105 protein-coding genes and 3 tRNA genes (2 of these 108 running past the window's edge) are annotated in these 112081 nt (G+C 65.7%); 54 read left to right on the top strand and 54 right to left on the bottom strand.

The window, feature by feature from the left end:
* The 6 genes from OH686_RS03720 to OH686_RS03695 all read left to right on the top strand — a co-directional run.
* Positions 1-1861, top strand: partial view of a putative bifunctional diguanylate cyclase/phosphodiesterase gene (locus tag OH686_RS03720; protein WP_289536234.1) — the 3' portion only. The gene continues 488 nt to the left of window position 1, outside the view; only the last 1861 of its 2349 coding nucleotides appear in the window; its start codon lies beyond the left edge, outside the window; the stop codon is at positions 1859-1861.
* Between the two features lie 2 nt (positions 1862-1863).
* On the top strand, positions 1864-2718 hold the full coding sequence (locus OH686_RS03715; RefSeq protein WP_289536231.1) for a DUF3034 family protein: 855 nt from the start codon (positions 1864-1866) through the stop codon (positions 2716-2718).
* Positions 2719-2720: 2 nt separating this feature from the next.
* Entirely contained in the window at positions 2721-3146 is a 426-nt protein-coding gene (locus OH686_RS03710) for a group I truncated hemoglobin (RefSeq protein ID WP_289536229.1), read from the top strand.
* 125 nt (positions 3147-3271) lie between these two features.
* Positions 3272-5233 (top strand): CHASE3 domain-containing protein, encoded by a 1962-nt coding sequence (locus OH686_RS03705; RefSeq protein ID WP_289536227.1) that lies wholly within the window; start codon positions 3272-3274, stop codon positions 5231-5233.
* 379 nt (positions 5234-5612) lie between these two features.
* A complete protein-coding gene (putP, locus tag OH686_RS03700; protein WP_289536226.1) occupies positions 5613-7103 on the top strand; it encodes a sodium/proline symporter PutP in 1491 nt (496 codons plus the stop codon).
* A gap of 203 nt (positions 7104-7306) precedes the next feature.
* Positions 7307-8245: a class I SAM-dependent methyltransferase gene (locus tag OH686_RS03695; RefSeq protein WP_289536224.1), complete on the top strand. Its 939-nt coding sequence runs from the start codon at positions 7307-7309 to the stop codon at positions 8243-8245.
* Between the two features lies 1 nt (position 8246).
* Here the strand turns inward: OH686_RS03695 and OH686_RS03690 are convergent, their stop codons facing one another.
* The 4 genes from OH686_RS03690 to OH686_RS03675 all read right to left on the bottom strand — a co-directional run bounded on the left by OH686_RS03690 (position 8247) and on the right by OH686_RS03675 (position 11621).
* Positions 8247-8777, bottom strand: coding sequence for a flavodoxin family protein (locus OH686_RS03690; RefSeq protein ID WP_289536222.1), 531 nt, complete (start codon positions 8775-8777; stop codon positions 8247-8249).
* A 167-nt stretch (positions 8778-8944) separates the two neighbouring features.
* Entirely contained in the window at positions 8945-10297 is a 1353-nt protein-coding gene (locus tag OH686_RS03685; protein ID WP_289536221.1) for an SPFH domain-containing protein, read from the bottom strand.
* 102 nt (positions 10298-10399) lie between these two features.
* A complete protein-coding gene (lpxH, locus tag OH686_RS03680; protein WP_289536219.1) occupies positions 10400-11122 on the bottom strand; it encodes a UDP-2,3-diacylglucosamine diphosphatase in 723 nt (240 codons plus the stop codon).
* 4 nt (positions 11123-11126) lie between these two features.
* A complete protein-coding gene (locus tag OH686_RS03675; protein ID WP_279866023.1) occupies positions 11127-11621 on the bottom strand; it encodes a peptidylprolyl isomerase in 495 nt (164 codons plus the stop codon).
* Between the two features lie 192 nt (positions 11622-11813).
* Here OH686_RS03675 and OH686_RS03670 point away from each other — a divergent pair, with 192 nt between their 5' ends.
* A complete protein-coding gene (locus OH686_RS03670) occupies positions 11814-13481 on the top strand; it encodes a glutamine--tRNA ligase/YqeY domain fusion protein (protein WP_289536215.1) in 1668 nt (555 codons plus the stop codon).
* Positions 13482-13484: 3 nt separating this feature from the next.
* Positions 13485-14870 (top strand): cysteine--tRNA ligase, encoded by a 1386-nt coding sequence (gene cysS / locus OH686_RS03665; protein WP_289536214.1) that lies wholly within the window; start codon positions 13485-13487, stop codon positions 14868-14870.
* A 58-nt stretch (positions 14871-14928) separates the two neighbouring features.
* Here cysS and OH686_RS03660 read toward each other — a convergent pair whose 3' ends face one another.
* From OH686_RS03660 to OH686_RS03650, 3 genes are all read right to left on the bottom strand, one after another.
* The gene (locus OH686_RS03660) at positions 14929-16797 is read right to left on the bottom strand and encodes a DEAD/DEAH box helicase (RefSeq protein ID WP_289536213.1); all 1869 of its coding nucleotides are present in this window, start codon (positions 16795-16797) and stop codon (positions 14929-14931) included.
* Between the two features lie 77 nt (positions 16798-16874).
* Positions 16875-18008 (bottom strand): class C beta-lactamase, encoded by a 1134-nt coding sequence (ampC, locus tag OH686_RS03655; protein WP_289536212.1) that lies wholly within the window; start codon positions 18006-18008, stop codon positions 16875-16877.
* An 11-nt stretch (positions 18009-18019) separates the two neighbouring features.
* Positions 18020-18457 carry an Lrp/AsnC family transcriptional regulator gene (locus tag OH686_RS03650; RefSeq protein ID WP_289536210.1) on the bottom strand — a complete coding sequence of 146 codons (438 nt, stop codon included), beginning with the start codon at positions 18455-18457 and terminating at the stop codon, positions 18020-18022.
* A 134-nt stretch (positions 18458-18591) separates the two neighbouring features.
* Between OH686_RS03650 and OH686_RS03645 the strand changes: the two genes are divergently transcribed.
* Positions 18592-19482 carry a DMT family transporter gene (locus OH686_RS03645; protein ID WP_289536209.1) on the top strand — a complete coding sequence of 297 codons (891 nt, stop codon included), beginning with the start codon at positions 18592-18594 and terminating at the stop codon, positions 19480-19482.
* 3 nt (positions 19483-19485) lie between these two features.
* On the opposite strand, the gene OH686_RS03640 is transcribed toward OH686_RS03645, so the two are convergent.
* Entirely contained in the window at positions 19486-19821 is a 336-nt protein-coding gene (locus tag OH686_RS03640) for an FKBP-type peptidyl-prolyl cis-trans isomerase (RefSeq protein ID WP_289536208.1), read from the bottom strand.
* Between the two features lie 385 nt (positions 19822-20206).
* Here OH686_RS03640 and OH686_RS03635 point away from each other — a divergent pair, with 385 nt between their 5' ends.
* Entirely contained in the window at positions 20207-22099 is a 1893-nt protein-coding gene (locus OH686_RS03635; protein ID WP_289536207.1) for a putative bifunctional diguanylate cyclase/phosphodiesterase, read from the top strand.
* A gap of 1 nt (position 22100) precedes the next feature.
* On the opposite strand, the gene OH686_RS03630 is transcribed toward OH686_RS03635, so the two are convergent.
* Entirely contained in the window at positions 22101-23942 is a 1842-nt protein-coding gene (locus OH686_RS03630; protein WP_289536205.1) for a sigma-54-dependent Fis family transcriptional regulator, read from the bottom strand.
* 389 nt (positions 23943-24331) lie between these two features.
* Between OH686_RS03630 and OH686_RS03625 the strand changes: the two genes are divergently transcribed.
* From OH686_RS03625 to OH686_RS03600, 6 genes are read left to right on the top strand one after another with little or no spacing between them, the layout of a single operon-like run.
* Positions 24332-25414: an ABC transporter ATP-binding protein gene (locus OH686_RS03625; protein WP_289536204.1), complete on the top strand. Its 1083-nt coding sequence runs from the start codon at positions 24332-24334 to the stop codon at positions 25412-25414.
* 10 nt (positions 25415-25424) lie between these two features.
* Complete coding sequence (locus tag OH686_RS03620; protein WP_289536203.1) at positions 25425-26522, top strand: ABC transporter ATP-binding protein; 1098 nt, start codon at positions 25425-25427, stop codon at positions 26520-26522.
* Positions 26519-27385 carry a carbohydrate ABC transporter permease gene (locus OH686_RS03615; protein WP_289536202.1) on the top strand — a complete coding sequence of 289 codons (867 nt, stop codon included), beginning with the start codon at positions 26519-26521 and terminating at the stop codon, positions 27383-27385. The genes OH686_RS03620 and OH686_RS03615 overlap by 4 nt, the downstream gene beginning before the upstream one ends.
* Before the next feature lie 10 nt (positions 27386-27395).
* A complete protein-coding gene (locus OH686_RS03610) occupies positions 27396-28196 on the top strand; it encodes a carbohydrate ABC transporter permease (protein WP_137972663.1) in 801 nt (266 codons plus the stop codon).
* A 12-nt stretch (positions 28197-28208) separates the two neighbouring features.
* The gene (locus OH686_RS03605; RefSeq protein WP_061904084.1) at positions 28209-28481 is read left to right on the top strand and encodes a DUF2160 domain-containing protein; all 273 of its coding nucleotides are present in this window, start codon (positions 28209-28211) and stop codon (positions 28479-28481) included.
* Between the two features lie 49 nt (positions 28482-28530).
* On the top strand, positions 28531-30270 hold the full coding sequence (locus OH686_RS03600) for an ABC transporter substrate-binding protein (RefSeq protein WP_289536198.1): 1740 nt from the start codon (positions 28531-28533) through the stop codon (positions 30268-30270).
* 59 nt (positions 30271-30329) lie between these two features.
* On the opposite strand, the gene folD is transcribed toward OH686_RS03600, so the two are convergent.
* On the bottom strand, positions 30330-31184 hold the full coding sequence (gene folD / locus OH686_RS03595; protein WP_289536196.1) for a bifunctional methylenetetrahydrofolate dehydrogenase/methenyltetrahydrofolate cyclohydrolase FolD: 855 nt from the start codon (positions 31182-31184) through the stop codon (positions 30330-30332).
* A 261-nt stretch (positions 31185-31445) separates the two neighbouring features.
* On the opposite strand from folD, the gene OH686_RS03590 reads away from it, so the two are divergent.
* The 9 genes from OH686_RS03590 to OH686_RS03550 all read left to right on the top strand — a co-directional run bounded on the left by OH686_RS03590 (position 31446) and on the right by OH686_RS03550 (position 40335).
* A tRNA-Arg gene (locus OH686_RS03590) sits at positions 31446-31522 on the top strand.
* Between the two features lie 31 nt (positions 31523-31553).
* Positions 31554-31629 (top strand) — tRNA-His (locus OH686_RS03585).
* 55 nt (positions 31630-31684) lie between these two features.
* A tRNA-Leu gene (locus OH686_RS03580) sits at positions 31685-31769 on the top strand.
* A gap of 146 nt (positions 31770-31915) precedes the next feature.
* Positions 31916-33226 carry a trigger factor gene (gene tig / locus OH686_RS03575; protein ID WP_289536194.1) on the top strand — a complete coding sequence of 437 codons (1311 nt, stop codon included), beginning with the start codon at positions 31916-31918 and terminating at the stop codon, positions 33224-33226.
* 92 nt (positions 33227-33318) lie between these two features.
* Positions 33319-33960 carry an ATP-dependent Clp endopeptidase proteolytic subunit ClpP gene (clpP, locus tag OH686_RS03570; RefSeq protein ID WP_137972667.1) on the top strand — a complete coding sequence of 214 codons (642 nt, stop codon included), beginning with the start codon at positions 33319-33321 and terminating at the stop codon, positions 33958-33960.
* 108 nt (positions 33961-34068) lie between these two features.
* Positions 34069-35349: an ATP-dependent Clp protease ATP-binding subunit ClpX gene (gene clpX / locus OH686_RS03565; protein ID WP_289536193.1), complete on the top strand. Its 1281-nt coding sequence runs from the start codon at positions 34069-34071 to the stop codon at positions 35347-35349.
* 147 nt (positions 35350-35496) lie between these two features.
* On the top strand, positions 35497-37893 hold the full coding sequence (gene lon / locus OH686_RS03560; RefSeq protein ID WP_289536192.1) for an endopeptidase La: 2397 nt from the start codon (positions 35497-35499) through the stop codon (positions 37891-37893).
* Positions 37894-38029: 136 nt separating this feature from the next.
* Entirely contained in the window at positions 38030-38302 is a 273-nt protein-coding gene (gene hupB / locus OH686_RS03555; protein ID WP_003087931.1) for a nucleoid-associated protein HU-beta, read from the top strand.
* Between the two features lie 176 nt (positions 38303-38478).
* The gene (locus tag OH686_RS03550) at positions 38479-40335 is read left to right on the top strand and encodes a SurA N-terminal domain-containing protein (protein WP_289536190.1); all 1857 of its coding nucleotides are present in this window, start codon (positions 38479-38481) and stop codon (positions 40333-40335) included.
* Positions 40336-40420: 85 nt separating this feature from the next.
* Here OH686_RS03550 and fabI read toward each other — a convergent pair whose 3' ends face one another.
* From fabI to OH686_RS03520, 6 genes are read right to left on the bottom strand one after another with little or no spacing between them, the layout of a single operon-like run.
* A complete protein-coding gene (gene fabI, locus OH686_RS03545) occupies positions 40421-41215 on the bottom strand; it encodes an enoyl-ACP reductase FabI (protein ID WP_289536189.1) in 795 nt (264 codons plus the stop codon).
* Between the two features lie 20 nt (positions 41216-41235).
* Complete coding sequence (locus OH686_RS03540; protein ID WP_289536187.1) at positions 41236-42849, bottom strand: ABC transporter ATP-binding protein; 1614 nt, start codon at positions 42847-42849, stop codon at positions 41236-41238.
* A 1-nt stretch (position 42850) separates the two neighbouring features.
* Positions 42851-43870 carry an ABC transporter permease gene (locus OH686_RS03535; RefSeq protein WP_289536186.1) on the bottom strand — a complete coding sequence of 340 codons (1020 nt, stop codon included), beginning with the start codon at positions 43868-43870 and terminating at the stop codon, positions 42851-42853.
* A gap of 2 nt (positions 43871-43872) precedes the next feature.
* Positions 43873-44958: a microcin C ABC transporter permease YejB gene (locus OH686_RS03530; RefSeq protein ID WP_192400788.1), complete on the bottom strand. Its 1086-nt coding sequence runs from the start codon at positions 44956-44958 to the stop codon at positions 43873-43875.
* Positions 44958-46787, bottom strand: a complete 1830-nt coding sequence (locus OH686_RS03525) for an extracellular solute-binding protein (protein ID WP_502942767.1) — start codon at positions 46785-46787, stop codon at positions 44958-44960. Before OH686_RS03525 ends, OH686_RS03530 begins: the two co-directional genes overlap by 1 nt.
* Complete coding sequence (locus OH686_RS03520; protein WP_289538803.1) at positions 46784-48613, bottom strand: extracellular solute-binding protein; 1830 nt, start codon at positions 48611-48613, stop codon at positions 46784-46786. The genes OH686_RS03525 and OH686_RS03520 overlap by 4 nt, the downstream gene beginning before the upstream one ends.
* Positions 48614-48782: 169 nt before the next feature.
* On the opposite strand from OH686_RS03520, the gene OH686_RS03515 reads away from it, so the two are divergent.
* Entirely contained in the window at positions 48783-50276 is a 1494-nt protein-coding gene (locus tag OH686_RS03515) for an HDOD domain-containing protein (protein ID WP_502942798.1), read from the top strand.
* A 44-nt stretch (positions 50277-50320) separates the two neighbouring features.
* On the opposite strand, the gene OH686_RS03510 is transcribed toward OH686_RS03515, so the two are convergent.
* Complete coding sequence (locus tag OH686_RS03510; protein WP_289536183.1) at positions 50321-51895, bottom strand: LysM peptidoglycan-binding domain-containing protein; 1575 nt, start codon at positions 51893-51895, stop codon at positions 50321-50323.
* Positions 51896-51988: 93 nt separating this feature from the next.
* Positions 51989-52771, bottom strand: a complete 783-nt coding sequence (gene gloB / locus OH686_RS03505; RefSeq protein WP_289536181.1) for a hydroxyacylglutathione hydrolase — start codon at positions 52769-52771, stop codon at positions 51989-51991.
* Positions 52772-52844: 73 nt separating this feature from the next.
* Here gloB and OH686_RS03500 point away from each other — a divergent pair, with 73 nt between their 5' ends.
* The 5 genes from OH686_RS03500 to OH686_RS03480 all read left to right on the top strand — a co-directional run bounded on the left by OH686_RS03500 (position 52845) and on the right by OH686_RS03480 (position 58583).
* Positions 52845-53603, top strand: coding sequence for a class I SAM-dependent methyltransferase (locus OH686_RS03500; RefSeq protein ID WP_289536180.1), 759 nt, complete (start codon positions 52845-52847; stop codon positions 53601-53603).
* An 8-nt stretch (positions 53604-53611) separates the two neighbouring features.
* Positions 53612-54067 carry a ribonuclease HI gene (gene rnhA, locus OH686_RS03495; protein WP_289536179.1) on the top strand — a complete coding sequence of 152 codons (456 nt, stop codon included), beginning with the start codon at positions 53612-53614 and terminating at the stop codon, positions 54065-54067.
* Entirely contained in the window at positions 54060-54803 is a 744-nt protein-coding gene (gene dnaQ / locus OH686_RS03490) for a DNA polymerase III subunit epsilon (protein ID WP_289536178.1), read from the top strand. Before rnhA ends, dnaQ begins: the two co-directional genes overlap by 8 nt.
* A gap of 127 nt (positions 54804-54930) precedes the next feature.
* Positions 54931-57183 (top strand): Orn/Lys/Arg family decarboxylase, encoded by a 2253-nt coding sequence (locus OH686_RS03485; protein ID WP_289536177.1) that lies wholly within the window; start codon positions 54931-54933, stop codon positions 57181-57183.
* A 59-nt stretch (positions 57184-57242) separates the two neighbouring features.
* Positions 57243-58583 carry an amino acid permease gene (locus OH686_RS03480; RefSeq protein ID WP_289536176.1) on the top strand — a complete coding sequence of 447 codons (1341 nt, stop codon included), beginning with the start codon at positions 57243-57245 and terminating at the stop codon, positions 58581-58583.
* 9 nt (positions 58584-58592) lie between these two features.
* Here the strand turns inward: OH686_RS03480 and nhaB are convergent, their stop codons facing one another.
* The gene (gene nhaB, locus OH686_RS03475) at positions 58593-60089 is read right to left on the bottom strand and encodes a sodium/proton antiporter NhaB (RefSeq protein WP_289536175.1); all 1497 of its coding nucleotides are present in this window, start codon (positions 60087-60089) and stop codon (positions 58593-58595) included.
* 225 nt (positions 60090-60314) lie between these two features.
* On the opposite strand from nhaB, the gene OH686_RS03470 reads away from it, so the two are divergent.
* Genes OH686_RS03470 through nudC form a run of 3 tightly spaced genes read left to right on the top strand, consistent with a single transcriptional unit; the run spans position 60315 to position 63650 of the window.
* Positions 60315-61127, top strand: a complete 813-nt coding sequence (locus tag OH686_RS03470; RefSeq protein ID WP_289536174.1) for a crotonase/enoyl-CoA hydratase family protein — start codon at positions 60315-60317, stop codon at positions 61125-61127.
* A 16-nt stretch (positions 61128-61143) separates the two neighbouring features.
* Positions 61144-62817 carry a FimL-related protein gene (locus tag OH686_RS03465; protein WP_137972685.1) on the top strand — a complete coding sequence of 558 codons (1674 nt, stop codon included), beginning with the start codon at positions 61144-61146 and terminating at the stop codon, positions 62815-62817.
* A complete protein-coding gene (gene nudC / locus OH686_RS03460; protein WP_289536173.1) occupies positions 62817-63650 on the top strand; it encodes an NAD(+) diphosphatase in 834 nt (277 codons plus the stop codon). The genes OH686_RS03465 and nudC overlap by 1 nt, the downstream gene beginning before the upstream one ends.
* A 3-nt stretch (positions 63651-63653) precedes the next feature.
* Here the strand turns inward: nudC and OH686_RS03455 are convergent, their stop codons facing one another.
* Together OH686_RS03455 and OH686_RS03450 are read right to left on the bottom strand one after the other, a co-directional pair.
* The gene (locus OH686_RS03455; protein ID WP_289536172.1) at positions 63654-64022 is read right to left on the bottom strand and encodes a glyoxalase superfamily protein; all 369 of its coding nucleotides are present in this window, start codon (positions 64020-64022) and stop codon (positions 63654-63656) included.
* Positions 64023-64031: 9 nt separating this feature from the next.
* Positions 64032-64808, bottom strand: coding sequence for a TSUP family transporter (locus OH686_RS03450; RefSeq protein WP_289536171.1), 777 nt, complete (start codon positions 64806-64808; stop codon positions 64032-64034).
* Positions 64809-64909: 101 nt separating this feature from the next.
* On the opposite strand from OH686_RS03450, the gene OH686_RS03445 reads away from it, so the two are divergent.
* Positions 64910-65560, top strand: a complete 651-nt coding sequence (locus OH686_RS03445) for a hypothetical protein (protein ID WP_289536170.1) — start codon at positions 64910-64912, stop codon at positions 65558-65560.
* Positions 65561-65620: 60 nt separating this feature from the next.
* Here OH686_RS03445 and OH686_RS03440 read toward each other — a convergent pair whose 3' ends face one another.
* The 4 genes from OH686_RS03440 to OH686_RS03425 all read right to left on the bottom strand — a co-directional run bounded on the left by OH686_RS03440 (position 65621) and on the right by OH686_RS03425 (position 68776).
* Positions 65621-66388, bottom strand: a complete 768-nt coding sequence (locus OH686_RS03440; RefSeq protein ID WP_289536169.1) for an SDR family oxidoreductase — start codon at positions 66386-66388, stop codon at positions 65621-65623.
* Positions 66389-66412: 24 nt separating this feature from the next.
* Entirely contained in the window at positions 66413-67480 is a 1068-nt protein-coding gene (locus OH686_RS03435; RefSeq protein WP_137972691.1) for a phosphotransferase family protein, read from the bottom strand.
* A gap of 210 nt (positions 67481-67690) precedes the next feature.
* Positions 67691-68005, bottom strand: a complete 315-nt coding sequence (locus tag OH686_RS03430; protein WP_137972692.1) for an SCP2 sterol-binding domain-containing protein — start codon at positions 68003-68005, stop codon at positions 67691-67693.
* 60 nt (positions 68006-68065) lie between these two features.
* The gene (locus tag OH686_RS03425; RefSeq protein ID WP_289536168.1) at positions 68066-68776 is read right to left on the bottom strand and encodes a histidine phosphatase family protein; all 711 of its coding nucleotides are present in this window, start codon (positions 68774-68776) and stop codon (positions 68066-68068) included.
* 212 nt (positions 68777-68988) lie between these two features.
* Here OH686_RS03425 and sohB point away from each other — a divergent pair, with 212 nt between their 5' ends.
* Both sohB and OH686_RS03415 read left to right on the top strand, forming a co-directional pair.
* A complete protein-coding gene (gene sohB, locus OH686_RS03420; protein WP_289536167.1) occupies positions 68989-70011 on the top strand; it encodes a protease SohB in 1023 nt (340 codons plus the stop codon).
* A gap of 9 nt (positions 70012-70020) precedes the next feature.
* On the top strand, positions 70021-71010 hold the full coding sequence (locus tag OH686_RS03415) for a YhdH/YhfP family quinone oxidoreductase (protein ID WP_289536166.1): 990 nt from the start codon (positions 70021-70023) through the stop codon (positions 71008-71010).
* 46 nt (positions 71011-71056) lie between these two features.
* Here OH686_RS03415 and OH686_RS03410 read toward each other — a convergent pair whose 3' ends face one another.
* Positions 71057-71494: a hotdog fold domain-containing protein gene (locus tag OH686_RS03410; RefSeq protein ID WP_137972696.1), complete on the bottom strand. Its 438-nt coding sequence runs from the start codon at positions 71492-71494 to the stop codon at positions 71057-71059.
* Positions 71495-71601: 107 nt separating this feature from the next.
* On the opposite strand from OH686_RS03410, the gene OH686_RS03405 reads away from it, so the two are divergent.
* Positions 71602-72180, top strand: a complete 579-nt coding sequence (locus OH686_RS03405; protein ID WP_289536165.1) for a TetR/AcrR family transcriptional regulator — start codon at positions 71602-71604, stop codon at positions 72178-72180.
* A 44-nt stretch (positions 72181-72224) separates the two neighbouring features.
* Here the strand turns inward: OH686_RS03405 and OH686_RS03400 are convergent, their stop codons facing one another.
* Entirely contained in the window at positions 72225-72722 is a 498-nt protein-coding gene (locus tag OH686_RS03400; protein ID WP_137972698.1) for a DUF934 domain-containing protein, read from the bottom strand.
* Positions 72706-74364 (bottom strand): nitrite/sulfite reductase, encoded by a 1659-nt coding sequence (locus tag OH686_RS03395; protein WP_289536164.1) that lies wholly within the window; start codon positions 74362-74364, stop codon positions 72706-72708. Before OH686_RS03395 ends, OH686_RS03400 begins: the two co-directional genes overlap by 17 nt.
* 475 nt (positions 74365-74839) lie before the next feature.
* On the opposite strand from OH686_RS03395, the gene OH686_RS03390 reads away from it, so the two are divergent.
* Positions 74840-75901 (top strand): ABC transporter substrate-binding protein, encoded by a 1062-nt coding sequence (locus OH686_RS03390; RefSeq protein ID WP_502942797.1) that lies wholly within the window; start codon positions 74840-74842, stop codon positions 75899-75901.
* Here the strand turns inward: OH686_RS03390 and OH686_RS03385 are convergent.
* Positions 75898-76116, bottom strand: coding sequence for a DUF2970 domain-containing protein (locus OH686_RS03385; RefSeq protein ID WP_289536162.1), 219 nt, complete (start codon positions 76114-76116; stop codon positions 75898-75900). The genes OH686_RS03390 and OH686_RS03385 overlap by 4 nt on opposite strands.
* 311 nt (positions 76117-76427) lie before the next feature.
* Here OH686_RS03385 and OH686_RS03380 point away from each other — a divergent pair, with 311 nt between their 5' ends.
* Entirely contained in the window at positions 76428-77294 is an 867-nt protein-coding gene (locus OH686_RS03380) for a DMT family transporter (protein ID WP_289536161.1), read from the top strand.
* On the opposite strand, the gene OH686_RS03375 is transcribed toward OH686_RS03380, so the two are convergent.
* Complete coding sequence (locus tag OH686_RS03375) at positions 77291-78328, bottom strand: lipase secretion chaperone (protein WP_289536160.1); 1038 nt, start codon at positions 78326-78328, stop codon at positions 77291-77293. The two genes, OH686_RS03380 and OH686_RS03375, sit on opposite strands and share 4 nt — an antisense overlap.
* Before the next feature lie 53 nt (positions 78329-78381).
* Entirely contained in the window at positions 78382-79326 is a 945-nt protein-coding gene (locus OH686_RS03370) for a lipase family alpha/beta hydrolase (RefSeq protein ID WP_137972703.1), read from the bottom strand.
* A 227-nt stretch (positions 79327-79553) separates the two neighbouring features.
* Between OH686_RS03370 and OH686_RS03365 the strand changes: the two genes are divergently transcribed.
* The 5 genes from OH686_RS03365 (at position 79554) to OH686_RS03345 (ending at position 84278) form a co-directional block, all read left to right on the top strand.
* Positions 79554-80333: an AraC family transcriptional regulator gene (locus OH686_RS03365; protein WP_289536159.1), complete on the top strand. Its 780-nt coding sequence runs from the start codon at positions 79554-79556 to the stop codon at positions 80331-80333.
* 53 nt (positions 80334-80386) lie between these two features.
* Positions 80387-81208 carry a helix-turn-helix domain-containing protein gene (locus OH686_RS03360; protein WP_289536158.1) on the top strand — a complete coding sequence of 274 codons (822 nt, stop codon included), beginning with the start codon at positions 80387-80389 and terminating at the stop codon, positions 81206-81208.
* Positions 81209-81253: 45 nt separating this feature from the next.
* Positions 81254-82660 carry an NAD(P)/FAD-dependent oxidoreductase gene (locus OH686_RS03355; RefSeq protein ID WP_289536157.1) on the top strand — a complete coding sequence of 469 codons (1407 nt, stop codon included), beginning with the start codon at positions 81254-81256 and terminating at the stop codon, positions 82658-82660.
* Between the two features lie 14 nt (positions 82661-82674).
* Positions 82675-83016: a cupin domain-containing protein gene (locus OH686_RS03350; RefSeq protein ID WP_289536156.1), complete on the top strand. Its 342-nt coding sequence runs from the start codon at positions 82675-82677 to the stop codon at positions 83014-83016.
* A gap of 185 nt (positions 83017-83201) precedes the next feature.
* The gene (locus OH686_RS03345; protein WP_289536155.1) at positions 83202-84278 is read left to right on the top strand and encodes a polyamine ABC transporter substrate-binding protein; all 1077 of its coding nucleotides are present in this window, start codon (positions 83202-83204) and stop codon (positions 84276-84278) included.
* Positions 84279-84314: 36 nt separating this feature from the next.
* Here OH686_RS03345 and OH686_RS03340 read toward each other — a convergent pair whose 3' ends face one another.
* The 7 genes from OH686_RS03340 to OH686_RS03310 form a co-directional block, all read right to left on the bottom strand.
* Complete coding sequence (locus OH686_RS03340; protein WP_289536154.1) at positions 84315-85892, bottom strand: choice-of-anchor I family protein; 1578 nt, start codon at positions 85890-85892, stop codon at positions 84315-84317.
* 80 nt (positions 85893-85972) lie between these two features.
* Positions 85973-87256 carry a leucine-rich repeat-containing protein kinase family protein gene (locus OH686_RS03335; RefSeq protein WP_289536153.1) on the bottom strand — a complete coding sequence of 428 codons (1284 nt, stop codon included), beginning with the start codon at positions 87254-87256 and terminating at the stop codon, positions 85973-85975.
* A 1-nt stretch (position 87257) separates the two neighbouring features.
* Positions 87258-88172 carry an endonuclease/exonuclease/phosphatase family protein gene (locus tag OH686_RS03330; protein WP_289536152.1) on the bottom strand — a complete coding sequence of 305 codons (915 nt, stop codon included), beginning with the start codon at positions 88170-88172 and terminating at the stop codon, positions 87258-87260.
* Positions 88172-89200: an RNA methyltransferase gene (locus tag OH686_RS03325; RefSeq protein WP_289536151.1), complete on the bottom strand. Its 1029-nt coding sequence runs from the start codon at positions 89198-89200 to the stop codon at positions 88172-88174. Before OH686_RS03325 ends, OH686_RS03330 begins: the two co-directional genes overlap by 1 nt.
* 48 nt (positions 89201-89248) lie before the next feature.
* Positions 89249-89566 (bottom strand): cupin domain-containing protein, encoded by a 318-nt coding sequence (locus tag OH686_RS03320; protein WP_289536150.1) that lies wholly within the window; start codon positions 89564-89566, stop codon positions 89249-89251.
* Positions 89567-89569: 3 nt separating this feature from the next.
* A complete protein-coding gene (locus tag OH686_RS03315; protein WP_289536149.1) occupies positions 89570-90169 on the bottom strand; it encodes a hypothetical protein in 600 nt (199 codons plus the stop codon).
* A gap of 16 nt (positions 90170-90185) precedes the next feature.
* Positions 90186-90662, bottom strand: a complete 477-nt coding sequence (locus OH686_RS03310) for a DUF2846 domain-containing protein (RefSeq protein ID WP_289536148.1) — start codon at positions 90660-90662, stop codon at positions 90186-90188.
* Positions 90663-90810: 148 nt separating this feature from the next.
* Here OH686_RS03310 and OH686_RS03305 point away from each other — a divergent pair, with 148 nt between their 5' ends.
* Positions 90811-91104, top strand: coding sequence for a DUF1883 domain-containing protein (locus tag OH686_RS03305; RefSeq protein ID WP_192398689.1), 294 nt, complete (start codon positions 90811-90813; stop codon positions 91102-91104).
* A gap of 323 nt (positions 91105-91427) precedes the next feature.
* Entirely contained in the window at positions 91428-91514 is an 87-nt protein-coding gene (locus OH686_RS23315; RefSeq protein WP_463667105.1) for a small membrane protein YohP, read from the top strand.
* Between the two features lie 50 nt (positions 91515-91564).
* On the opposite strand, the gene osmE is transcribed toward OH686_RS23315, so the two are convergent.
* Complete coding sequence (osmE, locus tag OH686_RS03300) at positions 91565-91897, bottom strand: osmotically-inducible lipoprotein OsmE (protein WP_289536147.1); 333 nt, start codon at positions 91895-91897, stop codon at positions 91565-91567.
* A 209-nt stretch (positions 91898-92106) separates the two neighbouring features.
* Between osmE and OH686_RS03295 the strand changes: the two genes are divergently transcribed.
* The gene (locus OH686_RS03295; RefSeq protein WP_289536146.1) at positions 92107-92652 is read left to right on the top strand and encodes a hypothetical protein; all 546 of its coding nucleotides are present in this window, start codon (positions 92107-92109) and stop codon (positions 92650-92652) included.
* Between the two features lie 204 nt (positions 92653-92856).
* Here OH686_RS03295 and OH686_RS03290 read toward each other — a convergent pair whose 3' ends face one another.
* From OH686_RS03290 to metH, 4 genes are read right to left on the bottom strand one after another with little or no spacing between them, the layout of a single operon-like run.
* Positions 92857-93510, bottom strand: coding sequence for a potassium channel family protein (locus tag OH686_RS03290; protein ID WP_289536145.1), 654 nt, complete (start codon positions 93508-93510; stop codon positions 92857-92859).
* A gap of 55 nt (positions 93511-93565) precedes the next feature.
* Entirely contained in the window at positions 93566-94087 is a 522-nt protein-coding gene (locus OH686_RS03285; RefSeq protein WP_289536144.1) for an AAA family ATPase, read from the bottom strand.
* The gene (pnuC, locus tag OH686_RS03280; RefSeq protein ID WP_289536143.1) at positions 94084-94647 is read right to left on the bottom strand and encodes a nicotinamide riboside transporter PnuC; all 564 of its coding nucleotides are present in this window, start codon (positions 94645-94647) and stop codon (positions 94084-94086) included. Before pnuC ends, OH686_RS03285 begins: the two co-directional genes overlap by 4 nt.
* Positions 94648-94685: 38 nt before the next feature.
* Complete coding sequence (gene metH, locus OH686_RS03275; RefSeq protein WP_289536142.1) at positions 94686-98396, bottom strand: methionine synthase; 3711 nt, start codon at positions 98394-98396, stop codon at positions 94686-94688.
* Between the two features lie 155 nt (positions 98397-98551).
* Here metH and OH686_RS03270 point away from each other — a divergent pair, with 155 nt between their 5' ends.
* The gene (locus OH686_RS03270; RefSeq protein ID WP_289536141.1) at positions 98552-100828 is read left to right on the top strand and encodes a fatty acid cis/trans isomerase; all 2277 of its coding nucleotides are present in this window, start codon (positions 98552-98554) and stop codon (positions 100826-100828) included.
* Between the two features lie 54 nt (positions 100829-100882).
* Here the strand turns inward: OH686_RS03270 and OH686_RS03265 are convergent, their stop codons facing one another.
* Positions 100883-101671 carry an outer membrane protein OmpK gene (locus tag OH686_RS03265; protein WP_289536140.1) on the bottom strand — a complete coding sequence of 263 codons (789 nt, stop codon included), beginning with the start codon at positions 101669-101671 and terminating at the stop codon, positions 100883-100885.
* 41 nt (positions 101672-101712) lie between these two features.
* Positions 101713-102663, bottom strand: a complete 951-nt coding sequence (locus OH686_RS03260) for an adenosine deaminase (protein WP_289536139.1) — start codon at positions 102661-102663, stop codon at positions 101713-101715.
* Positions 102664-102799: 136 nt separating this feature from the next.
* Between OH686_RS03260 and nfuA the strand changes: the two genes are divergently transcribed.
* Complete coding sequence (nfuA, locus tag OH686_RS03255; RefSeq protein ID WP_137972725.1) at positions 102800-103384, top strand: Fe-S biogenesis protein NfuA; 585 nt, start codon at positions 102800-102802, stop codon at positions 103382-103384.
* A 127-nt stretch (positions 103385-103511) separates the two neighbouring features.
* Positions 103512-103922 (top strand): hypothetical protein, encoded by a 411-nt coding sequence (locus OH686_RS03250; RefSeq protein ID WP_289536138.1) that lies wholly within the window; start codon positions 103512-103514, stop codon positions 103920-103922.
* An 8-nt stretch (positions 103923-103930) separates the two neighbouring features.
* Here the strand turns inward: OH686_RS03250 and OH686_RS03245 are convergent, their stop codons facing one another.
* The 4 genes from OH686_RS03245 to OH686_RS03230 form a co-directional block, all read right to left on the bottom strand.
* The gene (locus OH686_RS03245; RefSeq protein ID WP_289536137.1) at positions 103931-104464 is read right to left on the bottom strand and encodes a hypothetical protein; all 534 of its coding nucleotides are present in this window, start codon (positions 104462-104464) and stop codon (positions 103931-103933) included.
* Positions 104465-105040 carry a DUF2589 domain-containing protein gene (locus OH686_RS03240; protein WP_289536136.1) on the bottom strand — a complete coding sequence of 192 codons (576 nt, stop codon included), beginning with the start codon at positions 105038-105040 and terminating at the stop codon, positions 104465-104467.
* Between the two features lie 64 nt (positions 105041-105104).
* Complete coding sequence (locus tag OH686_RS03235; protein WP_289536135.1) at positions 105105-105770, bottom strand: DUF2589 domain-containing protein; 666 nt, start codon at positions 105768-105770, stop codon at positions 105105-105107.
* Between the two features lie 80 nt (positions 105771-105850).
* Positions 105851-106234, bottom strand: coding sequence for a Mor transcription activator family protein (locus OH686_RS03230; protein WP_137972730.1), 384 nt, complete (start codon positions 106232-106234; stop codon positions 105851-105853).
* Between the two features lie 165 nt (positions 106235-106399).
* Here OH686_RS03230 and OH686_RS03225 point away from each other — a divergent pair, with 165 nt between their 5' ends.
* Positions 106400-106951, top strand: a complete 552-nt coding sequence (locus OH686_RS03225; protein ID WP_289536134.1) for a pesticin C-terminus-like muramidase — start codon at positions 106400-106402, stop codon at positions 106949-106951.
* Between the two features lie 40 nt (positions 106952-106991).
* On the opposite strand, the gene OH686_RS03220 is transcribed toward OH686_RS03225, so the two are convergent.
* Both OH686_RS03220 and OH686_RS03215 read right to left on the bottom strand, forming a co-directional pair.
* Positions 106992-107441, bottom strand: coding sequence for a hypothetical protein (locus OH686_RS03220; RefSeq protein WP_289536133.1), 450 nt, complete (start codon positions 107439-107441; stop codon positions 106992-106994).
* 15 nt (positions 107442-107456) lie between these two features.
* A complete protein-coding gene (locus OH686_RS03215; RefSeq protein ID WP_289536132.1) occupies positions 107457-107936 on the bottom strand; it encodes a hypothetical protein in 480 nt (159 codons plus the stop codon).
* A 277-nt stretch (positions 107937-108213) separates the two neighbouring features.
* Between OH686_RS03215 and OH686_RS03210 the strand changes: the two genes are divergently transcribed.
* Positions 108214-109215: a response regulator gene (locus OH686_RS03210; RefSeq protein WP_289536131.1), complete on the top strand. Its 1002-nt coding sequence runs from the start codon at positions 108214-108216 to the stop codon at positions 109213-109215.
* Between the two features lie 2 nt (positions 109216-109217).
* Positions 109218-110174: a sensor domain-containing diguanylate cyclase gene (locus OH686_RS03205; protein ID WP_137972734.1), complete on the top strand. Its 957-nt coding sequence runs from the start codon at positions 109218-109220 to the stop codon at positions 110172-110174.
* Between the two features lie 72 nt (positions 110175-110246).
* Here OH686_RS03205 and OH686_RS03200 read toward each other — a convergent pair whose 3' ends face one another.
* The 3 genes in view from OH686_RS03200 to OH686_RS03190 are tightly spaced (at most 8 nt apart) and all read right to left on the bottom strand, a layout consistent with a single transcriptional unit that may run on beyond the window.
* Positions 110247-111422: an MFS transporter gene (locus OH686_RS03200; protein ID WP_289538800.1), complete on the bottom strand. Its 1176-nt coding sequence runs from the start codon at positions 111420-111422 to the stop codon at positions 110247-110249.
* Between the two features lie 8 nt (positions 111423-111430).
* The gene (locus OH686_RS03195) at positions 111431-111940 is read right to left on the bottom strand and encodes an HPP family protein (protein ID WP_289536130.1); all 510 of its coding nucleotides are present in this window, start codon (positions 111938-111940) and stop codon (positions 111431-111433) included.
* 5 nt (positions 111941-111945) lie between these two features.
* Positions 111946-112081, bottom strand: the 3' portion of a protein-coding gene (locus tag OH686_RS03190; RefSeq protein WP_137972737.1) for a DUF1272 domain-containing protein. Its footprint extends 113 nt past the window's final position; 136 of the gene's 249 nt are visible here — the last part of the coding sequence; its start codon lies off the right edge, out of view — the gene reads right to left on this strand; the stop codon is at positions 111946-111948.

Raw genomic sequence — 112081 nt, 5'->3', positions numbered from 1 at the left:
GCCGCTGCCGATCGCCCGGGTGGTGATGGGCTTCCACATCGACGAGAATTTCGCTCAGGAATTGCGCGAGCTGACCCACCTGGAGCTGACCCTGGTGTCCATCGAGCGCGGCGCGGCCACCGGCTGGATCAGCACCCTGCCGCCCAGCGTGCATGAGCGCCTGCGCGAGGAAATCCTGCAGCAGAAACAGGAAAGCGGCAGCCGTCTGCTGCAGGCCGGCGATCAGCGCTACCTGGGCGAGTGGCGCGACCTGGCCAGCGCTGGCGATTACCAGGTGCTGGCGCTGCTGCACAAATCCCTGGACCAGGCCGAGCAGGCCTTCGCCCCGCTGGACCATGACATTCTGCTGATCGCCCTGGCCGCCTTCTTCGGCTCGCTGCTCGGCGCGCTGCTGCTGGCGCGCAGCCTGGCGCAGCCGGTGCAGGAGCTGGCGCGAGTGGCTCGACGCATCGGCCTCGGCGACTACTTCACCCCGATCGCTCTGCAGCGCCGCGACGAGCTGGGCAGCCTGGCCCTGGCCTTCACCAGCATGCAGGAGGGCATCGCCGAGCGGGAGCGGCAGCTGGCCCACAACGCCCTGCACGATGCCCTGACCGGCCTGCCCAACCGCACCCTGGCGCTGGAGCGGCTGGGCAGCGCGATCAGCGCGGAGCGGCCCACCGCGTTGCTGCACATCGGCGTGGGCAACTTCCGCTCCATCCTCGACAGCTGTGGCGCCGACGGCGCCGATCTGGCCCTGCAGCAGCTCAGCCGGCGCCTGCAGGCCACCCTGCGCCCCGGCGATAGCCTGGCGCGGCTGGTCAACGACGAGATGCTGCTGATGCTGGAGAACAGCGACAGCGATAACGCCATCGCCGCGGCGGACCGCCTGCATCAATTGCTGCTCAAGCCGATGCGCGTCGGCACCCTGGACGTGGCCCTGGACTGCAGCATCGGCATCGCAACCTATCCCTCCCATGGCAACAGCCCGGACGATCTGTTGCGCCGCGCCGCCATCGCCATGCAGGACGCCGCCCAGCAGTCCGGGCGCCTGGAGCTGTATCAGGAGGGCCGCGACGACGCCCACCAGCGGCAGATCAACCTGGTGCGCGATCTGCGCCACGCCGCCGAGCGCGGCGAGCTGATCCTCTATTACCAGCCCAAGCTGGATATCCCCGCGCGCCAGGTGCACGAGGCCGAGTGCCTGCTGCGCTGGAACCATCCGCACTACGGCATGGTGTCTCCCGGCGAGTTCATTCCCCTGGCCGAGCGCACCGGCAGCATCCAGCTGCTCACCACCTGGGTAATCGGCGAGGCGCTGCGTCAGCTGCATGAATGGAACGGCCATGGCCTGGTCATGCAGGTGTCGCTGAATATCTCCGCCGAGGACCTGGTCGATCTGCAGCTGGCCGAGCGGGTCCGGCGACAGTTGGCGGAGCAGGACGTGGCGGCCGAGCAGCTGGTGTTCGAGATCACCGAGAGCGCCATGATGCGCGACCAGCAGCGTGCCCTGGATGTGTTGCAGCGTCTGCGTGCCTGTGGCATCCAGCTGTCGGTGGACGACTTCGGTACCGGCTACTCGTCCCTGGCCCAGCTAAAGCGCATGCCGGTGCAGGAGCTGAAGATCGACCAGTCGTTCATCCGCGAGCTGGACGAGCACAGCGAGGACGCGGTGATCGTCCGCTCCACCATCGAAATGAGCCACAGCCTGGGCCTCAAGGTGGTGGCCGAGGGCGTGGAACTGGCCCCGATGCTGGAGCTGCTGGCGCGCTGGGGCTGCGATACCGCCCAGGGCTATCTGATCGGCAAGCCGATGCCGGCCGCCGCCTTCGAGCAGTGGCTGCGGCAATGGCAGGGCTCCCAACTGGCAAAGGTATTCTGAGCATGCGCACACGCCTGATCCTTCTCCTCTGCGGCCTGCTGCCGGCCCTGGCCGGGGCCGAGCAGGGGCGCCTGCTGGCCACCGGCGGTGCCACCAGCATCGACGGTGCGGCCGGCGGCGGCATCGTGCCCTGGGCAGTGCTGGCCGGCTATGGCGAGGAGGGCGAGTGGGGCGCCACCAGCTTCCTGACCCGGGTGGAGACCGGCGACTACCGGCTGGACGTCGGCGGCCTGGCCGTGTCCTACGGCAATCGCGTCGAGCTGTCCTATGCCCGCCAGCGTTTCGACCTGGGCACCCTGGCCCGCGATCTGAGCCTGCCGGACAACAGCCTCAGCCAGGACATCCTCGGCCTCAAGGTGCGCCTGTTCGGCGACCTGATCTACGACCGTCTGCCGCAGGTGTCCCTGGGCATCGAGCACAAACGCCAGAAGGACTTCCTGGTGCCTAGCCTGGTCGGCGCCGAGCGTGACGAGGACACCGAGGCCTATGTGGCCGCCAGTCGCCTGCTGCTCGGTGCGGCCTTCGGCTACAACCTGCTGCTCAACGGCAACCTGCGCTACAGCCGGGCCAACGAGCAGGGCCTGCTGGGCTTCGGAGGCGACCGCCGCGACGAGCATTCGCTGCTCAAGGAAGGCTCCATCGCCGTGCTGCTCAACCCGCGCTGGGCGGTGGGCGTGGAGTACCGCGAGAAGCCGGACAACCTGAGCTTCGCCGGCGAGAACGACTGGTCCGACCTGTTCGTCGGCTACTTCCCCAACAAGCACCTGGCCGTGGTGCTGGCATACGCCCGGCTCGGCGAGATTGCCAGCCTCGATCATCAGGACGGGGTCTACCTGTCCCTGCAGGGGAGCTTCTGATCATGCGCGGATTGTCGATCATCCTGGCTCTGCTGCTCGGTGCCTGCACCGCCAGCCCACCGCCGCCCAAGGACGACAGCCTGTACCGCGGCCTCGGCGAGCACCAGGGCATCACCCGCATCGTCGAGGGCATGCTGCTCAACGCGGCGCGCAACCCGCGCATCGCCCACCACTTTGCCGATATCGATATCGAGCGCCTGCGCGACAAGCTGATCGAACAGATCTGCGTCGAGGCCGGCGGGCCCTGCGTGTACACCGGCGACAGCATGGAGGAGAGCCACAAGGGCCTGAACATCGACCGCAGCGACTTCAATGCGCTGGTCGAGGACCTGATCGACGCGATGGACGCCGAGGGCGTCGCGGTGCCGGTGCAGAACCGCCTGCTGGCGCGCCTGGCGCCGATGCGCGGGCAGATTATCGAGCGCTGATCCTTCCTCCAGTCTCCATGTGTTGCGCGAGATAGAGGGTTCGCTGGGCCAAGTCGGCGAATCTGAGCTATCACTGAAGGCGGAGCACCATCACGGAGCCGGCGGCTGGCCGGGGAGGCAGGGACATGAGGTTCTCGATCGGGGCGAAGCTGTGGGTCAGCTTCTGCGCGATTCTGCTGGTCATCGTCGTCATCGGCGGCATTTCCTACCGCAACACCCTCAACATGCTGGAGACCTCGCGCTGGGTCGCCCACACCCATCAGGTGGTGGCCCAGTTGAGCGCCGTGCTGGCCACGGTGCAGAGCGCCGAGACCGGCCAGCGTGGCTTCATCATCACCGGCGCCGAGCGCTATCTGGACCCTTACAACGCGGCGTTGCTGAAGCTCGACGGCGATTTGCGCAGCCTGCGCGAACTAACCGCCGACAACCCCGAGCAACAACGTCGCCTGGGGCGGCTCGAGCCGCTGATCGCCACGAAACTGGCCGAGCTCAAGGAAACCATCGAGCTGCGCCGTGCCCAGGGTTTCGAGCCGGCCCTGCAGCTGGTGCTGACCGACAAGGGCAAGCAGGCGATGGTCGAGATCCGCAGCCTGGTCGGCGAGATGGTCGCCGAGGAGGAGCAGCTGCAGGCCGCACGCGATGCTGCGGCCAGTGCCAGCGCGGACACCAGCCAATGGGTCATAGTGCTCGGCATGACGCTGTCCGCGTTGCTGGTGGTTGCCGCCGCGCTGTTCCTCACCCAGAACATCGTCGGACCGCTACGCGCGGTCAGCGCCGTGGCCGATCGAGTCAGCGTCGGCAACCTGGGGGTGGAGCTCGCGGCCAGTACCCGCTCCGACGAGATCGGCGCGCTGCAGGCCGCCATCCTGCGCATGCTGCAGTCTCTGCGGCAGACCGCCGAATCGGCGCGGCAGATCGCTGCCGGCAACCTGGCCATCGAGGTGCAGCCGCAGTCGCGCGACGATCAGTTCGGCCATGCCTTCGCCGACATGCTCCAGGCCCTGCGCCATGTGGCCGAGTCGGCGCGGCAGATCGCCGCCGGCAACCTGGCCGTGGAGGTGCAGCCGCAATCCGCCAGCGACCAGTTCGGCCAAGCCTTCGCACGCATGCACCAGTCACTGCGGCAGATGGCCGAGTCGGCGCGGCAGATCGCCGCCGGCAACCTGACCATCGAGGTGCAGCCGCAGTCCGCCAATGACCTGCTGGGCAACGCCTTCGCCCAGATGCTGGCGGACCTGCGCCAGATTAACGGCGATATCCGCGGCGGCATCGGCGTGCTCACCGATTCGGCCAGCGAGATCGCCGCCGGCGCCTATCAGATCGCCAGCGGTACGGCGGAGACCGCCACCGCCATCAGCGAGACCAGCGCCACCATGGAGGAGATCAAGCAGACCGCGCTGCTCTCCAGCCAGCGCGCGTTGTCGGTGTCCCAGGCGGCGCAGCGTTCGATGCAGGTGTCGCAGGATGGCCGGCGGGCGGTGGACGAGGTGGTCGAAGGCATGCGCCGCATCCACCAGCAGATGGAGCAGGTCGGCGAGAACATCACTCACCTGGCCGAGCAGGTACAGACCATTGGCGAGATCATCGCCACGGTCAACGACCTGGCCGAGCAGTCCAATCTGCTGGCGGTCAACGCCTCCATCGAGGCGGCCAAGGCCGGCGAGCAGGGCAAGGGCTTCTCGGTGGTGGCCCAGGAGGTGAAGAGCCTGGCCGAGCAGTCCAAGCAGGCCACCGTGCAAGTGCGCGGCATTCTCGGCGAGATCCAGCGCGCCACCAGCAGCACGGTGCTGGCGGCGGAGCAGGGTAGTCGGGCGGTGAGCGAGGGGGTCAAGCAGTCCGGCCAGGCCGGCGAGGCGATCCGTCTGCTGTCGCTGAACATCGACGAGGGCGCCCAAGCGGTGGCCGAGATCGCCGTGTCGGCCCAGCAGCAGCTGGCCGGCATGGATCAGCTGGTGCTGGCCATGGAGAGCATCCGCGAGGCCAGCAGCCAGAACATGTCCAGCTCCAAGCAGGCCGAGGCGGCCGCCCAGGGCCTGCATCAGTTGGGACAGAAGATGAAGGGCGTGCTCGCGCGCTTCCAGATCTGAACCCGTCAGCTCCGGAGTTTTTCGCAAAAACTCCGGAGTTTTCCGCAAGAACCCGTCATGCCGCTGTCACTAGAGTCCTGCATCCCGCTCTGGATGCGTGCGTTCGCGTTGCGCTTGTGTCGCCGGAGTCATGGACTAAACCCAAGGTAGAGGCCGCGGTATTGCCGCCGGTCGGCACCCCCATGGGGCCCGGCAGATGGGCCCTGTCGTCGTTTCCGGGAGGGGAATGGCGTGATGGGGCGCCGGCAGCAGGCGTCCACCTTGTACAGCCCCGGCCCAACGGCCGGGGAATCGAGTGTCCGTCACGAGCGGGCGCGTTTGCCAACCCAGTCGCGGCCAACCCCGCGGCCATAACAACAAGCGAGAGGGCATCCTCCCCATGACAGCTAGCACCCCCATGCTGATTACCTTCGTGGTGTACATCGCCGCGATGGTCTTTATCGGCCTGTTTGCCTACCTGCGTACCAAGAACCTTTCCGATTACATCCTCGGTGGCCGCAGCCTCGGTAGCTTCGTTACCGCGCTGTCCGCCGGCGCCTCCGACATGAGCGGCTGGCTGCTGATGGGCCTGCCGGGCGCCGTGTACCTGTCCGGCCTGTCGGAAAGCTGGATCGCCATCGGCCTGATCGCCGGTGCCTGGCTCAACTGGCTGTTCGTCGCCGGCCGTCTGCGCGTGCAGACCGAGCACAACGGCAACGCCCTGACCCTGCCGGACTACTTCACCAACCGCTTCGAGGACAACAGCAAGCTGCTGCGCATCTTCTCGGCCGTGGTGATCCTGGTGTTCTTCACCATCTACTGCGCCTCGGGCGTGGTGGCCGGTGCCCGCCTGTTCGAAAGCACCTTCGGCATGTCCTACGAAACCGCCCTGTGGGCCGGTGCCGCTGCGACCATCGCCTACACCTTCATCGGCGGCTTCCTGGCCGTGAGCTGGACCGACACCGTGCAGGCCAGCCTGATGATCTTCGCCCTGATCCTCGCTCCGGTGATGGTGATGGTGGCCACCGGCGGCATGGACAGCACCTTCGCTGCCATCCAGCTGGAAGACGCCACCAACTTCGACATGCTCAAGGGCGCCACCTTCGTTGGCGTGATCTCGCTGCTGGCCTGGGGCCTGGGCTACTTCGGCCAGCCGCACATCCTGGCGCGCTTCATGGCCGCCGATTCGGTCAAGTCGATCCCGGCCGCCCGCCGCATCTCCATGACCTGGATGATCCTCTGCCTCGGCGGCGCCGTGGCCGTGGGCTTCTTCGGCATCGCCTACTTCTCCGCGAATCCGCAGCTGGCCGGCCCGGTCACCGAGAACCCGGAGCGCGTGTTCATCGAGCTGTCGAAGATTCTGTTCAACCCGTGGATCGCCGGCGTGCTGCTGTCCGCCATCCTGGCCGCGGTGATGTCCACCCTGAGCTGCCAGCTGCTGGTCTGCTCCAGCGCCCTGACCGAGGACTTCTACAAGGCCTTCCTGCGCAAGAACGCCGGCCAGGTCGAGCTGGTCTGGGTCGGCCGCGCCATGGTCCTGCTGATCGCCCTGATCTCCATCTGGCTGGCCTCCAACCCGGAAAACCGCGTACTGGGCCTGGTGGCCTACGCCTGGGCCGGCTTCGGTGCCGCCTTCGGTCCGGTGGTGATTCTGTCGCTGGTCTGGAAAGGCATGACCCGCAACGGCGCCCTGGCCGGCATGATCGTCGGCGCGGTGACCGTGGTGGTCTGGAAGAACTGGATTGGCATGGGTCTGTACGAAATCGTCCCGGGCTTCATCCTCGGCACCGTCGCCATCCTGGTCTTCAGCCGCATCGGCAGCGGCCCGTCCGCGACCATGCTCAAGCGCTTCGACGAAGCCGAGCAGGAATACCAGGCCGCCCACCTGTAATACCCCACGCGTGGGCGGCCGGTCGTCCGTCCGCGCGTTTCGCTCCGCCGCAGCCATCCCTCATCGGCTATCGACGGGGCACACCACGCACGACCTTTAGTGCTTTGCGGCCCACGTCTCCCGGCGATGGGCCGTTTTTTTGCCCGCGAGAAACACCCCGCCTGGCTTAGAATGCGCGACCCAGCCCAGTTCGCCCATCTGCCATGAATTCCTCCGCCATCGCCCTCCTGCAACAGCATCTCGACCAGGCCTTTGCCTGCCTGCCCGACGAGGCGCGCCGGCTGTTCCATGGCCGTGGCCGGCAATGGCCGGGGCTGGAGCACCTCACCGCCGACTGGCTGCAGGGTGTGCTGCTGGTGGCACTGTTTCGCGAACCCGACGCGCAGCCGTTGGCCGAGCTGAAGGACATGCTGCTGCAGTTCGCCGCTTCACCGGCCTGGGCGCGCAGCGGCGCGCGTCACCTGCTGCTGCAGCACCGTTACCAGGCCGACAGCGCCACCGAGTATCTGGTGGGCGAGGCCATCGAGGGTGGCGAGATCGAGGAGGGTGGCCTGCGCTATCTGCTCGACTTCGGCCGCAAGCAGAACAGCGGCCTGTTCCTCGACATGCGCCTGGGCCGCCAGTGGGTGCGCGAGCAGGCGGGTGGGCAGCGGGTGCTCAACCTGTTCGCCTATACCTGCGGTTTCTCGGTGGCGGCCATCGCCGGCGGCGCCGAGCGGGTGGTCAACCTGGACATGTCGCGCCCGGCGCTGAGCCGCGGCCGCGACAACCATCGGCTGAACGGCCACGACCTGGCGCGGGTCAGCTTCCTCGGCCACGACCTGTTCAACTCCTGGGGCAAGCTGCGCAAGGATGGCCCCTTCGAGCTGATCATCGTCGATCCGCCGAGCTTCCAGAAAGGCAGCTTCGTGCTGACCCGCGACTACGCCAAGATCATGCGCCGCCTGCCGGATATGCTGACGCCGGGTGGCCGGGTGCTGGCCTGCGTCAACGACCCGGCCATCGCACCGGCATTCCTCATCGGCGAGATGGCTCGCGAGGCGCCGCAGCTGCGCTTCGTCGAGCGCCTGGCCAACCCGCCGGAGTTCGCCGACAGCGACCCGGACGCCGGGCTCAAGGTGCTGCTGTTCACAGCAGACTGATTCAGGAGGCGACGGGCGACAGCCAGGCCGGGCGCTGGCGGTCGCGCTGGTAGGTGGAGGACGCCAGCACCTGCACCACGAAGTCTTCCAGGCGCTGTGGCGACAGGCCGCCGAGCACTTCGCTCTGCAGCAGGATCTGCACTGGCGAGGGCACCTGGCGGGTCAGCCTGGCGATCTCTTCCACCGTATTGAAGCCGCCGCGGCCGCCCTGGGTGCAGACCACCGAGATGCGCTGGCGCGATAGGTCGTGATCGCCGAGGAAGGTGCGCAGTGGCGCGGCCAGGCCCTTCATCCACACCGGGGTGAGCAGCACGATGTGCTCGAAGCGCTCCAGCGCAGGGCCCTCGTAGCGGTAGTCGGGGCGGTTGCGCAGCCAGGCGTCGAGCATGCAGCGCCAGTCGCCGCTGGCCCCGGCACGCGGCCGGGTGTCGTGGATCAGCCCGAGCGGCCAGCCGGTGAGCCGGGCCAGCTCGTCGGCGACCAGGCGGGTGTTGCCGGTACGCGAGTAGCACACCAGAAGAATGTCGTTCATGGCGACCTCCATCGCACGGCTGATGAACGGGCCGGAGTGCTCCGACGTCGAGTGCAGCCTAGGCAATGGGCGCCGCTCAGTGCTTGATCCGCATCAATGAAGCGGCGGGCGCGCGGCGCCATGAAAAACGCCCCGCGGAGCGGAGCGTTCGGGAGACGCGGTACGGCTTATTCCTTGACCTTCATGTCCAGCGACAGGTCGCGAGCGGCCTTGGTGGCGAGAATGCCCATCAGCTGGCCGATCTCGTCCTGGCGGCTGGCGCTGGCGCCGTTGCCGCCACCACCCATCATCACGCCCGGTACCGGCGCCTGGGAGGCGGCCTCGGCCCACACCTTGTTGATCTCCACCAGGGCATCCAGCTTGGGCTGCAGGGCGCCGTCCGCCTCGATCACGGCCTTGCGCGCATAGGCTTCGGCGTCGGCGGTGATCTTGGTGGCGGCGGCGGTGATGGCGGCCTTGTCGCGCAGCAGCTCGGCGGTCTGCCTCTCGATCTCGGCACGGCCCTTCTCGCGTTCGGCGTTGATGCGCGCCAGCTGCCTCTCGGTCTCGGCCTGGGTGGTGCGTTCGATCTGGTCGCGCAGGGTCTCCTGGCGACGGGCTTCCACTTCCTTCTCACCGCGGGCGGTGACCAGCAGCTTCTCTTCCTCTTCCTTCAGGCGGTTCTGCCGGGCCACGGCCAGCTCGGCCAGAGCCTGCTGGACCTTGACCATGCGCTGCTTGTACTGCGGGTTGGGGTCGACGTTGGTGATGCGCGCCTCGACCACTTCCACGCCGTACTTGCGGAACTGCTGCTGCTTGCGCACCGGGATGCCCTTGCTGTCCATGACCTTCTCGGTGATGAACTGGCTGGCGCTGTTGTCGCCGAAGGTGCCCTGTTCGCTGCCGGCCTGGAGGATGGCGGTCTGGCTCGGCAGGTGGCCGCGTGGGCCGCGCACTTCCTTGCGCTTGATTAGGTACAGGCCGTCGTTGAGCTGGTTCTCGAACTCGGCGGCGAACTCGCTGCGCGCGCCGGCGTAGAAGTCGTCGGCACTCATCAGCGAGGCGGTGGCCTGCAGGGTTTCCTTGATGGCCGGGACCAGGGCGGTCTTGATGAAGTTTTCCGGGTTGCGATATTCCTGGGCGATCTTCAGGAACTGGTCGCCGCTGGGCAGGCGGAAGCGCGCCGAGGACTCGACCTTGGCGTCGACGTTGCCGAGGAACACGATGGGGAAGGCCTCGATGGTGGCGCCGAGGGAGTCGTTGTCGCTGCTGTCGTCGATCTCCAGGGCCTCGGTGAGCACGGACTGCACGCTGAGGGCCTTCTTCCAGGGGGTGGCGCGGCCGAACCATTTGGTGGCGTAGCCCACGTCATCGACGATCTTCTCTTCGCCGAATATGGTCCGCACATGGGTGGCGAAGCCGGCTTCGTTGTAGAAGAACACGCCGTTGAAGCTGACGAAGCCGACGGCGGCGATCAGCACGGGCACGCCGATGTATTTGATGAGGGAGAGTTTGGAGCTCGGGCCGCTGGAGATATCCATGATCTGTCCTTGACTGCGGGAAGGGTGCGCGAATGCTGCGCAGCGCCTGCCGGGGCGTCAAGTGGCACTGTGCCGGCATGTGGGCTGGCTCTCGCCGGCCGCTCAGTCGAGGGCGAACGGCGCCTGGTGCAGGCCGCTGGCGTCCACCTGCAGGGCCCAGCCCTGCTTGTCCCAGTCGCCGAGGACGATGCGTCGGGCCGGCTGGCCGTTCACTTCGAGTTCATGCACGGCGGGGCGGTGAGTGTGGCCGTGGACCAGGGTGCGCACGCCATGTTCGGCCATGATCCGCGGTACTTCGTCCGGGGTCACGTCGACTATCTCGCGGGCCTTCATGCTGGTGTGCGCGCGGCTCTCGCTGCGCAGCTTGCGCGCCAGCTTGTGGCGTGTGGACAGCGGCAGGTTGCGCAGGATGAACAGGGAAAGCGGGTTGCGCAGCGTGCGGCGCAGCTTCATATAGCCCACATCCAGGGTGCACAGGCTGTCGCCGTGCATCAGCAGCACCGGCTCGCCATTGAACTGCACGATGCTCGGGTCTTTCAGCAGGGTGCAGCCGGCCTCGCGGCAGAAGGCGCGGCCGATCAGGAAATCGCGGTTGCCGTGCATCAGGAAAATGCGCGTACCGGCGTCGCTGAGTTCACGCAGGGCGCGGGCGATGCTGTGCTGGAAGGGCGACATGCCGTCGTCGCCGACCCACACCTCGAAGAAGTCGCCGAGGATGTACAGCGCCTCGGCCTGGCGGGCGCGGGTCTGCAGGAAATGCAGAAACGCCCGGGTGATATCCGGGCGTTCCTCTTCCAGGTGCAGATCGGAGATCAGCAGGATCATCGAATCACTCGACGATTTCGGCCTTCTCGATGATCACGTCTTCCACCGGGACGTCCTGGTGGCCGGATTTCATGGTGGTGTCCACGCCCTTGATGGCGTTGACCACGTCCATGCCCTCGGTCACCTGGGCGAATACCGCGTAGCCCCAGCCCTGCATGGTCGGCGCGGTATGGTCGAGGAAGCCGTTGTCGGCGACGTTGATGAAGAACTGCGCGGAGGCGGAGTGCGGGTCCATGGTGCGGGCCATGGCCACAGTGCCGACCTTGTTGGACAGGCCGTTATTGGCCTCGTTCTTGATCGGCGCGCGGGTGGACTTCTGCTTCATGCCCGGCTCGAAACCGCCGCCCTGGATCATGAAGTTGCCGATCACGCGGTGGAATACGGTGCCGTCGTAGTGGCCGCTTTTCACGTATTCCTTGAAGTTGGCCGCGGTTTCCGGGGCCTTGTCTTCGAACAGTTCCAGGGTGATGACGCCGTGGTTGGTGTGCAGCTTGATCATGGCGATGTGCTCTCGAATTCGGGCAAGACGGGCAGGGCGGCGGCGCGTTCGCGCTAAAAGGCCACGCCTGGTCGCTTTGCGGCTGTCAGGGGGTTGACGGGTTGGGTATCATACGGGCTTTGTCTTGACCGGCCTACCCTGGGGCGAAACCGCCACGGGCCGCGAGCCGCGCACCTCGAAGCTAAGGACATCATGAGCAAGCCCACCGTCGAAAAAGCCGCCAACTTCCTGCGCCCCATCGTTCAGGCCGATCTGGATAGCGGCAAGCACGCCAAGATCATCACCCGTTTCCCGCCGGAGCCCAACGGCTACCTGCACATCGGCCACGCCAAGAGCATCTGCCTGAACTTCGGCCTGGCCCAGGAATTCGGTGGCGAGTGCAACCTGCGTTTCGACGACACCAACCCGGCCAAGGAAGACCAGGAATACATCGACGCGATCAAGGCCGACGTCGAGTGGCTGGGCTTCAAGTGGGCCGGCGACGAGCGTTATGCCTCCGACTACTTCGACCAGTTGCACGCCTGGGCCATCGAGCTGATCAAGGCCGGCAAGGCCTTCGTCTGCGATCTGAATGCCGAGGAAATGCGTGAATACCGCGGCAGCCTGACCGAGCCGGGCAAGAACAGCCCGTTCCGCGAGCGCAGCGTCGAGGAGAACCTGGACCTGTTCGCCCGGATGAAGGCCGGCGAGTTCCCGGACGGCGCCCGCTCGCTGCGCGCCAAGATCGACATGGCCTCGCCGAACATCAACCTGCGCGACCCGATCCTCTACCGCATCCGCCACGCCCATCACCACCAGACCGGCGACAAGTGGTGCATCTACCCGAGCTATGACTTTACCCACGGCCAGTCGGACGCGCTGGAAGGCATCACCCACTCCATCTGCACCCTGGAGTTCGAGGACCATCGCCCGCTGTACGAGTGGTTCCTGGCCAACCTGTCGGTACCGGCCCAGCCGCGCCAGTACGAGTTCGCGCGCCTCAACCTGAACTACACCATCACCAGCAAGCGCAAGCTCAAGCAGCTGGTGGATGAGCAGCACGTGGCCGGTTGGGACGACCCGCGCATGTCGACCCTGTCCGGCTACCGTCGCCGCGGCTATACCCCGGCCTCGATCCGCACCTTCTGCGACATGATCGGCGTCAACCGCGCCGGCGGCGTGGTCGATATCGGCATGCTGGAATTCGCCATCCGCGAAGACCTGGACGCCAACGCCGCCCGAGCCATGTGCGTGCTCAAGCCGCTGAAAGTGGTCATCACCAACTACCCGGAAGGCCAGGTCGAGAACCTCGAACTGCCGCGCCATCCGAAGCAGGACATGGGCGTGCGCGTGCTGCCGTTCAGCCGCGAGATCTACATCGACGCCAGCGACTTCGAGGAAACCCCGCCGGACGGCTTCAAGCGCCTGATCCCGGGCGGCGAAGTGCGCCTGCGCGGCAGCTACGTGATCCGCGCCGACGAAGCGATCAAGGACGCGCAAGGCAATATCGTCGAGCTGCGCTGCTCCTACGACGAGAACACCCTGGGCAAGAACCCCGAAGGCCGCAAGGTCAAGGGCGTGATCCACTGGGTGCCGGCCGCCGAGAGCGTCGAGTGCGAAGTGCGCCTGTACGACCGCCTGTTCCGCTCCGCCAACCCGGAGAAGAGCGAGGAGGGTGGCAGCTTCCTCGACAACATCAACCCGGATTCCCTGGTCGTACTCAAGGGCTGCCGCGCCGAGCCGTCGCTGGCCAACGCCGCGCCGGAAGAGCGCTTCCAGTTCGAGCGCGAAGGCTACTTCGTCGCCGACCTGAAGGACTCCAAGCCCGGCAGGCCGGTGTTCAACCGCACCGTCACCCTGCGCGACTCCTGGGGAGCCTGATCCATGGCGTTGTCCATCTACAACACGCTCTCCAAGATCAAGGAACCGTTCCAGCCGCTGGTGGCCAACCAGGTGCGCATGTACGTGTGCGGCATGACCGTGTACGACTTCTGCCACATCGGCCACGCCCGCGTGATGGTCGCCTTCGACGTGGTCACCCGCTGGCTGCGCGCGCGCGGCTATGACGTGACCTACGTGCGCAATATCACCGACATCGACGACAAGATCATCAAGCGCGCCAACGAGAACGGCGAGCCGTTCGAGGCCCTGGTGGATCGCATGATCAATGCCATGCACGAGGACGAGGCGCGTCTGTCCGTGCTGCGTCCGGACCTCGAGCCGCGCGCCACCGGCCATATCGCCGGCATGCACCAGATGATCCAGACCCTGATCGACAAGGGCTACGCCTACGCTCCGGGCAATGGCGACGTGTACTACCGCGTCGGCAAGTTCGTCGGCTACGGCAAGCTGTCGCGCAAGAAGATCGAAGATCTGAAGATCGGTGCACGCATCGAGGTCGACGAGATCAAGCAGGATCCGCTGGACTTCGTCCTGTGGAAAGGCGCCAAGCCGGGCGAGCCGAGCTGGGAGTCGCCGTGGGGCAAGGGTCGTCCGGGCTGGCACATCGAGTGCTCGGTGATGTCCACCTGCTGCCTGGGCGAGACCTTCGATATCCACGGCGGCGGCCCGGACCTGGTGTTCCCGCACCACGAGAACGAGATCGCGCAGAGCGAGGCGGCCACCGGCAAGCTCTACGCCAAGGCCTGGATGCACGCCGGCGCGGTGCGCGTGGACGGCGAGAAGATGTCCAAGAGCCTGGGCAACTTCTTCACCATCCGCGAGGTGCTGGAGAAGTACCACCCGGAAGTGGTGCGCTATCTGCTGGTGTCCAGCCACTACCGCAGCCCGATCAACTATTCCGAAGACAGCCTCAAGGAAGCCAAGGGCGCCCTGGAGCGCTTCTACAACGGCCTCAAAGGTCTGCCGGAAGTGGCAGCGGCCGGCGGCGAAGCCTTCGTCGAGCGCTTCGGCGCGGCCATGGACGACGACTTCAACTCGCCGGAAGCCTGCGCCGTGCTGTTCGAGATGATCCGCGAGGTCAACCGCCTGCGCGAGACTGACGTCCAAGCCGCCGCCGGCCTGGCCGCCCAGCTCAAAGACCTGGCCGGCGTGCTCGGCGTGCTGCAACTGGAACCGGACGCCTTCCTGCAAGCTGGCGCCACCGGCAAGGTCGACGCCGCCGAAGTCGAAGCCCTGATCGCCGCCCGCCTGCAAGCCCGTGCCGACAAGAACTGGGCCGAGTCCGACCGCATCCGCGACCAGATCACCGCCATGGGCGTGGTGCTGGAAGACGGCAAGGGCGGTACCACCTGGCGCCTGGCCGAGTAAGTCGTTCCGCTCCACGAAAAAGGCCGCCCCGAGGGCGGCCTTTTTCATTCCCGCATCTTTAGCGTTTGCCGCTGTACCAGATCACCCGGCTGACGCCACGGGTGACGGCCACATAGGCCAGGCGCCGGCTCTCGTCGCGCATGGCCTGGTCGTAGCTATTGCGGAACAGCCCGCAGTGGGCATACAGCGCGTTGCGCAGCGGATGCGACTCGGGGCTGCCGCCCTCGTCGAGGATGATCGCCACCTCGCCCTGCAGACCCTTGGCGCGGTGGATGCTGTAGGCGCGTACCGGCAGGCTAGGGTCCAGCTGGGCCTGCACTTGCTTCAGCGCGTCGTTGCGCCGCCCCAGCAGCAGCACCGGGTTGCGCTCGCGGCTGCCGCGTTGGGCGACATGCGCGCACTGCGCGGCGATCTCCTGCAACAGCTCGGGCAGCTGGCGCTTGAGATCGAAGCCCTCGATGCGGCGCACGCCGTGGTCGCCTGGCTCCACGGCCTTGATCGCCTTGCTGCTCTTGGCCTGCTTGCAGGCGACACCCTGCAACAGCGCCTCGGCATCACGCAGGATCGGCTCGATGCTGCGGAAGTTGCTGGTCAGCATCAACACCTGGCTCCTGGCCTTGCCGCGGCTCGGGAAGTGACGGTCGAAGTCGAGGAACAGCTCCGGCGAACTGCCGCGCCAGCCGTAGATCGACTGCCAATCGTCGCCGATGGCCATCAGGCTGACCGCCTTGCCACGGCCGGCCAGCGCGCGGTGCACGGCCTGCAGCCAGTGGACGATCTGCGGTGAGATGTCCTGGAATTCGTCGATCAGCAGATGGCGCAGCGGCTCGATGGCCTCCGCCGACAGCTCCTCGGCGCCGGCTAGACGCTCCCCGAGCTGGCGGAAGGCGGCGTCGAAGGTGGTGACGCCTTGCGCCTGTAGCAGTGCCTGGAAGCGCGCCCAGAAGCTGGCGAGTGCCTGCAGGAACAGGCACTCGCGTGGTGCGCAGCCCAGCGCGGCCGCGTCGATGCGATCCGGGCGCAGGCCTAGGCTCTCGGCGAAGCAGCCTTGCTGGTAGAAGGCCTCGAACAGTGGCATGGCGCGCAGCTCGCCGGCCAGGCGCAAACCCTCCTGCGGCGGCTTGCCGACGGTCTCGGGCATGGCCGCGCCGAGCAGCTCATGCACCTGCTGGCGGAAGGCGGCGTCGCTGGCGTAGAGCTCGTCGTAGGCCTGGCGCAGCAGGCGCTGTTGTGCAGGCGGCAGGCGGCCGCCGGCGGGTGCGTCCGGCTCTTCGCCGGCGCCGCTACCGAGCTGCTCGAACCAGTTAGGCGTCCCCAGCAGCGCCTTGGCTTGTCGCGCCATGGCCGAGTGGAAGGTGCGCACGCACTGGCGCGCTTGCGCCTCGTCGAAGGGGAACTGCCAGAAGGCCAGCAGGCGCAGCAGCTGGCTACGCAACTCGGCGCAGGAGGCGTTGGTGAAGGAAATCACCGTAAGGCTGGCGGCAGGGATCTGCAGGTGGCAGAGCATGAACACCACGCGCAGCAGCAGGGTGGTCGACTTGCCTGAACCGGCGCCGGCGAAGATGCGCGCCAGCGGGGCGCGGCAGAGGATCATCGCCCACTGCTCGTCGGAGGGCTCACCGATCAGCCCGGCCGCCACCGCCTCGGCGACGCGGGCGCGCATGGCGGCGACCTGGCTGTCGTCGATCTTCAGGCGCGCGCTGGAATAGATGCCGGTTGGGGCGGGGGCAGGGCCGTCGCTGGCCTTCTTCTTGCGCCCGCCGGCCTTGGCCTTGCCGCTGCTGGCGGGGCGTTTTGCGCGCGGCTGCGGCTGGCGTAGCCGGGCCGCGGCCTCGCGTTCGGCGCGCAGGTATTCGGTGGTGCGGGGAAAGTAGCGCGCCAGGGTGCTGGAGAGCAGCGCCTTGTAGCGTTTGACGGCGGACAGCATGGCAACTCGGAAGCAGATGCGGCCGGCCATCATACGGGCTTTCCGCCCCGGGCTGGAGCCTGGCAATGGGCCAGTGCTCAGGGCTCCAGTGTGCTGAGGATCTGCAAGGCGATACGCACCCGCTCGGCATTCGGGTAGTTGCGGTTGGCCAGGATCACCAGCCCGGTGGCGCGGGCCGGCAACAGCACCACGTAGGCGCCGAAGCCATTGGTCGAGCCGGTCTTGTTCAGCAGCAGGTCGCCCTCGGCCGCTTGTGGCTTGGCGAAGCGCTCGGCCGTATGTGGCTGCAGGGCCATCTGCGAGGAGTTGCCGGCCTGCAGGCGCTGCAGGCTGATGGGGTAGGTGTAGCGCTCCCAGCCCAGGCCCTGGGTCATATCGCCGACCCGGTAGTGGCCTTGATGAGTGGTAGCGATGGCCTGGCGCAGCGGTGCCGACAGCTGCGAGGGATCGAGATTGGCCTCGACGAAGCGCAGCATGTCGGCGGCCGTGGATTTCACCCCGTAGGCCTCGGCATCCAGGGGGCCCGGCTGCACGCGGATCGCCTGGTCGTCGCGATAGCCCCAGGCGTAGCGCGCCATCTGCGCCTCTGGCACACGCACATGGCTCTCCGCCATGCCCAACTGAGGGAACAGCCGGCCCTCCAGCAACTGGTCGAACGGCTCGCCCAGGCTGGCGGCGGCCAGGTGGCCGAACAGGCCGATGCTGGGGTTGGAGTACAGGCGCTGGCTGCCGGCGGAGAAGGCGGGTTGCCAGGCGCGGTAGTAGTCGAGCATCTGCCGTTCGCTCTGTACCGTATCCGGGAACTGCAGCGGCAGGCCGCCGGGGGTGTAGGTGGCCAGGTCGAGCAGGCTGATCCGGTCGAAGGCGCTGCTGCGCAGCGCCGGCAGATGCTGGCTGGCCTTGTCGCTCAGGCGCAGCTTGCCCTCGGCCTGCGCATAGCCGCCTAGGGTGGCGCTGAACAGCTTGCTCACCGAGCCCAGCTCGAACAGGGTGTGCTCGTCCACCGCCTGGCCGCTGTCGCGGGAGGCGACGCCGTAGTTGAAGAAGTGGCGCTCGCCTTTGTGCAGGATGGCTACGGCCAGGCCGGGAATCCGGTGCTGCTCGATGGCGGGCTGCACGGCGGCATCGACAGTTGCGCGCAGCTCATTCGGCTGCGCCAGGGCCGTTTGGCCGATCAGCAGCAGGGCCAGTGCGGTGGTTCTGAATCGCATGGGTAAATCCTTCAGTTCATCGGCGGCAGCCGGCGCGGCACCGAGGTCTTCTTGACGATGGCGGTGTTGGTCTCGGCATAGGCGTTGATGCGGTCGAGCAGCTCGTCGAGCAGCTCCATGGAGCGCACCTGCAGGCGGGCGACGAAGCAGTCCTCGCCGGTGATCTTGTCGCACTCGGTGAATTCGGGAATCGACTGGATCTGCCGCTCCACCTCGTGCAGCTTGCCGGGCAGCGGGCGCACGCGAACGATGGCCTGCAGCTGGTAGCCGAAGTGGCGTGGGTCGACCTCCACCGTGTAGCCCTTGATCACCCCGCGCTCCTCCAGGCGGCGCAGGCGCTCGGCCACGCTGGGCGAGGACAGCCCGCTGATCTGCGCCAGCGCCTTGAGCGAGCGGCGCGAGTCTTCCATGAGGGCGTTGAGCAGAAGCTGGTCGATGTCGTCGGTCATGGCATGCCCATAAGGTTATTTCAGGAAAGTACCTTCGCAATAAAGGCAGTGCTGCAGTTTCGCCTTAGATTAGCCCTGTATCGCTCGGACGGGGTAGCCGAATAATAGTCGCACCCCAACCGGAGACTCCGACCATGGACAAGACCCTCAAGCGCGGCTCGCTGGAAATGATCGCGGCGATGCTGATTTCCGGCACCATCGGCTGGTTCGTGCTGATTTCCGGCCAGTCCGTGATCGACGTGGTGTTCTGGCGCTGCGTGATCGGCGGCGCGATGTTGCTGTTGGTGTGTGGCGCGCTCGGCCTGCTGCGCCGCGAGCTGCTGAGTCGCCGGGTGTTGCTTCTGGCGCTGGTCAGCGGGGTGGCCATCGTTGGCAACTGGTTGTTGCTGTTCGCCTCCTACTCCAAGGCGTCGATCGCCATCAGCACGGCGGTGTACAACGTGCAGCCGTTCATGCTGGTGGGCCTGGCGGCGTTGTTCCTCGGCGAGCGCATTACCTTGGCCAAGCTGGCCTGGCTGGGTGTGGCCTTCCTCGGCATGCTGGCCATCGTCAGCGCCCATGGCGACACCGGCACCTCGGGGGAGAACTACCTGCTGGGCATCGCCCTGGCCCTGGGCGCGGCGCTGCTCTATGCCGTGGCGGCGCTGATCGTCAAACGCCTCTCCGGCACGCCGCCGCACCTGATCGCGCTGGTCCAGCTGCTCACCGGCATTCTCATGCTGGCGCCGCTGGCCAGTTACCAGCTGCCCGAGCAGCCCCAGGCCTGGGCCAGCCTGGCGGCCCTGGGCATCCTGCATACCGGGGTGATGTACATGCTGCTGTACAGCGCCATCCAGAAACTGCCGACGGCGCTGACCGGGGCGCTGTCGTTCGTCTACCCGATCGCGGCGATTTTCGTCGACTGGCTGGCCTTCGGGCATCGCCTCAGCCCGCTGCAGTGGCTGGGTGTGGCGGCCATCCTGCTGGCGGCGGCCGGCATGCAGCAGGGCTGGAGCCTGCGTCGCCGGCGCCTGGCCGCGGCCTGAGGATCAGTCGTCGCGGGTCAATACTTCCAGCAGCTCGATCTCGAACACCAGGTTGGAATTCGGCGGGATCGCGCCGACCTGGCGCTCGCCATAGCCCAGGTGCGCCGGCACCCACAGCTTGCGTGTGCCGCCGACCTGCATGCCCATCAGGCCCTGGTCCCAGCCCTGGATCACCCGGCGGGTGCCGATCACGCACTGGAAGGGTTTGCCGCGGGAGTAGGAGGAATCGAATTCGGTGCCGTCCTCCAGCCAGCCGCGGTACTGGGTGGTGATCAGCGCTCCCTTGACGACGGCCTTGCCGCTGCCGAGTTGCAGGTCTTCGATCTTCAGTTCGCTCATGACGCTCTCGCAGTGCTGCTTCGGGGCAGGCCCGGATTTCTGGAACGCGCTCCTCTGCTTGGGGAGCGCGCGGGTCATTCTAACGGCTAGCCAGGCAGGCGATGAGTCTCTCCGCTAAACCTGTTCGCACCTGCAGAGACGATGACGTCTTGCTCCAGATCAAACGGCGCGCAGCCGACCAGGCCAATACTGCTTCCTTGCGGCCGGCGCTGTAGCGGAGGGCAGTGCGCGCCGGCCGGTTAGCAGAAGATCATGTCGCCCGACAAGACTACGTAAGTCGACCGGGCGCGCTACTATCCGCGCTTGCCGGGCGGCGTGCGCTATCGCTAGCGTTGCCCTTTGTCGTCAATGGCCGCAGCAGTCGCCTCATGGAAGTGAAGTTGTTATGACGCGTGCGCAACCCTCTCGCCAACCGGATGCCGGCAGCGACCCGCTGGAGCGTCGCCTGCAGGCGCAGCGCCTGGTGCAGATCGCCAATGTGCTGTGCGTGGTGCTGCTGCTTATCGGCGCGCAGACGGTTGTCGCTGGCAGCTGGCTGAATACCGGCCTGGTAACCGCGGCGCTGCTGTTGGTGGTGGTCGGGCGTTGGCTCAACCGGCGTGGCCGCGTGGAGCTGTCGGTGGCGCTGGTGCTCTGTTCGCTGACGGTGCTGGTGGGTACCTCGCTGTGGTTCAGTCAGGGCCTGTACAGCGCGGCGGTGCTGGGTTTCCCGGCGATCCTGATCGTGGCCGGCATGGTGGCCTCGCTGCGCCTGTTCATCGGCCTGCTGCTGGGCATCCTGGCCATGGTGGCCTTCCTCACCTATGCGGCGCTCAGCGGTCTGCAGAGCTTCGAGCCGTTGCCGCTGGGCATCGGGCGCATGGTCAACGTCAGCTGCATCCTGCTCACCTGCGCGGCGGCGGTGTGGCTGCTGGCCAACGACCTGCGCAAGGCCCTGCTGCGTCTGCAGCAGGAGATCCTGCGGGTGAAGGATTCCGAGGCCAGCTTCACCCACCTGGCCCAGCACGACGCCCTGACCAACCTGCCCAACCGCCTCCTGATCCGCGACCGCATGGAGCAGGCCATCGGCCGCGCGCGGCGTGACGATGAGCAGGTGGCGCTGCTGTTCCTCGACCTGGACAACTTCAAGACCATCAACGATTCCCTCGGCCATGCCGCCGGCGACGAGCTGCTGCAGGAGGTGGCGCGCCGCCTGAAGGACACGGTGCGCGACATCGACACGGTGAGCCGCCAGGGCGGCGACGAGTTCCTCATGGTGCTGGCCGACGTGGCGGACCTGGCGGCGGTGTCTTCGGTGGCCGCGCTGGTGCAGCAGAAACTGGCCCAGCCGTTCGCCCTCAAGGGCATGCAGATCGTCACCTCCATTTCCATCGGCATCTCGCTGTTCCCCGGCGACGGCGACGACTTCGACACCCTGCTCAAGCACGCCGACATGGCCATGTACCAGGCCAAGTCGGCGGGGCGTAACGGCTTCTGCTTCTTCGACGAGCAGATGAACGCCGATACCCACGAGCGCCTGGCCCTGGAGCTGGACCTGCGCCAGGCGCTGAGCCGCGGCGAGTTCGTGCTGCACTACCAGCCGATCATAGACCTGCACGGCGGCCGTCTGCTGGCGGCGGAGGCGCTGCTGCGCTGGCAGCATCCGCAGCGCGGCACCCTCGGCCCGGACCGTTTCATCCGGGTGGCCGAGGAGTCCGGGCTGATCGTCGAGATCGGCGAGTGGGTACTCAATGAGGCCTGCCGCCAGGCCATGCTCTGGCAGGCGGCCGGGTTGCCGCGCTTCGCCGTGGCGGTGAACCTGTCGGCGGTGCAGTTCCGCCGCGGCAATCTGGAGGCCATGGTGCACGCGGCGCTGAATCGCTTCGGCCTGGCACCGGCCTGCCTGGAGCTGGAGCTGACCGAATCGATCCTGCTGCAGGACTCGGCGCAGCTGCGCCGCCTCAAGGAGCTGGGGGTGAAGCTGTCGATCGACGACTTCGGCACCGGCTATTCCAGCCTGTCGTACCTGCAACGCTTCCAGGTCGACAAGCTGAAGATCGACCAGTCCTTCGTCCGCGGCCTGACCGGCAATGCCCAGGACCAGGCCATCGTCACAGCCATCGTGCAGATGGCCCGCAGCCTCGGCCTGCACACCACCGCCGAGGGCATCGAGGACGAGGCGACCCGTGCGCTACTGGCCGAGCTGGGCTGCGACCAGGGCCAGGGTTTCCTGTTCGCCCGGCCGCTGGCGGCGACGGAATTCGGTGCCTTCGCACGTCGCCAGCAGGTGGCGGTCTAGCTCAGACCTTCACGCCCTGTTCGCGCAGGCGCTTGTACAGGGTGTTGCGGCTCAGGCCCAGGCTGCGCGCCAGGTGCGAGATGTTGCCGCCGCAGGCCTGGTACTGGCTGGCCAGGTCGGTGGCTTCGGGCAGGGCGCCGCGGATTGGCGGGGCGTCGGCCTCGGTCTCCAGATCGGCGAAGAAGTCGTCTGGCAGGTGCTCGACGCGGATCGGCTGGTCGTCGGCCATGGCCAGGGCGATCTGCATCACGCTGCTCAGCTGGCGCAGGTTGCCGGGCCAGGGGTGGCGCTGGAACAGCTCCTGCACTTCGCGGCTGAGGCCGGCCCACTGGCTGGGCTCGCGGTGGTGTTCCCACACCCGCTGGAACAGCGCGGTCTTGTCGGTGCGCTCGCGCAGTGGCGGCAGCTCCAGGTTGAGGCCGCTGATGCGGTAGTAGAGGTCGGCGCGGAACAGGCCGGCGTCCACGTCCTGGCGCAGCGGGCGGTTGGTCGCCGAGACCAGGCGGATGTCCACCGGGTAGGGCTCGCCGCCGCCCAGCGGCTGCACGCTGCGCTCCTGCAGCACGCGCAGCAGGCGGGCCTGCACGGCCAGTGGCATGTCGCCGACTTCGTCGAGGAACAGGGTGCCTTTGTGCGCCTTGCGGATCAGGCCGATGCTGCCTTTCTGGCTGGCGCCGGTGAACGCGCCTTTCTCGTAGCCGAACAGCTCGGACTCCACCAGTTCGGCGGGAATCGCCGCGCAGTTCACCGCGATCAGCGGCTGGCCGGCGCGCGAGCTGGCGTTGTGCAGGGCCTTGACGAACACCTCCTTGCCGGCGCCGGTCTCGCCCTGGATCAGGATCGGGATGTCCTTCTCCACCAGGCGCTCGGCCTGGCGTACGGCCTTGTCCACCCGTGGGTCGCCGAGGTTGATATTGGCCAGGGTGAAGCCCGCCTGCGGCTGGGCCTGTGGCGTTTGCGGGCGGAAGTCGCGCGGCTGGATGCGCGGCTTGCGTGGCCGCTTGAGCAGGCCGTGGAAGCGGTAGCGGCCGGCGGCGCGCAGGGCGAAGGGCAGGTTCTCCGGCTGGCTGAGCAGCTGATGCAGCGGGGTGTCGAACAGGCTCTCGATATTCACCCGCGACAGGCCGACGCCGAGCAGGCTGTCGGCGCGGCGGTTGGCCGAGACGATCTGCCCGGCCTCGTCGAACACCAGCAGGCCGGCCCACTGGCTGTCCAGGTTGTCCAGGCTGGTATTGAAGCTGAGCTGGAAGTAGTCGTCCTTGAACAGGTTGAGGATCAGCCGGTTCTCCACCGACTGGCTCATCATCTTGACCATGCCCAGGGTGTGGGCGGGCGGCAGGTAGCTGTCGCTGGAGACGTCGAGCACGCCGATCATCTGCCGGGCGGCATCGAAGATCGGCGAGGCCGAGCCGGTCATGAAACGATTGGCCTTGAGGTAATGCTCGTCGCGCTGGATGTGCACCGCCTGGCCACAGGCCAGGGCCGTGCCGATGGCGTTGGTGCCGCTGTAGCGCTCCTGCCACAGGGCGCCGGGGACGAAGCCGGCGGCTTGGGCCGGCTCGACGAAACGTCGATCGCCCCAGGACTGCAGCAACTGGCCCTGGTTGTCGGCCAGCATGATCAGACAGTTGGAGTTGGCCAGGATGTTCTCGTAGTAGGGCAGTACCTCCTGGTGGGTGGTCTGCACCAGGAAATGCTGGCTCTCCAGCAGGGCCGAGACCTCGCCGGGCGCGGCCTGGCCGAAGGCCGGCTGGCTCTGGTGGGTGAGGCCGAAGTCGCGGCAGCGGCTCCAGGAGTCGTGAACGATGGCGTCGTGGCTCGGCGCCGGGGCGGTAGCAGTCATGAGGTTCGCCTGATTCTTGTATTTATCGTCACAGCTTCCGTGCTGGCGTCGCCGTTACTGCAATAGGCGGGCCTGCGCAGGAGGTCACTCGCTGCCTCCTGGCTCCGACCTTCTCCCGCGCGGGGTGAGGCATGAAGCGTTCGCCCAGTGTTGTTCATTGCTGTTCAAAGTCAAAGGGCGAAGTGTTCAGTTGTTCAAGTTTCGCTGTTCAAAACTGTTCAGCGTTGGCCGCGACAGTTCCCGCGGTTTTGCGGATATTCCTTTGCAATCAGCAGCATGGCGAATTTTCGTTTGCGCACATCGGCTCTGGCACGAATGTCGCCTTATGCCAGTGCCGCCGCCGAACAGCAGCTTCGCGGCGACGGGCGAAATAACCATAAGGACACGCCATGTCGTTAACGCTGGAACATGTCTGCCGCGTGGTCGACCAGCAGGTGTACATCGATGATGCCTGCCTGAGCTTCGAGCCGGGCTCCTTCAATGTGCTGGTGGGCCGCACGCTCGCCGGCAAGACCTCGCTGATGCGCCTGATGGCCGGGCTGGACAAGCCCAGCAGCGGGCGCATCCTGATGCACGGCGCCGACGTCACCGGCGTGCCGGTGCGCCAGCGCAACGTGTCGATGGTCTACCAGCAGTTCATCAATTACCCCAACCTGACGGTGTACGAGAACATCGCCTCGCCGCTGCGCCAGGCGGGCGTGGCCAAGGCCGAGATCGAGCGCAAGGTGCAGGAAACCGCGCAGATGCTGCGCATCGACAAGTTTCTCAAGCGCTACCCGCTGGAACTGTCCGGCGGCCAGCAGCAGCGCACGGCCATGGCCCGCGCGCTGGTCAAGGATGCCGACCTGGTGCTGTTCGACGAGCCGCTGGTCAACCTCGACTACAAGCTGCGCGAGGAGCTGCGCCAGGAGATGCGCGAGTTGTTCCGCGCCCGCCGCAGCATCGCCATCTACGCCACCACCGAGCCCAACGAGGCGCTGGCCCTGGGCGGCACCACCACCATCCTGCACGAAGGCCGGGTGATCCAGAGCGGCAGGACCACCGAGGTCTACCACCGGCCGCAGCAGGTGCTGGCCGCGGAGCTGTTCTCCGAGCCGCCGATCAACCTGATGCACGGGCGCATCAGCGATGGCGAGGTGAGCTTCGAGGACTTCGTGCATTTCCCGCTGACCGCCGAGCTGCGTGGCTTGGCGGAAGGGCAGTACCGCTTCGGCGTGCGCCCCGGACACGTCGGCCTGGTGCCGTCCAACGACGACGACCTGGAGCTGGCGGTGACCGTCGAGCTGGCCGAGATCAGCGGCTCGGAGACCTTCCTCCACGTGCGCAGCGAGCACTTCGCCCTGGTCCTGCACCTGCAGGGCGTGCACGAGTACGACGTGGATGCGCCGATCCGCATCTATATCCCGACCCACAAGCTGTTCGTTTTCGATACCCGGGACCAGTTGGTCCTGGCGCCGATTCGCAGGTCCTGAGGAGCGCACCATGGCCGAGATACGCCTGCAGAACCTGGCTCACAGTTACAGCGCCCAACCGAGCGGGCCCGACGACTACGCCATCCGCGCGATGACCCACGTCTGGGAGCAGGGCGGCGCCTATGCGCTGCTCGGCCCGTCCGGCTGCGGCAAGTCGACCCTGCTCAACATCATTTCCGGGCTGCTCAGCCCGTCCGAGGGGCAGGTGCTGTTCGACATGCGCGAGGTCAACGACCTGCCGCCGCAGGAGCGCAACATCGCCCAGGTTTTCCAGTTCCCGGTGGTGTACGACACCATGACGGTGTTCGACAACCTGGCCTTCCCGCTGCGCAACCAGGGCCTGGCCGAGTCCCGCGTGACCAGCAAGGTGCACGAGATCGCCGAGGTGCTGGACCTGCACCCGCTGCTGCACAAGAAGGCGCGCAACCTGACCGCCGACGAGAAACAGAAGGTCTCCATGGGCCGCGGCCTGGTACGCGACGACGTGTCGGCGATCCTCTTCGACGAGCCGCTGACGGTCATCGACCCGCACCTGAAGTGGAAGCTGCGGCGCAAGCTCAAGCAGATCCACGAGCAGTTCAACATCACCATGGTCTACGTCACCCACGATCAGCTGGAGGCCTCGACCTTCGCCGACAAGATCGCGGTGATGTATGGCGGCCAGATCGTCCAGTTCGGCACTCCGCGCGAGCTGTTCGAGCGCCCGAAACATACCTTTGTGGGCTTCTTCATCGGTAGCCCGGGGATGAACCTGATCGAGGTCACGCCCTACGCCGGCGGCGTGTGCTTCGGCCAGACCCGCGTGCCCCTGGCGCCGGCCCTCAGCCAGCAGCTGGCCGGGCTGGGCGGACAGAAGCTGAAGCTGGGCATTCGCCCGGAGTTCGTGCATGTCAGCGACGAACCCTTCGTCGACGCCCTGCGCGGCGAGGTGCGCCATGTCGAGGACCTGGGCACCTACAAGATTCTCACCCTCGAGCTGGACGGCGTGACACTCAAGGCGCGCCTGCAGGAGGACCTGCCGGTGCCGCAGAAGGTGGCCTACATCGGCTTCCCGTCCCAGTGGCTGATGGTCTACGCCGACGACGTGCTGGTGGAGGTGCGGGCATGAACAAGGTGATCAACAACAAGGCCTGGTGGCTGGTATTGCCGGTGTTCCTGCTGGTGGCGTTCAGCGCCATCCTGCCGATGATGACGGTGGTCAACTACTCGGTGCAGGACATCTTCGACGCCAGCACCCGTACCTTCGTCGGCGTCGAGTGGTACCAGCAGGTGCTGCAGGACGAGCGCCTGCACGACTCGCTGCTGCGCCAGTTCATCTTCTCCGCCTGCGTGCTGCTGATCGAGATCCCGCTGGGCATTGCCATCGCCCTGTGCATGCCGACCAAGGGCCGCTGGGCCTCGGCCTGCCTGATCATCATGGCCATTCCACTGCTGATCCCGTGGAACGTGATCGGCACCATCTGGCAGATCTTCGGCCGCGCCGACATCGGCCTGCTCGGCTGGACCCTGAGCGAGCTGGGCATCAGCTACAACTACGCGGCCAACACCATGGACGCCTGGGTCACGGTGCTGGTGATGGATGTGTGGCACTGGACCTCGCTGGTGGCGCTGCTGTGCTACTCGGGCCTGCGCGCCATTCCCGACGTGTACTACCAGGCCGCGCGCATCGACCGCGCCTCGGCCTGGTCGGTGTTCCGCCACATCCAGCTGCCGAAGATGAAGAGCGTGCTGCTGATCGCCGTGATGCTGCGCTTCATGGACAGCTTCATGATCTACACCGAGCCCTTCGTGCTCACCGGCGGCGGGCCGGGCAACGCCACCACCTTCCTCAGTCAGACGCTGACCAAGATGGCGGTGGGGCAGTTCGACCTGGGGCCGGCGGCGGCGTTCTCGCTGGTGTACTTCCTGATCATACTGCTGGTGTCCTGGGCGTTCTACACGGCCATGACCCACAACGACCAGAAGAGCTGAGGAGCCTGCCATGACCATTCGCAAAGCCCTGGCGCTGCTGCTCTACATCCTGTTCCTGCTGGTGCCGATCTACTGGCTGCTGAACATGTCGTTCAAGAGCAACACCGAGATCCTCGGTGGCCTGACCCTGTGGCCGCAGGACTTCACCCTGGCCAACTACAAGGTGATCTTCACCGATCCGAGCTGGTACACCGGCTACCTCAACTCGCTGTACTACGTATGCCTGAACACGCTCATCTCGCTGCTGGTGGCGCTGCCGGCGGCCTATGCGTTCTCGCGCTACCGCTTCCTCGGCGACAAGCACCTGTTCTTCTGGCTGCTGACCAACCGCATGGCGCCGCCGGCGGTATTCCTCCTGCCGTTCTTCCAGCTGTACTCGTCGATCGGCCTGTTCGACACGCATATCGCCGTGGCCCTGGCCCACTGCCTGTTCAACGTGCCGCTGGCGGTGTGGATCCTCGAGGGCTTCATGTCGGGGGTGCCGAAGGAGATCGACGAAACGGCCTACATCGACGGCTACAGTTTCCCCAAGTTCTTCGTGAAGATCTTCATCCCGCTGATCGGCCCCGGCATCGGTGTCACGGCGTTCTTCTGCTTCATGTTCTCCTGGGTCGAGCTGCTGCTGGCGCGCACCCTGACCTCGGTGAACGCCAAGCCGATCGTGGCGGTGATGACGCGCACCGTGTCGGCCTCCGGCATCGACTGGGGCGTGCTGGCGGCGGCGGGGGTGCTGACCATCCTGCCGGGCATGCTGGTGATCTGGTTCGTGCGCAACCACGTGGCCAAGGGCTTCGCCCTGGGCCGGGTCTGAGGAGAAACGACTATGGAATGGATGGCCTGGACTCCGGTCACGGCGGCCTTCTTCGGCGGCATCGCGTTGCTGCTGGTGGGCATGACGGTATGGGAAATCCGCTCGCCCTGCGTCGAGCGCAGGGGCTTTCTGCCGATCGTCACCACCCGTGGCGACCGGCTGTTCATCGGTTTGCTCGGCAGCGCCTACCTGCACCTGCTGGTGGTGGGCGTGACCGACTGGAGCACCTGGATAGCCTCGGCGCTGTCCGTTGTGTGGTTACTCGTGGTGATGCGTTGGGGCTGACCGGCTGCCCGTTGTCCGGTCGCTTTTCTATTCAAGCAAGGAGGAGTCTATGTTCGACAACAATTACAAGACCCGACATAGCATGGCGCTGGCGGCCCTGCTGACGTTGTCCGGATTGAGCGGCGCGGCCTGGGCGGATGCCTATGAAGAGGCGGCGAAGAAATGGATCGACAGCGAGTTCTCGCCGTCCACCCTGACCAAGGAGCAGCAGCTCGCCGAGCTGAAGTGGTTCATCAAGGCGGCCGAGCCGTTCCGCGGCATGGAGATCAATGTCGCCTCCGAGACCATCGCCACCCATGAATACGAGTCCAAGGTGCTGGCCAAGGCCTTCAGCGAGATCACCGGGATCAAGCTCACCCACGACCTGATGCAGGAAGGCGACGTGGTGGAGAAGCTGCAGACCCAGATGCAGTCCGGCAAGAACATCTACGACGGCTGGGTCAACGACTCGGACCTGATCGGCACCCACTTCCGCTACGGCAAGGCCGTGGCGATCAGCGACATGATGGCCAACGAGGGCAAGGACTTCACCTCGCCAACCTTGGACCTCAACGACTTCATCGGCATTTCCTTCACCACCGGGCCGGACAAGAAGCTCTACCAACTGCCCGACCAGCAATTCGCCAACCTCTACTGGTTCCGCGCCGACTGGTTCGAGAAGCCGGAGCTGAAGGCCAAGTTCAAGGAGATCTACGGCTACGAGCTGGGTGTGCCGGTCAACTGGTCGGCCTATGAGGACATCGCCCAGTTCTTCACCGAGCACGTCAAGGAAATCGACGGGAAGCGTGTCTATGGCCACATGGACTACGGCAAGAAAGACCCGTCGCTGGGCTGGCGCTTCACCGACGCCTGGTTCTCCATGGCCGGCGGCGGCGACAAGGGCCTGCCCAACGGCGTGCCGGTGGACGAATGGGGCATCCGCGTCGAAGGCTGCCGCCCGGTGGGCTCCAGCGTCGCCCGCGGTGGCGACACCAACGGCCCGGCGGCGGTCTACGCCACCACCAAGTACGTCGACTGGATGCGCCAATACGCGCCGCCGGAAGCCCAGGGCATGACATTCTCCGAGGCCGGCCCGGTGCCTGCCCAGGGCAACATCGCCCAGCAGATCTTCTGGTACACCGCCTTCACCGCGGACATGACCAAGCCGGGTTTGGCCGTAGTCAACGAGGACGGCACGCCGAAATGGCGCATGGCGCCGTCGCCCAAGGGGCCGTACTGGGAGGAGGGCATGAAGCTCGGCTATCAGGACGCCGGCTCCTGGACCTTCCTTAAGTCGACTCCGGAGAAGCAGCGCCTGGCGGCCTGGCTGTACGCCCAGTTCGTCACCGCCAAGACCGTTTCGCTGAAGAAGACCCTGGTCGGCCTGACGCCGATTCGTGAGTCGGACATCAACTCCCAGGCTATGACCGACGCGGCGCCCAAGCTCGGCGGTCTGGTGGAGTTCTACCGCAGCCCTGCCCGGGTGCAGTGGACCCCCACCGGCACCAACGTGCCGGACTACCCGCGCCTGGCCCAGCTGTGGTGGCAATTCATCGCCGAGGCGGCGAGTGGCGACAAGACCCCGCAGGAGGCCCTGGATGGCCTAGCCGCGGCCCAGGACAGCATGATGGCGCGCATCGAGCGCTCTGGCGTGCAGGGTGATTGCGGTCCGAAACTCAACGAGGAGAAGGACCCGCAATACTGGCTGGATCAGCCGGGCGCGCCCAAGCCGAAGCTGGACAACGAGAAGCCGAAAGGCGAGACCGTAAGCTACGACGAGCTGGTGAAGTCCTGGCAGAAGTCCCAGTAAGAGCCGCGGTGGAAACGAAAATGGCGCCTTCGGGCGCCGTTTTTCATTGTCGGAGCGACTTACGCGTGCAGGTGATCGGCCGCGTAGAGGGTGTTCTCCAGTAGACAGGCGCGGGTCATCGGGCCGACGCCGCCCGGCACCGGGGTGATCCAGCCGGCGCGCTCGGCGGCCACGTCGTATTCCACGTCGCCGACCAGCTTGCCGTCGTCCTGACGATTGATGCCGACATCGATGACGATGGCGCCTGGCTTGATCCACTCACCCTTGACCAGGCCGGTCTTGCCGGCGGCCGCGACCACGATATCGGCCTGGGCCACATGGCCGGCAAGGTCCTTGGTGAAGCGGTGGGTGACGGTGACGGTGCAGCCGGCCAGCAGCAGCTCGAGGGCCATCGGGCGGCCGACGATATTGGAGGCGCCGACGACCACGGCATGCTGGCCGTGCAGATCGACGCCGGTGCTCGCCAGCAGGGTCATGATCCCTTTCGGTGTGCACGAACGCAGCAGCGGCATGCGCTGGGACAGGCGGCCGACGTTGAACGGGTGGAAGCCGTCAACGTCCTTGTCCGGGTTGATGCGTTCGAGCAGCTGCGAGGCATCCAGATGGGCGGGCAGGGGCAGCTGCACCAGAATGCCGTCGATAGCGCTGTCGCGGTTGAGCTGGTCGATCAGACCCAGCAGCTCGCCCTGGGTGGTGGTGGCAGGCAGGTCATGGGCCACGGAGACGAAGCCGACTTCCTCACAGTCCTTGCGCTTGTGCGACACATAGACCTGGGAGGCAGGGTCGCTGCCGACCAGGATCACGGCCAGGCCGGGCGCGCGCAGGCCCTGCTGGCGGCGCTCGGCGACGCGTTTGGCGATGTCCTTGCGGAGGTTGGCGGCGATGGTTTTGCCGTCGATCAGTTTTGCGGTCATGACGCTTGCTTAACCATAGGGGAGGGTGGAAAAAAAGGTCGCGCATTCTCGCATGGGCGGCCGGTGGGGCAAAGGCGCATGCGTCGTGCTTTCCTGTAACTCCTTTATCCAGCAGGAATTTTTTCATCTTCGTGTTGACGCCCCCGGATCGCCTCTATAAGATTCGCCCCGCTTGTCGAGCACAGCCAGCCGCTGGGTAAGATGGCAACGACCGGAAGCGGTTGGAGCTGTAGCTTAGAAGTCTGTTCCGCAGATGATTAAGCGCCCGTAGCTCAGCTGGATAGAGCATCCGCCTTCTAAGCGGATGGTCGCAGGTTCGAGTCCTGCCGGGTGCGCCATTGGCGAATCAGGCACAAGCACTGCAATATGGTGGGCGTAGCTCAGTTGGTAGAGCACAGGATTGTGGCTCCTGGTGTCGTGGGTTCGATTCCCATCGTCCACCCCATATTCGAGAAAGCGCCAGGCCAAAAGCCTGGCGTTTTCGTTTCAAGTGTTACCACGCGGACGTGGTGAAATTGGTAGACACACCAGATTTAGGTTCTGGCGCCGCAAGGTGTGAGAGTTCGAGTCTCTCCGTCCGCACCATCTTTTCTTTGTAATCCCTCCTTATATATCCCGCCGTTTCTTGCTCGTTTTGTGCAGGTGACTTCTGCTATTCGAGCCACTAGAATGCTTGCCTTTCGATTCTGGGGCCGGAACGCCGGCTTATGTCTGTGCAACGAGGAATATCCATGCAAGTTTCTGTTGAAAGCACCTCCGCTCTTGAGCGCCGCATGACCATCGGCGTGCCTGCCGAGCGCATCGAGACCGAAGTGACCAAGCGTCTGCAACAGACTGCCCGTCGTGCCAAGGTGGCTGGTTTCCGTCCCGGCAAAGTGCCGATGAACGTCATCCGTCAGCGCTACGAAGACTCCGCTCGTCAGGAAGCTCTGGGCGACCTGATCCAGGCCACCTTCTATGAAGCCATCGTCGAGCAGAAGCTGAACCCGGCTGGTGCTCCGTCCGTCGAGCCGAAGACCTTCGAGAAGGGCAAGGACCTCGAGTACGTCGCCACTTTCGAAGTGTTCCCGGAAATCAAGCTGGCCGGCTTCGATGGCATCACCGTCGAGCGCCTGCAGGCCGAAGTGAACGACGCCGACGTCGACAACATGCTGGAAATCCTGCGCAAGCAGAACACCCGCTTCGAAGCCGTTGAGCGCGCCGCCGAGAATGGCGACCAGCTGAACATCGACTTCGTTGGCAAGATCGACGGCGAAGCTTTCGCCGGCGGCAGCGCCAAGGGCACCCCGCTGGTGCTGGGCTCCGGCCGCATGATCCCGGGCTTCGAAGACGCCCTGGTCGGCGTCAAGGCTGGCGAAGAGCGCGTGATCAGTCCGACCTTCCCGGCTGACTACCAGAACCTGGACCTGGCCGGTAAGACCGCCGAGTTCACCGTGACCGTCAACAGCGTTTCCGCTCCGCAACTGCCGGAACTGAACGACGACTTCTTCGCCCTGTTCGGTGTCAAGGAAGGCGGTCTGGAAGGCTTCCGCGCCGAAGTCCGCAAGAACATGGATCGCGAGCTGCGCCAGGCCATCAAGTCCAAGGTGAAGAACCAGGTAATGGAAGGCCTGCTGGCTGCCAACCCGGTTGAAGTGCCCAAGTCCCTGATCGGCAACGAAGTGAACCGTCTGCGCGTGCAGGCCGTTCAGCAGTTCGGTGGCAACATCAAGCCTGACCAGCTGCCGGCCGAGCTGTTCGAAGAGCAGGCCAAGCGCCGTGTGGTGCTGGGTCTGATCGTCGCCGAAGTGGTCAAGCAGGGCGAGCTGAAGGCCGACGAAGCCCGCGTTCGCGAGCTGATCGAGGAAATGGCATCCGCTTATCAGGAGCCGCAGCAGGTCGTGGCCTGGTACTACAAGAACGACCAGCAGCTGAACGAAGTGCGTTCGGTTGTACTGGAAGAACAAGTTGTAGATACTGTCCTGCAGAAGGCCAGCGTGACCGATAAAGCGGTCTCCTACGAAGAAGCGGTCAAGCCGGCGGAAGCCCCGCAAGCAGCCTGATCCCTCGCCTCGTTCGAGCACAACCATAAGCCAGCCTTCGCGCTGGCTTATGCGTCTTTAGAGACATGACTATTAGGGAGAGATCGCTAGACATGTCGCACAACTCTTTCATGAACACAATGCCTGACATCCAAGCCGCCGGCGGCCTCGTGCCGATGGTGATCGAGCAGTCCGCCCGTGGCGAACGCGCCTACGACATCTATTCGCGCCTGCTGAAGGAGCGAGTGATCTTCATGGTCGGCCAGGTCGAGGACTACATGGCCAACCTGGTTGTGGCCCAGTTACTGTTCCTCGAAGCCGAGAACCCGGACAAGGACATCCACCTGTACATCAACTCGCCGGGCGGTTCGGTGACCGCCGGCATGTCGATCTACGACACCATGCAGTTCATCAAGCCCGACGTGTCCACCATTTGCATTGGTCAGGCCTGCAGTATGGGCGCGCTGCTGCTGGCTGGCGGTGCCGCCGGCAAGCGTTACTGCCTGCCGCACTCGCGCATGATGATTCATCAGCCGCTGGGTGGCTTCCAGGGTCAGGCCTCGGATATCGAGATCCACGCCCGTGAAATCCTCACCATCCGCGAGCGCCTGAACAAGATCCTGGCCGACCACTGCAAACAGCCGATCGACGTGATCGCCAAGGACACCGACCGCGACAACTTCATGAGCGGCGACGAAGCGGTCAAATATGGCCTCATCGATCAGGTTCTGAACAAGCGTCAGCTGGCTGTCTGATTCGGTGTTTCAGCGCAACGGCCGGGTTATCCGGCCGTCCTGCAGGGTTGAAAATGCCTGCAATTGCCTTCATCTTGTGTTTCATGCCTACCGTATTGGATCGATCGAATGACTGACACCCGCAACGGCGAGGACAACGGCAAGCTGCTCTACTGCTCCTTCTGCGGCAAAAGCCAGCACGAAGTGCGCAAGCTGATCGCCGGTCCCTCCGTCTTTATCTGCGACGAGTGCGTCGACCTGTGCAATGACATCATCCGCGAGGAGGTGCAGGAAGCCCAGGCCGAGAGCAGCGCGCACAAGTTGCCCGCGCCCAAGGAAATCAGCGCCATCCTCGATCAGTATGTGATCGGTCAGGAACGTGCCAAGAAGGTGCTTTCCGTCGCGGTGTACAACCATTACAAGCGTCTGAACCAGCGCGACAAGAAAGACGATGTCGAGCTGGGTAAGAGCAACATCCTGCTGATCGGCCCGACCGGCTCCGGCAAGACCCTGCTGGCCGAGACGCTGGCTCGTCTGCTCAACGTGCCGTTCACCATCGCCGATGCCACCACCCTGACCGAAGCTGGTTATGTGGGTGAGGACGTCGAGAACATCATCCAGAAGCTGCTGCAGAAGTGCGATTACGACGTAGAGAAGGCCCAGATGGGCATCGTCTACATCGACGAAATCGACAAGATTTCGCGTAAATCGGACAATCCGTCCATCACCCGCGACGTCTCGGGCGAGGGCGTGCAGCAGGCGCTGCTCAAGCTGATCGAGGGCACTGTCGCCTCGGTTCCGCCCCAGGGTGGCCGCAAGCACCCGCAGCAGGAGTTCCTGCAGGTCGATACGCGCAACATCCTGTTCATCTGCGGTGGTGCATTCGCCGGCCTGGAGAAGGTCATTCAGGCCCGCTCCACCAAGGGTGGCATCGGCTTCAACGCCGAAGTGCGCAGTCCGGACCTGGGCAAGAAAGTCGGCGAGGCGCTGCGTGAGGTCGAGCCGGATGATCTGGTGAAATTCGGCCTTATTCCGGAATTCGTCGGTCGTCTGCCGGTCATCGCCACTCTCGACGAGCTGGACGAGGCGGCGCTGATGCAGATCCTCACCGAGCCGAAGAACGCCCTGACCAAGCAGTACGCCAAGCTGTTCGAGATGGAAGGCGTAGATCTGGAGTTCCGTGCCGACGCGCTGAAGGCCGTGGCCCACCGTGCGCTGGAGCGCAAGACCGGTGCTCGTGGCCTGCGTTCGATCCTCGAAGGCGTGTTGCTCGACACCATGTACGAGATTCCCTCGCAGAGCGATGTCAGCAAGGTGGTGATCGACGAGAGCGTGATCGAAGGCAGCTCCAAGCCGTTGCTGATCTACGAGAACAGCGAGCCGCCGGCCAAGGCCGCGCCGGACGCCTGACGTCTGTAAACCGTTGAAACAAGGGGCCCTGCGGGGCCCTTTGCTTTTCCGCCTTTCTCGCTTGTTTTTTCCCAGGGGCGGCCCCATCTTAGGGTCAAGGGTACTCCCGTCCGATTACGGCCGAATGGCCGCCGTAGAGCTGAAATCATGAAGACAACCATCGAATTGCCTCTCTTGCCGCTGCGTGATGTCGTGGTTTATCCACACATGGTCATCCCGCTGTTCGTCGGTCGCGAGAAGTCCATCGAGGCCCTGGAGGCCGCCATGGCCGGCGACAAGCAGATCCTCCTGCTGGCGCAGCGCAACCCGGCAGACGATGATCCGGGCGAAGATGCGCTGTACCGCATGGGCACCGTGGCCTCCGTGCTGCAGCTGCTCAAGTTGCCGGATGGCACGGTCAAGGTGCTGGTCGAGGGCGAGCAGCGCGGCTCCGTGCAAAAGTTCATCGAGGTGGATGGCCACTGCCGTGCCGAAGTGCAGCTGCTCGACGAGAGCGAAGCAGCCGAGCGCGAGTCGGAAGTCTTTACCCGCAGCCTGCTCAGCCAGTTCGAACAGTACGTACAGCTGGGCAAGAAAGTGCCGGCCGAGGTGCTGTCGTCGCTGAACAGCATCGATGATCCGGCGCGCCTGGTCGACACCATGGCCGCGCACATGGTGCTGAAGATCGAGCAGAAGCAGGAAATCCTCGAGATCACCAGTCTGGCCGAGCGCGTCGAGCATGTGCTGGCGCTGCTGGATGCCGAGATCGATCTGCTGCAGGTCGAGAAGCGCATCCGTGGCCGGGTCAAGAAGCAGATGGAGCGCAGCCAGCGCGAGTACTACCTGAATGAGCAGATGAAGGCCATTCAGAAGGAGCTGGGCGACATCGACGAAGGCCACAACGAGATCGACGAGCTGAAGAAGCGCATCGATAACGCCGGTCTTACCAAAGAGGCGCTGACCAAGGCCAATGCCGAGCTGAACAAGCTCAAGCAGATGTCGCCGATGTCGGCGGAGGCCACCGTGGTGCGCTCCTACATCGACTGGCTGACCAACGTGCCGTGGAAGGCCGAGAGCAAGGTGCGCCTCGATCTGAGCAAGGCCGAGGACATCCTCGAGGCCGATCACTTTGGCCTGGAAGAAGTGAAAGAGCGCATCCTCGAGTACCTCGCCGTGCAGAAGCGGGTGAAGAAGCTCAAGGGGCCGGTGCTCTGTCTGGTCGGTCCTCCCGGCGTGGGCAAGACCTCGCTGGCCGAGTCCATCGCGCGTGCCACCAATCGCAAGTTCGTGCGCATGGCCCTGGGTGGCGTGCGTGACGAGGCCGAGATTCGCGGTCACCGCCGTACTTACATTGGCTCCATGCCCGGTCGGCTGATCCAGAAGCTGACCAAGGTCGGCGTGCGCAATCCGCTGTTCCTGCTCGACGAGATCGACAAGATGGGTAGCGACATGCGTGGCGATCCGGCCTCGGCGCTGCTCGAGGTGCTGGATCCGGAGCAGAACCACAACTTCAATGACCACTATCTGGAGGTCGATTACGACCTCTCCGACGTGATGTTCATCTGCACCGCCAACTCCATGAACATCCCCGGTCCGCTGCTGGACCGCATGGAGGTGATTCGTCTGCCGGGCTACACCGAGGACGAGAAGGTCAATATCGCCATCAAGTACCTGACGCCCAAGCAGGTTTTGGCCAATGGTCTGAAGAAGGGCGAGCTGGAGTTCGAGGATGCCGCGATCCGCGACATCATTCGTTACTACACCCGCGAGGCGGGCGTACGCAGCCTGGAGCGGCAGATTTCCAAGGTCTGCCGCAAGGCGGTCAAGGAACACGCCAAGGAGAAGCGCATCAAGGTACTGGTGACGCCGGACTCGCTGGAGCACTTCCTCGGCGTGCGCCGCTACCGTCATGGCCTGGCCGAACAGCAGGACCAGATCGGCCAGGTCACGGGCCTGGCCTGGACCCAGGTTGGTGGCGAGTTGCTGACCATCGAAACCGCCGTGGTTCCGGGCAAGGGCCAGCTGATCAAGACCGGCTCGCTGGGCGACGTGATGGCCGAGTCCATGACCGCCGCGCTGACCGTGGTGCGCAGCCGGGCCAAGAGCCTGGGCATTCCCCTGGACTTCCATGAGAAGCGCGACGTGCACATCCACATGCCGGAAGGCGCCACGCCGAAGGATGGCCCCAGTGCCGGTATCGGTCTGTGCACGGCTCTGGTTTCGGCCTTGACACAGATCCCGGTGCGCGCCGACGTGGCCATGACCGGCGAGATCACCCTGCGTGGTCAGGTGCTGGCCATTGGTGGTCTCAAGGAGAAATTACTGGCCGCCCACCGGGGTGGAATCAAGACCGTGATCATTCCGGAAGAGAATGTTCGTGATCTCAAGGAAATTCCGGAAAATATTAAGCAAGACCTGACCATTAAGCCGGTTAAATGGATTGACGAGGTCCTGCAAATTGCGCTGCAATACGCCCCGGAGCCCTTGCCCGATGCGGCTCCCGAGATGGTTGCAACGGATGATACGCGCGAGACTGATTCCAAGGAGCGAATCAGCACGCATTAGGCCGAAGGCTTCCTTGACACTATTTTCGAGCCCTTGTTATAAAGCGGCTCCTATTGTGTCGGCAGGCCCTTCAGCACCCGCTTTGCTTACACCAAACAACTAAGAAACAACTCAACAGAAATAAGGGGACTTAAGAGTGAACAAGTCGGAACTGATTGATGCCATCGCCGCATCCGCTGATATCCCGAAAGCTGTTGCTGGCCGCGCGCTGGACGCAGTGATCGAATCCGTCACTGGCGCTCTGAAGGCTGGTGATTCCGTGGTGCTGGTTGGCTTCGGTACTTTCGCTGTCAAAGAACGCGCTGCCCGTACCGGCCGCAACCCGCAGACTGGCAAGCCGATCAAGATCGCCGCTGCCAAGATCCCTGGCTTCAAAGCTGGTAAAGCTCTGAAAGACGCCGTCAACTAAGCGTCTCTCTGGGCTTTGCCCCGCCGCACCGGGTCAGCCCGGTTCGGTGCGGAGCGGAATCCCATCCGCTCCATCAGTTATGAGAAGGCGCATCCTCGGATGCGCCTTTCTTTTATCCGGATTCAACACCCGCGCTGCATTCGCTGTTCGTTCAGTGCAGCCGTTTCGGGGGAAGCATGCTGCAGAACATCAGGGACAATTCCCAGGGCTGGATCGCCAAGACCATCGTCGGTCTGATCGTCATGTTGATGGCGTTCACCGGCTTCGAGGCCATCCTCCAGTCCACCAGTAACAGCCGCAATGCCGCCGAGGTCAATGGCGAAGAGATCAGCCTGGACAGCCTCAACGCAGCGGTGGAAATGCAGCGTCGCCAGCTGATCCAGCAATTCGGCAAGGACTTCGACGCCTCGCTGCTGGACGACAACCTGCTGCGCAAGGCCGCCCTCGACAACCTGATCGATCGTACCCTGCTGCTGCAGGGCGCCAAGGAAGCCGGCATGGGCTTCTCCGATACTTCGCTGGATCAACTGATCCTGCAGACCCCGGCCTTCCAGGTCGAGGGCAAGTTCGATTCGGCACGCTTCGACCAGATCCTGCAGCAGCAGGGCATGAGTCGCATGCAGTTCCGCGAGCGCCTGCGCCAGGACGTACTGGTCAGCCAGCTGCAGGCCACCCTGGCCGCCAGCAACTTCGTTACCGACGCCGAGCTGCAGGCCTTCGTGCGTCTGGACAAGCAGACCCGCGACTTCGCCACTCAGACCATCGCTGCCGATGCCAAGGCCGTCGAGCTGAAGGATGAGGAGATCAAGGCTTACTACGACGAGCACGCCGACCAGTTCATGAGCACCGAACAGGTCGTGGTCGAGTACGTCGAGCTGAAGAAAGAGCGTTTCTTCGCCGAGGCCAAGGCTAGCGACGAAGAGCTGCAGGAACTCTACAAGAAAGAAATCGCCAACTTGGCCGAGCAGCGTCGCGGCGCGCACATCCTGTTGGAGGTGAACGACAAGCTCAGCGATGAACAGGCCAAGGCCAAGCTCGACGAAGTGGCCGCACGCCTGAAGCAGGGCGAGGACTTCGCCAAGCTGGCCAAGGAAGTCTCCCAGGACCCGGGCTCCGCCAGCAACGGCGGCGATCTGGGCTTCGCCGGTCCGGGCGTGTATGACCCCGAGTTCGAGAAGGCGCTGTACGCGCTGAAGAAGGACGAAGTGTCCGCGCCGGTGCGCAGCGCATTCGGCTGGCACCTGGTCAAGCTGCTGGACGTGCAGGCACCCGAGGTGCCGAGCTTCGCCAGCCTGAAGGACAAGCTGGAGCGCGACGTCAAGGCGCAGCAGGTCGAACAGCGCTTCGTCGAGGTGGCCAAGGAACTGGAAGAGGCTAGCTATGAAGCCTCCGACCTGTCCCAGCCGGCAGAAGAGCTGAAGCTGCAGGTGCAGACCAGCGGTGCCTTCGGTCGCGAGGGTGGCGAGGGTATCGCCGCCAATCGTCAGGTGGTGCAGGCTGCCTTCAGCCCGGAAGTGCTGGAAGACGGCCGCAGCAGTAGCGCGATCGAGCTGGATCCGGACACCGTGGTCGTGGTGCGCGTGAAGGAGCACAAGAAACCGGCGAAGCTGCCGCTGGAGGAAGTCACTACCGGTATTCGTGACACCCTGGCGCGCAAGAAGGCCGGTGAAGCGGCCAAGGCCAGCGGCGAGGCGCTGATGGCCGATCTGCGCAAGGGCGAGGATGCGGGCAAGGACTGGAAAGTGGTGCAGGCCGCTACCCGCAGCCAGGAAGGCGTCGAGCCGGTTGTGCTGCAGGCGCTGTTCCGCATGGCCAAGCCGGGTGAAGATGGCAAGCCGACCTATGCCGGCGTCAGCCTGAGCAACGGCGACTATGTGGTGCTGCGCCTCGACGGCGTCGGCCAGGCCAAGGCCGAGCTGAGTGAGGAAGAGAAGGTCAGCTACCGTCGCTTCCTGGCCTCGCGTACCGGCCAGCAGGACTTCGCCGCCTATCGCCAGCAGCTGCAGGCAGAGGCCGATATCGAGCGCTTCTGAGTCGCACGATCTCCCGCCCTCGTGGCGGGAGACGCCCAAGAAAAAGGCCGCTGAAAAGCGGCCTTTTTCGTTTCCGGCTACTGCGTCAGTCTTCGATGGCGCCCATCGCGGTGGTGTTGAAGCCGCCGTCGACGTAGAGGATTTCGCCACTGATGCCCGAGGCCAGGTCGGAGCAGAGGAAGGCGCCGGCATTGCCGACTTCTTCGATGGTCACGTTGCGGCGCAGCGGGGTCTGCTTCTCGTTGGCGGCGAGCATCTTGCGGAAGCTCTTGATGCCGCTGGCGGCCAGGGTGCGGATCGGGCCGGCGGAGATGGCGTTGACGCGGGTGCCTTCCGGGCCGAGGCTGCCGGCCAGGTAGCGTACACCGGCCTCCAGGCTGGCCTTGGCCATGCCCATCACGTTGTAGTTGGGCATGGTGCGCTCGGCGCCCAGATAGGAGAGGGTGAGGATGCTGCCGTTGCGGCCCTGCATCAGCTCGCGACCGGCTTTGGCCAGGGCCACTAGGCTGTAGGCGCTGATGTCGTGGGCGATGCGGAAGCCTTCGCGGGTGGTGACGGCGGTGAAATCGCCATCCAGCTGGTCGCCCGGGGCGAAGCCGACGGAGTGGACGATGCAGTCCAGGCCGTCCCACTTCTTGCTCAGCTCCTCGAAGACCTTGGCGATCTCCTCGTCATTGGCCACGTCGCAGGGGAAGCACAGCTCGGGGTTGGAGCCCCAGCCGGCGGCGAACTCTTCGACGCGGCCCTTGAGCTTGTCGTTCTGGTAGGTGAAGGCGAGCTCGGCGCCCTCGCGGTGCATGGCGGCGGCGATGCCCGAGGCGATCGACAGTTTGCTGGCCACGCCAACGATCAGTACGCGCTTACCGGCGAGAAAACCCATGTGCGTCATTCCTCTTTCAGTTAGTCGGCGGTTGCAGGAGCCATGAACGCGGCCTCCAGCAACTGCTGGGTATAAGGGTGCTGTGGCGCGGCGAATACCTGCTCGGCCGGCCCCTGTTCAACCACCTTGCCCTGTTTAACAACCATCAGTTGGTGGCTCAGGGCCCTGACCACCGCCAGGTCATGGCTGATGAACAGGTACGTCAGGTTGTACTTGGCCTGCAACGAGCGCAGGAGTTCCACCACCTGGCGCTGTACCGTGCGGTCGAGCGCCGAGGTGGGCTCGTCCAGCAGTATCAGCGCCGGTTTCAACACCAGTGCCCGGGCAATGGCAATCCGCTGCCGTTGCCCGCCGGAAAACTCATGGGGATAGCGGAACCGGGTCTCCGGATCCAGCCCTACCTCCTTGAGCGCGTCGATAACGGCCTGCTCCTGCTCCGCTTCGCTGCCCATGCCGTGGATGCGCAGGCCCTCGCCGACGATCTGGCTCACGCACATGCGTGGGCTGAGACTGCCGAAGGGGTCCTGGAAGACCACCTGCATCTGCCGCCGCAGCGGCCTCACGGCCTGTTGCGACAACCCGTCCAGCGCCTGGCCCTGGAAACGGATGGCGCCCTGGCTGCTGAGCAGCCGCAGGATCGCCATGCCGAGGGTGGACTTGCCGGAACCGCTCTCGCCCACGATGCCCAGGGTCTGGCCCTGCAGCAGGCTGAAGTCGATACCGTCCACCGCCTTCACGTGGTCCACCGTGCGCCGCAGCAACCCTTTCTTGATCGGGAACCACACGCGCAGGTCGTCCACTTCCAGTAGCGGGGCGCCGGCGGGGTTGGCCGCCGGTGCGCCGCTGGGCTCGGCGCCGAGCAGTTCCCGGGTGTAGGGATGCTGCGGAGCGCGGAACAATTCGTCACACGACGCCTGTTCGACGATGCAACCGCGCTGCATGACACATACGCGGTGGGCGATTCGTCGCACCAGGTTGAGATCGTGGGTGATCAGCAGCAGGGCCATGCCCAGGCGTGCCTGCAATTCCTTGAGCAGATCGAGGATCTTCAGCTGCACGGTGACGTCCAGTGCGGTGGTCGGCTCGTCGGCGATCAGCAGCTCCGGCTCGTTGGCCAGGGCCATGGCGATCATCACCCGCTGACGCTGGCCGCCGGACAGCTCGTGCGGATAGGCCTTGAGGCGCTTGGCGGGCTCGGTGATGCCGACCAGCTCGAGCAGCTCGATGATCCTCGCCTGAGCGGCCTCTCCGGTCAGGCCCTTGTGCCAGGCCAGCACCTCGCCGATCTGCTTGCCAATGCTGTGCAGCGGGTTGAGCGAGGTCATCGGCTCCTGGAACACCATGGCGATGCGGTTGCCGCGGATACCACGCAGCTTGTCCGGGGCCAGTTTGAGCAGATCCTGGCCGCCGTACTGGATGCTGCCGGCCGGATGGCGGGCCAGCGGGTAGGGCAGCAGACGCAGGATGGAGTGGGCGGTGACCGACTTGCCCGAGCCGCTCTCGCCGACCAGGGCCAGGGTCTCGCCCTTGCGGATATCGAAGCTGACTCCGTCGATCACGCGTACGGCCTTGCTGCCGGTGACGAACTCGACGGCCAGGTCGCGCACTTCGATGAGGTTGTTCGAATCGGTCATCTCATTTCCTCGGGTCGAAGGCATCGCGGGCGGCTTCGCCGATGAACACCAGCAGGCTGAGCATCACGGCCAGCACGGCGAAGGCGCTGATGCCCAGCCAGGGTGCCTGCAGGTTGGCCTTGCCCTGGGCCACCAGTTCACCCAGCGAGGGCTCGCCGGCGGGCAGGCCGAAGCCAAGGAAGTCCAGCGAGGTCAGGGTGCCGATGGCGCCGGTGAGGATGAAGGGCATATAGGTCATGGTCGAGACCATGGCATTGGGCAGGATGTGGTGGAACATGATTCCGCCATTGCCCATGCCCAGCGCGCGAGCCGCGCGCACATATTCCAGGTTGCGGCCGCGGAGGAACTCGGCGCGCACCACATCGACCAGGCTCATCCAGGAGAACAGCAGCATGATGCCCAGCAGCCACCAGAAGTTTGGCTGGACGAAGCTGGCCAGGATGATCAGCAGGTAGAGCACCGGCAGGCCGGACCAGACTTCCAGGAAACGCTGGCCGGCCAGGTCTACCCAGCCGCCGTAGTAGCCCTGCAGGGCGCCGGCGAACACACCGATCACCGAACTGGCCAGGGTCAGCGCCAGGGCGAACAGTACCGACACGCGGAAGCCGTAGATCACCCGGGCAAGCACGTCGCGGCCCTGGTCATCGGTGCCCAGCCAGTTCTGCGCCGAGGGCGGTGCGGGCGCCGGCACCTGCAGTTCGTAGTTGATGCTGGAGTAGCTGAAGGGGATCGGCGGCCAGAGCATCCAGCCATCCTTCGCCTCGATCAGTTCCTGGATGTAGGGGCTCTTGTAGTTGGCCTGCAGCGGGAACTCGCCGCCGAAGGTGGTTTCCGCGTAGCGCTTGACCAACGGGAAGTACCACTCGCCGTCATAGCGCACCGCCAGCGGCTTGTCGTTGGCGATCAGCTCGGCGCCCAGGCTGAGCACAAACAGGATGAGGAACAGCCACAGCGACCACCAGCCACGCTTGTGGGACTTGAACAGCGCGAGGCGGCGTTGATTGAGGGGGGAGAGCGCCATTCTCAGTTCTCCCGGCTTTCGAAGTCGATGCGTGGGTCGATCAGGGTGTACATCAGGTCGCTCACCAGCTTGGCCACCAGGCCGAACAGGGAAAAGATGAACAGGGTGCCGAACACCACCGGGTAGTCACGGTTGACGATGGATTCGAAGCCCAGCAGGCCGAGGCCGTCGAGGGAGAAGATCACCTCGATCAGCATCGAGCCGGCGAAGAAGATGCCCAGCACCGCTGCCGGGAAGCCGGCCACCACGATCAGCATGGCGTTGCGGAACACGTGACCGTAGAGAACGCGGCTGTCGGTCAGGCCTTTGGCGCGGGCGGTGGTCACATACTGCTTGCCGATCTCGTCGAGGAAGCTGTTCTTGGTCAGCAGGGTGAGGGTGGCGAAGTTGCCGATCACCAGTGCCGTCACCGGCAGGGCCAGGTGCCAGAAGTAGTCGAGGATCTTGCCGCCCAGGCTGAGTTCGTCGAAGTTGCCCGAGGTCAGCCCGCGCAAGGGGAACCAGTCCCAGTAGCTGCCGCCGGCGAACAGCACGATCAGCAGGATGGCGAAGAGGAAGGCGGGGATGGCGTAGCCGATGATGATCGCCGAGCTGGTCCAGACATCGAAGGCGCTGCCGTGGCGGGTAGCCTTGGCGATGCCCAACGGAATGGAGATCAGGTAGGTGATCAGCGTGCCCCACAGGCCGAGGGAAATGGAGACCGGCATCTTCTCCAGAATCAGCTCAATCACCGTGGCATCGCGGAAGAAGCTCTCGCCGAAGTCCAACTGGGCGTAGTTGCTGATCATCAGCCAGAAGCGTTCGGGGGCGGACTTGTCGAAGCCGTACATCTTCTCGATCTCGGCCACCAGCTCCGGGTCCAGACCCTGGCCGCCGCGGTAGTTGGAGCCGGCCACGGCGACTTCGCCGCCACCGCCGGAAACCCGCGCGGTGGCACCGCCGGAGGCGGCATCGAAGCCTTCCAGCTTGGCAATCATCTGCTCCACCGGGCCACCGGGAGCGGCCTGGACGATGATGAAGTTGATCAGCAGGATGCCCAGCAGGGTGGGGATGATCAGCAGCAGGCGACGGAATATATAGGCCAGCATTACTCGGCTTCCTGCTCGGTTTCTGCGGCGGGGGCCGACTGCGGAGCGTTGAGTGGTTTCTCCTGCCACCAGCTCATCAGCCCGTAGTCATACAGCGGCGTCACGGCCGGGCGGCCGAAACGCTGCCAGTAGGCCACGCGCCAGGTATCCACGTAGTAGTTGGGCACCACGTAATGCCCCCACAGCAGCGCGCGGTCCAGGGCGCGGGCGTGGGTGATCAGCGATTTGCGCGAGTCGGAACGGATCAGCCCTTCAACTAGCTGGTCGATGGCCGGATCGCGCAGGCCCATCAGGTTGCGGCTGCCGGGGTTGTCGGCGCTGGCGGAGTGCCAGAACTCGCGCTGCTCGTTACCCGGGGAGCTGGACTGCGGCCAGATCGCCGAGGTCATGTCGAAGTCGCGCGAGCGCAGGCGGTTGATGTACTGCGAGGTGTCGACCCGACGGATCTGCAGGTCGATGCCCAGCTCGGCCAGGTTGCGCTTGAAGGGCAGGATCACCCGCTCCAGGTTGGGCTGGAAGTTGAGGAACTCGAAGACCAGCTGCTTGCCGTCCGGGCCGATCATCTGGTCGTTCTCGATGCGGTAACCGGCCTCGGTGAGCAGCTGGAAGGCACGGCGGCTCTGCTCGCGAATGATGCCGCTGCCATCGCTGACCGGCGATTTGAACTCCTGGGTGAAGACCTCCGGCGGCAGCTTGTCGCGCAGCGGCTCCAGCAGCTTCAGCTCGGCCTCCGAGGGCAGGCCGGTGGCGGCCATTTCGGAGTTCTCGAAGTAGCTGTGGGTGCGCTTGTAGGCGCCATAGAACAGCTGCTTGTTGGCCCATTCGAAGTCGAACAGTAGGGCGATCGCCTCGCGTACCCGGCGGTCCTGGAACATCGGCCGGCGCAGGTTGAACACATAGCCCTGCATGCCGGCCGGGTTGTGATTGGGGATGGCCTGCATGGCGAACTTGCCGTCGCGCAGGGCCGGGCAGTCGTAGCCGGTGTTCCAGTCCTTGGCCGAGTACTCCAGGTTGACGTCGAACTGGCCTGCCTTGAAGGCCTCCAGGGCCACCTGGGTGTCGCGGTAGTAGTCGATCTGGATGGTGTCGAAGTTATACAGGCCGCGGCTCACCGGCAGGTCCTTGGCCCACCAGTCCTTGACCCGCTCGAAGCGCACCGAGCTGCCCGGCGAGACCTTGCCGATCTGGTAGGGGCCGCTGCCCAGCGGTGGCTCCAGGCTACTCTTGCTGAAGTCGCGGCTGGCCCACCAGTGCTTCGGCAACACCTGGATCTGGCCGAGGATCAGCGGCAGCTCGCGGTTGTCCTTGTGCTTGAAGTCGAAGCGCACCTTCAGCTTGTCCTCGGCCACCACCTGTGCCACGTCCGCGTAGTAGTGGCGGTACATGGGGTCGCCTTTTTCCAGCAGGATGTTGAAGGTGAAGATCACGTCGTCCGCGGTCACCGGGGTGCCGTCGTGGAAGCGCGCCTTGGGATTGAGGATGAAGCGCACGTAGCTGTTGTCCGGGGCCTTGTCGATCTTCTCGGCGAGCAGGCCGTACTCGGTGAAGGGCTCGTCCGGCGAGTGGTAGGTCAGGCTGTCGTAGATCAGGCCGACGCCTACGGCGTTGCCCTTGGGAATGAAGGGGTTGAAGCTGTCGAAGCCGCCGATGTCGCGCTGGCGCAGGATGCCACCCTTGGGCGCATCCGGGTTGACGTACTCGAAGTGCTTGAAGTCCGCCGGGTACTTGGGCGGCTCGTCGTACAGGGTGATGGCGTGCCGCGGTTCGGCCTGGGCCGCGCCGGCCAGCATCAGCAGCGCGGCGCCGAGGGTGCGCAGGGTAGGGCTCATCGAACGGTCTCCGTGGGCTTCAGCCACCAGGCCCGCAGCCCCAGGGTGTAGGGCGGGGTGGTGACGAAGGCGAACCGGTTACGGTACGCCAGGCGATGGTGATTGATATACCAGTTGGGAATGCTGTAGTGCTGCCAGAGCAGAACCCGGTCCAGGGCCTTGGTGGCGGCCACCTGTTCCTCGCGGGTCTGGGCGGCTAGCAGCTTGTCGAGCAGGGTGTCGACCACCGGGTGGCGCACGCCCGCGTAGTTCTTGCCGCCTTTCACGCCGGCCTGGCTGGAGTGGAAGTACAACCATTGTTCCAGGCCGGGACTGAGGCTCTGCGGCAGGGTCATGAGGATCATGTCGTAGTCGAACTGGTCGAGGCGCTGCTTGTACTGGGCGCGGTCCACGGTGCGCAGGTCGGCCTGGATGCCGATGCTGGCCAGGTTCTCGGTGTAGGGCTGGAGGATGCGTTCCAGGTTGGGGTTGACCAGCAGAATCTCGAAGCGCAAGCGCTCGCCCTTGGCGTTGACCAGATGCTGGCCGGAAGGTTTCCAGCCGGCTTCGGCCAGCAGGCCCAGCGCCTTGCGCAGGGTCTCACGCGGAATGCCGCGACCGTCGGTGGCGGGCAGGGTGAAAGGCTGGGTGAACAGCTTGGCCGGCAGCTGCTTGCGATAGGGTGATAGCAGCAGCCACTCCCCACCCTCGGGCTTGCCGCTGGCGGCGAACTCGCTGTTGGGGTAGTAGCTCGGGCTGCGCTTGTAAGCGCTGTTGAACAGGGCGCGGTTGGTCCACTCGAAGTCGAACATCAGGCCCAGGGCCTCGCGCACCTTGCGCGCGGCGAAGGTGTCGCGGCGGCTGTTCATGAACAACGCCTGGGTCTGGGTCGGAATCTGGTGCGGAATCTCGGCGCGGATCACGTCGCCACGGGCGATGGCGGGGAAGCGGTAGGCGTTGGCCCAGTTCTTCGCCTGGTGCTCGATGTAGAAGTCGAACTCGCCGGCCTTGAACGCCTCGAAGGCCACATTGCTGTCGCGGTAGAACTCCACCTCGACCCGGTCGAAGTTGTACTTGCCGCGGTTGACCGCGAGCTTCTCGCCCCACCAGTCCTTGACCCGCTCGAACACCAGGCGCCGCCCCGGCTCCACCTGGGTGATTCGGTAGGGGCCGCTGCCCAGTGGCACATCGAAGCTGGTGGCCCTGAAGTCGCGTTGCTTCCAGTAGTGCTGGGCCAGTACCGGCAGCTCGCCGAGACGCAGGATCAGCAGCGGATTGCCGGCGCGCTTGAACACGAAGCGGATGCGGTGGCGGTTGAGAATGTCGACCCGCTTCACTTCCTGCAGGGTGGTGCGGTACTGCGGGTGCCCGTCCTTGACCAGGGTGCGGTAGGTGAAGGCGACGTCGAACGCGGTGATCGGCTGGCCGTCATGGAAGCGGGCTTCCTCGCGCAGGTTGAACACCACCCAGCTGCGGTCCTCGCTGTACTCGACGCTCTTGGCTATCAGCCCGTAGCTGGAGGCCGGTTCGTCGCCCGACGGGTCGTAGGGGCCGGTGCCCACCATCAGCGGCTCGTTGAATTCGCTGACTCCGTACTGCAGGAAGTTGGGCGCCGCCGAAGGGCTACTTCCCTTGAAACTATAAGGGTTGAGGGTGTCGAACGTGCCATAGGCCATGACCCGCAGCGTGCCGCCCTTGGGCGCGTCGGGGTTGACCCAGTCGAAGTGGGTGAAGCTGGCCGGGTACTTGAGCATGCCGAACTGGGCGTAACCATGGCTTTCGCTGATGGTCGCGAAAGCGGGAAAGCTCATGGTCAGGCCGAGGATCAGTGAGATCAGGGAGCGCATCGGGTGCGGGGTCCGGTCCATGGGGCTTCTTGCGGCGTAGGGGGCAGGGCTGGTTTTTCGCCGCTGTTGGCGATCGATGATCGCCCATTTGTGCAGGGCAGGCCGGCTGGTTGTTTGCCGGTACAGTAACAGCTTGTATCCGCTGGAAAAAGAGTGCCTTTTTCAGGGCATGTGCCATCAATTTGATTACACTGAAACAAATTGCAAAGAGGTTGCTGTCTTGGTGGAACGCAGTGTCGGCTTACAGGCATGGATAGACCGTTTGAATCAGGCCGAATTGCCTGCTCTCGCCGCCGTGGTGCAGGACCTGCATCGCCTGTCGCAGGCCGACAAGGCCTCGGTACAGCAACTGGCCGACGTGCTGCTGCGCGACGCGTCGCTCACTTCCAAGGTGTTGCGGGTGGGTAACAGCGTCTATTACAACCCTTCCCAGGAAAGTATCCGCACCATCTCGCGAGCCATCGTGCTGATCGGCTTCGACAACGTGCGCCTGATCGGCATGTCGGTCAGCCTGATCGACAGCCTGCTCACCCGAGTGCCGCGCGAACAGCTGCAGATGCTCCTGGCACGCTCGTTCCACGCCGCCGTGCAGGCGCGCAACATCGCCGGCTACGTGCTGACCAAGAACCAGGAAGAAGTATTTATCGCCGCGCTGCTGCACACGGTCGGCGAGCTGGCCTTCTGGGCCTGCGGCGGCGAGCAGGCCGACGAGCTGGCCGACGCCCTGGAGCAGCCCGGCGTGGAGATGGACGATGCCACACGCCAGGTGCTCGGCCTCACCTTCCGCCAGCTCACCCAAGGCCTGGTGAAAAGCTGGAATCTGGGCGAGCTGGCCGCCTTCGCTCACGGCAGCGGCAACCAGCACGACCCAGCGGTGCGCGCCATCAGCCTCGGCGTGAAGATCAGCGAGGCGGCGCTGGAAGGCTGGGATTCGCCGGAGATGGAGAAGCTGGTAGAGCAACTGGCGGAGTTCACCGGGGTCAGTGCCGAGGACGCGCTCAAGCAGGTACTGGAGAGCGCCCAGGAAGCGGTCGAGGTAGCGGCCACCTTCGGCGCCAGCCAGCTGTGCAAGCTGATTCCCAACACCGATCCGGAACAGATCAAGCTGCAGCAGCAGGAGCGCAAGGCGCGCCTATTGCAGCCGAACCTGCTGGTGCTGCAGCAGGCGCTGCAGGACCTGGGCATGATGGTCAACCAAAAGGGCGATGTCGGCCTGATCCTCGACACCCTGCTCAAGGGCCTGCACCAGGGCGCGGGTCTGGAACGGGTGATGCTGACCGTGCTGGCCGATGGGCAGACTGCCTTCCGCGCCAAGCGTGCGGTCGGCGAGGGCACCGAGCAGTGGTTGACGGACTTCCAGCTGCCGGCCAAGCAGGCCGAGCAGCCGCATATCTTCAGTTACGCGCTGCGCAACCGTGAGGCTCTGTGGATGGGGGTGCCGGCCAGCTACAACCTGGCCGAGCTGGTGACCCTGCCGATGCGCCAGATGCTCGGCCAGGGCATGTTCTTCATCGCCCCGCTGCTGGCCGGCACCCGCGAGATCGGCGTGCTGTATGCCGACAGCCGGGTGTCCGGGCGGGCGCTCAAGCACGAGCAGTTCGTTGCCTTCCAGCGCTTCACCCAGCTCACCGGACGCTGCCTGGAAGCATTGAGCAAGCGCTGACGAAAAGGCCGCCCGGAGGCGGCCTTTTCATTGCGAGACTTCTGTCAGTCGAGATACAGGGTCAGGGTCTGCCCCGGCTTCAGCGCGCGGCTGTCGCTGCGCGGGTTCCAGCTCTGCAGATGCTTGACGTTGACCTTGAAGCGCTGGGCGATCAGGTACATCGAATCGCCGTTCTTGACCCGGTAGTAGGTCACGTTCTGCCGCGCATTGCTCTTCGCTGCGGCCACCGAGTTGCCGGTGCCGCCGCTGCCACCGCGGATATCCAGCACCTGGCCCAGGCTCAGCTTGCTGCGGGCATTCAGGCCGTTCCAGCGCTGCAGGTCCTGGAGCGAAACGCCGTGGGCATTGGCGATCTGCCAGAGGTTGTCGCCGCTCTTAACCTTGTAGCGCTGCGGCTGGCTGGCCGGCGCCTTGGCCACCTGCTGCAGGCCTTCTACCGGCTCGCGGCCACCCTGGGCGGGAATGTTGAGGACCTGGCCGACGCGCAGGCTGTTGCTGCGCAGCTGGTTGACGTCCTTCAGGGTGTTCACCGTCAGGTGGTAGCGGTTGGCGATGCTGTGCAGATTGTCGCCCGAGCGCACCCGGTATTCCTGCCAGCGCACCACTTCCTGCGGCTTCATCAGTGCCAGGTTGGCATTGAACAGCTCGGCCTTGGCAATCGGCACCAGGAGATGCTGCGGGCCATCCATGGTGATGCCCTTCTTGAAGGCGGGGTTGAGGCTCTCCAGCTCATCCTCTTCCATGTCGACCATGGCTGCCACCCGGGCCAGATCCAGGCCTGGCTTGCTCGCCACCTGCTCGAAGTAGGGCTCGTTGGCGATCGGGTTGAGGCGCACGCCGTAGGCTTCCGGCGACAGCACGATCTGCGACAGGGCCAGCAGCTTGGGCACGTAGTTCTGAGTCTCCTGGGGCAGCGGCAGGTTCCAGTAGTCGGTGGGCAGGCCGAGCTTCTGGTTGCGCTCGATGGCGCGGCTCACCGTGCCTTCGCCGGCGTTGTAGGCGGCCAGGGCCAGCAGCCAGTCGCCGTTGAACATGTCGTGCAGGCGGGTCAGGTAGCTCAGCGCGGCATTGGTCGAGGCGGTGATGTCGCGGCGGCCGTCGTACCAGTTGGTCTGGCGCAGGTTGAAGTGGCGGCCGGTGGAGGGAATGAACTGCCAGATGCCGACCGCATGGCTGCGCGAGTAGGCGAGGGGGTTGTAGGCGCTCTCGATCACCGGCAGCAGCGCCAGCTCCATCGGCATGTTGCGCTCTTCCAGGCGCTCGACCACATAGTGGATGTACAGGCTGCCGCGCTCGCTGGCGTTTTCCAGGAAGGACGGGTTGCTGACGAACCACAGGCGCTGGTTCTCGATGCGCGGGTTGATGCCGATCTCGTCCTGCAGCTTGAAGCCGTCGCGCATGCGCTCCCAGATATCCGTGGGCGCTTGTGGTTCGGCGGATTCGTTGAGCCATTCCGGCTCCTGCTGCAGGGCCACGGCGCGATCAGTGTCGCTGCCATCGTCGTCACTCGGCGCCATGTTCTGACAGCCTGCCAGGCCCAGGCACAGAAGCACCGCCAGAGCCTTCGCTCGCCGGGTCAGCGCTGCTGAATCAAGGGTTCCGAAAGGTAATAAGAACATCGGTCGGTAGCATCTGCCGGCGCAAAAAAAGTGGGGGGATTCTAGGAACGCCCCCTGGGGTGGTCAAGTTTTCACCACCCCTCCGGTCAGTTGTCAGGCCACCTTGAACTGGTCTTTCCAGCTGCGCAGGCAAGCGAACACCTCGTCCGCCGTGCGCTGCTGGGCGCCGTTCCGCTCGTCGATTTTTTCTTTAATGGATGTTTCCCCGCAGCGCAGGAACGGATTGGTGGCCTTCTCCAGGGCGATGCTGGAGGGCAGGCTGATACGTCCGGTAGCACGCCAGGCGCTGACCTCGGTGAAGCGCGCGGCAATCGCCGGATTGTACGGCTCCACCGCGCGGGCGAAGTGCAGGTTGCTCAGGGTGTATTCATGGGTGCAGTACACCTCGGTGGCGTCCGGCAGGGCGGCCAGGCGCTGCAGGGAGGCGTTCATCTGCTGCGGCGTGCCCTCGAACAGGCGGCCACAGCCGGCGGCGAACAGGGTATCGCCGCAGAACAGCCAGCCTTCCTCGGCCTGGTAGTAGGCGATATGGCCAAGGGTGTGGCCGGGCACCGCATATATAAGGAAGCTGCGGCCGAGCACCTCGACCCGCTCGCCATCATCCAGCGCCAGGTCGCGGGCCGGGATTTTCTCCTGCGCCGGGCCGCTGACCCGGGCGCCGGTGGCATCCTTCAGTTTGAGCACACCGCCGATGTGGTCCGGGTGGTGATGGGTGACGAGGATGTCGCTGAGCTGCCAGTCCGGGTGTGCGGCCAGCCAGTTCAGCACCGGCTGCGCGTCGCCCGGGTCGACCACGGCGCAGCGGCGGGTGGCCGGGTCCTGCAGCAGCCAGATGTAGTTGTCGCTGAAGGCGGGCAGGGCGTCGATCTGAAACATGTGTGGGGTCGCCATTTGGAGAGCAATGGCGCATCTTAATCGGCAACGTCCCGCTTGTGTCATGGAGGTCCCGATGAGCGAACCACCCTTCGCCCAGGCCGATGCCGACTGGCTGCAACTGACCGCCGCCGCCCGCGAGTGGCTGGCCTCGCCGCTGGGTGAGCTGCTATTGAGCGAAGAGCGCCAAGCGCTGGACGAGGAGCTGGCGCGCTACTTCGGTGGCTACCTGGTGCACTACGGCCCGGCCGCGGCCGAGCCGCCCAAGGCGCCGCAGATTCGCTGCAATGTGCGCATGGGCGCGCCGCTGGCCGGCGTGCACATCGCCTGCGAGGAGCACGCCTGGCCGCTGGGCGAGCACGCCGCCGACGTGGTGGTGCTGCAGCATGGCCTGGACTTCAGCCTGTCGCCCCATGGCCTGCTGCGCGAAGCGGCGCGCAGTGTGCGCCCGGGTGGCTATCTGCTGGTCACCGGGGTCAATCCCTGGAGCACCTGGGGCTTGCGTCATTACTTCGCTTGCGATGGTTTTCGCCAGGCCCGCTGCATCTCGCCCAGCCGCCTGGCGGACTGGCTCAGCCTGCTGGGATTCGCGCTGGAGAAACGCCGCTTCGGGTGCTATCGTCCGCCGCTTTCTGCGCCGGCCTGGCAGGCGCGTCTGGCCGGGCTGGAACGCTGGGGCGGTCGGCTGCAGGCCCCGGGCGCCGGCTTTTATCTGCTGGTGGCGCGCAAGCTGGTGGTCGGCCTGCGTCCATTGCGGCCGATCCAGCGGGCCAGCATGGGCAAGCTGCTGCCGATGCCGGTGGCCAAGGTCAGCCGGCGCGACTCGGATAACTAGAGCATTCAATGAGCGAAGAAGTAGTCGAGATCTACACCGATGGCGCCTGCAAGGGCAATCCCGGCCCGGGTGGCTGGGGCGCGCTGATGATCTACAAGGGCGCGGAGAAGGAGTTGTGGGGCGGCGAGCCCAACACCACCAACAACCGCATGGAGCTGATGGCGGCGATCTGCGCGCTGCTCGCCCTGACCCGGCCCTGTTCGGTGCGCCTGGTGACCGACTCGCAATATGTGATGAAGGGCATCCAGGAATGGATGCCCAACTGGAAGAAGCGCGGCTGGAAGACCTCGACCAAGGAGCCGGTGAAGAACGCCGACCTGTGGCAGGCGCTGGACGAGCAGGTCAATCGGCACAAGGTCGAGTGGCAGTGGGTGCGCGGGCATACCGGCCACCCCGGCAACGAGAAGGCCGATCAGCTGGCCAACCGCGGTGTAGAGGAAGTGAGGGCAATGAAACATGCGTAGTGTGGTACTGGACACCGAAACCACCGGCATGCCGGTCACCGATGGTCACCGCATCATCGAGATCGGCTGCGTCGAGCTGGAGGGCCGTCGCCTGACCGGCCGCCACTTCCACGTCTACCTCAACCCCGATCGCGAGATCGACGAGGGTGCGATTGCGGTCCACGGCATCACCAACGAGTTCGTCGCCGACAAGCCGCGCTTCAAGGATGTGGCCGACGAGTTCTTCGAGTTCATCACCGGCGCCCAGCTGATCATCCACAACGCGGCGTTCGACGTCGGCTTCATCAACAACGAATTCGCCTTGCTGGGGCAGACCGAGCGCAGCGACGTCAGCGACTACTGCTCGATTCTCGACACCCTGCTGATGGCCCGCGAGCGCCATCCGGGCCAGCGCAACAACCTCGACGCCCTGTGCAAGCGCTACGGCGTCGACAACTCCGGCCGCGACCTGCACGGCGCGTTGCTCGACGCCGAGATCCTCGCCGACGTCTACCTGACCATGACCGGTGGCCAGACCCACCTGTCGCTGGCCGGTGAGGGTGGTGACGGCTCCGGTCGCGTGCTGCCCAGCCCGATCCGCCGCCTGGATCCAGGCCGCAACCTGACCCGCGTGCTGCGCGCCAGCGCCGAGGAGCTGGCCGCCCATGCGGCGCGCCTGGCGATTATTGAAAAGTCCGCCGGCGGTCCGTCGCTGTGGGCCAAGATGGACGCGCCAGCGGAAGAACCGGTGAGCTGAGCGGAACCGGTCGTATGGCCAATGCGACCTTTTCTTACAGCCTTCCGCACTGGGGGTTCCGCCCGTTGGGGCGAACTTCTAACCTGAGGGGATAGGTGCCCGAGAGCACCACCCTCAGGAACCTCCAATGTATAAAGACCTGAACTTCCCCATCCTCATTGTTCACCGCGACATCAAGGCCGATACCGTCGCCGGCGAACGCGTCCGCGCCATTGCCGAAGAGCTGGGCAAGGACGGCTTCACCATCCTCCCCACCGCCAGCTCCGCCGAGGGGCGCATCGTCGCCTCCACCCACCACGGCCTGGCCTGCATCCTAGTGGCCGCCGAGGGGGCGGGCGAGAACCAGCGTCTGCTGCAGGACATGGTCGAGCTGATCCGCGTCGCCCGCGTGCGCGCGCCGCAGCTGCCGATCTTCGCCCTCGGCGAACAGGTCACCATCGAGAACGCGCCGGCCGAGGCCATGGCCGACCTCAACCACCTGCGCGGCATCCTCTATCTGTACGAAGACACGGTGTCGTTCCTCGCCCGCCAGGTGGCGCGCGCCGCGCACAACTACCTCGACGGTCTGCTGCCGCCGTTCTTCAAGGCGCTAGTGCAGCACACCGCGCAATCCAACTACTCCTGGCACACGCCCGGTCACGGCGGTGGCGTGGCCTATCGCAAGAGCCCGGTGGGGCAGGCCTTCCACCAGTTCTTCGGCGAGAACACCCTACGTTCCGACCTCTCGGTGTCGGTGCCCGAGCTGGGCTCGCTGCTCGACCACACCGGCCCGCTGGCCGATGCCGAGGCGCGCGCCGCACGCAACTTCGGCGCCGACCACACCTTCTTCGTGATCAACGGCACCTCGACGGCGAACAAGATCGTCTGGCACTCCATGGTCGGCCGCGACGACCTGGTGCTGGTGGATCGCAACTGCCACAAGTCGATCCTGCATTCGATCATTATGACCGGCGCCATCCCGCTGTACCTGTGCCCGGAGCGTAACGAGCTGGGCATCATCGGACCGATTCCGCTGAGTGAATTCAGCAAGGAATCGATCCAGGCCAAGATCGACGCCAGCCCCCTGGCTCGCGGTCGCGCACCCAAGGTCAAGCTGGCGGTGGTGACCAACTCCACCTACGACGGCCTCTGCTACAACGCCGAGATGGTCAAACAGGCCCTGGGTGACTCGGTGGAGGTGCTGCACTTCGACGAGGCCTGGTACGCCTACGCCGCCTTCCACGAGTTCTACGCCGGCCGCTACGGCATGGGCACCCAGTGCGACGAGCATTCGCCGCTGGTGTTCACCACCCATTCCACCCACAAGCTGCTGGCGGCCTTCAGCCAGGCCTCGATGATCCACGTGCAGGACGGCGGCGCCCGCCAGCTGGACCGTGATCGCTTCAACGAAGCCTTCATGATGCATATCTCCACCTCGCCGCAATACGGCATCATCGCCTCGCTGGACGTGGCCTCGGCGATGATGGAAGGCCCGGCCGGGCGCTCGCTGATCCAGGAGACCTTCGACGAGGCGCTGAGCTTCCGTCGCGCCCTGGCCAACCTGCGCCAGAACCTTAAGGCGGACGACTGGTGGTTCAGCATCTGGCAGCCGGACCAGGCCGGCGGCGAGGGCGTGCACACCGCCGACTGGCTGCTGCAGCCCAACGCCGACTGGCATGGCTTCGGCGAGGTGGCCGAGGACTACGTGCTGCTCGATCCGATCAAGGTCACCCTGGTGATGCCGGGGCTGTCCGCCGACGGCAAGCTGACCGAGGCCGGCATCCCCGCGGCGGTGGTCAGCAAGTTCCTTTGGGAGCGCGGTCTGGTGGTGGAGAAGACCGGCTTGTATTCCTTCCTGGTGCTGTTCTCCATGGGCATCACCAAGGGCAAATGGAGCACCCTGCTGACCGAGCTGCTGGAGTTCAAGCGCCTGTACGACGCCAACGTGCCGCTGCTCGATGCGCTGCCGTCGATCGCCCGCGAGGGCGGGGCGCGCTACGCCGGCATGGGCCTGCGCGACCTGTGCGACCAGCTGCACGGCTGCTATCGCGAGAATGCCACGGCCAAGGCGCTCAAGCGCATGTACACGGTGCTGCCGCAGGTGACCATCAAGCCGGCCGATGCCTACAACCAGCTGGTGCGCGGCGAGGTCGAGGCGGTGCCGATCGAGCACCTGGAGGGGCGCATCGCCGCGGTGATGCTGGTGCCCTATCCGCCGGGCATTCCGCTGATCATGCCGGGCGAGCGCTTCACCCCTGAGACCCGCTCGATCATCGACTACCTGCAGTTCGCCCGTACCTTCGACAGCCAGTTCCCCGGCTTCGACGCCGACGTGCACGGCCTGCAGCGGGAGGAAGTGGCGGGGCAGGCCTGCTATACAGTGGATTGCATCAAGGAGTAACGCACGGCCTGTAACCTCTCCGAGTGGCGGGCAGGCCGTCCACGCCATCGGGGGGAGTCATGGCTGAGGACAAAGGCACGCGGGGCGAGATGGGTTTCTGGACCTGTACCGCCCTGGTGGTTGGCAACATGGTCGGTTCGGGGGTATTCCTGCTGCCCTCCAGCCTGGCGCCCTATGGCGGGCTGAGCCTGATCGGCTGGCTGGTGTCGAGCACCGGCGCGGTGCTGCTGGCCCTGACCTTCTCGCGTCTGGCGCGCTTCAATCCCGCCGCCGGTGGCCCCTACGCCTACACCCGCGACGCCTTCGGCGGCTTCGCCGGTTACCTGTGTGCCTGGACCTACTGGAAGGCGGCCTGGATCGGCAATGCGGCGATCGCCGTGACCCTGGTCGGCTACCTGCAGGTATTCCTGCCGGTGTTGCGGGCGCCGATACCGATGGTGGCCACCGCCATCGGTGCGATCTGGCTGTGCACCCTGATCAACCTGCGCGGCATCACCGCCTTCGGCTACGTGCAGAACGTGCTGACCCTGCTCAAGCTGGTGCCGCTGCTGCTGGTCGGCGTGCTCGGCTGGTTCTACTTCCACCCTGAGTACTTGGCCATCCCCGAACCGGCGCAGCTGCCCGGCGGCGGCTACGCCCAGGCCATCGCCACCACGGCGGCGCTGACCCTGTGGTCGTTCATCGGTCTGGAGTCGGCCACGGTGCCGGCCGAGCACGTGAGCGATCCGCGCCGTACCATTCCGCGGGCCACTCTGGTCGGCACCCTGGTGGCGGCGGCGGTGTACATCCTCTCCATCACCGCCGTGCAGGGCATCTTGCCGCCGGAGGTGCTGGCCAAGTCCACCGCGCCCTTCGCCGACGCGGCGCGGGTGATGCTGGGTGACTGGGGCTACTACTTCATCGCTGGCGGCGCGGTGATCGCCTGCCTCGGCGCGCTCAACGGCTGGGTGCTGCTGCAGGGGCAGATCCCTATGGCCACCGCCCGTGACGGCCTGTTGCCGGAGTCCCTGGCCAAGACCAATCGCTACGGCGTGCCGGCCAACGGCCTGCTGGTCTCCGGCGTGCTGGTGACCCTGCTAGTGATCGTGGACGGGCAGGGCGAGCTGGTCGATGTGTTCAACGTGATCATCCTGCTCGGCACCATGGCCGGTGTGGTGCCCTATGTATTCTGCGCCGCGGCGCTGCTGCACCTGCTGGCGATGCGTCCCGGCGACTTCGGTCGCCATGAGAGCAGCCGTCTGCTGTGGATCGGCTGCTGCGCCTTCATCTACTCGATGTGGGCGCTGTATGGCACCGGCGAGCAGGCGATCTTCTGGGGCTTCCTGGTGCTGATGGTCGGCATTCCGCTCTACACCTGGCGCCAGTGGCGCAACCGGGTTGAGGCGGACTTCGGTAAGTGAGGCCGGGCCTCACAACCAGTAGCTGACCGCCCACCAACCCAGGCCGCCCATGACGATGGTGTAGGGCAGGGCCATCCACACCATGCGCCCGTAGGACAGCCGGATCAGCGGCGCGATGGACGAGGTGAGCAGGAACAGGAACGCCGCCTGGCCGTTGGGCGTGGCCACGCTGGGCAGGTTGGTGCCGGTATTGACGGCCACCGCCAGTGCCTCGAAATGCTCGCGAGTCATGTTGCCGGCGAGGAAGGCCTGCTTGACCTCGGTGATGTAGATGGTGGCGACGAACACGTTGTCGCTGATCGCCGAGAGCAGCCCGTTGGCGATGAACAGCATGCCCGGCTGCTGCTCCGCTGGCAGGGCGAGCACCGCCTGGATCAGCGGGGTGAACAGCTGCTGTTGCTGGATCACCGCGACCACGGCGAAGAAGGTCACCAGCAGCGCGGTGAACGGTAGTGCGTCCTGGAAGGCGCGGCCGATGCGGTGCTCGTCGGTGATGCCGGAGAAGGCGGTGATCAGCACGATGACGCTCAGGCCGATCAGGCCGACCTCGGCCACATGCAGGGCCAGCCCGATGATCAGCAGCACTGCTGCCAGGCCCTGTACCAGCAGCGCGGCACGCTGTTCCGGGGTGCGCTGGGCATCGCTGGCGTTGGCATGCTCGGCCAGCACCTGGCGCACCGAGGCCGGCAACTGGGCGCCATAGCCGAACCAGCCCAGACGTTCCAGCAGCACGCAGGTAGCCAGGCCGGCGGCCAGCACCGGAATGGAAACGGGAGCCACACGCAGGAAGAAATCGGCGAAGTTCCATCCCATTTCGTGGCCGATCAGCAGATTCTGCGGCTCGCCCACCAGGGTGCACACGCCACCCAGGGCGGTGCCCACCGCGCCATGCATCAGCAGGCTGCGCAGGAAGGCGCGGAACTGCTCCAGATCCTCGCGGTGTAGTTCTACCGCTTCGGCCTCCAGGAACTCTTCGTCCTGGGCGCCGCGGCCGGAGGCGACCCGGTGGTAGACCGCATAGAAGCCCAGCGTGGCGGCGATGATCACTGCGGTTACGGTCAGTGCATCGAGGAAGGCCGAGAGGAAAGCCGAGAGCAGGCAGAACAGCAGGGCCAGCAGCGCCTTGGAGCGCACGCCGAGCAGCAGTCGCGAGAACAGGAACAGCAGCAGGTCCTTCATGAAGTAGATGCCAGCGACCATGAACATCAGCAGCAGGATCACCGGGAAGTTGTGCGCCAGCTCCTCGTAGAGGGCCTTCGGTGTGGCCAGGCCGAGCAGGATGGCCTGCAGCACCAGCAGCCCGCCGGGCAGCAGCGGATAGCACTTGAGCGCCATGCCCAGGGTGAAGATGAATTCGCCCACCAGCAGCCAACCGGCCGCCACCGGGCCGGCAGCCCATAGCACCAGCGGATTGGCGAGCAGGAAGAAGAGGATGGTCAGCTTGTACCAGGACGGCGAGCTGCCGAGAAAGTTGTGCGCGAGGGCGCCGGCCAAGGATCGCTTCATCGGTGTCTCTCCCCTGAGGAAAAAAGGGCGAAGATTCCGGGCCAGTTCCAAAAAGATCAAGCGTTTAACGGATATAGTCAGAAATCTTCTTAGCTTTGCTAGCGTGTCCTGCGTCACAGTGGCCAGCATCGACTTTTGTTTCGTGCTTGTTATAGTGGGCCGATTGATTCCAAAACAACATATCTATGCGCGCCGCCGTGCGCCTTGCCCTCGAGGATGATCTGCGTGCCCGAATACAAAGCTTTCCGCGTCGAGCTCATCGACAAGATCGCCCATGTGCAGATCAACCGCCCGGAGAAGGTCAACGCGATGAACGTCGACTTCTGGGAGGAGATCATCGAGATCTTCCGCTGGGTCGATGAAACCGACGAGGCCCGCGTGGTGGTGCTCTCCGGTGCCGGCAAGCACTTCTCCTCGGGCATCGACCTGATGCTGCTAGCCCAGGCCGGCAGCGCCCTGGGCAAGGACGTCGGCCGCAATGCCGAGGCCCTGCGCCGCAAGATCCTGCAGCTGCAAGGCTCGTTCAACGCCGTCGACAACTGCCGCAAGCCGGTGCTGGCAGCCATCCAGGGCTACTGCTTGGGTGGCGCCATCGACCTGATCTCGGCCTGCGATATGCGCTACTCCACTGCCGATGCGCAGTTCTCCATCAAGGAGATCGATATGGGCATGGCTGCCGACGTCGGCACCCTGCAGCGCCTGCCGCGGATCATCGGCGACGGCATGATGCGCGAGCTGGCCTTCACCGGCCGCACCATCGACGGCAAGGAGGCCCTGCGCATCAACCTGGTCAACCGCACCTACGCCAGCCAGGAGGAGCTGCTGGCCGGTGTATTCGAGATCGCCCGCGAGATCGCCGCCAAGTCGCCGATCGCCATCCGCGGCACCAAACACATGATTCGCTACATGCGCGACCACCGCGTCGACGATGGGCTGGAGTACGTGGCCAACTGGAATGGCGCGATGCTGCAATCCGCCGACCTGCGCGTGGCCATGGCCGCGCACATGAGCAAGCAGAAACCGGAATTCGCCGACTGAGAGGTTCATCAGACCCATGGTCACTGGAGCGACATCCCTGAGCTTGGTGCGTGACGAGTTGTTCACCACCATGGAAGAGACCGAACAGAGTCTCGAACAGTTCATTGCCGAACGGAACAACGGCAGCCTGCTGCAGCAGGCCGTGGAAAACCTGCAGCAGGTGCGTGGCACCCTCAATCTGATCGAACTGGCCGGCGCCGAGCTGCTGGCCCAGGAAGTGCTGCAACAGGCCACCGACATTCCCGCCGGTGCCGGCGAGGAGCGTGACGGTCAGCTGGCGGCGCTGAGCAACGCCCTTTACGTGCTGCGCCGCTATCTGGAAAACGTCGACGCCAGCCGCCAGGAAATGCCCGAGCTGCTGCTGCCGGCGATCAACGATCTGCGTCAGGCCGGTGCCCAGCCGCCGTTGCCGGAGAGCTTCTTCTTCAGCGTGCGCCTCGACCAGGCGCGTCCTGCCGGCGTGCCGCTGGCTGCTGCCAGCGCCGAAGATGCGCGCCGCCTGCGCCACATGTTCCAGGTCGGCCTGCTCGGCTTCATCCGCGAGGACAACCCGCAGGCCGGCCTCAAGCTGATGCTGCGCGCCCTGGGGCGCCTGGACAGCCTGTTCGTCGACAAGCCGGCCGGCCGCCTGTACTGGGCCGGTGCCGCGGCCGTGGAATCGCAGCTGGACGGCCAGCTGCTGCCACGCAAGTCGCGCAAGCAGCTGTTCTCGCGCCTGGATCGCGAGATCAAGCAGGCCCTGGTTGCCAACGGCAGCTACGAGGCGCCGCGCAGCCTGCTCAAGGAACTGCTCTATCTGGTGGCCCTGGCCGATAGCCGTGGCCCGCAGGCCAGTGCCGTGCGCGACGTGTTCGGCCTGACCCCGCTGCCGTTCACCGATCACCTGCTCGACGAGGAATACCAGCGTCTGTCCGGCCCCGGCCAGGGCGTGATGCGCTCGCTGTCCACCGCCATCCGCGAGGAGCTGGCCAGCGTCAAGGATCTGCTCGACCTGATCGAGCGCGGCACCGCCCAACCGGACAGCTTCGGCAATCTGCACGCGCTGCTCGGCAAGCTGGCCAAGACCCTCAGCATGGTCGGCCTCAGCTCCGCGGCCAACGCGCTGCAGGTGCAGCTGCCGATAGTCGGTGGCTGGAGCGAGAACAGCCCTGCGGCCAATACCGACCTGCACAAGCTGGCCGAAGCGGTGCTCTACGTGGAGAGCATGGTCGCCAGCCTGGAACGTGGCGAGCAGCGCAACCAGCGTCCGGCGCCGGTGCAGCCGGGAGACGAGGGAGAAGCCTTCGCCGCTCACCAGCTGGTCGAGGCCCGTATCGTGGTGGTCGATGAGGCCCAGGGCGGCCTGGCCCTGGCCAAGCGGGCGATCACCTCCTATCTGGAAGCCAATGGCGACAAGCTGCACCTGGCCAATGTGCCGTTCAGCCTGCAGGCGGTGCGTGGCGGCCTATGGTTCCTCGGCCAGGAGCGCGCGGCCAAGCTGATCGGCCTGTGTGCCGACTACATCCAGACGCAGATGCTCGATGCCCGGCAGATGCCTTCCGAGCAGATGCTGGAAACCCTGGCCGATGCCCTCAGCAGCCTGGAGTACTACCTCGAAGGCGGCGCCGTGCTGCGCCCCGAGACCACGCCGAGCGTGCTCGACCTGGCCGAGGAAAGCGTACGTGCCCTGGGCCTGTCGGTAACCCCCTGATGGCTTCCGGCTGGCAGACCACACCGCCACTAGATAACGCCCAGGCCGGTGGCTGGGCGCTGGTGCGCAGCTCCCAGGGCTTCCTCGCCGACGGCAACGGCGTGCTGTTCCCTCGTGAATGGCTGAAGCGCCAGGACCTGCCGCTGCTGGCCGAACACGGCCTCGGCCATTTCGATGGCGAGCCGGTGTGGTTGCTGACGCTGGATCGCCCGGCGGAGATGCCCGGCTGCTTCTGGCAGGGCCTGCGCCAGTTCATGCTGCAGGCCGATTATCCAACCTTCCGCATGCTCTCGTTCGCCGAGCAGGTCGGCCACTGGGATCTCAATCACCGCTTCTGCGGCCGCTGTGGCAGTCGTAATCGTCTGGTGCCGAACGAGCGCTGCATGCGTTGCCCCGAGTGTGGCCTGGATAGCTACGCGCGCATCTCGCCGAGCATGATCGTGCTGGTCAGCCGTGGCGACGAGGTGCTGCTGGCCCGTTCGCCGCGCTTCGTGCCGGGTGTCTACAGTACCCTGGCCGGCTTCGTCGAGCCGGGCGAGTCGGCGGAGGAGTGCGTGGCCCGCGAGGTGCGCGAGGAGGTCGGCATCGAGGTCGGCAACCTGCAGTACCTGGGTAGCCAGGGCTGGCCGTTCCCCCATTCGCTGATGCTCGGCTTCCACGCCGAATACGTCAGTGGCGAGATCGTGCCGCAGGCCGACGAGATCGAGGACGCCCGCTGGTTCCCCGTCGATCAGCTGCCGCCGCTGCCGATGCATCGCTCCATCGCCCGCTACCTGATCGATCTCTATGTTGCCCGCCGCCTGGGCCAGCCGGAGCCACAGCTGCTGCGTTGAGCGTCAGCCGCCCACGGAGTCGGTGAAGGTCAGGCGATTGCCGAACGGATCGCGCAGGCTCATGTCGCGGCTGCCCCAGGGCTGGGCCTCGATGCTGGGCCGCGCATAGCCGTATTCCTTCTGCTCCAGCTCCTGGTGGAACGCGTCCAGCGCATCGGTCTCGATGCGCATCGCCGCGCCCGGGCAGGCGTCCCCGTGGTGCTCGGACAGGTGCAGCACGCAGCCGCCGCGGGATATCTGCAGATACAGCGGCATGCCGGGGGCGAAGCGGTGCTCCCAGTCGACTCGGAAGCCTAAATATTCCACATAGAATTCCCGTGCCTTGGCTTCGTCGAAGATGCGCAGGATCGGAGTGGTGTTGCTCAATCGCATGACTATTCCTCAGAACCAGTGCTGCCAGGCCAGGCGCGCGGTCAGCGCCAGTACCACCAGGAGGAATACCGGGCGGATGAACTTGGAGCCGCCGCGGATCGCCGTGCGTGCCCCGAAGAAGGCGCCGGCCATCAGTGCCAGGCCCATGCTGATGCCGAGCAGCCAGGCGACCTGGCCGGCGATGATGAACACGGTGAGGGCCATGGCGTTGCTGACGAAGTTCATGCTGCGCGCCACGCCGCTGGCTCGTACCAGGTCCATGGGGTAGAGCAGCAGGGTGCTGACGGTCCAGAAGGCGCCGGTGCCGGGGCCGGCCACGCCATCGTAGAAGCCCAGACCTAGCCCTTGCGGCCATTGGCGACCCTGGGCCACGGGCGCGTCCTGCTGGCCGTGGGTCTCCGGAGTCTTGCCGAACAACAGGTACAGGCCGCAGCCGAACACCACGGCCGGGAGCATCTGGTTGAGCCAGGCGGCCGGCAGCCAGTGGGCGATGATCGCGCCGATCGCCGCGCCGATCGCCGTGGCGATCAGCGCGTTGCGCCATTGCCGCGGCGCGAACAGCTTGCGTCGGTAGAAGGTGTAGCTGGCGGTGGCCGAGCCGAAGGTGGCGCACAGCTTGTTGGTACCCAGCACCAGGTGCGGCGGCAGGCCGGCGGTAAGCAGGGCGGGAATGGTCAGCAGACCACCGCCGCCGGCGATGGCGTCGATGAAACCGGCGGTGAAGGCGACGATGGCGAGGATCAGCAGGGTGGTCGGATCGACTCCAAGCTCGAAGGGAAAGGGCATAAAAAAACTCGAAGTGGGTTCAATTGTGCGGCGCCGTTGCTGGTTCGCCCCGCAGCTGCTGAGCATAATGCCGAGAAAAATTCGTATAAGGAATCACACGCATGCAGTACGACGGCCTGGCCTGGTTCACCGGCCTGCTGGCCCTGCTGGCCCTGTTCATCGCCGCCCGCATCCTGTTCGCTCCCAACTGGTTCCTCGCCTGGCTGCGCGGCACTGCCGGCCTGGCCTTCCTGGCCCTGGCGCTGCTGGTTGGCGTGGTCGCCTATGACCTGCGCAGCTACGATGCCCAGGTGCAGGAAAAGCCGCTGGTGACCCTGAGTTTCGCCGCCGACGGCCCGCAGCGCTACCGGGTCAACCTGCTGGAGGGTGGCGAGGAGCGTGAGGTGACCCTGGAGGGCGACCTGTGGCAGCTGGACGCTCGCCTGCTGGGCTGGAAGGGCCTGGCTGCGCTGATCGGCCTGGAGCCCGGCTACCGCCTGGAGAAACTCTCCGGCCGCTTCCTCGCCATCGAGCAGCAGCAGAATGCCCGTCATGCCCAGGTACAGCTGGCGCAGAGTCCCTATGGCATCGACCTGTGGCGCTGGCTGCGCCTGGGACAGCGCGACCTGTTCCTGTTCGATCCGCAGGCTGCGCGTGTCACCTACCTGCCGATCGCCGACGGCGCCGCCTTTACCGTCAGCCTCAGTCCCACCGGGCTGCTGGCCAGGCCGATGAACCAGGCCGCCGAGCAGGCGCTGAAAGACTGGCAGTAGGTCTTTCTCAGGCAAACAAAAAGGGACCCGAGGGTCCCTTTTTCATGTCCGCTACAAGCCTCAGGAGAGGAAGCCGCCGTCCACGTTCAGTGCCACACCGGTGGTGTAGCTGGAGGCATCGCTGGCCAGGTACAGCACGGTGCCGGCCATCTCGCTCGGAGCGGCCACGCGCTTGAGCGGGATGCGCTGCAGGGCGACGTTGAGGATCGAGTCGTTCTTGGTCAGCGCCGAGGCGAACTTGGTGTCGGTCAGACCCGGCAGCAGGGCGTTGCAGCGGATGCCGAACTGCGCGCACTCCTTGGCGAAGACCTTGGTCATGCTGATCACGGCGGCCTTGGTCACCGAGTAGATGCCCTGGAACTCGCCCGGCGAGACGCCGTTGATCGAGGCGACGTTGATGATCGAGCCGCCGCCGTTGGCCTTCATCAGCTTGCCGCCTTCGATGGACATGAAGTAGTAGCCGCGGATGTTGACGTCGACGGTCTTCTGGAAGGCGCCCAGGTCGGTGTCCAGCACGTTGCAGAACTGCGGGTTGGTGGCGGCATTGTTGACCAGGATGTCGAGGCGGCCGAACTGCTCGCGGATGAAGCCGAAGACGTTGCTGATCTGTTCCATCTCGCCGATGTGGCAGGCGATGGCGGTGGCCTTGCCGCCGTCGGCGACGATGGCGTCGGCGACCTTCTGGCAATCGTCGATTTTGCGGCTCGAGACGATCACGTGAGCACCTTGCTGGGCCAGCAGTTTGGCGATGGCCTCACCGATGCCGCGGCTGGCGCCGGAGACGAAAGCGATCTTGCCGTCGAGGTCGAACAGGTTGGTCTTGGACATTGCGAGTACCTTGTCTGAGCCGGGTTACAGGGTGGATTTGTTGATGACCTGCAGGGCAGCCTGCTCCAGCAGTTTGTTCATCATGATGAACTGGGCGAAGCGCTTGTCCTTGGTCTGGCCATGGAAGAAGCGGTAGTAGATCTGCTGGACGATGCCGGCCAGGCGGAACAGGCCGTAGCAGTAGTAGAAGTCGAAGTTGTCGATCTGGATGCCGGCACGCTGGGCGTAGTAGTCGACGAACTCCTGGCGGCTCAGCATGCCCGGCGCGTTGCTCGGTTGGCGGCGCATCAGCTGCATGGGCTGTGGGTCGGCGGCTTCGATCCAGTAGGCGAGTGTGTTACCCAGATCCATCAGCGGGTCGCCGATGGTGGTCAGCTCCCAGTCCAGCACGCCGATGATCTGCATCGGGTTGGCCGGGTCGAGGATCACGTTGTCGAAGCGGTAGTCGTTATGCACGATGCCCGGCTTGTGGTGGTCGGCCGGCATCTTCTCGCGCAGCCAGGCCTTGACCGGTTCCCAGGTCGGCGCGTCGGGGGTCAGGGCCTTCTCGTAGCGATCGCTCCAGCCTTCGATCTGGCGCTTCACGTAGCCTTCCGGCTTGCCCAGGTCGGCCAGGCCGCAGGCCTGGTAGTCGACGTTGTGCAGGTCGACCAGCTTGTCGATGAAGCTCTTGCACAGGGCATTGGTCTGCTCGGCGCTGAAGTTCAGCTCGGCCGGCATGTCGCTGCGCAGGATGATGCCCTTGACCCGCTGCATCACGTAGAACTCGGCGCCGATCACGGACTCGTCGGTGCAGTGCACGTAGGCCTTAGGGCAGTAGGGGAAGCCGGCGTTGAGCTGGTTGAGGATGCGGTACTCGCGGCCCATGTCGTGGGCCGACTTGGCCTTGTGGCCGAAGGGCGGACGACGCAGGACGAATTCCTGCTCGGGGTATTCCAGCAGGTAGGTCAGGTTGGAGGCGCCGCCGGGGAACTGGCTGATGCGCGGCGTACCGGTGAGACCGGGGATGTGCGCCTTCAGGTACGGGTCGATCTGCGCGGCATCGAGCTCTTCGCCTTCGCGGATGCCGGTGGACTGGTCTGTCAGCGTCATGCTTATCCCTTCTGATGATGATGGGTGCCACTAATCATTGGCTAATCTAATGTTGCCCGCGGGCCCTAACAAGCAAAGCACAGCGTTATAGATGTGGCTGTTGGTTGTCGATCAAGGGGCCTGATTTGCTCGCGATGCGCGACGGCAGGCGAAAAAAAACCGGAGCCCTAGGACTCCGGTTTTCTGCGTTCGCAGGCCTCGCCCGAGGGCTTATACCGGGAACAGCTCGGCCAGTTTCATGGCCAGCATCATGTCGCCTTCGGCGCGCAGCTTGCCGCCCATGAAGGCCTGCATGCCGTCGGTTTCGCCGCTGGCGATGCCAGCCAGGGTGGCGCTGTCCATGATCAGGGTGACGTTGGCGTTGGCATTGTCGCCCTGTTGCACGTCGCAGGTGCCGTCCTTGACGATCAGCGCGTAGTTCTCACCGTCTTCGATGTTGAACTGGAACACCAGGTCCAGGCCGGCGGCAGCGCTGGCGTTGAACTTGGACTTCATGGTGTTGATGGTGTCGGCAACGGAGCTCATGGTTTCATCCTTTGTTATCAAGGTTACTGACGGCCTTATACGGGCCGCTGTGGGCCGGACTCAGCGATAGGTGATGAGTTCCGGGGTTTTCAACAGCTCCAAATGCACACGGCTGTTGAAGGAAGCCAGGGTCGCCTCACTGCCGCGGAACTGCAGGCGCGAGAGCGAAGTATTGACGATCTGCCAGTTGAGTTCGAAGGCCTTGTCGGCCGGTACACCGGTCAGCAGGTGGAGCAGGGCGGTGATGGTGCCGCCGGAGGTGAACACGGCGATGTGCTGACCGCGTTCGGCTTGCGCCAGCAGGCGCTGCAGGCCGCCGTTCACCGTATCGACGAAGCCCTGCCAGGTGTCGTGCTCGGGCTGGTCGTATTCGCCGCTGACCCAGCGGCGGATGATGCGGGCGAACAGGTGCTGGAAGGCGGCGCGGTTGTCCTTGGGGTTACGCAGGATGGCCAGGGCGTCCGGCTCGTCCGGCAGCATGGCCGGCAGCAGGTTGCGGATCACCGCCTCGGCGTCGAACTCGTTGAAGGCCGGGTCGATCTCCAGCTCCGGGGCGTTCAGCCCGGCGGCCACGCAGCGCTGCATGGCGGCGGTGGCGGTGTGCTGCTGACGGCGCAGGCTGCCGCTCAGGCAACGATCAAGGCTGATGCCGAGCTGGGCGAGATGATCGCCGAGTACTTCGGCCTGACGCACGCCGAGCGGTGACAGCACGTCGTAATCGTCTGCACCGAATGAGGCCTGGCCATGTCGAATCAGGTAGATGCTGCCCACGTCCCAGTCGATCCCGATGGGTTGAAGTTTCGCGAGGGTAGGGCCGGAGTCGGGCCGCTGTCAACGAAAAAACATACGCTTGTTTGAATTCGCCGAGGGCGACCGACGCGCGGCTCGTCGCGATTGGCCGGCAGTCGCTCGCGCCGGTATGCTGTGGGCCGGCGGGTGCCTGGCTTGGGCCCTGGGACAGGATAAACAACGAGGGGGAACCTGTGGAGTTTCTGTTGGATTATGCGGACTTTCTGCTCCGCACCCTGACCGTGGTGGTCGCGATCATCGTGGTGCTGCTGACCATCGCCGCGCTGCGTGGCAAGGGGCGCGGCAAGGGCGGCGGCCAGTTGCAGGTGCACAAGCTCAACGATTTCTACAAGGCGCTGCGCGAGCGCCTGGAACACGAGCTGCTGGACAAGGCGCAGCTCAAGGCCCAGCGCAAGGCCGAAGCCAAGCAGGCCAAGCAGCAGAAGAAGGAAGGCGGTCACAAGCCGCGGGTGTTCGTGCTCGATTTCGATGGTGACATCAAGGCCTCGGCCACCGACAACCTGCGCCACGAAGTCACCGCGCTGCTGAGCCTGGCCACCGCCCAGGATGAAGTGGTGCTGCGCCTGGAGAGCGGCGGTGGCATGGTGCATGGCTACGGCTTGGCTGCCTCGCAGCTGGCGCGCATCCGCCAGGCCGGCGTGCCGCTGACTGTGTGCGTGGACAAGGTCGCCGCCAGCGGCGGCTACATGATGGCCTGCATCGGTGACAAGGTGCTGTCCGCTCCCTTCGCCATTCTCGGCTCCATCGGCGTGGTGGCCCAGCTGCCCAATGTCCATCGCCTGCTGAAAAAGCACGATATCGACGTCGAGGTCCTCACTGCCGGCGAGTTTAAGCGCACCCTCACGGTGTTCGGCGAGAACACCGAGAAGGGCCGGGAGAAGTTCCAGGAGGACCTGGAGACCACCCACGAGCTGTTCAAGAACTTCGTGGCCCGCTACCGGCCGCAGCTGTCGATCGACGAGATCGCCACCGGCGAGGTCTGGCTGGGCATCTCGGCGTTGAACAAGCATTTGGTCGATGAGCTCAAGACCAGCGACGAATACCTGGCCGAACGCGCCCGCGAGGCCGAGCTGTTCCACCTGCACTATGCCGAGAAGAAGAGCCTGCCGGAGCGTTTCGGCCTGGCCGCCAGCGTCACCCTGGACCGCCTGCTGCTGAGCTGGTGGAGCCGTCTCAATCAACAACGATTCTGGTAGGAGTAAGCCATGACTGCCTTCAAGGCTTTGCTGGTCAGTGAGGAAAACGGCGCCTTCGTGCCCAGGGTGGTGGAGCGCAATGTCGCCGAGCTGCCCACCGGCGAGGTACTGATCCGCGTGCAGTACTCCTCGCTCAACTTCAAGGACGCCCTGTCCGCCAGCGGCAACCGCGGCGTGACCAAGGCCTTTCCGCATACCCCGGGCATCGACGCCGCCGGCGTGGTGGCCGAGTCCTCGGTGAGCGAGTTCGCCATGGGCGACGAGGTCATCGTCACCGGCTACGACCTGGGCATGAACACGGCCGGCGGCTTCGGCCAGTACATCCGCGTGCCGGCGGCCTGGGTGATCAAGCGCCCCAAGGGCTTGTCGCTGCGTGAGGCCATGCTGCTCGGCACCGCCGGTCTGACCGCCGCGCTGTGCGTGGACAAGCTGGAGCAGGCGGGGCTGACTCCGGCCGCCGGTCCGGTGCTGGTAACCGGTGCCACCGGCGGCGTCGGCAGCATCGCCGTCGCCCTGCTGGCGCGCCTCGGCTACAACGTTGCGGCATCCACCGGCAAGGCCGGGCAGGGCGAGTTCCTGCGCCAGCTAGGCGCCCAGCAGATCGTGCCGCGCGAGGAGCTGCAGGACGGCAGCGAAAAGATGATGCTCAAGGAGCGTTGGGCCGGTGCGGTGGATACCGTCGGTGGCGACATCCTGTTCAACGTGGTCAAGTCGCTGCGCTACGGCGCCAGCGCCGCCTGCTGCGGTCTGACTGCAGGCATGGGCTTCAAGGGCAGCGTGGCGCCCTTTATCCTGCGCGGGGTCAACCTGCTGGGGGTGGATTCGGTGGAGTTGCCACTGGTGGTCAAGGCCTCCATGTGGGACAAGCTGTCCCTGCAGTGGAAGCTCGGCAACCTGGAGAGCCTGGCGGAGGAGGTGAGCCTGGAGCAGCTGCCCAAGGCCATCGAACAGATCCTCGCCGGCCAGATGGTCGGGCGGGTGCTGGTCAATCTCGGCTAAGACGCCGAGCAGGAGAAAAGGCCCGGCAATGCCGGGCCTTTTCGTTTTACGCCTGGCTGACGTACATGGTGATCTCGGCGCGGAACACCGGCTCGCCTTCCACGTAGGCCACCACCGGCACCTTGATGTCGCCGGTCTGGCTCCAGTCGATGGCGCTGCCATCGGCCACGGTGCGTACGTCGCCCTTGGCCTTGGCCAGGTATTCCACCGTCATGCCGCGCGGAATCCAGCGGTAACCGCTAGGGATGGAGGCATCGGTCATGGTGCCGGCGGCCAGCTCGGCGGCGTTGCACAGGGCGATGGCGTGCACGGTGCCGATGTGGTTGAGCACCTCGCGGCGCTTGGGAAAGGTGACTTCGGCGTAGCCCGGGCGCAGCTCGACGAACTGCGGGGCGATGCTGGCGAAGTAGGGCGCGACCTGGCCGATCATGGCGCTGAACTGTGCCGGGCCGGCCTGCTTGTACATCTGCATCATCTGACTCATGGGGTGCTCCTGAAATGGTTGGCATTGAAGAGAAGCGCGCGCCGAGGCAGTATACGAATATCAGAATTTAATTCTAGAATTTTATTCTAGCTCAACAAGGAAGCCTCATGGCTCGCCGTTCCCGCAAAGACGAAATCCTCCAGGCCGCCCTGGCCTGCTTCACCGAAACCGGCGTGGATGCCACCACCATCGAGATGATCCGCGACCGTTCCGGCGCCAGCATCGGCAGCCTCTACCATCACTTTGGCAATAAGGAGCGCATCATCGGCGCTCTCTACCTGGCCGGCACCGCCGAATACGCCGCCTTGCTGGAGGAGGGCTTCGCCACGGCCGACAGCGCCGAGGCCTGCGTCAGGCTGCTGGTCACCAGCTACATCGATTGGGTGGTGGCTAACCCGGACTGGGCGCGCTTCGTCCTGCACAGCCGCGGGCGGGTCGAGGCCAGCGAAATGGGCGAGCAGCTGCGCGAGGCCAACCGCGTGCATTTCCAGCGCATCTTCGAGGCGCTGGCCGGCTACCGCGAACAGGGCCTGTTCAAGGCCATGCCTGCGGACTGCTTCGGCTCGGTGATCATCGGCCCGACCCACGACTTCGCCCGTAACTGGCTGGCGGGGCGCACCCATACCCAGCTGGCGGACTGCCGCGAGCTATTGGCCAGCATTGCCTGGGAGTCGGTGAAGGCCTGAAACGAAAAAGCCCCGCAGTGCGGGGCTTTTTCTTGAGGCAACGATCAGGCGCGGCGGCGGAACAGCGGCAGCGGCTGGTCGGTGGAGGCCTGGTAGACCTCGCCGAACTCCTCGAAGGCCTTCAGCGCATCGACCGGGTCCTTGTCCGCCCGCAGGGCAAAGGCATCGAAGCCCACGCGCTGGTAGGAGAACAGCTGGTCGCGCAGCACGTCGCCGATGGCGCGTAGCTCGCCCTTGTAGCCGTAGCGGTTGCGCAGCAGGTAGGCGCTGGAGCAGTGGCGGCCATCGGTGAAGGCGGGGAAGTTGAGGGCGATCACCTGGAAGTTGTCCAGCTGGTCGACGATCTCTTCGATCTCCTCGCCGGCTTCCAGCCATACGCCCAGGCCGCCGTCGCGGGCCTTCAGCGCATGAGCGTGCTCACGCCACAGGGCCAGCGGTACGATCAGGTCGTCGCTGTTGCTGATGCTGTCCAGCGTGGCGTCGGCAGGCAGCAGGTGCCAGGTCTCGTCCTGCACCTGGCCGTTCTTAATGATTCGCTGCATAGACGCGCTCCTTGAACGGGTCGATTCCGACACGGCGGAAGGTGTCGAGGAAGGTTTCTTCTTCGGTGCGCTGCTCGACATAGACCTTGATCAGCTTGTCGATTACGTCGGCCATCTGCTCCTGGGCGAAGGACGGGCCGAGGATCTGCGCCAGGCTGGCCTCGCGGCCGGCGCTGCCGCCGAGTGAGACTTGGTAGAACTCCTGGCCCTTCTTGTCCACGCCGAGGATGCCGATGTGGCCGACGTGGTGGTGGCCGCAGGCGTTCATGCAGCCGGAGATGTTTAGGTCGATGTCGCCGATGTCGAACAGGTAGTCCAGGTCGTCGAAGCGGCGCTGGATGGCTTCGGCCACCGGGATCGACTTGGCGTTGGCCAGGGAGCAGAAGTCGCCACCCGGGCAGCAGATGATGTCGGTCAGCAGGCCCACGTTCGGCGTGGCGAAGCCCAGTTCGCGCAGCTCGCCCCACAGGGTGAACAGCTGCTGCTGCTCGACGTCGGCGAGGATGATGTTCTGGTTATGGCTGTTGCGCACCTCGCCGAAGCTGTAGCGGTCGGCCAGGTCGGCGATGGCGTCCAGCTGCTTGTCGGTGACGTCGCCCGGGGCGGTGCCGGTGGGCTTGAGCGACAGGGTCACGGCCACGTAGCCCGGCTTCTTGTGGGCGAAGGTGTTGCGCTGGCGCCAGCGGGCGAAGCCCGGGTGCTGGGCGTCGAGCGCGGCCAGCTCGGCGGCCTGATCGGCCAGCTCGCGGTAGGCCGGGTCGACGAAGTGGGCGGAAACTCGGGCCACTTCGGCTTCGGTCAGGGTGGTCGGGCCGTCCTTGAGGTGGGCGAACTCGGCATTCACCTTCTCGGCGAAGACTTCCGGGGTCAGTGCCTTGACCAGGATCTTGATGCGCGCCTTGTACTTGTTGTCGCGACGGCCATAGCGGTTGTATACGCGCAGGATGGCGTCGAGGTAGCCGAGCAGGTGCTGCCAGGGCAGGAACTCGTTGATAAAGCTGCCGACGATCGGGGTACGGCCCAGGCCGCCGCCGACGGAGACGCGGAAGCCCAGCTCACCGGCGTCGTTCTGCACCGCTTCCAGGCCGATGTCGTGCACCTCGATGGCGGCACGGTCGCTCACGGCGCCGTTGACGGCGATCTTGAACTTGCGCGGCAGGTGGGTGAACTCGGGGTGGAAGGTCGACCACTGGCGGATGATCTCGCACCAGGGGCGCGGGTCGATCAGCTCGTCCTTGGCCACACCGGCGAACTGGTCGGTGGTGGTGTTGCGGATGCAGTTGCCGCTGGTCTGGATCGCGTGCATCTGCACGGTGGCCAGCTCGGCCAGGATCTCCGGCACGTCTTCCAGTTCCGGCCAGTTGAACTGCACGTTCTGCCGGGTACTGATATGTGCGTAGCCCTTGTCGTAGTCGCGAGCGATCTTGGCCATCATGCGCACCTGCCGGGACGACATCAGGCCGTAGGGCACGGCGACGCGCAGCATCGGTGCATAACGCTGGATGTAGAGGCCATTCTGCAGGCGCAGAGGGCGGAACTCCTCGCCGGAGAGTTCGCCGGCCAGGTAGCGGCGGGTCTGGTCGCGGAACTGCTTGACGCGGTCCTCGACGATCCGCTGATCGTACTCGTCGTATACGTACATAGGGGTCCTGTGGGTCAGGCTACTGCTTCATCAGGCAGAAATTGGCTTTTTCGCGCGCACGGTAAACGCGCTCTTTATCAGGGCTGGGCAAAGATAACAGCTCATGAATATTCGAAAAAATGAAGTTTCCATATAAGTACATAGCTAAAGTAGATAAGTGAGCCGACTTGAGAGCGCGGCAGTGCTGGTCTTAACTCTTGGAAACCCATAACCACAACAACGGGGGCACCATGACCGAGCAAACCACCGCAGACGAAAAGGACAGTGTTGTCGATGCCTGGGCCATTTTCGCCCTGATCATGCTGGCGGTAAGCACCGCAGTGTTCTGGGTCAGCCATCAGTAAGCAGCCATACCGAAGAAGAGGGCCAGTCGCGGTTATCCGCGCTGGCCCTTTTTTATGGCTGGGCACGATCGATGGTGGCAGTTGGCCAGAGGGATGCTCTGTATAATACGCCGCGATAATGCTGAATCTGGATTCATGATTTGTTCCCGCGTGCCTTTCTGCTCCTCTGCCTGAGCCTCGTGTGCCTCTCGGCTCAGGCCACCTCCGTGGTGTTCCTCAATCCCGGCTATTCCCACGAGCGCTTCTGGGTCAACTACAGCCTTTATATGCAGGACGCGGCCGGCGACCTCGGCATGCAGCTGGAGGTGCTGTATGGCGAGCGTAATGCCGCGACCATTCTGCAGAACGCGCGCGCGGTACTGGAGCGACCGCAGCGGCCGGACTACCTGCTGTTCGTCAACGAGCAGTATCTGGGCCCGGAGATCCTGCGCCTGCTGGCCGACAGCGGCATCCGCCTTTTCGCCCTGCACAGCACGCTGACCGCGGAACAGCAGCAGCTGGTCGGCGGACCCCGCGGCAAGTACCGCAAATGGATCGGCAGCCTGGTTACCAACGACGAGGAGGCCGGCTACCTGATGGCCAAGGCCCTGATGGAGCAGGCCCCGGGCGCCGGCGAGCTGGTGGCCTTTTCCGGGGTGAAGAACACCCCATCGGCCACCCTGCGCGAGGCAGGGCTGCACCGGGCTCTGGCGGAGCATCCACAGGTGCGCCTGCGTCAGCTGCTCTACGGTGAGTGGCGCCAGCAGCGTGCCTACGAACAGGCCAAGGCGCTGCTGCCGCGCTATCCGCACGTGGAGATGATCTGGTCGGCCAACGACGAGATGGCCTTCGGTGCGATGCAGGCTGCGCAGGAGCAGGGCCGGCAGCTGCGCTATACGGCACTGAACAATTCGCAGAGCGCCTTGCAGGCGCGCATGGACGGCAAGTTCGCTGCACTGGCCACCGGGCATTTCATCCTCGGCGGCTGCGCCCTGGTGATGCTGCACGACTATGACGCCGGCCTCGATTTCGCCGAGCGCGGCGGCAAGGACCAGACCGCACGGCTGCTGCGCCTGGTCGATGCACGACAGGCGAAGAAGCTGCAGGCGCGCCTTGCTCGCAGCGACATAGGCCTGGATTTCCGTCGTTTCAGTGCCACCCGCAATCCGGACATGCGGGCCTATTCGTTTTCCATCGACGAGTTGCTGCGCTAAACCCCGGCCAGGTGCAGCACCAGCCTGACCAGGGCGAACAGCACCAGCACGAAGATCGAGGTGAACAGCACGCCGAGCAGGATGAAGTGGCTCGGCTTGCCGCGGCTGAAATCGCGCGCGCGATTCTTGCCGCTCTGCACGCCGAAGGCGGCGGCCAGCACGCTCTGCAGCATCTCGCGGAAGGTCAGTGGCTTGTCGTTGTCCTGCTCGTCCATGGGTTTCTCCGCTCGGTTTTACCTTAGAGGTTAGTAGTCCGTGCGGGTTTGACCGTCAGATTCAGCGCGCCACTGCACAGCTGTTCGGTGGCCAGCGATGGAAGGCGCTCAGCGCTGGCGAGGTCTCGCGCCGGTCCGTTCGCTACCCACAGTTCCGCCACCACCGTTACTGCGTCACCGCAAGACAGCCATGTCCGGCGTGCTGATTAGCTGACTGCAGCGATGGGCTGCCATCATGAGTTTTCGCTGATTTTGCGATTAGCCTGGATTAACTGGATGCTGGGCGAAACGCAGCCAAAGGGATGCTCGGCATGTGGGTCTATGTGAAGCTGGTAGCGGTAGCGATGATCTGGGGCGGTACCTTCGTCGCGGGACGTTATCTGGCGGGCGCCATGGAGCCGTTGCTGGCGGCCAGCGTGCGCTTCGTCATCGCCAGCCTGACGTTGGCGCTGGTGCTGCCTTTCAGCGGAGTTCCTTGGCCGAGGCCTTCACTGCGGCAATGGTGTCAGCTGGTGCTGCTCGGCGGCTGCGGCATCTTTCTATACAACCTGTGCTTCTTCTTCGGCCTGCAGCACACCAGCGCCTCGCGGGCCGCGCTGATCGTCGCGCTGAATCCGGCGCTGATCGCCCTGGCGGGTTTCTGTTTTTACGGCGAGCGCCTGACACTGCTGCGTTTATTGGGTATCGGCCTGTGCCTGCTCGGCGCCGGGCTGGTGATACTCGGGCGCGAGGGCTCGCTCGCTGGCGCCTGGTGGGGCGACCTGCTGATCCTCGGCTGCGTGCTGAGCTGGGTGATCTACAGCGTGTTCTCCCGCGGGCTGTCCCAGGCGCTGGGGCCGCTGCACACGGTGAGCTATTCGATCTGGCTGGGCACCCTGATGCTGTGCGCCACCACCTTGGCCCTGGTGCCCGGGACCTGGGCGCTGCCAACCGGCGGCCAGTGGCTGAGCCTGTTCTACCTCGGTGCCATCGGCTCGGCGCTGGCCTACCTCTGGTACTACGATGGCATCCGCCAGCTCGGTGCGACCCGCTCCGGGGTGTTCATCGCACTCAATCCGCTGACCGCCGTGCTGTTCGGTGCGCTGCTGGACGAGCGCCTGACCCCGCAGATCTGCATCGGCGGGGCGCTGGCGATTGTCGGGATCTATCTGTGCAATCGCCTGCCGCGCCCGGCTTAGAGTTCCGCATCCAGGGCCTGCACGCGCTTGCGCTCCAGCTCGTCGAAACGGCTGGCCTGCAGTTCGGCGACGGCGCTCTGCAGCTCGCTGTCACTGAGCCCGGCGGCGCGCAGGCGGTTGCGCTCGCTGGCGTAGTCGGCCAGGCGCTGCTTCCAGGCGGCCTGCTGGCGATCCAGTTCGGCCAGGGCGTTGGCGGCCTCGCTGCCCAGCGCCTGCTCGCGTACCTGACGGATCTCCTCGGCGCTGGCGCCGCGCTCCAGCATGGCCTGGGTGGTTGCATACAACTCGCCCTGACGGGTGCTGGCGGCCCGGGTCTCGCGAACTTCCTCGGGTAGCTGCAGCTCCAGCTCGGCCACGGCCTGCTGGCGCTGCTCCTCGCTCAGGCCGCTCTGCTGGCCCAGCGCCAGGCGCTGCACCATGTACTCGTTCTCGGCGTTCTCGTTGGCGAAGAACAGCGCATATTCCTCGGCGCTGAAGTACTGCTGGCGCGTCGCGTTGAGCGCGTCGAGGCGCTGGCGCAAGGCTCCGGCATCCATGGAGCTATCGGCTTCGGGCAGGTTCTGCAGGGCGATGCGGTAGTCCACGTAACGGCTAAGCAGGTCGCGCGCCTGGTCCAGGGCATTGCCCTTGAGCTGCGCGGCCAGGTCCTGGTGGATGCGGGTCAGCACCTTGTCCAGGCCTTCCTCTTCGCGGCCGGCCAGGTAGAAGTCGAACAGGTGCAGCAGGTCGGGTTGCAGCACCAGGTTGCTCTGGGCATCGGCGCGCAGGGTCACGCCGTGGCTGGTGCCCTGCAGCGAAGGCGGCAGCGGGCCCGGGTCGACCAGGGCGGCGGCGGGCGTCTGGCGCAGCTGTCGATTGAGCGCGATGGCCTGCTGGCTGCGCTCGTCGTTCGGCAGCGTGACGGCGAGCGGGGCGGATTTGCTGGGGGAAACGGATTGTGCGGTGGGGAGGGGTTGCGGGCGATACAGCAGCAGGGTGCCGCCGACTATCACCGCGCCCGTGGCCAGGGCGGCCAGAATGATTCTGCTGGACATAGAACGCTCCTCGCGACGGGCATGGTACAGAGCGCACCATGCCCGTCCGCGGATTACAGGCCGAGGTTCTTCAGGCGGTTGGCCTGGGTCTGGTACACGGTTTTCGGATTGGTCTCGAACAGCGACACCAGCCCAAAGACCTGGTTGGTGATGTCCAGGTGGTTCATGAAGTAGTTGTCCTTCAGCACCTTGCCGAAGTGACTGGAGCAGCGGCCGGTGACACCGTCGTTGGCTTCGCTCAAGCCGAAGGCGAAGTAGGTGACGCCGAACAGCGGATCGGAGATGTCCAGTACGTTGGTCAGTGGCGCGGTGCCACTCATGGAGTAGAGGCGGATGCTGTTGCCGTTGAGGCTGACGGTTTCCGGGCCTTCACCGCAGGAGGTGGTCGGTACGCCGGTGGGGAAGCGCTGGTTGTTGGCCGTGGCGCCCGGCTTGTTGAATTCGGCGAGCATGGCGCGCACGTCCGAGGGGCTCTTCTTGTTGTTCGACAGCAGGTTGACCAGGTTGCCGACGGCGTTGGCGAACACGTCGAAGGCCACGCCCTGCAGGCTGCCGGGCGGTGCAACGCCGGTGACCAGATCGGCCAGCGGCGAACCCTTGTGCGGCGAGTTGAGGGTGGTCACCGACGCCACCAGGTCGGGGCGGGTGTTCATCACATAGCGAGTGGTGAGACCACCTTGGCTGTGACCGATGAGGTTGAACTTCTTCACCGTGCCGCCCGAGCTGGCGCGGATCTGCTCGAGCTGGGCGATCAGCGATTCGCCGCGCTTGGCCGAGCTGTCGAAGGCATTGATCTTCGGTACATGGACCTTGGCACCCTGGCTCTGCAGGGCGCTGGGGATCTGGTACCAGTAATCGATGCCGGCGATGGTGTCGAAGGCGAAAATGCCGGGGACGAGGACGATGGGGTGCTTGGTCTGCGACTGGGTGTTGGCCAGGGCAGGGAGGGTCGCGCACAGGCCGAGGGCGGCCAGCGCTGGGATGAGCAGCTTCTTCATGGTGAGTACCTGTGTGTTCGTTTTTTGTTTTTGTAGCTCCGCACACAGCAGCGGAGGTGGCGGCCATGAAAACACCCGGACACTAGGTCGGCTTGTAAGAACTGATGAAATCAACCCGGTGGTACATAAATAATTGCGATGGGGTTGGCAGATGGACTTTCAACGTTCGTGCGTCTGTGGTTACCCTGCCGCCCACAAGAACAACAAGAACAGGGCGAAACACGTCCATGCACCCGAGCGAAGCCCCGGTCCTGCTGTATTTGTGGGACAAGCGCACTTTCTCCCTCAATCTCTTTCCCGAGCCGCTGCAGCTGTCGCAGGCCGCGGCCATGCTCCTGGTGGCCCTCGACGGCGAGCTGCTGATCCGTTGCCGCAGCGATGCCTTGCGTTGCCGCAGCGCCCTGTTGCCGGCAGGGCTGGAGCTGAGCGTGGACAGCGGCAGCTCGCGGGTAGCGATCTGCTATCTGGATGTGTTCGGCGAGGACCATGCCCTGCTGGCGCCGCGCATGACGACGCGACGCGGGCCGCTGCACATCGGCCTGGAAGACGAGGCGGCCTGCATCACCAGCTTCGACGAATTGCATCGGCGCAGCGCCGAGCCTCCCGAGGTCTACGACTGGCTGGAAAGGCTGATCAACCCACGCCAGGAATCTCCGCCCGGCTTTGCCAGCGATCCGCGCATCGTCCGCACCATCGAGCTGATCAAGACCGACGTGGCGTGCAATCAGTCCATCGAATATCTCGCCGAGCAGGTGGGCCTGTCGGTGCCGCGCCTGACCCAGCTGTTCCGCCAGAAGATCGGCGTACCCATCCGCCGTTATCGGCAATGGCACCGGCTGTTCGTCACCAGCGTGGGCGTGGCGCGCGGCCTCAACCTGACCGATGCGGCGATGGCAGCCGGCTTCACCGACTCGGCACATTTCAGCCACACCTTTCGCACCATCATCGGCATGAGCCCGTCCGCGGTGCTGGCACATCCACGCGGCATTCGCCTGTTCGCCGGCTAGGCTGGCGCCGGCGAATCGGGCAAGCTGCAGCTATCCATTTCGACCGACTGCCCATGCACGCCAGCGACTTCCCCGACGACGCCGCGCAGACCGAGCGTACCCGCGAGACCATCCTGCGCTACCACCTGAGCTGGAAGCATCGCGACCTGGACGCCGTGATGGCGCTGTACCACCCGGACATCGAGTACAACGACTTCTTCCAGCAGCGCACCATGCACCTGGCCGACCTGCGCGAGTACGTGGAGAACAACCTGCCGCGGCGCCCCGGCGAGCTGCTGGAGCATGTCGACCGCATCCGCATCGATGGCCACACGGCGTTCATCCAGTACCGCTTCGCCCTGCAGGGCGGCGAGCGCCTGGCGTCGTTCCGCACTGGTGAGGCGATCACCGTGCGCGACGGGCTGATCTGGCGGATCAACGAGTACGCCACGCTGGTGCATGAGGCGCGCTCGGGCGGCGAGGGCGGCAGTTCGCGCCCGGCCACCAGCCGCCTGGGCCTGTCCGCACGCCAGCTGAGCCTGCTGGCGCAGGACCTGCAGGACTACTTCCACAAGCACCGGCCGTTTCTTGATCCGGAGCTGGACCTGCAGCAGGTGGCGGCCGCCACCGGCTACAGCCGCAACCAGATTTCCCACCTGCTCAATCAGGTGCTGGGCCAGAGCTTCTACCGCTACGTCAACCAGGCGCGCCTGCAGCACCTGCTCGACGGCCTGGCGGCGGGCAGCGATCCGGGGCGGGTGGACGAGCTGGCCTTCGCCGCCGGCTTCAACTCGCTGTCGGCCTTCTACAAGTGCTTCCGCGAGCGTGTGGGCATGACGCCCAAGGCCTATCTCAAGCAAATTTCCTCGCGGGCCCGCACGCAAGACAAGCCCTGAGTTACCTCACTAGTCTCTGCCGATCAATCGACGACGGAGACCCCGATGACCTCGTGGCGCAACATCAGCCTGTGGATGGACCAGCTCGACGAGCCGCTGACGCCGCGGCCGAGCCTGCAGGCCGACCTGCGTGCCGATGTGGTGATCGTCGGCGCCGGCTACACCGGGCTGTGGACCGCCTACTACCTCAAGCGCCAGGCGCCGCAGCTGAGCGTGGTCGTGCTCGAGGCCGAGACCGCCGGCTTCGGCGCCTCCGGGCGCAACGGCGGCTGGCTGATGGGCAATATCCTTGGCGAGGACCGTCTGCTCGCCGGCCTGCCGGACGAGCAGCGTCGTGCGGCCTTCGAGCTGCTGCACGGCATTCCCGATGAGGTGGCGAACGTCACCGAGCGTGAGGGCATCGCCTGCGATCTGCGCAAGGGCGGTGTGCTCTATTGCGCGGCACGCTATCCCGAACAGCTGAGCGGCCTGCAGGCGCATCTGCAGCACCTGCGCGGCCTCGGCCTGGGCGAGGACGACTACCGTTGGCTCGAGCCGACCGAGCTGGCCGAACAGCTGCGCGTGGCCAACCCCTATGGCGCGCTTTACAGCCCGCACTGCGCCACCCTCCAGCCGGCCAAGCTGGTGCGCGGGCTGGCGCGTTGCGTCGAGGCCATGGGCGTAGAGCTCTACGAGCAGAGCCGGGTGACCGGCTGGGAGCGTGGCCTGGTGCGTACCGCCAGCGGTAGCGTCAGCGCCGACTGGGTGGTGCCGGCCGTGGAAGGCTACGCCGCCAGCCTGCCGCCGCTGGGCCACCACCAGTTGCCGGTGCAGAGCCTGATCGTCGCCACCGAGCCATTGCCGGCTGCCACCTGGGCCGAGATTGGCCTTGCGCGCGGCCAGGCCTTCAGCGAGGCCAGTCGCCAGGTCACCTACGGCCAGCGCAGTGCCGACGACCGCCTGGTGTTCGGCGCCCGTGGCGGCTATTGCTTCGGCGGCCAGCTGCGCAGCGATTTCAACCTGACCGAGGACGAGCGCGAGCTGCGCCGCTACCTGTTCGGCGAGCTGTTCCCGCAGCTGCGCGACGTGCGCCTGACCCATGCCTGGGGCGGCAACCTGGGCATGGCCCGGCGCTTCCACCCGCACATGCTGCGCGATACGCGCAACGGCATCGCCCTGTCCGGCGGCTACGGCGGTGAGGGCGTGGGGGCCAGCAACCTGGGCGGCCGCACGCTGGCGGCGCTGATCCTCGGCCAGGACAACCATCTGACCCGCCAACCCTGGGTGTACGGCGACTCCGGCCTGGAGCGCCTGCCCGGCTGGGAGCCGGAGCCGCTGCGCTGGCTCGGCTACAACGCCATCATCCGCAGCTTCGTGCATGAGGATCGGGTGCTGGCCGACCCCGCCAGCGCGCCCTGGCGCCGTCGCCTGGCCCAGGGCGTGGCGGGCTTTATGGAAGGTTTCATGAAATGACTGCGGAGAACCCGATGAGCATCGATCACTTCAAGAACACCAGCGAGCTGGCCCTGGACGAGGTCCATCCGGTGGCCGTGCCGTTGGGCGAGCCGCACGCGGTGACCCGCACCCACAGCATCGAGCGCGCCGATGGCGTCGAGGCCGGCGTGTGGGAGTGCAGCCCCGGGCGCTGGCGCCGGCAGATCGTGCAGCAGGAGTTCTGCCACTTCATCGCAGGGCGCTGCACTTTCACCCCGGACGGCGGCGAGCCGATCGAGATCCGCGCCGGCGACGCGCTGATGATGCCGGCCAACACCACCGGCGTGTGGGACATACAAGAAACCGTGCGCAAGACCTTCGTGCTGATCTTCTGATCGGCCGCTGCCTCGGTTTCGTACGAAAAGTCGTCGAGCGATGGCGAGGCTAGGCAAAAACCGCTGAGGACGCGGAGTTTACGAGCGGTAAATGAGCAGTCCGAAGCGGTTTTTAACGACGCATCGCCGAGCGCAGGCAGTTTTCGTACAGAAACCTAACAAGAACAATCAACGAGGTAATCCCCATGCTGAAGAAGATCCTCCCGCTGATGCTGATCGCATCGGCCAGCCAGGCCGCCGAAGGCGTGCGCATCTACAACTGGACCGACTACATCGCCCCGGACACCCTGAAGAACTTCGAACAGGCCAGCGGCCAGAAGGCCCACTACGACGTCTACGACAGCAACGAGACCCTCGACGCCAAGCTGATGGCCGGGCGTTCCGGCTACGACGTGGTGTTCCCCTCCAACCACTTCATGGCCCGGCAGATCCAGGGTGGCGCGCTCAAGCCGCTGGACCGCAGCAAGCTGCCCGGCTGGGACAACCTCAACCCGGTGCTGATGAAGGCGCTGGAGACCAACGACCCGGGCAACCGGCACGGCTTCCCCTACCTGTGGGGCACTACCGGCATCGGCTACAACGTCGACAAGGTCAAGGCCGTGCTCGGCGAGGGCGTGGCGGTGGATTCCTGGGACCTGATCTTCAAGCCCGAGCAACTGGCCAAGCTGGCCCAGTGCGGCGTGGCCATCCTCGACAACGGCCCGGAGATGCTGCCGATTGCCCTGCACCAGCTGGGCCTGCCGCACCACAGCCAGAACCTCGACGACTACAAGAAGGCCGAGGCGCTGCTGATGCAGATGCGCGGCAACGTGCGCTACTTCCATTCCTCCAAATACGTCGGTGACCTGGCCAACGGCGACATCTGCGTCGCCATCGGCTTCTCCGGCGACATCATGCAGGCCGCCAGCCGCGCCGCCGAGGCGGGCAACGGGGTGAAGATCGAGTACGTGATTCCCAAGGAGGGCGCGCCCATGTGGTTCGACATGGTCACCATGCCGGCCGATGCGCCCAACGAGGCCGCCGGCTATGCCTTCATGAACTACCTGCTGCAGCCCGAGGTGATGGCCGCCATCAGCAACCACGTGCACTACGCCAACGGCAACGCCAAGGCCGACGGCCTGGTCGACCCGGCGCTGAAGGCCGACAACAAGGTCTACCCGCCGCAGGAAGTGATGAGCAAGCTGTACGCCCTGGAGGCCATGCCGCTGAAGATCGACCGGGTGCGCACGCGCATCTGGAGCAAGGTCAAGAGCGGTACCTGAAGCGAGGAGCCCCGGGCGAGCGCCCGGGGCCTGCGTTTAGCGGCGGTCGATACGGTACAGGGTGGTGCTGCCGCTGACCTCGTTGCCCACCACCAGCAGCGGCACGCCCGGGATTGGACTGTGCGCCGCGTCTATCACCAGCACGCCTTCCGGTCCCAGGTCGCCGGCTTCGGCAGCCGGCGGCTGCACCGCGGCGTTGCGGTTGCTGACCAGTTCGACGAAGCGCGGCGCCTGCGGCCGGCTCAGGTCGTAGACCATCACGCCGCTCAGGCGCTCCAGGCCGACGAAGGCATAGGGCTTGCCCCACAGCCTGGCCACGGTCACGCCTTCCGGTTCCGGGCCCTTGTCGTCGCTGCGGCCGTCCGGGGTGTTTTCCTTGTGGTTGCTGTTGAACAGCGCCGGCATGCGCTCGGCGCTGATCTTCTCGAAGTCGGCACCGCTGTCGTAGACCTGACGGCCGTCGCTGCTCCATACCGAGAAGGAGCGCGCGCCGAAGGCGTAGATGGCCTCATAGGTGCCGGTCTGCGGGTTGAGCCCGCTGGCCTTGCTCACGGTCAGACGGCCGAGGTTGGCGTTCTGCTTGAGACTGGCGGCATCGGGGAACTTGATTGGGTCCAGCAGATAGCTGGAGCTGCCGACCCGCACTTCCTCGGCGTAGCCGGAATAGGCGCGGGCATCGCCCTCGTTGGCGGTGACCAGGTAGGTCCGGCCATGCTGGCGGAAACTGGCGATGGAGTCCGGCTGGTACAGGCCGCGTACCGGCCAGTTGCGGATGTTCACCTGGCCGTCCTTGTCGCTGGCGTCCAGCTCGTTGCCGGGCAGGCCGTGGTCCTTGTAGCCCAGGCCGCGCACGGCCAGCACGCGGGCGGCCGGCACGTCGATCTCGGCAATGGCGTTGTTCTCCTGCAGGGTCACCCAGGCGAGGCGGCCGTCCTGGCTCAGGGTGATGTACTCCGGCTCGAAGTCCTGGGCCACGCTGGCGTTGGGGCCGAACACGCGGATCGATGGATCCAGGTCCTCGCGCTTCAGGTTGCGAAAATGCGCGGTGCGTACCTGGCGCTGGCTCAGGCGCTCCAGGCGCGGCGGCAGGTCGATGATGCTCACCGAGCCCTCGGGATCGGTCAGGTAGTCGTCACTCGGTTCGCCCTCGTTGGCCACCAGCAGGCGCCGGCCATCCGTGCTGAACGTGAGCATGTCCGGCAGCGCGCCGACCGTCACTGCGGCCTTGACCTGGCCATCGGCGTCGAGCAGCACGACCTTGCCCGGGTTGGTCTTCACCGTGGCCTCCACGGCGGCGGCGACCACGCCCCGGTGCACGGCGACGCTGTTGACCGAGCTGCCGTAGGCGGACAGGTCGATGCTGAACAGCAGGGTCGGCTGGCTCGGTGTGCGGATGTCCAGTACGTCGATCTTGCGGCTGGCAGCGTTGACCACGAACAGGCGCTGGCTGCGCGAGTCATGGGCGACTATCTCGGCGGCGCCCTGCTCGAACAGGCCGCTGCGGTAGGTACCGAGGGCGCTGAAGGCGAGGTTGGCGGGTTGGGCGGCGGCCAGCAGCGGGGTGCTGAACAGGCCGGTCAGGGCGAGGGCGGTGGCGAGGCGGGTCAGGCGCATGGAGCTGTCCTTGGCTGAGGTAAAGCCGCCAGCCTGACAGGTGCATGTGGCGGTGCGGTGACCGCCGGATGACGTCGTCGTTACAGCCAGTCGAGCGCCGCATACAGCTCGGCGAAATCGGGCCGCTGCGCGCTATCGGCCTGCTGGCAGGCTGCGGCAAGCGCCTGCAGATCCGCCGGCGGCGCGTCGCAGCGCTGCAGCAGCTCCTCCAGCAGAATGCCGAAGGCGCGGCTCTCCAGGCGTTGTAGCGCCGCGCCCTGTGCGCTGCCGGGGGTGAAGAAGGAAGCGGCGCCGAAGTCGCTGAGGCGGCAGTCGTGGCCGTCGACCAGCAGGTTGTGCCCGTACAGGTCGCCATGCAGGATGCCCTGGCCGTGCAGGTGCGCCAGGGCGCCGGCCACGCCGCCCGCCAGGGCCAGCACCTGCTCGGCGGTGAAGCGCTGTTCGGGCGCGTAGCAGTCGCGGGTGCAGCTGGCCAGCGAGGGTGGCCCGGCCAGCACGCGGAAGCGCGGCTCCAGCAGTTCCAGCAGCAGGCCGTCCGCTTCGCCGTCCTGTGCTTGCAGCGGACCTATCACCGGCAGCAGCTGCGGGTGGCGGCCGGCGGAGAGGCAGGCGGCCATCTCGCTGTGGGGCAGGCCGTCGCTGGTCATCTGTCCCTTGAACAGCTTCACCGCCACCTCGCGGCCGCTCCAGCGGGCGCGGTGGATCAGGCCGCTGGCACCCTGGCCGAGCAGCTCGCCCAGCTCCAGTTGCTCGCGGTTGATCGGCGCCTGTGGGTGGCCGGCCAAAGCCGCCGCCTCTGCGCGGTCGCTGCCCGGGTTGCCGGCGAAGGCCAGCCAGGCCAGGCGCGGCAGCTGCAGCAGCCAGTCGGGCAGGGTCTCCAGGCGGTTGGCGGCGATACGCAGCAGCTCCAGCTGGTGCAGCTGGGCCATGCTCTGCGGCAGTGCGCTGAGGCGGTTGCCGGCAAGCATCAGCTTCTGCAGGCGCGGGCGCTCGCCCAGCTCGGCCGGCAGGGACTCGATGCGGTTGTCGGTGAGGATCAGCCAGCGCAGCTGCTCTGGCAGCGCGGCGGCCGGCACGTGCTGGATGCGGTTTGCCTTGAAGCCAACCATCTCCAGCTGCTGGCAGTCGCCAAGCGCTTCCGGCAGGGTTTCGAAGGGGTTGTCCGAGCAGAACAGCACCTTCAGCTTGTGCAGCCGCTTCAGGTCGTGGGGCAGATCGGCCAGGCGATTGCCGCTGAGGTTGAGCACCTCCAGGCTGTCGGCCAGGTCGAAGATTTCGCGGGGGAATTCATCGAGGTCGGCGGCCAGGTCCAGGCGGCTGATGCCGGCCAGTTCGCCGCGGCGCAGTTGTTCCAGGCTGTGCATGTCAGTCGCTTTCCAGCAGTTGCAGGTGCAGGCGGCGCGGCAGGTGATCGGCGCCGAGGTCCGGGCCCAGGCCCTGCTCGACCACCCGCCAGGGCCCGTGGACCAGCACCTGGTCGATGGCGATGCCCAGCCAGCCTTGGCCGAGGGCCGGCCAGGTGGGGCTCAGGTCGCTGGCGCGGTACCAGCCGAGGTCGTGCAGGTCGCGGGTGGCCTGGGACCAGGGGCTGGCGTTGAGGTCGCCGGCCAGCAGGCCGGGCAGGCCCGCCGCAGCGTTGCGCTGCAGAGCCAGCTGCAGGCCGAGGTTGCGCTTGTGGTGCCAGTAGGGCGACAGCGGTGGCATCGGGTGCACCAGGCTCAGGCTGACGGCCCGGTCGCCGCTGCGCAGGGTCGCCTCGATGCTCGGAATGTCGTCGCTGTCGCGGCGTACCCGGCCGTTCTGCAGGGGCAGGCGCGACAGCAGGGCGAGGCCGAAGGGCGAGTCGGCCGGGGCGAAGACGCGGTGCGGGTAGTCCTGCCAGCGGGTCAGCTGCCCGGCGAGCGCCGGAGTGACCTCCTGCAGCAGCACCAGTTCGGTCGGCTGCTCGTCGAGCCAGGCGCGCAGGGCACGAGCATCGTCGCTCTGCTGCAGGTTGGCGGTGACCAGGCGCAGTTCCAGGCCGGTCTCGCCAGTGTGCGACGGCAGCATCGGCGCCACGCTCAGCCAGGGCAACACGGTCAGCGGCAGCAGAAGCAACCAGCGCGGCCTGCGCCGCGCCAGCAGCGCCAGGCAGGCCAGCAGCAGGGCGAGGTGCAGCCACTGCCAGTGGCTGGCCAGGTCGAACAGCCAGGCCAGGTGCTGCGAGTGGTCCGCCAGCAGTGTCACCAGCCAGGGCGACAGCAGCCCCAGGGCAGCGCAGAGGGTGAGCAGGCGTAGCATCAGTGGTGCAGCCGGCTGGTGTTGACGCGCTCGGCGCGGGCACGCAGCTGGCCGCAGCCGCCGTCTATGTCCTGGCCGGCGCTGTTGCGTACCTTGGTCAGCACGCCGCGGCTGTGCAGGTAGCGCACCATCTGCACGATGCGCTCGCCGTCCGGGCGCTGGTACTCGTCCATCTCCAGGCTGTTGTAGGGGATCAGGTTGAGCACCGCGTACTTGCCCTTGAACAGGCGCAGGATGGCGTCCATCTCCTCCTGGCTGTCGTTGATGCCCTTGAGCAGGGTCCACTGGTACTGGATCGGGTAGCCGACCTGGCGGGCGTAGGTTTCGCCCAGGGTCATCAGCTCCTCGGGGGTGATCTTCGGTGCCTTGGGCAGCAGGCGCTCGCGCAGGGCGGCGTTGGTGCTGTGCAGCGACAGGGCCAGTGCCGGCCTGACACGCTGCTGCGGCAGGCGCTCGAACACCCGCGGGTCGCCGACGGTGGAGAACACCAGGTTCTTGTGGCCGATGCCGCCGTCGGTGCCGAGCAGGTCGATGGCTTCCAGCACGTTGTCGAGGTTGTGCGCCGGCTCGCCCATGCCCATGAACACCACTTTCTTCACCGGCCGATAGCGGCGCGCCAGGGCCACCTGGGCGGCGATCTCGGCGCTGTTGACCTGGCGCAGCAGGCCGCTCTTGCCGGTCATGCAGAACAGGCAGCCGACGGCGCAGCCGACCTGGGTGGACACGCACAGGCCGCCGCGCGGCAGCAGCACGCTCTCCACCATCTGGCCGTCGCCCAGCTCCACCAACAGGCGCACCGAGCCGTCGGCGGCCGGGTGCTCGGAGCGGACCCGGGCAAGGCCTTCCAGCTCCTCGCTCAACTGCGGCAGACCATTGCGCACGGACAGCGGCAAGAAATGCTCGGTGTGCTGGCGCTTGGTGCCAGTGTCCAGCGGCTTGCCCTGCAGCCAGGCGCGAATCACCCGGCCGCTATGGGCGGGCAGGGCGCCGAGGTCGGCGAGGCGCTGGTGGATGTCGGAGATTCGCATGGGGCGCGCATGCTATCACTGGCCGTCGATAGGGCGTAGGGCTGCCGGTCAGGCCTGGAAGTGCAGGGCCAGCCAGATGGCGTCCTGCGAGCACTCGGCGACCCGGTGCCGGCAGTGGGCGGGGATTAGCAGGGCATCGCCGGCCACCAGGGGCCGGTCGCCGTCGTCGAACTCGAGTCGCGCCGTGCCGCGCAGCAGGGCCACCCATTCGGGCTTCGACTGGTCGTACCAGAAGCCCTCCGGGCTGGCCTTGCCGTGGGAGACGATCTGCTCCAGCAGCAGGCCGTCCTGGCGCAGCAGCGGCACGAACTGCTCCGCCGCCGCATCGGGCACGGCCTGCAACAGGTTGATCGGTTCGGGCGGCATCGCTTACTGCGGCTGCACGCTGATGGCGACGGCGGTGGTGACGCGCAGCACCACCTGGCGGCCGAGGTACTCGGTCTTCATGTCGACGTCCGGACGGACCTTGATGGTGCGCTCGGTACCGTCGGGCAGCTCCAAGGTAGCGGTGCGCAGGGTAGTGTCCATGCCCTTGACCAGCGCGGTGATCTCCACGGTATCGGCGGACAGCATGCCCGGCTTGTCGCCCAGCGGGGCGGTGGCCAGCACGCCAGCGGCGCCGTCCTCGACCGGCTCGCCCGGCTGGCGCAGGTAGACGATGCGCTCCTGGGCGATCACCGCCTTGACCCGGTCGCCGACCTGCAGCTGGTCGAAGTTCTGCATCTGCTCGGGGGCGACCAGGGTGCGCTTGTTGCCTAGGTCGTCGCGCAGGGTAAAGGTGCGCTTGGCCTTGTCGACGGCACTGACGCTGGCCATCAGCTCCTCGGTTTCGAGCACGGCGCCGCCGGGAACGCCCTCGGCGTAGGCGTCGGTGCGGCTGTAGTCGGTGGCCAATTCGTCGTCGTGGCTCTGGCAGCCCAGCAGCAGGGTCACGGCTAGGGACAGAGAAAAGATGCGGATTGCGCTCATGTTGTAGGTCCTTGCTTCACGGGGTCTGCGGTACGGTGTTGCGGATCTCGTAGACGGCATCGTCCGGGCGCATTGGCCTGAGGTGGATCAGGTAGCTGGGACCGGGAGTACCCAGGGTCATCTCGCTCAGGTTGAAGCGCACATCGAGCTTGAGGTACTTGACCTCGCCGGGGGCGACCGAGAAGTTCTGCTTGATGTCGCGCGGCTCCCACTTGGCCTGGCGGGTGAGGCCGGTGATGCGCAGGCTGTGGCGGCCCGGCGCCAGTTCGACGCGGCGGTGGGAGTTGAATTGCAGGGTACCGACGCTCTGCTCGTCGATCAGCACGTCCGGGTAGGAGAAACGCAGCGGTTGCCGGCCTGGATTGTCCGCCTCGGGGCGATACAGGTAGACCACGGCCTGCTCCGGGCTGCTCGGCGGCACCGCCTCGAAGTAGCCGGGTCCGGCGCAGCCGGCGAGCGTGAACAGGGCGAGCATGAGGGCCGGTAGACGCATGAATACTCCTGACGGGACGATCTGGCTCAACCCAGCGTAGCAGCGCTTCGCTTGATTGCGGGTAGCGACGTTCCATCGCCGGAACCTGCTTGCGCTGCGGGCCCATGGTATCGTCGCGCTCCGCTTCACCCCCTCAGGACCACGACGCATGAAATTCATCCACCAGCGCGAGCAGCTCAACGAAGACGACATCGTCGTGATTCATTGCTCGCAGCCCTGCAATATCCGTCTGATGAACGACGCCAACTTCCGCAGCTACCGCAATGGCGGCCGTCATACCTATCACGGCGGCGCCTTCGACAAGTTCCCGGCGCGGATCACGGTGCCCAGCAGCGGCTTCTGGAACATCACCCTGGATACCGTCACCCGCCGCGCCATCAGCGTGACGCGCAAGCCGCAGATGGAATACTCGATCAAATTCGTGCGCCGCTCCGGCGCCTGATTCACTCGCCCTGGGCGCGTAGCGGCAGCGCCTGGCCCAGGCGCTACTGGTCGTCGCCGCTGCGCCTGGCCGCGTACATGGCCTGCTCGGCGATGTGGGTCGGGCGGTCGATGCTCTGAGCGTGCTCGGAGGGCGATGCCCAGGTCGGTGCCGATGTGCTGCAGGCTGTCGTCCACCAGCGGCGGTGGGCTCAGCACCGCCAGCAGCTGGCGGCGATCCAGCCTACGAGCCGTGAAGGGCGAGTGCGCGGCGAGGCAATCAGGGGAAACGTTGCGGCGGCTATAGGGGTCACAGACTGTGAACCCGGAAATAAGGAGCCCAGCATGTTGAAGTTTCTAGGCGGGACCGTAGGCATCATCTTCATCATCGGCCTGATCGTGGTGATCGGCCTGTTCCAGCTGTTGTTCTAAGCCCCATGCAAAGACCCGCTGCCTGGCAGCGGGTCTTTTTTGTTGCCACCTCAGAGGCGGCGCTTGTTGTTCTGGTGCTGCTCGCAGGTCATGAAACCCTTGCCCTCGACCCGGCCTTCGCTGGTGAAGGTCACGTAGTAGGGCTGCTCCTTGCCGTCGACATTGAGAATGTAGTTGTTGCAGGTGCCGGCGGTGACGGTGTTCTGCACCTCGGAGGAGGGTGGCCCGCCGATGGTCAGTACCTCGTCCTTGGTCATGCCGTCGCGGACGTCCTGCACCAGGGGCTCGTGGCGGTAGGTCGCGTAGTCCGCCGGGTTCTCCATGGTCGAGCAGCCGGTTGCCGCGGCGGCCAGGCCCAGTATCGCCAAAGTGTGCTTGTACATGTTGTCACTCCGTCGTGCGAGCCGGACTGGCTCCTGCTACTTGGAGCGAAGCCGTCAGCGCGGAGTTCGAGTTTTCTCACCTGGCACCTGTCGCGGTGGGGCAGGAATCGTTAGCCAGCCGGCAATTCCTCGCTTGCCGACTCGCTTTTTTGGCGGCCGGCGAGCAATCTGTGGCTCTTTTCAGTCGTCGTCATTACAGGAGTACGACCATGAACAGGATTTCCCCGCTGGCCCTCGCCCTGACGTTCGCGCTGGGCACGCCGACTGTCTTCGCCGAGGAAGCGGCAAGCGAGACGAGTACCATCAAGGATTCCGCCAAGGCGGCCGTTTCCACGGCGATCACCGCCGGCAAGAACCTGCTGGGCGGCGTGTCCGACGGCGTCACCGAAGGCCGGGTGGATGCCCAGGGCGCCGATGGCTCTATCGTTGTCTCCAACCTGGAGCAGCTCGATGGCCAGGTCAGCGTGCAGTTGCTCAAGATCGAGACCGTCGAAGACGGCAACTTGAGCGCATTGCTGGGCTTCAAGAACACTACCGACAAGCCGCTGCGCCTGATCAACCTGCGCCAGACCGGTGCCTTGCTGGCCATCGACCAGGAAGGCTACTCCAGCGCGCCGCTGCCGGGGCTGCTCAATCCGGACGACGTGACCATCCCGGCGTCGACCGGTGTACGGCAGAAGTTCGTCTTCGAAGGGCCGAGCGCGGAAGTGAAGTCGATTCGCCTGTGGGGCCGCGATTTCGAGGTCAAGAAATAGCCCCATCCGCACGCATGAAAAAGCCCGCATCAGCGGGCTTTTTGATTTCTGAATTGAAGTCTTAGAACCTGTTTAGGAGCTTTTGAGCTAGAGCCAGGCAAGGCGAAATGGGGCGAGGACGCGGAGTTTACGAGTTGTAAATGAGCAGTCCGAGCCCTATTTCAACGCAGCATGGCCGACGATCAAGAGCTCCTAGACAGGTTCTCAGCGCTTGGCCACGGTCATGGCAATAAGCCGCGACACAACCAGCGCCAGGTACATCACCCCGGCGAACTCCTCGATCATCACCAGCGAGCGGGCTACCGGCGTGAGCGGGATGATGTCGCCCAGGCCCACGCCGGAGAGGGTGGTGAAGCTGAGGAACAGCAGTTCCATCCACGTGCGCGCCGCCTCGGGGGCGATGGCCGCGGCGAAGCTGCCCGGCGCCAGCAGCTGGCAGAAGGCGAACAGATGGGCGAAGGCCCAGGCCAGCAGCGTGAAGGTGGCACCGACCGCGTACAGCTCATCGGTGCTGGCGTGCAGGTCGGCGCTCATGTAGGCGATCAGGCTGGCCGCCGCGTAGAAGTAGAACGCCGCCTCCAGGATGGCGATCAGCGCCTCCAGCAGCGTGCTGGGGGCGAACATGTCGAGCAGATTCAGGCCAACCACCAGCAGTGCCAGCAGCCCGGCCACCCAGGTCTGCACCGGGCTGCGCTTGACCACATGCAGCGCCATGCCCAGTACCAGTACGCCGAAGGCGCCAAACAGTGCCCGGCCGATCTGCGTGTCTTCCATCCAGGGATAGAGCAGCACACCGAGCAGTTGCACGAACAGCAGGCCGGCGGAGGGATGGAGGCGGATGTATTTGATGGGCGACATGATCCAGCGCTGATCTCGGAGTGGAAGGGCAGTGTAGGCGGCGCAGCGGCGGGCTTCAGCCGAGCAGTCGATGTACCTGTTCGATGGCCTGGCGCTCGCGCGCAGCCCAGTCGCCGTCGATATCGACCCAGGCGCGCTGGTGCCGCTGCAGCCAGTCGCGGCAGCTTTGGTGGAAGCATAGGCGGTCGGCCAGGTCCGGCTGGCAGCGCTGGCCATCGCTTTCCCATTCGACACCCTGCGGTGACAGCAACAGGTGCAGGTCGTAGTGACGGGCCAGCAGCTCCGGCTCCAGCCAGGCCGGGCAGTCGCCGAACAGGGTGCGGCTCCACAGGATATTGCTGAGCAGGTGGGTGTCGAGGATCAGCAGTTCCGGCGCCTGGGCGCGCGCCGCGTCTTCCCAGGCCAGCTGGCCGCGGGCAATGGCGGGGATGTCCGCCAGGCAGGTATCGCGCCGCTCCTGCTCGATGAAGTGGCGCACGTACTCGCCGACCACCAGGCCGCCGAAGCGCTGCTGCAGGCGCTCGGCGAGAAAGGTCTTGCCGCTCGATTCGGGGCCGGTCAGCACCAGCACTTTCATGGGGCGCTCTTCCAGGCGGTGCGCCATTCGCGCAGGCCGAGCGCGGCCAGGGCGGTGAATACGCCGTACAGGGCGGCGGTCAGCCAGTAGTCCTGGAAGGCGAAGAAGCCGACATAGAGCACGTCGACCACTATCCACAGCACCCAGCACTGCCAGCGCTTGAGCGCCATCCACAGCTGGGCGAGCAGGCTGAAGGCGGTGAGCAGGGCGTCCATCTGGGGATACACGGCCTCGGTGAAGCGATCCATGGCCAGGCCCAGCAGCAGGCCGCCGATCAGCGCCAAGCCCAGGCCGATGGCCACTTCCGTGGTTCCGGTGCTGCTGACGGGCCGCCGGCCGCTGTCATCCACGCCCTGGCGCCACTGCCACCAGCCATACAGCTGCATGGCGGCGAATACGCCGTGCAGCAGTACCAGGGAATACAGGCGAGCATCGAAGAAGAACCAGGCGTAGAGCAGCACCATGACCAGCCCGATGGGCCAGCACAGCATGTTCTGCCGCACGGTCAGCCAGACGGAGGTGATGCCTAGGGCGGCGGCGATGATTTCCAGGGGAGTCATAAATAACCAGAAGGGGCGCCTGAGCGCCCCTTGTTCGATCAGCTGTCGTACCCCAGATTCGGCGCCAACCAGCGTTCGGTCACGGCCAGTTCCTGGCCCTTGCGCTTGGTGTAGCACTCGACCTGATCCTGATCGACCTTGCCCACGGCGAAGTACTGCGCCTCGGGGTGGGCAAAGTACCAGCCGCTGACGGCGGCCGCCGGGAACATGGCGTAGTGCTCGGTGAGGAACACGCCGCTCTTGCCGGCCTTGTTGTAGTCGGCTTCGGGGTCGAGCAGTTTGAACAGGGTGGCCTTCTCGGTGTGGTCCGGGCAGGCCGGGTAGCCGGGAGCGGGGCGGATGCCGACGTACTGCTCCTTGATCAGCGCCTCGTTGTCCAGTTGCTCGTGGGCGTCGTAGCCCCAGTACTGCTTGCGTACACGCTGGTGCAGCCACTCGGCGCAGGCCTCGGCGAGGCGGTCGGCGAGGGCCTTGACCATGATGCTGTTGTAGTCGTCGCCCTTGTCCTGGTAGGCCTTGGCCACTTCCTCGGCACCAATGCCGGCGGTAGTGATAAAGCCGCCCACGTAGTCGGTCTTGCCGCTTTCCTTGGGCGCGACGAAGTCGGCCAGGGACAGGTTCGGCTTGCTGTCCGGCTTGATGGTCTGCTGGCGCAGGTGGTGCAGGGTGGCCAGGGTCTTGCCGTTGTCGCCGTAGACTTCGATGTCGTCGTGGCGCACCTGGTTGGCCGGCCAGAAGCCGAACACGGCGCGGGCCTTGATCAGCTTCTCGTCGATCAGCTTGTTCAGCAGCGCCTGGGCGTCGGTGAACAGGGCGGTCGCCGCCTCGCCGACCACTTCGTCGGTGAGGATGCGCGGGTACTTGCCGGCCAGGTCCCAGGAGATGAAGAACGGCGTCCAGTCGATGTACTCGGCCAGTTCGCGCAGGTCGATGTCGTCCAGCACCTGCACGCCGGTGAAGCTCGGCTTCGGCGGCTGGTAGCCGGCCCAGTCGAACTGCAGCTTGTTGGCCAGGGCCTCGGCGTAAGGCAGGCGCTCGGTGCGCGAGGCACGCGCGGAGGTACGCTCGCGCACCACCACGTACTCGTCGCGGGTCTTCTGCACGAAGTCGGCCTTGAGTTCCTTCGACAGCAACTGGGTGGCCACGCCCACGGCGCGCGAGGCGTCGGTGACGTAGACCACTGCGCCGTTCTGGTACTTGGGCTCGATCTTCACCGCCGTGTGCGCCTTGGAGGTGGTGGCGCCACCGATCATCAGCGGCAGGCTGAAGCCCTGGCGCTGCATCTCGCGGGCGACGTTGACCATCTCGTCCAGCGACGGGGTGATCAGGCCGGACAGGCCGATGATGTCGCACTTCTCGGCAATCGCCGTCTGCAGGATCTTCTCCGCCGGCACCATCACGCCCAGATCGACTATGTCGTAGCCGTTGCAGCCGAGCACCACGCCGACGATGTTCTTGCCGATGTCGTGCACGTCGCCCTTCACGGTGGCCATGAGGATCTTGCCCTTGGCCTCCGGCTTGTCGCCTTTCTCCGCCTCGATGAAGGGGATCAGGTGGGCCACGGCCTGCTTCATCACGCGGGCGGATTTGACCACCTGGGGCAGGAACATCTTGCCGGCGCCGAACAGGTCGCCGACCACGTTCATCCCGCTCATCAGCGGACCTTCGATCACCTCGATGGGGCGCGCGCACTGCTGGCGGCACTCCTCGGTGTCCTCGACGATGAAGGCGGTGATGCCCTTGACCAGCGCGTGTTCCAGGCGCTTGGCCACCGGGTAGCTGCGCCATTCCTCGTCTTCGGCTTCCTTCACCGCGCCGCCGCCACGGTAGTTGTCGGCGATGGCCAGCAGCGCCTCGGTGCTGCCCTCGTGGCGGTTGAGCACCACGTCCTCGACCTTGTCGCGCAGCTCCTTGGGAATCTCGTCGTAGATCTCCAGCTGGCCGGCGTTGACGATGCCCATGGTCAGGCCGTTCTGGATCGCGTGGTAGAGAAAGACCGAATGGATCGCCTCGCGCACCGGGTTGTTGCCGCGGAACGAGAAGGACACGTTGGACACACCGCCGGACGACAGCGCATAGGGCAGCTCGTCACGGATGAAGGCGCAGGCCTCGATAAAGTCCACCGCGTAGTTGTTGTGTTCCTCGATGCCGGTGGCCACGGCGAAGATGTTCGGGTCGAAGATGATGTCTTCCGGCGGGAAGCCGACTTCGTTGACCAGGATGTCGTAAGAACGCTTGCAGATTTCCTTCTTGCGGGCGGCGGTATCGGCCTGGCCGACCTCGTCGAAGGCCATCACCACCACGGCGGCGCCGTAGCGCTTGCACAGCTTGGCGTGGTGCTTGAACTGCTCGACGCCTTCCTTCATGGAGATCGAGTTGACGATGCCCTTGCCCTGGATGCACTTGAGGCCGGCCTCGATCACTTCCCACTTGGAGGAGTCGATCATGATCGGCACGCGGGAGATATCCGGCTCCGACGCAATCAGGTTGAGGAACTTCACCATGGCCGCCTGGGAGTCGAGCATGCCCTCGTCCATGTTGATGTCGATCACCTGGGCGCCGGCTTCCACCTGCTGCAGGGCGACTTCCAGGGCCTCGGCGTAGTTCTCCTCGCGGATCAGCCGGGCGAACTTGGCCGAACCGGTGATGTTGGTGCGCTCGCCGACGTTCACGAACAGCGAGCTGCGGTCGATGGTGAATGGCTCCAGGCCGGACAGGCGGCAGGCCTTGGGGATGTCCGGAATGACGCGCGGCTTGTACTTGGCGACCGCCTCGGCGATCGCCTGGATATGCGGCGGGGTGGTGCCGCAGCAGCCACCGATGATGTTGAGCAGGCCGCTGGCGGCGAACTCCTCGACCACCGCCGCCATCTCCGCCGGGGTCTCGTCGTACTCGCCGAAGGCATTGGGCAGGCCGGCGTTGGGGTGGGCCGAGACGTGGGTGTCGGCCTTGGCCGACAGCTCGGCCAGGTATGGGCGCAGTTCCTTGGCACCGAGGGCGCAGTTCAGGCCGATGGAGATCGGCTGGGCATGGCGCATCGAGTTCCAGAAGGCCTCGGTGGTCTGGCCGGACAGGGTGCGGCCGGAGGCGTCGGTGATGGTGCCGGAGATCATGATCGGCAGCTCTACATTGTCCTCGTCGAACACCTGCTGCACGGCGAAGATCGCCGCCTTGGCGTTGAGGGTGTCGAAGATGGTCTCGATCAGGATCAGGTCGGCGCCGCCCTCGATCAGGCCACGGGTGGCCTCGGTGTAGTTCTCCACCAGCTCGTCGAAGGTGACGTTGCGGAAGCCGGGGTCGTTGACGTCCGGGGAGATCGAGCAGGTACGGCTGGTCGGGCCGAGGACGCCGGCGACGAAGCGCGGGCGATCCGGGGTTTCCAGGGTCTTGGCATCCGCCACCTGGCGGGCGACACGGGCGCCGGCAACGTTCAGCTCGTAGGCCAGGGCCTCCATGCCATAGTCGGCTTGCGAGACCCTCGTGGCGTTGAAGGTGTTGGTTTCCAGGATATCGGCGCCGGCGTCCAGGTAGGCGCGCTCGATCTCGGCGATCACGTCCGGCTTGCTCAGCAGCAGCAGGTCGTTGTTGCCCTTTACGTCGCTCGGCCAGTCGGCGAAGCGCGTGCCGCGGTAATCCGCTTCCTCCAGCTTGTAGCTCTGGATCATGGTGCCCATGCCGCCGTCGAGGATCAGGATGCGTTCTTTCAGGGCTTGCTGAAGGGCCTGGAGGCGGGCGCTGCGGTCGGACATGGAGACTACCTGGGCTGAACGTGTAGAAAGGCCGTGGATGATAGCAAAGCTGCATGGCTCTCAGACGCCCGCACGATCTGCATGAAAATGGCTCATATTGGGCCGTTTCGCTGTCAGGGCCGTACAATGCTCGCTCGCTGCATAAGGACCTTGCCATGCCCCGTCGTTTTCTCGCCCCGTTGGCGCTGCTGTGCGCGCCGCTGTTCGCTGCCGAGCCGGTTTCCTACAGTCGTGACGTCCAGCCGATCCTGACCAACAAGTGCGTGGCCTGCCACGCCTGCTACGACTCGCCCTGCCAGCTCAACCTGGGCAGCGGCGAGGGCGTGCTGCGCGGGGCCAACAAGCTGCCGGTGTACGACGGCGGGCGGACCAAGGCGCAGGCCAGCACACGCCTGTACTTCGACGCTCAGGGCGAGGCGGCCTGGCGCGACAAGGGCTTCCATTCGGTGCTCGATCCGCAGGCCGGCCAGGCCGCGCTGCTGGCGCGCATGCTGGAGCTGGGGCGCAGCAACCCGCTGCAGCCCAATGCCAAGCTGCCGGCCGACCTGGACATTTCCATCGAGCGGGACAACCAGTGCCCGCTGCCCGGCGAGTTCGATGCCTATGCCAAGAAGTTCGCCCATGCCGGCATGCCTTTCGCCGTCGCCGGCCTCAGCGATGCCGAGTACGCCACCCTGCAGCAATGGCTGAAGGAAGGCGCCCCGGTGGAAGAGCAGGCGCTTCAGCCGTCCGCCACCGAGCAGAAGCAGCTGGCCGAGTGGGAAGCCTTCCTCAATGCGCCCGGCGCGCGGGAGAGCCTGGTCAACCGCTGGCTGTTCGAGCACCTGTTCCTCGCCCACCTGTACTTCGAGGGCGGCGAGCCGGGGCATTTCTTCCAGCTGGTGCGCTCGCGCACGCCGAGCGGCCAGCCGATCGACCCCATCGCCACCCGCCGGCCCAACGAGGACCCGGGCGCCCAGGTGTACTACCGCCTGTGGCCGATCCAGGGCGTGATCGTGCACAAGACCCATATCACCTACCCGCTGAGCGCGAAAAAGCTGGAGCGGGTGCGCGAGCTGTTCTACGCCAGCGACTGGACGGTGGACGCCGTGCCCGGCTATGGCGCCCAGCGCCGCGCCAACCCGTTCGAGACCTTCGCCGCGATTCCGCCCCAGGCGCGCTACCAGTTCATGCTGGATAACGCCGAGTACTTCGTGCGCACCTTCATCCGTGGCCCGGTGTGCCGCGGACAGATCGCCACCGACGTGATCCGCGACAACTTCTGGGCGCTGTTCCAGGACCCGCAGCACGACCTCTACATCACCGATGCCGAGTACCGCGCCCAGGCCACGCCGCTGCTGGCCATGCCCGGCCAGTTCGACGAGATCGGCGACCTGCTCGGCCTGTGGAAGGCCTACCGCGACAAGCGCAACGAGTACGAAGACCTGCGTCGCGGTGCCTATGCCGATGCGCCGGTGCCGGGCTGGTCGACCATCTGGGCCGGCAACGACAACGCCTTGCTGTCGATCTACCGCCACCATGACAGCGCCATGGTGCGCAAGGGCCTGATCGGCGAGGTTCCGCAGACCCTGTGGCTGATGGACTACCCGCTGTTCGAGCGCACCTACTACCAGCTGGTGGTCAACTTCGACGTGTTCGGCAATGTCGCCCACCAGGCGCAGACCCGCCTGTACTTCGACCTGATCCGCAACGGCGCCGAGCTGAACTTCCTCCGCCTGTTGCCGCCGGAGTCGCGCCAGGTCTACCTGGACGACTGGTACCAGGACGGCGGCAAGCTGAAGATGTGGCTGGATTACACCGCTGCCGATCTGGACACCGCCACCGGCATCAATCTGCCGGGGCAGGGGGCCAAGGGCGCCTTCGCCCAGGCGCTGCTGGCGCGCTACGCCGACCTCAATGCGCGGCCCGACCCGCTGAACCGCTGCGAGGCTGCCGACTGCCATCGCCCGGGCCTGTCGGCCGAGCTGGAGGATGCCGAACAGGCCCTGAGCCGCCTGCCCGGGCGCCCGGCCGGCGGCCTCAAGGTGATCGACCAGCTGCCCGAGGCGACTCTGCTACGGGTCGAGCTGGCCGACGGCAAGCGCGAGGTGTACAGCCTGCTGCGCAACCGTGCGCACAGCAACGTGGCCTTCATGACCGGCGAATCGCTGCGCTACCAGCCGGGGCTGGACACCCTGACGGTGTATCCAGGCGTACTGACCAGCTACCCGAACTTCATGTTCAGCCTGCCGGCGAGCGAGGTGCCGGCGTTCGTCGGTGCCCTGGAGCAGGCGCGCGACCCGGCGGCGTTCGACAAGCTGGTGCAGCGCTGGGGCATTCGCCGCAGCCATCCGCAGTTCTGGCAGTACTTCCACGACCTGTCGGCCTATATCCGCGAGACCGAGCCGGTGGAGGCAGGCGTGCTGGACATGAACCGCTACCAGAACCTCTGAGCCGGATGAAAAAAGCCCGCCGATTGGCGGGCTTTCTGTTTCAGGTGCGCGTGCTCAGAAGTGGCCCTTCAGCAGCAGGCTGATGGCGCTCTGGTCGGTACCGCCGAGGATCTCGTCGCCGACATAGCCGTCATCGTCGATGCTGTATTTGTCGCTCCAGTAGTCGTACTCGACGCCCACGTAGAAACGCTTGCCCCAGCCCATGGCCTTGGCCATGTCGTACTTGATCTGTGGGTTGAAGTGCAGGTTGGCGTGGTAGCTGTCGTCGTTGTCCACCACCCAGTCCATGAAACCGTCGATCACCAGATCGGAGTCGCCCACGGCCACGGTGTAGCTCCAGGCCGGGGTGATCTGCCACACGCCGCTGCCGTCGCGCTGGCCGTCGGTCTCGCGGTAGTAGGTGTTGAGCTGGAAGAAGTCGAAGCCGGGTACGTTCAGGTCGACGGCCGGACCGAGCAGGTAGGAATCGACATCGTCCTCGCCGAACTCGTAGGTGGCCGCCAGCAGCACGTCCTTGATCGGGCCGAACGACAGGTCGCTGCCGCTGAGCTTGCCGAACGACAGGCGCGGGCTGATCTCGCCGTAGAAGCTGTGGCCGTCGCCGGCGCCGTTGGTGGCCTCGGTGTTGTACTTGATGCCGTCGACGAAGATGAACAGGTCACCGAAGCTCCAGCCGCTGGCGTGCTCGAAGGTCAGGGTCTGCTGCCGGGGCGGGTCGACCTTGAAGTCGATGCCGTTGAGGTAGGTCAGGCTGTTGTCCTGCCATTGCAGCAGGTCGGCGGCCATGGCCTGGCCGCTGAGAAGGGTGACGGCCAGGCTCAGGCCGGTGGCGAAACGGGACATCTACAACTCCGAATCTTGACTGGGTAGGCGAAAAAAGCGCGCTACTTTACCAGCCTGGCCTCGAGGCTGTTGCTGGCCAGACGGGCGGCCTGCTCGCGGGTCATGCCCAGGTCGCGCTCCAGGGCGGCAAAGTTCTCGCCGACATAGCCGCCGAAGTAGGCCGGGTCGTCGGAGTTCACCGTCACCTTCACGCCGCGCTCGAGCATGGCCAGGATGTTGTGCTGGGCCATGTTGTCGAACACGCAGAGCTTGATGTTGGACAGCGGGCAGACGGTCAGCGGGATCTGCTCGTCGATGATGCGCTGCATCAGGCGTTCGTCCTCGATGGCGCGCACGCCGTGGTCGATACGCTCGATCTTGAGCAGATCTAGCGCCTCCCAGATGTACTCGGGCGGGCCTTCCTCGCCGGCGTGGGCCACGGTGAGCAGGCCTTCGCTGCGGGCCTTGGCGAACACCCGCTCGAACAGGCGCGGCGGGAAGCCCATCTCCGAGCTGTCCAGACCGACGGCGACGAAGGCGTCGCGGAACGGCATGGCCTGTTCCAGGGTCTTGAACGCCTCCTCCTCGGACAGGTGGCGCAGGAAGCTGAGGATCAGGCCGTGGCTGATGCCGAGCTGCTTCTCGCCATCGACCAGCGCCTGCCGGATGCCGTGCAGTACCACTTCGAAGGGGATGCCGCGGTCGGTGTGGGTCTGCGGGTCGAAAAACGGCTCGGTGTGGATCACCCCCTGTTCCTTGCACTTGAGCAGGTAGGCCCAGGTCAGGTCGTAGAAGTCCTGCTCGGTACGCAGGACATTGGCGCCCTGGTAATAGAGGTCGAGGAATTCCTGGAGGTTGTTGAAGGCGTAGGCGGCGCGCAGGCTGTCCACGTCGGCCCAGGGCAGGGCGATCCTGTTGCGCTCGGCGAGGGCGAACAGCAGCTCGGGCTCCAGCGAGCCTTCCAGGTGCAGGTGCAGTTCGGCCTTGGGCAGGGCGGTGATCCAGTCGGTCATGGTGGGGCTAACTCAGGGAAATCGAGTGTGCATTCTAGCGGAGTCGGTGCTGGGAATTATTCCTACTAAATTACTAGGACTTTATCCCTGCCAGTCGATTGGCGTACACTGGCCCCATGTTTTGCGAGGAGTTGCCATGAGCGCCATCATCATTACCGACGCGGCCCACGATTATCTGTCCGATCTGCTGAAGAAGCAGAACACCACCGGCATCGGCATTCGTGTGTTCATCACCCAGCCCGGCACGCCCTACGCGGAAACCTGCATCGCCTACTGCAAGCCGGGTGAGCAGAAGGCCGAAGACACCGCTCTGGCGCTGAAGGAATTCACCGCCTGGATCGACGCCGTCAGCGAACCCTTCCTGGAAGACGCCGTGGTCGACTACGCCACCGACCGCATGGGCGGCCAGCTGACCATCAAGGCGCCGAACGCCAAGGTGCCGATGGTCAACGAGGACAGCCCGGTCACCGAGCGCATCAACTACTACCTGCAGACCGAGATCAACCCGGGCCTGGCCAGCCACGGCGGCCAGGTGAGCCTGGTCGACGTGGTCGAGGAAGGCATCGCCGTGCTGCGTTTCGGCGGCGGCTGCCAGGGCTGTGGTCAGGCCGACTTCACCCTCAAGGAAGGCATCGAGAAGACCCTGCTGGAGCGCATTCCCGAGCTCAAGGGCGTGCGCGACGTGACCGACCACAGCAACCGCGAGAACGCCTACTACTGAGTGTTCCTCGCTGCTGAAAAAAGGCGCCTGCGGGCGCCTTTTTTGTTGCCTGGGAAATCGCTCCCGCTGCTGTGCCGCGCGGCATCGGGCAAGGCTGGTGCTCCCTCATATTGCAAGGAGCAACACCATGGGCAAGAGCATCATCGTGCACACCAGCGACCACGGCTGGCTGGATCAGGCCGTGCGTCTGCATCTGATCTACGGCGGTGTGCAGATCGAGGATGACGCCGATGTCGGCGTCGGTCCCCACGATCTGGAGCAGCTGGTGGCGCTGATCCACCAGCACCACGGCCATGCCGCCACCCGCCTGCGCACCGTGCTGGGTGTCGGCGTCGGCCTGTGCCTGTCGGCCATGGGCCTGTGGATGATTCACGCGGCAGTGGCCGATCCCGGCGAGACCAAGGAACTCTGGGTGCTGCTGGCCGGCGGGGTGTTCATGGCCTTCTTCGGTGGCCTCGGGGTGTTCTACGCCCTCGGTCAGCGCTGGCGCATCAGTGCCAGCAGTGGCGACCGCAACATGACCCTGGGCTCCGACTGAGCGATGCGTCAGCGCCGCGATTCTTCGCCCGCGGCGCTGTCCTCGATCAGATCCTGCAGCAGGATCAGCAGGCCGGCGCACATCAGGAACAGGCCCCAGTTGAACGAGGCGGTCTGCACATGGCGCAGCAGGCTCATCCACTCCTCGTGCTGCGGCGGTATCCACACCACCGGCAGCATGAAGCCGAGCAGCGCCACCAGGGCGAAGGACATCAGGCGGATAAAGGGTTGCGGCGGGGCCTGCTGGTTGACGCCGTAGACCACCGTGGCCACCACCAGGATGCTGGCCGAGGCGGACAGCACCAGGTCCGCCCGGCTATGCAGCACGTCGAACAGTACGGCCTCGAACTCGCGTCCCGGCGATGCGCCGTGCTGCAGCGCCAGCAGCGCACCGAACAGCTGCACCAGCGCGCCGCCGAGCCAGGGCGCGCGCAACAGCGGGTAGCGGCGCAGCAGCGTCGGCGCCAGCATGGCGCGGTGCCAGAACAACAGCCAGCACAGGGTCGCCAGGCCGTACAGCAGGCCAGCCAGTACGGCGAACATTCAGCTGGCCGGCGCCTCGCCGCCGCTCGGCGCCGGTGCCGGATTCGGTATCGCCGCGGGTTCGGGCTGGGTGCGTATCGGGCTGATCAGGTTGGTGTACTCCTCCAGCAGGCGATTGACCGCTTCCGGCGGCTCGCAGGCCTTGAACACCATGCTGATGGCGATCTCGTCCGGGTCGCGCTGCTGGCCCTTGCGCTTCTCCTGGCCGAAGGTGACGAAGAAGCGCTCGCTCTGCAGCTCGCCGTTCTGCAGTTTGTCGCGGGCCTTCTCCAGCTCGGTGCCCTGCATCTTCACCGACAGGTCGACCTTCATGCCTGCCAGCGCCAGGCCGCGCGGGGCAACCAGGGTGATCAGCGGGATATTGAGGATATGGCCGTCATCCAGGGCCACCTCGACCATCTTGGCCTTCATCGGCGTGCCCAGGTCGTTGGGGTCGTAGTCGAAGAACTGGTCGAACAGCTTGATGTACTGCTGGGCGATCACCTGGTGGGTGGCGGCTGCCGCCTGGTGCAGGCCACGGGTGATGTGGCTCAGGTCGCTGGCGGTCATGGGTTCCTTCTTGGAAAACAGCGCCATCGTGGGGCTCCTTGCTTATGCGGGGTGAGGTGACCCCGCCTCGCGGCGGGGTCGGTTGCGCTGCTTACTTGCCGTCTTTCTTGGCGGCGGCGTCCGCCTGGGCCTTGGCCGGGTCGGGCACCAGGCCGTCGGTGGGCAGGGCGTCCTTGCTGGCGGCCTGGGTGTTGGGCAGCATCACCGGCTTGGTGGCCGCGTCGGTGAGGAAGTCGATCACCCGCATCAGGGCTTCCGGCGGATCCTGGCGCGCGATCTTGGTGTGGATCGCATAGCGCGCGCGGGTGTCGGTCTTGCGGGTCTGGGTCGACTTGTGGCTCACCGAGCCCTTCACCGTGACGCTGAACGGGCCCCAGCCCAGCTTGGCCTCGAAGCTGCCCTGGCCAGCGGTCTCGCTGGTGTCCTCGGCCATCTGGTTGATGGTCAGCTCGAAGTCGATGGTGCCTTCCTCGACGGTGATGTTCGGGTGACTGATGGCAGCCAGCAGCGGGATGCGCATCTTTTTGGTCACCGTGCCCTGGTACACCCCGTTCTCATCGACCAACGTCTCGTCATAGTCGAACTGTACGGATACCGCCTTGCCGTCCTGAATACACACGCTCATCAGGAAGTCGGCGTACGCCTTACTGGCTTGGACCTGGGCCGTGATCATCGCCTGCAGCGGACCGGAGATCATTCGGTCGAGGGGCAGGGCATTGATAACTGAGCCGATCAGGCCGGTATCTATCTGGGACATGTGTCAATCTCCTTATAATTTGCGCGAAATGCGCAATTCCAGGCTATGACTGCGTTGGCCTCGAATTCAGTGGGAACTACTTACCGGTGTGTCTCGTGTTCCTGGCGCCGGATGTTGCCGATCTGGCGCAGGCTGAGGCCGTACTTGTCGGCCAGGGCGCTGCGCGAGAGGCCATCGCAGCTTTCCTGGAAGATCTGCTGGTTGCGGATCTGGCGGCTGAAGTGATCGGCCTTGGGCACCTCGATGGACAGGCCGGCGTAACGCTGGATCAGGGCGGAAAGGGCTTCCGGGGGAAGGATCAGGGTGAGGGTCGAGCGCGCGGGGTACTTGGGGATGTATTTGGGTCGTCCACCGAAACAGCAGGTCAGCCGGTAGGCGTTCTCCAGGCCGACGCATTCGATCAGTTCTTGCAGCGAGTGTGGCAGTTGCCTGACATCGACCTGCTTGAGGTCATTTTCGTCCATGGTCGTGCTCCTTGTTGGTCTTGTGGACTTACAAGGATGCTAGGGATGCTCTGGCCTGGGGTTTAATGGGGAAATTTGTCCCCTGATTGGTCAGGAAATTGTTCAAGCTGATGTTTCGCCGGAGCGGGTGATGGACTGCGGTTCCCTCAACCAAGGAGAACCACCATGTCCCGCTATGCCATCGACTTCAGTTTCATCGCCCGCCTCGAAGGCGGCCCGGCCACGCGCGGCTACGTGCCGGACGCCGCCAACAGCCGCAGTGGAGTAACCATCGCCACCGGTTTCGATCTCGGCCAGCGCCATCTGGCGGACCTGCAGAGGCTGGGCCTGGAAGCCGGGCTGGTGCAGCGCCTGAGCCCCTATCTGGGGCTGATCGGCCAGCAGGCGGCGGCCTGCCTGGCGCGCCAGCCACTGACGGTCAGCGCGGCCGAGGCCGAGGCCATCGACGAGGCCTTCAAGCTGCCCTTCGTCGACCGCCTGTCAGCCGCCTTCACCAAGGCCGGCGGTGGCGATTTCGCCGCACTGCCGGGCGCGGCGCAGACGGTGATCGCCTCGGTGGCCTTCCAGTACGGCGACCTGGCCTCGCGCACGCCGAACTTCTGGCGGCAGGTGGTGGCCCACGACTGGTCCACCACCTGCGCCAACCTGGCCAACTTCGGCGATCGCTACCCGACCCGGCGCAAGCAGGAGGCGCAGCTGCTCGGCAGCCTGTTGTGAGATGGGCTACGGGGCGCGGCCGCGGCCGCGCCCCGGGCTTTCAGCGGCAAGGGTAGGTGAGCAGCAGGCTGGCGCCGAACAGCTGCTCGGGCTGTGGCTCGTCCGGCACGCTGCGCCAGTCCACGCGCAGGCAGATCGCGGTGAGGTTCTGCGCGCCTTCCACGCCCGTGACTTGGGGAGCGAAGTCGCGCCGGTACAGGGCCAGGGTCGGTTGCTCGGGTGTGACGCTGTCGGCCTGGCTCAGGGTCTCGCGCACTCTGTCGGGGATGCTGGTCATGGGCAGGGTGAAGCGTGCCTGTGTGCCATCGGTGCGGAAGTAGCCGGCATCGCGGCTGCGTTTCCACAGCTGCTGCCAATGGCTGTTGCCGGCGGTGTCGGCCAGGGTGGCGGAGAGTTCGCGCAGGCGCCGCTCGGGCAGCTGCCCGGTCTGCAGGGCCTGGGCGCTGGTGACGGACAGGGCGAGGGCACAGCATAGGGTGCGAATGAGCATGGTGGACTCCTTGTCTCAGGGCAGCAGGGTGGAATGGCGCAGGTTGCCGGGGTAGGCCTTGTCCCGCAGTTGCAGCGCCAGGATGTTGTCGATGGCGCCGATATCCAGCCGGTCCAGCTGCTCGCGCATCGCCTGGCTCAGGTGGCTCAGGTACGCCACCCGCCCGGCCAGATGGCAGTAGGCCTGGCCGAGCTCGTGGGCCAGCACCAATGCCGGGGCGCTGTCGGTCTGCTCGGCACCGCCGTATGCGCTGCCCAGGTTCCACAGCAGGCGCCCTGCGCCATTGGGCTCGCTGCTGCGCGGCGGGCGCCAGCCCTCCCGGCTACGATCGCCTGGGCCGGCGGTGACTTCGATGTGCAGCAGCTGGGGTACGGTCATCAGTTCGTTGAACACGAAGGTGGCGAAGCGGGATTGGCGCAGGTACTGGCTGGCATTGCGAAAGGCATCCTCCGCGATGCTCTGCTCCAGCTTCCTGCCGGTGACGATGATGGTCATCGGTGACTCCTGAAAGTGGGCGCCCGGGATTGGGGCAGGAGCCATGGTTTCAGCCGTGCCGGTGAGGCTTCAGAGGGAAAGGCTTCAGGCCAAGCGTGCGCGCCTTCGCAAATGGCGACATAGACTGCCGGTGATGGCACATTGATATGGCTTTTGTCGGTGAAAGGTGCTTCCTTATCCGCCCTTTTGCTGCCGCTTCGTCGTGACTCGCAGTGGCAACAGTGCTAACAAGAAGGCTGGTAGTACCGATCCGGCCCATGCGTTACGAGGATTGCCGATGGCGACCATTTCCCTGCTGGTCTGCGATGACTCCGCCATGGCGCGCAAGCAGTTGCTGCGCGCCCTGCCCGCGGAGTGGCCCGTGCAGATCAGCCAGGCCACCAACGGGGCGGAGGCCCTGGAGCGGATTCGCCAGGGCGGTATCGACCTGCTGTTGCTCGACCTGACCATGCCGGTGCTGGACGGCTACGGCGTGCTCGCCGGCCTGCGCGACGAGGGCCTGCAGTGCAAGGTCATCGTGGTCTCCGGTGACGTGCAGGACGAGGCCGTGCGCCGTGTCACCGAGCTGGGCGCGCTGGCCTTCCTGAAGAAGCCGGCCGAGCCCGAGCTGGTGCGCGAGACCCTGCAGCGCCTCGGCCTGTTCGACGAGGCCGTCACCGCAGCGCCGCGCGATCCGAGCGAGCTGGGCGAGCCGTCGGTGAACTTCCGCGATGCCTTCCGCGAGGTGATCAACGTCGCCATGGGCCGCGCCGCCGCGCTGCTGGCGCGGGTGCTGGGCGTGTTCGTGCAGCTGCCGCTGCCCAACGTCAACATCCTCGAGGTCGGCGAGCTGCACATGGCACTGGCCGATGCGCAGAGCGACCAACGCCTCACCGCCGTGTGCCAGGGCTATATCGGCGGCGGCATCTCCGGCGAGGCGCTGCTGATCTTCCATGACTCGGAAGTGGGGGACATGGCCAAGCTGCTGCACCGCAGCGCCATCGAAAGCTCCTCCATGGAGATGCTGCTGGACATGTCCAGCGTGCTGATCGGCGCCTGCCTCAGCGGCATCGCCGAGCAGATCAACATCAAGTTCTCCCAGGGCCACCCGCAGATCCTCGGCCAGCATGCGCCGATCGACGAGCTGATCCGCCTCAATCAGCAGCGCTGGCGCAAGACCCTGGCGGTGGAATTCAGCTACAGCATCGAGGGGCACGATATCCACTTCGACCTGATGCTGCTGTTCACCGAGGACTCGGTGCCGCTGCTGACCAAAAAACTCGCCTACATGATGGGTTGAACATGGCCGAGAACATCGATCTCAACGAGTTCCACTGGCTGCTGACGATAGTGCAGAGCATCGACGTGGGCGTGGTGGTGCTGGACCGCGAATTCCGCGTCGAGGTGTGGAACAGCTTCATGGAGAACCGCTCCGGGCGCACCCCGGAAGAGGTGCTGCGGAGGTCCTTCTTCGAGTTGTTCCCCGAGGTGGAGCAGGAATGGTTCCGCCACAAGGTGGACAGCGTCGCCACCCTCGGCACCCCGGCCTTCACCATCTGGGAGCAGCGGCCCTACCTGGTGCGGTTCAAGAACTACCAGCCCATCACCGGGCAGGAAGATTTCATGTACCAGAACACCACCATCCTGCCGCTGCAGGCCACCAACAGCCGCATCGAGCACATCTGCCTGATCATCTACGACGTCACCGACGTGGCGGTGAACAAGCACCAGCTGCAGTCGGCCAACAGCCAGCTCAAGCACCTGTCGCGCACCGACCGGCTCACCGGGCTGAACAACCGGGGTTACTGGGAAGAGGAGCTGCGCCGCGAGTATTCGCGCCATCGCCGCTACGGCAGTATGGCGGCGCTGGTGATCTTCGATATCGATCACTTCAAGAAGATCAACGACACCTATGGCCACCCGGCCGGCGACAAGGTGATCCAGTTCGTCGCCGAGGTGGTGCGCGAGGCCATCCGCGATACGGATGTCGCCGGGCGCTATGGCGGTGAGGAGTTCGTGGTGCTGCTGCCGGATGTCGACAAGGTCAGCGCCCGGCTGTTCGCCGAGCGTCTGCGTCAGCTGGTGGAGGCGCTGGTGGTCGAGGCCGATGGTCAGGAAATCCGCTTCACCATCAGCCTCGGCGTGGCGGACCTGGGGCAGCCCAGTCAGGACCACCAGCAGCTGATCGAGTGGGCCGACCGCGCCCTCTACCAGTCCAAGCACGGCGGGCGCAATCAGGTCTCGGTGCACGGCGGCTAGGGCCAGCTCCTCTGTTGGGTGTGGCTCTATGTAAGGTGTATTCGCCGCAGGCAGTACACCGCCGAGTCCAGCCTAAGAACTCGCCGCTTCTTCCGTGCGCCGCGCTCCGCCGACCAGGGCCAGCAGCGCCACCGCCAGCAGACCGAGCATCGCCAGGTTCACCGGACTCCAGCCCAGGCCACTGATCAGCGCGCCCGAGGCGAACGACGCGGCCGCTGCCACGCTGCCATTGCCCAGCTCCATCAGCCCTTGGGCCTGGCCGCGCTCATCGGCGGAGTGGCCCTGGCCGAGCAGGGTGGTGCCGGCCACCAGCATCAGGTTCCAGCCCATGCCGAGCAGCAGGGACGAGACCAGGAAATGTCCCTGCAGCTCGCCGCTCAGGGCAATGGCGGCGCTGGCGGTCAGCAGCACGATGCCCAGCAGGGCCACGCGTTTGCACCCTAGGCGATCCACCAGCGGGCCGGCGACGAAGGCCGGCAGGAACATGCCGACCATGTGCCAGCGAATCACCTCGGCACCGGCCTCCAGCGGCAAACCACAGAAGCTCATGGCCAGCGGCGTGGCGTTCATCACCAGGACCATCAGACCGTTGCCGATGGCGGTGATGAGCATGGCGCTGCGCACGATTGGTCGAGCCAGCAGCCCACGCATGGCAGCCAGGCCACGGCTGGCAGGTGGCGGCAGCGCGCCCTGGCGCAGACCGGCAAGCAGAGCGATGGCCAGGGTGGCGAGCAGCGCGACCAGCAGGTAGGCGCCGACGAAGGGCCGCTCCAGGGCATCGCGGGCCCACAGGGTCAGCGTCGGCGCCAGCAGCGCGGCGCACAGGCCGCCGCCGATCACCCAGGCGGCGGCGCGGCCCTTGTGCGCGTCGTCCACCGCCTCCAGGGCGGCGAAGCGGTAGTACATGGCCGAGGCCTGGTACACGCCGATGGGCAGGGCGCCCAGGCAGAACAGCCAGAAGTCCGCCAGCCACACGCCCAGCGTGCTGAGCAGGCCGCCGAGCACACCGGCGCCGGCGCCGAGCAACAGCCCCGCGCGGCGCCCGCGGCGCTGCATGAAGGCCGATAACGGCTGGGTCGCCAGCAGATAGCCGAGCACCAGCAGCGCCAGGGGCAGGGTGGCCAGGCCGTTGAGCGGCGCCAGCTGCAGGCCGACCAGCGAGGTCAGGGTGATGCCGATCATCGCGCAGCTCCAGAACAGGGCCTGGGCGATGAACAGACGCAGCAGCGTGGGGTTGCGCAGGAGCAGCATTGAGGTCACCAGTACTTGGGGTAGCGCGCTGTACGCGTGGCGTTGTTGTAGACCAGTGCCACCAGCATCAGCAGCAGGGCGCCGGTGAGGGTGGGGAACAGCAGGAAATCCCAGCCCGGCTGGGCGAGGAAGATGATCACCGGGTTGGAACCGGCCGGCGGATGCACGGTGCGGGTCAGCATCATCAGCGCGATGGCCGTGCCGACCGCCAGGGCCAGTGCCCACCACTGCGGGCCGAAGGCCTGCAGCAGAAGCAGGCCGACCAGCGAGCTGAGCAGATGGCCGCCGACCAGGTTGCGTGGTTGCGAGAACGGCAGGTCGGGGTAGCCGAACACCAGCACGCAGGAGGCACCGAAGGAGCCGAGCAGCAGGCTCAGCGACAACCAGTTGCCGGTGCTGGCGACGCAGGCGATGGCCAGCGCGCCACCGAGCCAGGCCAGGGCGATCTGCTGCCAGCTGGAGCGTGGCGGCAGGTTGGCGGCATCGCCGCGCAGCTTGTGTACTAGATCGAACATGCTCGTCACTCCGAGGCGGCGCAGCCGGCGGGTTTGAAGGTGCGTTCGCTGGTGGCGGGCGAGCGCGCCAGCTTGGCGGCGGGGCGTATCGGCCGGCGCACCAGCTCGCCACCACAGTTCGGGCAGATGCCCTGCAGGCGG

The organism is Pseudomonas sp. SO81, assembly GCF_030374125.1.
GTDB lineage: Bacteria > Pseudomonadota > Gammaproteobacteria > Pseudomonadales > Pseudomonadaceae > Aquipseudomonas.
This window is presented reverse-complemented; position numbering and strand designations above follow the sequence as displayed.

Bases quoted from the DNA above. Each gene is read 5' to 3' on its own strand.
- OH686_RS03715 (WP_289536231.1), top strand. From the start codon at position 1,864: ATGCGCACACGCCTGATCCTTCTCCTCTGCGGCCTGCTGCCGGCCCTG.
- OH686_RS03710 (WP_289536229.1), top strand. From the start codon at position 2,721: ATGCGCGGATTGTCGATCATCCTGGCTCTGCTGCTCGGTGCCTGCACC.
- OH686_RS03705 (WP_289536227.1), top strand. From the start codon at position 3,272: ATGAGGTTCTCGATCGGGGCGAAGCTGTGGGTCAGCTTCTGCGCGATT.
- putP (WP_289536226.1), top strand. From the start codon at position 5,613: ATGACAGCTAGCACCCCCATGCTGATTACCTTCGTGGTGTACATCGCC.
- OH686_RS03695 (WP_289536224.1), top strand. From the start codon at position 7,307: ATGAATTCCTCCGCCATCGCCCTCCTGCAACAGCATCTCGACCAGGCC.
- OH686_RS03690 (WP_289536222.1), bottom strand. From the start codon at position 8,777: ATGAACGACATTCTTCTGGTGTGCTACTCGCGTACCGGCAACACCCGC.
- OH686_RS03685 (WP_289536221.1), bottom strand. From the start codon at position 10,297: ATGGATATCTCCAGCGGCCCGAGCTCCAAACTCTCCCTCATCAAATAC.
- lpxH (WP_289536219.1), bottom strand. From the start codon at position 11,122: ATGATCCTGCTGATCTCCGATCTGCACCTGGAAGAGGAACGCCCGGAT.
- OH686_RS03675 (WP_279866023.1), bottom strand. From the start codon at position 11,621: ATGATCAAGCTGCACACCAACCACGGCGTCATCACCCTGGAACTGTTC.
- OH686_RS03670 (WP_289536215.1), top strand. From the start codon at position 11,814: ATGAGCAAGCCCACCGTCGAAAAAGCCGCCAACTTCCTGCGCCCCATC.
- cysS (WP_289536214.1), top strand. From the start codon at position 13,485: ATGGCGTTGTCCATCTACAACACGCTCTCCAAGATCAAGGAACCGTTC.
- OH686_RS03660 (WP_289536213.1), bottom strand. From the start codon at position 16,797: ATGCTGTCCGCCGTCAAACGCTACAAGGCGCTGCTCTCCAGCACCCTG.
- ampC (WP_289536212.1), bottom strand. From the start codon at position 18,008: ATGCGATTCAGAACCACCGCACTGGCCCTGCTGCTGATCGGCCAAACG.
- OH686_RS03650 (WP_289536210.1), bottom strand. From the start codon at position 18,457: ATGACCGACGACATCGACCAGCTTCTGCTCAACGCCCTCATGGAAGAC.
- OH686_RS03645 (WP_289536209.1), top strand. From the start codon at position 18,592: ATGGACAAGACCCTCAAGCGCGGCTCGCTGGAAATGATCGCGGCGATG.
- OH686_RS03640 (WP_289536208.1), bottom strand. From the start codon at position 19,821: ATGAGCGAACTGAAGATCGAAGACCTGCAACTCGGCAGCGGCAAGGCC.
- OH686_RS03635 (WP_289536207.1), top strand. From the start codon at position 20,207: ATGACGCGTGCGCAACCCTCTCGCCAACCGGATGCCGGCAGCGACCCG.
- OH686_RS03630 (WP_289536205.1), bottom strand. From the start codon at position 23,942: ATGACTGCTACCGCCCCGGCGCCGAGCCACGACGCCATCGTTCACGAC.
- OH686_RS03625 (WP_289536204.1), top strand. From the start codon at position 24,332: ATGTCGTTAACGCTGGAACATGTCTGCCGCGTGGTCGACCAGCAGGTG.
- OH686_RS03620 (WP_289536203.1), top strand. From the start codon at position 25,425: ATGGCCGAGATACGCCTGCAGAACCTGGCTCACAGTTACAGCGCCCAA.
- OH686_RS03615 (WP_289536202.1), top strand. From the start codon at position 26,519: ATGAACAAGGTGATCAACAACAAGGCCTGGTGGCTGGTATTGCCGGTG.
- OH686_RS03610 (WP_137972663.1), top strand. From the start codon at position 27,396: ATGACCATTCGCAAAGCCCTGGCGCTGCTGCTCTACATCCTGTTCCTG.
- OH686_RS03605 (WP_061904084.1), top strand. From the start codon at position 28,209: ATGGAATGGATGGCCTGGACTCCGGTCACGGCGGCCTTCTTCGGCGGC.
- OH686_RS03600 (WP_289536198.1), top strand. From the start codon at position 28,531: ATGTTCGACAACAATTACAAGACCCGACATAGCATGGCGCTGGCGGCC.
- folD (WP_289536196.1), bottom strand. From the start codon at position 31,184: ATGACCGCAAAACTGATCGACGGCAAAACCATCGCCGCCAACCTCCGC.
- tig (WP_289536194.1), top strand. From the start codon at position 31,916: ATGCAAGTTTCTGTTGAAAGCACCTCCGCTCTTGAGCGCCGCATGACC.
- clpP (WP_137972667.1), top strand. From the start codon at position 33,319: ATGTCGCACAACTCTTTCATGAACACAATGCCTGACATCCAAGCCGCC.
- clpX (WP_289536193.1), top strand. From the start codon at position 34,069: ATGACTGACACCCGCAACGGCGAGGACAACGGCAAGCTGCTCTACTGC.
- lon (WP_289536192.1), top strand. From the start codon at position 35,497: ATGAAGACAACCATCGAATTGCCTCTCTTGCCGCTGCGTGATGTCGTG.
- OH686_RS03550 (WP_289536190.1), top strand. From the start codon at position 38,479: ATGCTGCAGAACATCAGGGACAATTCCCAGGGCTGGATCGCCAAGACC.
- fabI (WP_289536189.1), bottom strand. From the start codon at position 41,215: ATGGGTTTTCTCGCCGGTAAGCGCGTACTGATCGTTGGCGTGGCCAGC.
- OH686_RS03540 (WP_289536187.1), bottom strand. From the start codon at position 42,849: ATGACCGATTCGAACAACCTCATCGAAGTGCGCGACCTGGCCGTCGAG.
- OH686_RS03535 (WP_289536186.1), bottom strand. From the start codon at position 43,870: ATGGCGCTCTCCCCCCTCAATCAACGCCGCCTCGCGCTGTTCAAGTCC.
- OH686_RS03530 (WP_192400788.1), bottom strand. From the start codon at position 44,958: ATGCTGGCCTATATATTCCGTCGCCTGCTGCTGATCATCCCCACCCTG.
- OH686_RS03525 (WP_502942767.1), bottom strand. From the start codon at position 46,787: ATGAGCCCTACCCTGCGCACCCTCGGCGCCGCGCTGCTGATGCTGGCC.
- OH686_RS03520 (WP_289538803.1), bottom strand. From the start codon at position 48,613: ATGCGCTCCCTGATCTCACTGATCCTCGGCCTGACCATGAGCTTTCCC.
- OH686_RS03515 (WP_502942798.1), top strand. From the start codon at position 48,783: ATGTGCCATCAATTTGATTACACTGAAACAAATTGCAAAGAGGTTGCT.
- OH686_RS03510 (WP_289536183.1), bottom strand. From the start codon at position 51,895: ATGTTCTTATTACCTTTCGGAACCCTTGATTCAGCAGCGCTGACCCGG.
- gloB (WP_289536181.1), bottom strand. From the start codon at position 52,771: ATGTTTCAGATCGACGCCCTGCCCGCCTTCAGCGACAACTACATCTGG.
- OH686_RS03500 (WP_289536180.1), top strand. From the start codon at position 52,845: ATGAGCGAACCACCCTTCGCCCAGGCCGATGCCGACTGGCTGCAACTG.
- rnhA (WP_289536179.1), top strand. From the start codon at position 53,612: ATGAGCGAAGAAGTAGTCGAGATCTACACCGATGGCGCCTGCAAGGGC.
- dnaQ (WP_289536178.1), top strand. From the start codon at position 54,060: ATGCGTAGTGTGGTACTGGACACCGAAACCACCGGCATGCCGGTCACC.
- OH686_RS03485 (WP_289536177.1), top strand. From the start codon at position 54,931: ATGTATAAAGACCTGAACTTCCCCATCCTCATTGTTCACCGCGACATC.
- OH686_RS03480 (WP_289536176.1), top strand. From the start codon at position 57,243: ATGGCTGAGGACAAAGGCACGCGGGGCGAGATGGGTTTCTGGACCTGT.
- nhaB (WP_289536175.1), bottom strand. From the start codon at position 60,089: ATGAAGCGATCCTTGGCCGGCGCCCTCGCGCACAACTTTCTCGGCAGC.
- OH686_RS03465 (WP_137972685.1), top strand. From the start codon at position 61,144: ATGGTCACTGGAGCGACATCCCTGAGCTTGGTGCGTGACGAGTTGTTC.
- nudC (WP_289536173.1), top strand. From the start codon at position 62,817: ATGGCTTCCGGCTGGCAGACCACACCGCCACTAGATAACGCCCAGGCC.
- OH686_RS03455 (WP_289536172.1), bottom strand. From the start codon at position 64,022: ATGCGATTGAGCAACACCACTCCGATCCTGCGCATCTTCGACGAAGCC.
- OH686_RS03450 (WP_289536171.1), bottom strand. From the start codon at position 64,808: ATGCCCTTTCCCTTCGAGCTTGGAGTCGATCCGACCACCCTGCTGATC.
- OH686_RS03445 (WP_289536170.1), top strand. From the start codon at position 64,910: ATGCAGTACGACGGCCTGGCCTGGTTCACCGGCCTGCTGGCCCTGCTG.
- OH686_RS03440 (WP_289536169.1), bottom strand. From the start codon at position 66,388: ATGTCCAAGACCAACCTGTTCGACCTCGACGGCAAGATCGCTTTCGTC.
- OH686_RS03435 (WP_137972691.1), bottom strand. From the start codon at position 67,480: ATGACGCTGACAGACCAGTCCACCGGCATCCGCGAAGGCGAAGAGCTC.
- OH686_RS03430 (WP_137972692.1), bottom strand. From the start codon at position 68,005: ATGAGCTCCGTTGCCGACACCATCAACACCATGAAGTCCAAGTTCAAC.
- OH686_RS03415 (WP_289536166.1), top strand. From the start codon at position 70,021: ATGACTGCCTTCAAGGCTTTGCTGGTCAGTGAGGAAAACGGCGCCTTC.
- OH686_RS03410 (WP_137972696.1), bottom strand. From the start codon at position 71,494: ATGAGTCAGATGATGCAGATGTACAAGCAGGCCGGCCCGGCACAGTTC.
- OH686_RS03405 (WP_289536165.1), top strand. From the start codon at position 71,602: ATGGCTCGCCGTTCCCGCAAAGACGAAATCCTCCAGGCCGCCCTGGCC.
- OH686_RS03400 (WP_137972698.1), bottom strand. From the start codon at position 72,722: ATGCAGCGAATCATTAAGAACGGCCAGGTGCAGGACGAGACCTGGCAC.
- OH686_RS03395 (WP_289536164.1), bottom strand. From the start codon at position 74,364: ATGTACGTATACGACGAGTACGATCAGCGGATCGTCGAGGACCGCGTC.
- OH686_RS03385 (WP_289536162.1), bottom strand. From the start codon at position 76,116: ATGGACGAGCAGGACAACGACAAGCCACTGACCTTCCGCGAGATGCTG.
- OH686_RS03380 (WP_289536161.1), top strand. From the start codon at position 76,428: ATGTGGGTCTATGTGAAGCTGGTAGCGGTAGCGATGATCTGGGGCGGT.
- OH686_RS03375 (WP_289536160.1), bottom strand. From the start codon at position 78,328: ATGTCCAGCAGAATCATTCTGGCCGCCCTGGCCACGGGCGCGGTGATA.
- OH686_RS03370 (WP_137972703.1), bottom strand. From the start codon at position 79,326: ATGAAGAAGCTGCTCATCCCAGCGCTGGCCGCCCTCGGCCTGTGCGCG.
- OH686_RS03365 (WP_289536159.1), top strand. From the start codon at position 79,554: ATGCACCCGAGCGAAGCCCCGGTCCTGCTGTATTTGTGGGACAAGCGC.
- OH686_RS03360 (WP_289536158.1), top strand. From the start codon at position 80,387: ATGCACGCCAGCGACTTCCCCGACGACGCCGCGCAGACCGAGCGTACC.
- OH686_RS03355 (WP_289536157.1), top strand. From the start codon at position 81,254: ATGACCTCGTGGCGCAACATCAGCCTGTGGATGGACCAGCTCGACGAG.
- OH686_RS03350 (WP_289536156.1), top strand. From the start codon at position 82,675: ATGAGCATCGATCACTTCAAGAACACCAGCGAGCTGGCCCTGGACGAG.
- OH686_RS03345 (WP_289536155.1), top strand. From the start codon at position 83,202: ATGCTGAAGAAGATCCTCCCGCTGATGCTGATCGCATCGGCCAGCCAG.
- OH686_RS03340 (WP_289536154.1), bottom strand. From the start codon at position 85,892: ATGCGCCTGACCCGCCTCGCCACCGCCCTCGCCCTGACCGGCCTGTTC.
- OH686_RS03335 (WP_289536153.1), bottom strand. From the start codon at position 87,256: ATGCACAGCCTGGAACAACTGCGCCGCGGCGAACTGGCCGGCATCAGC.
- OH686_RS03330 (WP_289536152.1), bottom strand. From the start codon at position 88,172: ATGCTACGCCTGCTCACCCTCTGCGCTGCCCTGGGGCTGCTGTCGCCC.
- OH686_RS03325 (WP_289536151.1), bottom strand. From the start codon at position 89,200: ATGCGAATCTCCGACATCCACCAGCGCCTCGCCGACCTCGGCGCCCTG.
- OH686_RS03320 (WP_289536150.1), bottom strand. From the start codon at position 89,566: ATGCCGCCCGAACCGATCAACCTGTTGCAGGCCGTGCCCGATGCGGCG.
- OH686_RS03315 (WP_289536149.1), bottom strand. From the start codon at position 90,169: ATGAGCGCAATCCGCATCTTTTCTCTGTCCCTAGCCGTGACCCTGCTG.
- OH686_RS03310 (WP_289536148.1), bottom strand. From the start codon at position 90,662: ATGCGTCTACCGGCCCTCATGCTCGCCCTGTTCACGCTCGCCGGCTGC.
- OH686_RS03305 (WP_192398689.1), top strand. From the start codon at position 90,811: ATGAAATTCATCCACCAGCGCGAGCAGCTCAACGAAGACGACATCGTC.
- OH686_RS23315 (WP_463667105.1), top strand. From the start codon at position 91,428: ATGTTGAAGTTTCTAGGCGGGACCGTAGGCATCATCTTCATCATCGGC.
- osmE (WP_289536147.1), bottom strand. From the start codon at position 91,897: ATGTACAAGCACACTTTGGCGATACTGGGCCTGGCCGCCGCGGCAACC.
- OH686_RS03295 (WP_289536146.1), top strand. From the start codon at position 92,107: ATGAACAGGATTTCCCCGCTGGCCCTCGCCCTGACGTTCGCGCTGGGC.
- OH686_RS03290 (WP_289536145.1), bottom strand. From the start codon at position 93,510: ATGTCGCCCATCAAATACATCCGCCTCCATCCCTCCGCCGGCCTGCTG.
- OH686_RS03285 (WP_289536144.1), bottom strand. From the start codon at position 94,087: ATGAAAGTGCTGGTGCTGACCGGCCCCGAATCGAGCGGCAAGACCTTT.
- pnuC (WP_289536143.1), bottom strand. From the start codon at position 94,647: ATGACTCCCCTGGAAATCATCGCCGCCGCCCTAGGCATCACCTCCGTC.
- metH (WP_289536142.1), bottom strand. From the start codon at position 98,396: ATGTCCGACCGCAGCGCCCGCCTCCAGGCCCTTCAGCAAGCCCTGAAA.
- OH686_RS03270 (WP_289536141.1), top strand. From the start codon at position 98,552: ATGCCCCGTCGTTTTCTCGCCCCGTTGGCGCTGCTGTGCGCGCCGCTG.
- OH686_RS03265 (WP_289536140.1), bottom strand. From the start codon at position 101,671: ATGTCCCGTTTCGCCACCGGCCTGAGCCTGGCCGTCACCCTTCTCAGC.
- OH686_RS03260 (WP_289536139.1), bottom strand. From the start codon at position 102,663: ATGACCGACTGGATCACCGCCCTGCCCAAGGCCGAACTGCACCTGCAC.
- nfuA (WP_137972725.1), top strand. From the start codon at position 102,800: ATGAGCGCCATCATCATTACCGACGCGGCCCACGATTATCTGTCCGAT.
- OH686_RS03250 (WP_289536138.1), top strand. From the start codon at position 103,512: ATGGGCAAGAGCATCATCGTGCACACCAGCGACCACGGCTGGCTGGAT.
- OH686_RS03245 (WP_289536137.1), bottom strand. From the start codon at position 104,464: ATGTTCGCCGTACTGGCTGGCCTGCTGTACGGCCTGGCGACCCTGTGC.
- OH686_RS03240 (WP_289536136.1), bottom strand. From the start codon at position 105,040: ATGGCGCTGTTTTCCAAGAAGGAACCCATGACCGCCAGCGACCTGAGC.
- OH686_RS03235 (WP_289536135.1), bottom strand. From the start codon at position 105,770: ATGTCCCAGATAGATACCGGCCTGATCGGCTCAGTTATCAATGCCCTG.
- OH686_RS03230 (WP_137972730.1), bottom strand. From the start codon at position 106,234: ATGGACGAAAATGACCTCAAGCAGGTCGATGTCAGGCAACTGCCACAC.
- OH686_RS03225 (WP_289536134.1), top strand. From the start codon at position 106,400: ATGTCCCGCTATGCCATCGACTTCAGTTTCATCGCCCGCCTCGAAGGC.
- OH686_RS03220 (WP_289536133.1), bottom strand. From the start codon at position 107,441: ATGCTCATTCGCACCCTATGCTGTGCCCTCGCCCTGTCCGTCACCAGC.
- OH686_RS03215 (WP_289536132.1), bottom strand. From the start codon at position 107,936: ATGACCATCATCGTCACCGGCAGGAAGCTGGAGCAGAGCATCGCGGAG.
- OH686_RS03210 (WP_289536131.1), top strand. From the start codon at position 108,214: ATGGCGACCATTTCCCTGCTGGTCTGCGATGACTCCGCCATGGCGCGC.
- OH686_RS03205 (WP_137972734.1), top strand. From the start codon at position 109,218: ATGGCCGAGAACATCGATCTCAACGAGTTCCACTGGCTGCTGACGATA.
- OH686_RS03195 (WP_289536130.1), bottom strand. From the start codon at position 111,940: ATGTTCGATCTAGTACACAAGCTGCGCGGCGATGCCGCCAACCTGCCG.